The following is a 114,557-nucleotide window of genomic DNA, read 5'->3' on the forward strand; positions in this document are numbered from 1 at the left end:
TGGTCGACGCCCCAGGACAGTCCGGCCAGCGAGCCGGCCAGGCAGGCCGCGCCGACCAGGCAGGCGATGCGGTGGCCGAACCGTGCCGCGAGCCATTCGGAGAGCGGGGTCGCGGCGATCATGGTCACGATGAGCGGCAGGTTGGCCAGGCCGGCCCGTACGGGACTCCATCCGTAGGCGTACTGGAAGTGGAGGATCAGGCCGAACATCACGGCGGCCATCGCGATGGCCGTGCCGATCTGTGCGATGGCGGCGCCTCGGACGGTGCCGTTGGAGAAGAGGCGCAGGTCCAGCATGGGGGCCGCCGTGCGGCGCTCGTGCCGGACGAAGGCGATGCCGGCGGCGAGGGCGCCGAGGACCGATGCGAGGGTGGCCACGGAGAGCCAGCCGTGCTCGACGCCGCTGGTCAGGGCGTAGCAGGCGAGGCCGATGGTGGCGACGCTCAGGACGGCGCCCGGCAGGTCGAGCTTGTCGCGGGTCAGGTCCTGCGGCCGGTCGGCCGGGACGCCGAGCCGGACGCCGATGGCCGCGATCAGGGCGATCGGGGCGTTGACGAGCAGGAGCCACTGCCACCGCACGTGGGCCAGGGCGGTGCCGCCCAGCAGCGGGCCGAGGACGAAGCCGGACATGCCGACGATGATCATCAGGGTCATGGCGCGCATCCGCAGCGCCTTGTCGTCGAACAGCCGGAAGACCAGCGAGTTCGTGATGGGGGCCATGGCCGCGGCGGCGATGCCGAGGCCGGCCCGCAGGGTGATGAGCTCCCCGGCGGAGGAGACCGCGGCGACGCCCAGGCTCAGCAGGCCGAACACGGCCAGTCCGACCAGCAGCACGCGCCGGCGGCCGAGCCGGTCGGCCATCGAGCCCGCTGTCAGCAGCAGGCCTCCGAAGGTCAGTGAGTAGGCGCCGGTGACCCACTGGAGCGCGGTCGTGCCGCTGCCGAGGTCCCGGCCGATCGTGGGCAGCGCGATCGAGAGCAGGGTGTTGTCGACCATTTCGACGAAGAAGGCCAGACAGAGCGCGGCCAGGGGTATCCATGCGGCGCGCAGGGACGGATAGGTGCGTGGCGCGGTGGGCGCGGTTTCGGTGGTGGTGGTCATGGCGGGCCTCCTTCCGGAACGCCGCCGACTATCGAACGACGTTCTACAATGGAACGTGGTTCGACCATAGAACGTGGTTCGATAAATGCGCAAGCTGTGATTGGATGGGGACCATGACAGGCCCGCGACCCCGACCCGCCGATCGCCCCTCCCGGGGACGTCAGCGCGGGTCGCACTCCATCGAGGCCGTTCTCACCGCGGCCGTGGCCCTGCTCGACGAGGCGGGCGCACCGGCGCTGACCCTGCGCGCCCTCGCGGCCCGGCTCGGCACCGGCGTCGGCAGCATCTACTGGTACGTATCGGGCAAGGACGAACTGCTCGACCGCGCCATCGACCATGTGCTCGGCGGGGTGCTGACGGCCGTCGAGGGGCAGAAGGACAGCGGCGACCCGATCGACGACCTGCGCATGATGGCCGTCACCCTGTTCGACGCGGTCGTGGACCGACCGTGGCTGGGGGCGCAGTTCATGCGCAACATCGACGTCGAGGGCAACACGTTGCGGATCTACGAGGAGCTCGGGCAGAAGACGGCCGGGCTCGGGCTCACGCCGCGGCAGCGGTTCCACGCCGTGTCGGCGGTCGTGGGCGTCGTCGTCGCCAACGCGGGGGACATGGGCCAGGACCCGCCGCAGGAGGTGGTCGAGGGCCTCGTGGGCCGCGAGGAGTACCTCGGCCGCTACGCCGCGACCTGGCGCACGCTCGACCCCGGGAAGTACCCGTTCCTGCACGACATCGTCGACGAGTTCGACGGGCACGACGACAAGGAGCAGTTCCTCGCCGGTCTTGATCTGACTCTGGCAGGCCTGCGCCTCCAGGCCGAGGCCGGCCGCCGCCTGCGGGCCGGGAACTGACACCGGGACAGGCACTCCCGCCCGTCACCGGCCGTCCGCCACCGGCCCGCCGGGCACGGACCGGTGACGGACGGTTCCGCTCGGTCAGTCGTCCGCTCAGCTCCGCGGCACGCTGAGCATCCGCCCGGCCGGCGCCTCCGGGACCGGCGGGATCGCCTCCTGCAGGGTGCCGGGCACGACCGGGTCCATGTGGTTCATGTAGCGCGGGTTCAGGTCCTTGTGCACGGCACGGGCGACGGCCTGGATGGTGTCGACGCCGGTGTTCATCGTCGCGTTGTCCTGGGTGAGCACCGTGAGGACGTAGTCGTGGCCCTCTCCCGTGAACGCGCCGATGCTGTGCACCCGCCAGCCGTGGGTGGCACGCTGCAGCCAGCCGTTCTTGACCTGGACGGTGGCCGAGCCCGGGGCCCCGGCGGGGGTGCCCCAGCGCTGCGAGGAGACGACCTTGCGCATCAGCCCGAGCTCGTAGGCGCGGGCGCCGTCGCTGAGCACGGAGTTCTTCGCGGTGAGCAGGGTCAGCAGCCGCTGCTCGTCCTGCGCGGTGATCTGGGTGAGTCCCCAGTAGCCGCCGGACCCGGGCACGGTGTGCGTCATTCCGGCGGCCTTGAGGAACGCGCTGACCTTGGTGGCGCCGAGCTGCTTCCACAGGGCGGTGGTCGCGTCGTTGTCGGACTTGGTGATCATCGCGGTGCTGAGGTCGGTCTCGCGCTGGGTGAGGTAGCGGCCCGTCTTGGCGTTGTCCCAGAGCAGTGTGGCCAGCACGGTCGCCTTCACGACGCTGGCGGAGTCGTACTTCGACGTGGCGCGCAGGGTGCACGTCGTCTTCGTGGTCCGGTCGTACAGCGCCACCGCCGTGGTGGACTTGCGGCCCTTGAGCGCGGCGGTGATGTCCTTCGACAGTTTGGAGGCCAGCCCGGCCTTGCCCGAGGTGCAGCTCGTCGTCGGTGTGGCGGCCCCGGCGGGCGCCGCCCCGGCCGCCACGGGTGCGATCACGCCGACGGCGAGCGCGGCACAGAGCGCGGCCCGGGCGCGGCGGGATATGTGGGGTCTAGTCATGTGTGTGCGTTCCCGTCCCCTGAGTGTTTCCAGCGGGCGCGCCCCCGGCGCACCCCGAAGAGTTGACTCGTGGACGGCCGGAAAGTTGTACGCGGGAGTGCCCGGGACCTCGGGTCCCGGGCACTCCCGCGCGAGGCGTCTAGAGGTGCGTCGGCTCGAACATCCGGATCAGGGCCGGGAGTACGACGACCGAGGGGCCGGGGCGCCCGAAGGCCTCGGCCAGGTCGGCGGCGAGCGTCTCGGGGCTCGTACGGACGGCCGGGACGCCGAAGGACTCGGCGAGGGCGACGAAGTCCGGGCGGGACAGCTCGGTGCCGGTGGCCTCGCCGAAGGCGTCGGTCATGTACTCGCGCAGGATGCCGTAGCCGCCGTCGTCGACGATCAGCCAGGTGACCGGGAGGTCGTACTGGCGGGCCGTGGCGAGCTCCGCGATCGAGTACATCGCGCCGCCGTCGCCGGAGACCGCGAGGACGGGCCTCGTGCGGTCGGCGGCGGCCGCGCCGATCGCCGCCGGGAAGCCGTAGCCGAGACCGCCCGCGCCCTGGGCCGAGTGCATGGTGTTGGGGTGGCGGGCGTCGAAGGCGGACCAGGCCCAGTAGGCCAGGATCGTCATGTCCCAGAAGCTGGGGGACGTGTCGGGCAGGGCGGCCCGGATCTCGGCGACCAGGTGCTGTTCCAGGGTGAGTTCCTGGGCGGCGATCCGCTCCCGTACGAGACCGAGCACCTTCGCTACGCGGTCGGCGGCGGCCGGGTCCTCGCGCGGGGTGACGGCCTCCAGGAGGTCGGACAGCGCGTCGCGGGCGTCGGCGTGGATGCCGAGCGCCGGGTGGTTGGACTCCAGCTTCCCGGCGTCGGCCTCGATCTGCACGACCCGGCCGCGCGGCGCGAACGTGTAGTAGTTCGAGGAGAGTTCGCCGAGCCCGGAGCCGACGACCAGCAGGACGTCGGCGTCCTCCAGGAAGTCGGTGGTGTGCCGGTCCTCCAGCCAGGACTGGAGCGAGAGCGGGTGCTCCCACGGGAAGGCGCCCTTGCCGCCGAAGGTGGTGACGACCGGGGCGTCGATCTGCTCCGCGAGGGCGCGCAGCTTGCCGGACGCGTCGGAGCGTACGACTCCGCCGCCCGCGATGATCGCCGGGCGCTCCGCGTTCGACAGCAGGTGGGCGGCGACCGCGATGAGTTCGGGGCGGGCGTGCACCTCGCGCGGGGTCGCGTCCATCGCCGTGACGACGGGCAGCGTCGTCCCGGCGAGGAGCACGTCCTGCGGGATCTCGATCCAGACCGGGCCGTGCGGTGCCGTCAGCGCGGACTCCCAGGCGGCGGCGATCGCGGAAGGGATCTGCGAGGCCGTACGCACGGTGTGCACCGACTTCACGATGTCGCGGAACGAGGCCTTCTGGTCGCGCAGTTCGTGCAGATAGCCGTGGCGGCCGCCGCCCAGGCCGGCGACCGGGATCTGGCTGGAGATCGCGAGCACGGGGGCGGAGGCCGCGGCCGCCTCCTGGAGCGCGGCGAGCGAGGTGAGCGCGCCGGGTCCGGTGGACAGGAGCAGCGGGGCGACCTCGCCGGTGATGCGCCCGTAGGCGTCGGCGGCGAAGCCCGCGTTGTTCTCGACGCGCAGGCCGACGTAGGTGAGGGGCGAGCGGCGCAGGGCGTCGAACATGCCCAGCGCGTGCTGTCCGGGCAGACCGAAGACGGTGGTCGCGCCGAGGCCCTGGAGGGTCTCGACGACGAGGTCGCCGCCGTTGCGTCCGGCCGGGGGGTTCAGTGCGGCGGCGACCTGCTCGGGGGTGAGCTCGGGCCGCTCGTCGTGGTGGTCGTGGCTCACTTCTGCCGGGCCTCCGCGATCTGGCGGGTCATGATCGTCGTCAGTTCGTACGCGGTGTGCGAGGCGGCGACGGAGGTGATCTCGGCGTGGTCGTACGCGGGGGCGACCTCGACCAGGTCGGCGGAGACCAGGTTGCAGGACGACAGGCCGCGCACGATCTCCAGCAGCTCGCGGGAGGTGAGGCCGCCGGCCTCGGGGGTGCCGGTGCCGGGGGCGTGCGCCGGGTCCAGCACGTCGATGTCGATGGAGATGTAGAGCGGGCGGTCGCCGATGCGCTGCCGGAGCTGGTCGGCGATCTCGTCGACCCCGCGCCGCATGACGTCGGCCGAGGTCACGATGCCGAAGCCCATCTTGGCGTCGTCGGTGAGGTCCTGCTTGCCGTACAGCGGGCCGCGGGTGCCGACGTGGGAGAGCGCGGAGGTGTCGAGGATGCCCTCCTCGACGGCCCGGCGGAACGGGGTGCCGTGGGTGTACTCGGCGCCGAAGTAGGTGTCCCAGGTGTCGAGGTGCGCGTCGAAGTGGAGCAGGGCGACGGGGCCGTGCTTCTTGGCGACGGACCGCAGCAGCGGCAGCGCGATGGTGTGGTCGCCGCCGAGCGTCATCAGCCGGGCGCCGGTGGAGAGCAGGTCGTCGGCCGCGGCCTCGATCGTCTCGACGGCCTCGTTGATGTCGAACGGGTTGGCGGCGATGTCACCGGCGTCCGCGACCTGCGCGAGGGCGAACGGCGAGGCGTCCTGGGCCGGGTTGTACGGGCGGAGCAGCCGCGAGGCCTCCCGGATCGCGTTCCCGCCGAAGCGGGCGCCGGGCCGGTAGGAGACGCCCGTGTCGAAGGGCACACCGACGACGGCGACGTCCGTCGTCCCGACCTCGTCGAGGCGGGGCAGCCGGGCGAACGTCGCGGGGCCCGCGTACCGCGGGACGCGGGAGGAGTCGACGGGGCCGCGCGGCGTTTCGTTGCTGCTCATGGGGTGGGGCCTTTCTCTGTTCTGTGCGTGGTGCAAGTGTGCGGGATGCGGGGACGCGGCCGTCAGCCGGTGACCGGCTCGGCGGCCGGTTCCGCCTGTTCCGCCGGCGCCGCCGGCCCGTCACGGCCGGCCAGCCGTTCGCGCCAGGTGAGAAGGACCGCGGCGTCCGTGGGCCTCGTCGCCAGCGAGACGACGACGTACGCGACGAGGGAGGCGGGGAGTCCGTAGTAGACGGGTTCGTTGGCGAGGATCCCGTAGCCCGCCATCAGGCCGATGACCGCGACGCCGCCGACCGCCACCGCGGCCAGCGCCCCGGCCGCGGTGCCGCGGCGCCACAGCAGACCGCCGAGGATCGGCACCAGCAGTCCGCCGACGAGGAGGTTGTAGGCGACGGTCAGCGCCTCGACCACGTTGTTGAGGGCGATGGCGATGGCGATGACGACGATGCCCATGACCAGGATGAAGGCCCGGTTGCCCCGCACCTCGTCGCGTTCGGCGTCGCCGTCGCCGCGGGAGACGACGCCCCGCAGCCGGGACCAGATGTCGTTGTTGGCGACCGTGGCGCAGGCGATCAGCGCACCGGAGGACGTCGACATCACCGCGGCCAGCGCGGCGGCCAGCACGAGGCCGCGCACACCGACCGGGAGTTCGTCCTTGACGATCGTCGCGAACGCCGCGTCCGCGCTGGGCAGCTTCGGGTACATGACCTTCGCCGCCGTGCCGATGACCGCTCCGGCGACCGCGTACACCAGGCAGTAGGTGCCGGCGACGGTGCCGCCCAGGCGGGCCACGCGGTCGCTGCGGGCGGTGAACACCCGCTGCCAGATGTCCTGCCCGATCAGCATGCCGAAGGTGTAGATCAGCACGTACGTGAAGATCGTCTCGCCGCCGATGCCCAGCGGGTCGAAGTACTCGGTCGGCAGCTTGGCCCTCATCTCGCCGAAGCCGCCCGCCTTGACCACCGCGATGGGCAGCAGGAGCAGCAGCACCCCGATGGTCTTCACGACGAACTGCACCATGTCGGTGAGCGTGATCGACCACATGCCGCCGAGCGTCGAGTACGCGACGACGATGGCGCCGCCGAGGATGATCGCGACGGTCCGGTTCATGTCGAAGAGGACGTCGAAGATGGTGGCGTACGCGATGGTCGAGGTGACCGCGAGCATCAGCGTGTACGACCACATGACGACGCCCGAGATGATCCCGGCCCGGCCGCCGTAGCGCAGGTCGAGCATCTCGGAGACGGTGTAGACCTTCAGCCGGGCGATGCGCGCCGAGAAGAAGACCGACAGGGCGAGCAGGCCGAGGCCGATGGTGAAGACCATCCAGGCGCCGGAGAGCCCGTACTGGTAGCCGAGGCCGACGCCGCCGATGGTGGAGGCGCCGCCGAGGACGATGGCGGCCATGGTGCCGGAGTACATCCAGGGGCCCAGGCGGCGGCCCGCCACCAGGAACTCGCTCTTGGACTTGGCGCGGCGCATGCCCCACCAGCCCATGGCGAGCATGCCGGCCAGGTAGACGACGATCACGGCGTAGTCGACAGCCATGGGCTTCCCTCCGTCTCGGTTCACAGGTTCCGGTGCATTCCGGTGCGCGCCGGATGCGCGGTTCAGGTACGCGTTCGGATGCGCGTTCCGGTGCGCTTTCGGTCGTGCTGAAGAGACGGTAGGTGGCCGGGAAGCATCGCTGAAGTGTACGTTTCATCCATTCCAGCCCGACCGAACGGATGAACCATCCATGCCTGAGGCTCCCCCCGGACCGCCGACCCCGCCCGTCGCACTGGCCGCGCTGCTGGCCCTGGAGGAGCTGGGGCTCCGCAGCATCGCGGGGCCGGCCGACGCCGAGCTGCTGTGGGTGCACACCTCGGAGATGGCCGACCCGTATCCGTATCTGCTCGGTGGCGAGCTGCTGCTGAGCGCCGGGGTGCTGCTCACGGACCCGGACACCTATGTGGCGCGGCTCGTGGAGGCGGGGGCCGCGGCGCTCGGATTCGGCGTGCGGCCGGTGCACGACACGGTGCCGCCCGAGCTGGTCGCGGCCTGCGAGCGGTACGGGATGCCGCTGGTCGAGGTGCCGCCCGGGACCCCGTTCACGGCGATCGCCCGGGCGGTCTGGGGGCTGATGGCCGCGGCCCGCCACCGCGAGCTGCGCCGGGTGACCCGGGCCCAGCAGGCCCTGGCGACGGCGGCGGCCCGGCCGGACCCGGTGCCGGCGGTGCTGCACCAGCTGGCCGTGCAGCTCGGCGGCCGGGCGGTCCTGCTCACGGCCGGCGGCGAGGAACTGCACGCGGCGGGACGGCCGCAGGCGCCGGAGGTGACGGGGGCGCTCGGGCGGCTCGCCCGGGTGGTCGCGCGGGAGCGGCCGGGCTCGCCCGCATCGGCGACGGACACGCTCGGGGACACCTCCCTCCTCGCGTATCCGCTGGGCGGCGGCGAGGGCCTCGTCCTGGCGCTGGCGACCCCGCGGCGGGAGGCCGGCGACCACACGGTGGCGGGCATCGCCGTGGTCCTGCTCTCCCTCCTCGCCGCCCCCCATCAGGGCGCGGACGCGGCGGGCCGGTCGGCGGCGCTCGTCCGGATGCTGCTGGGCGCCGACCCCGGGAAGGTGGCGCCGCTGCTCGGCGAGGGCCCGTGGACCGTGGTGCACGCCCGCCGCGGCGACGGCGCGCACGCGGATCCGCTGACCGCCGGGGCGCTCGGGGCGACCCTGGGTTCGGCGCTGGTCGACACGGGACGCGGCACCGACGCCGTGCGGGTCCTGCTCCCCGGCGGCCTGGAGCCGACCCCGCAGCCGGGCTGGACGCTCGGCGCTTCGTCCCCCGGCCCCGTCACCGCACTGTCCGGCGCCGACTCCCGGGCGGCCAGGGCCCTGAGGCACGCGGAGGCGACCCGCGCCCCGCTGGCGGCGGACGCGCCGGTCACCGGCATCGCCGCCCTCATCCCGCCCGGCCCGGCGGCGGAGCACGCCCGCGCCCTCCTCGCCCCGCTCACCGCGCCCCTGGCCGAGACCCTGCGCTGCTGGCTCTCCCTGCACGGCAGCTGGGACCGCACGGCGGTGGCCCTGTCCGTCCACCGCAACACCGTCCGCCAGCGCATCGGGCGGTGCGGGGTGCTGCTCGGGGTGGACCTGGACGACATGGACGTACGTACGGAGCTGTGGCTCGCGCTGCGGCAGGAGTGACCCCCGTGCACCCCCGCCCCCTGCCGCGCCCCGGTCACTCCTCGCGCAGGGGCACCTCCCGCATCAGCCAGGCCACCATGAAGATCACCGCGCCCAGCAGCGCGGCGCCGATCAGCACCCCGTGCAGACCGTCGGTGACCGCGGTCCGGACCGCGTCACGGACCCCGTCCGGCATCCCGCGCACCGCCTCCGGCGTCCAGGACGTGCCGCCGTCGGGCATTCCGGCCGTGTGGAGGCGGCTCGTGTAGACGGCGCCGAGCACGGCGATGCCCAGGGAGCTCCCGATCGTGCGGACGAGGGTGGCGGTTCCGGTGGCGGCGCCCATGTCGCGGGGTGTCGCGCTGTTGATGGTGATGAGCAGGGTGCTCTGCATCAGCAGGCCCATGCCGATACCCAGCACCAGGGTCAGGGCGGAGGTCACCGCCGTGGGGGTGCCGGCGCCCGTCGCCAGCAGCAGGAGCGCACCCACGGCCGTCAGTGCGCCGCCGAGGACCGGATAGGGGCGGTAGCGGCCGCCCTTGGAGAGGATCCGGCCGAGCAGGAGCTGTGCGCCGAACATCCCCGCCATCAGCGGGAGCAGCAGCATGCCGCTGGCCGTCGAGGACGCGCCGCGCACGAACTGCATGTACTGCGGCAGGTAGGTGGACGCACCGAGCATCGCGGCGCCCGCCAGGAACGTGAGGATCTGGGCGAGCGTGAAGTTGCGGTCGGCGAACAGCCGGGGCGGGATGATCGGTTCGGCGACGCGGCGCTCGACCCGGACGAACCAGACCAGGGCGACGGCTCCGGTCACCCCGAGGCCGATGATCTGCGGCGACGACCACCCGTACCTCGTACCGCCCCAGCTGCCCAGCAGGGTGAGCGCCAGGATGGCGGTGGTGAGCAGTCCGGCCCCCGCGTAGTCGATCCGCGGCTTGACCCGCTCGGTGTGCAGGTGCAGACGGAGGCCGATGACGAGCAGGGCGAGCGCGCCCACGGGGACGTTGACGTAGAAGACCCAGCGCCAGTTCAGCTGGTCGGTGAGGAAGCCGCCGAGCAGCGGCCCGCCGACCAGGGCGACCGGCATCATGGCGCCGATCATCGCCTGGGAGCGGCCCGCCTGCGAGGGCGGCATCATGACGCCGATGATGGACAGGGCGCCGACCATGAGACCGCCCGCGCCGAGCCCCTGGACGGCGCGGAAGGCGATGAGCTGGCCCATGTCCTGGGCGAGTCCGGAGAGCACGGACCCCGCCAGGAACACCGTGACCGACCAGACGAAGGCGCCCTTGCGCCCGTACAGGTCGCCGAGCTTGCCCCAGATGGGGGTGGAGACGGAGGCGGTCAGCAGATAGACCGTCACCACCCAGGACAGATGGTCGAGTCCGCCGAGGTCCCCGACGATCGTGGGCAGTGCGGTGCCGACGACCGTCCCGTCGAGCAGGCCGAGCACCAGGCCGAGCAGGAGAGCGAACAGGACGAGCTTCGACGGTCCGCTCCCGCCCTCGTCGCCGGGCGGCGGCCCGGCCGCTTCCGGCCCCTGCCGGGCGTGCGTGCCGTCCGTGGACTGAGTCATGGGTGCCCCCGTATCCGTATCCGTGATCCGTGTCCGTGAGACGTTCTTCAGGCGGTGTACGGGGTGGCGGCGCGGGCGTCCCGCAGTGCGTGCGCCCACCAGGCGAGCTGGTCGAGGAGCGCCTTGGCGGCCGCGTCGACCTGGGCGTCGTCGACGGTGCCGTCCTCAGCGAACTGTCCGTAGGCGTTGTGGAAGCTGACGGTGTTGCGGATGGTCGTCGCGTTCAGCTCGGCCATCACGACGCGGAGCTGCTCCACGGCCCGCAGGCCGCCGGAGAGGCCGCCGTAGGAGACGAAGGCGACCGGCTTGGCGTGCCACTGCTGGTTGTGCCAGTCGATGGCGTTCTTCAGGGACGCCGGGAAGCTGTGGTTGTACTCCGGGGTGACGAAGACGAACGCGTCGGCCGCCGCGAGGCGCGGTGACACCAGGGCGAGGGCCTCCTCGGTACCCGGCGCCGGCGGCTCGCCGAACGCGGGCAGGACCGTGGGCAGCGGGGTCTCGGTGAGGTCGACGACATCGGTGGTCATGTCGCCGCGCTGGGCCAGGTGTCCCTTCAGCCACTGGGTGACGACGGGCGCGAAGCGGCCCTCGCGGGTGCTGCCGACGATGACGGCGACGCGGAGCTGCGGACGGGTGCTGCTGGACATGAGTCCCCCTGGTGAGCGGTGGACACGGAGGCCGTGGACACGGAGCCGTGGATGTGTACTGCGTATCTCGATGCGTACAACGTACACGTCCATGTGTACGTCGTCCACTGACGGATACGCTGTACGCTTCACGCCTATCGAGAGGAGCCCGCCCGTGACCGGCCGGAAGAAGGACAGCGGGAAGACGGCGCCGGACGAGTCGCTCTGGCAGCGCCTGGAACAGCCCGCGGCCGCACCCCGCACCTCGCTCACACTGGAGCGCATCGGCGCCGTCGCGGTGCGGATCGCCGACGCGGAGGGCTTCGCCGCCGTCACCATGCGCAGGCTCGCCACTGAGCTGGGCGTCGCCCCCATGGCGGCCTACCGCCACGTCTCCGGCAAGGACGACCTGTGGGCGCTGATGGCCGAACGGGTGGCGGCGGAGATGCGCATCCCCGACGAGGTGACCGAGTGGCGCGAGGTGCTGCGCGCCTTCGGCCTGCTGATCCGGGACATGATGCTGCGGCACCCCTGGGTCGGGCAGCTGCCCACCCACCTCTTCGTGCTCACACCCGGGCGGCTGGCCATCGCCGAACGGCAGCTGGCGGCGCTCGACGGACTCGGCCTCGACGAGGACGCGATGATGGTCGCGTTCCGCACCGTCAGCGCCTTCGCCCACGGCGCGGCGCAGTCGGAGGTGGCGGTGCGGGAGTGGACGGAGTCGGCCGGCTGGTCGTCCGGCGCCGAGACGAGGCTGGGCCTGGCGCCGCAGATGATGTACCTGATGGGGACCGGCCGCTATCCCACGTACCAGCGCTACGGACTGCGGGCGACCCGCAAGGACGACGCGACCTGGGCCTTCGAGACGGGCCTCGACTGCGTCCTGGACGGGATCGCCGCCCGGCTCGGCATCTGAGGCGGCCCCGGAGCCGGCGCCCGGCGCGCTCCCCGTCGGCGTGCTCAGCATCACCCTGGACAGCTCACGTGACCGCCGGGTAACTTTTAACCAAGGCTGAGCAAGCGCTTAGCCAAGCCGAGCGAAGCCGACCAGGGAGGCACCCCGTGCGCCGTACGGTATTCAACGAGGACCACGAGGCGTTCCGGGAGACCATCCGCGCCTTCATCGCGGCCGAGGTCGTGCCGGTCTACGACGAGTGGTTCGCCGCCGGCCAGGCGCCGCGCGACTTCTACCTCAAGCTCGGTGAGCTGGGCGTCTTCGGCATCAACGTGGACGAGGAGTACGACGGCGCGGGCATCGACTCGCACAAGTACGAAGCCGTCATCTACGAGGAGACCGCCCGCGCGGGCGTGTCCTTCGGCGGCTCCGGCGTGCACACGCTGCTCGGCCTGCCCTACGTCAAGATGCTCGCCACCGACGAGCAGAAGAAGCGCTGGCTGCCGAAGTTCACCACCGGCGAGGAGATGTGGGCCCTCGCGATGACCGAGCCGGGCACCGGTTCCGACGTCGCGGGCATGAAGACCTCCGCCAAGCTCTCCGACGACGGCACGCACTACGTCCTCAACGGCGCCAAGACCTTCATCACCGGCGGCGTGCACGCCGACCGGGTCATCGTCTGCGCCCGTACCTCCGCCCCGCGCGAGGACGACCGCCGCTTCGGCATCTCCCTGTTCGCCGTCGACACCAAGTCCGCGGGCTACTCGGTCGGCCGCAAGCTCGACAAGCTGGGCCTGAAGGTCTCCGACACCGCCGAGCTGGCGTTCGTCGACGTGAAGGTCCCGGTCGAGGACCTCCTCGGCGAGGAGAACAAGGGCTTCGGCTACCTCGGCACCAACCTGGCCTCCGAGCGCTGGGGCATCGCCTTCGGCGCCTACGCGCAGGCCGCGGCCGCCGTCCGGTTCGCCAAGGAGTACGTGCAGGACCGCACGGTCTTCGGCAAGACCGTCGCCTCGTTCCAGAACACCAAGTTCGAGCTGGCCGCCTGCCAGGCCGAGGTGGACGCGGCCCAGGCCGTCGCCGACCGCGCGCTGGAGGCGCTGGACGCCGGTGAGCTGACCGCCGCCGAGGCCGCCTCCGCGAAGCTGTTCTGCACCGAGGTCGCGCACCGCGTGATCGACCGCTGCCTCCAGCTGCACGGCGGCTACGGCTTCATGAACGAGTACCCGATCGCCCGCCTGTACGCGGACAACCGGGTCAACCGCATCTACGGCGGCACCAGCGAGGTCATGAAGTCGATCATCGCCAAGTCCATGGGCCTGTAGAGCGGCTACGTTCTCCCCATGAGCTCAGCACTTGATTCCCTGCTCGATCTGCTCGACCTGGAGCAGATCGAGCAGGACATCTTCCGGGGCACCAGCCGTTCGGCGATCGTGCCCCGCGTCTTCGGCGGACAGGTCGCGGCCCAGGCGCTCGTCGCCGCGGGCCGCACCGTCCCCGCGGACCGGACCGCCCACTCCCTGCACTCCTACTTCCTGCGGATGGGGGACCCGGGAGCGCCGATCGTCTACAGCGTCGACCGCATCCGGGACGGCCGTTCCTTCACCACCCGGCGGGTCGTCGCCGTCCAGCACGGGCAGCCGATCTTCCACCTCTCGGCGTCCTTCCAGACGTACGAGGAGGGGCTGGAGCACCAGGCGGACATGCCGGCCGCGCCCGATCCGGACACGCTGCCGACGGCGGCCGAGATGCTGCCGCGCTACGCGGACCGGTTCAGCGACCCCGGAGTCGTCGACCGGCTGGTCGAGGCGCGGGCCGCGGTCGACCTGCGGTACGTGGACGCCCCGCCGTTCGGCACCGTCGGCGAGCCGCGCGAGCCCCGCTCCCAGGTGTGGTTCCGCACCAACGGCAAGCTGGCCGACGACCCGCTGCTGCACGTCTGCATGGCGACGTACGTCTCCGACATGACGCTGCTCGACTCGGTGCTCCTGGCCCACGGGCGCGGCGGCTGGGCGGTCGGCGACGTGGTGGGGGCGAGCCTGGACCACGCGATGTGGTTCCACCGGCCGTTCCGCGCCGACGAATGGCTGCTGTACGACCAGGAGTCGCCGTCCGCGTCCGGCGGGCGCGGCCTGGGCCAGGCCCGTATCTACACGCAGGACGGCCGGCTGGCGATCACCGTCATCCAGGAGGGCGTGGTCCGGGTCCCCCGGGAGGGCTGAACGGGCCTGCGGCTCGCGGCCGCGCGTCGGACATACCCGGCCCGGCTGCGGACATACTCCCCACCATGAGTGACGCACGTGCTGATGGCGGGGAGTCCGGTGCCGGAACGGATACGGCGAGCGGTGGCGAGTCCACGTTCACCGTCATCGTCGCGGCGGTGGCCAACCTCGGCATCGCCGTGGCGAAGGCCGTCGCCGGGCTGATCAGCGGATCGAGCGCGATGCTCTCCGAGGCGGCCCACTCGGTCGCCGACACGGTCACCGAGGTGCTGCTGCTCACCGCGCTCAAGCGCAGCGAGAAGCCCGCCGACGACGAACACCCGCTGGGCTACGGCCCCGAGCGGTACATCTGGGCGATGCTCGCCTCCGTCGCCACGTTCGTCGGCGGCGCGGTCTTCTCGATCTACGACGGCATCCACACCCTGGTCGCGGGCGAGGAGCTCGGCGACCCGCTCATCTCGTACCTCGTGCTCGCCGTCGCCTTCCTGCTGGAGGGCTTCTCCCTGCGCACGGGGCTGCGGCAGGTGCGCGCCGAGGCCGGCCGTCTCGGCACCCCCGCGAAGCGCTACCTCCGGCTCACCCCCGACACCGCGGTCAAGGCCGTCGTGATGGAGGACTCGGCGGCGCTCGCCGGTCTGCTGCTGGCCGCGGGCGGTCTGCTCGGCGGCCAGCTGTCGGGCTCCGGCGTCTGGGACGGTGTCGCGTCGATCCTGATCGGGGCGCTGCTCGTGTACGTGGCCTGGGTGCTCGGCCGGTCCAACGCCCAGCTGCTGATCGGCCGGCCGGTGCCGGCGGCGATGCGTGCGGGGGTGCGCGAGGAACTGCTGACGGTGCCGCACATCATCGACGTACTGGAACTGACCACGCTCATCCAGGGGCCGTCCGAGATCCTGATCGCCGCGAAGGTCGACTTCCGGGACGTGGCCAGCGCCGAGCAGGTCGAGTGGGCCTGCGAGGAGGCGGAGCAGCAGCTGCGGGAGCGGTATCCGGCGATCCGGCGGGTGTATCTGGACCCGACGCCGGGCCTGGAACAGCGGCGCCGGGCCCGGGCCGCCGGAGGCGGCACGGTGGCCGGCGACGACGAGGACAGCGGGGGCGGCGGGCTGTTCACCGACCGGACGGAAGGGCCCCGGTAACCGGGGCCGGCCGGACCGTCCGGACCGCGGCTACGCCGGCTCCAGCAGCCCCCGGAGCCGGTCCAGGTCGCCGGCGACCGTGTCGGCGTCCCGCTCGAAGTCGGCGTCGCTCATCCCGGGCCGCCGGCGAAGGGTGAACACGACCTCGCTGCCGGTGCCGTCGCCGATCACCCGGACCGGGTTGTGGACGGTCTCACCGGACGGCAGCGTGACGTCGTGGTCGAGGACGCCCAGCTCGTTGTGCGGCACGAAGTCCACCACGACCCTTCCCATGGGCGAGGACTCGGCGACCCACCGGCCGTCGGTCTCCGTGATGGAGTCACCCAGGCCGTGGGCCCACGCGGGAAGGTTCCGCGGGTCCGACGCGAAGGCGTAGACCTCGTCGGCCGTGCGGGCGATGTGGACGCCGAGGTGGCGTGATTCCTTGGCTGCGCTGTTCATGGTCGTGACGTTAGTGCGCCACCGGTGCCGGTTTCTTGAACGAATCGGACACGCCCGGACGCCCGGTCCGGACGGTCAGAGCAGCCCGGCGGCGTCCAGGAGGTAGTCGGTCATCGGGTCGTAGAACCGCGGGTCCAGCACATGGTCGTCCAGGGGGACGGCCACCTGAAGGGTGCCCTCGGACTCCCCCAGGAACAGCGCCGGGTCGTTGCAGTCCGCGTAACCGATCGCGTCCAGACCGCGCTGCGCCGCGCATCCCGCCCAGCCGTGGTCGGCCACGACCAGGTCGGGCATCGGGCGGCCCTCGCGCTCCAGGGCGTCCAGGATGGCCGCCATCGGCGCCGGGGAATGGGTGTGCCAGAGGGTCGCGCCGCGCTCCTGCACGGCGACGTCCGCGAACTGGAAGACCATGCCCTCGTCCGCCATCAGCCCGGCCGGAATCCGCATGATCTCGCAGCCGGCCGTCCGCAGCGCCGCCGCCGTCAGCCGGTGGACGTCCAGGAGCCCGCCCGGGTGACCGGTGGCGAACAGCACCCGCTCGGAGCCGTCGGCCGCCTTCCGCAACCGGGCCGCGGCCCGCTCCAGGGCGTCGACCGTGAGCTCCGGGTCGATGGTGTCCTGCCCGAACCGGTGCTCCGGGTCGTCGCTGACCCCGCACCGCTCGGCCATCACCGCCAGGACGTCCTGCTCGTCGCGCCACCGGTCGCCGAGCTCGAGACCCAGCCAGTAGTGGCGGTCGCCGTTGGCGAGCTTGCGGTAGTGGGCGAGGTTGTTGTCGCGCGGGGTCGCGACGTCTCCCGCGATACGCGTGCGGACGAGATGGTCGACGAGGGCGGCGCGGCTGGGTATCGGCATGAACCCATTGTGCCGTGGGGTGTGCGCAGCGTGCCGGGTGAATCGAGGGGTGGGCGGCCGGTCGCCCGGCCGCTCAGCCGGCCTCGCGCTCCCCCGCGGCGGCGAAGGCGCCCCGCGCCAGCCGGTGCAGCAGCGCCGCGGTGTCCGTGCGGCCGGGAAGGGCGCCGGGGCGGCCCAGGTGCGGGGTCGAGTTCAGCAGGCCGAAGACGGCGTGGACGGTGGCGCGGGCCTCGTGCTCGGGGAGGTCCGGGTAGAGCTCGCGGACGACGGCGACCCACACCTCGACGTACTCGCGCTGGAGCCGGCGCACCCGCTTGCGGTCGGTGTCCCGCAGGCGGTCCAGCTCCCGGTCGTGCAGGGTGATCAGAGGGCGGTCGTCGAGGGCGAAGTCGATGTGGCCCTCGATGAGCGCGTCCAGGAGCGCCTCGGGGGACCTGTCACCGGAGGCGTCCTCGGAGACCCGCAGCTGCCCGCCGCTCAGCAGCCGCTCGCTGATGCCGACGAGCAGTTCGGCGAGCATCGCGTCCTTGCCGGGGAAGTGCCGGTAGAGGCCGGGGCCGCTGATGCCGACGGCGGCGCCTATCTCGTCGACGCCGACGCCGTGGAAGCCGCGCTCGGCGAAGAGGCGGGCGGCCTCCTTGAGGATCTGCTCGCGGCGGGTGGGGGCCGCGACGCGGGCGGCGGCATGGGTGCTCATGGGAAGTCATTCTAGACAGGCGCGTTAGCGGTCGTTAACCTGAAGGGGCGTTAACGCTCATTAACCACTGCGGTACGGGCAAGGGGGCTCGACAGGATGCAGCAGGCACCGGTGCTGGCGAGCGCGGCCGATCCCGCCTCGGAGGCCTGGCAGGCCAACGAGGCGGCGCATCACGCGCTCACCGACGAGCTGCGCAAGCGGCTCGCCACGGCCAGGCTCGGCGGGGGTGAGAAGGCCCGCGCCCGGCATGTGGCGCGCGGCAAGCTGTTGCCCCGGGAGCGGGTGGACACCCTTCTCGATCCGGGCTCGCCCTTCCTGGAGCTGGCCCCGCTGGCGGCCGAGGGGCTGTACGGGGGCGCGGCGCCGGCCGCCGGGGTGATCGCCGGGATCGGCCGGGTCAGCGGCCGCGAGTGCGTGATCGTCGCCAACGACGCGACCGTCAAGGGCGGCACGTACTACCCGATGACGGTGAAGAAGCACCTGCGCGCCCAGGAGGTGGCGCTGGAGAACCGGCTGCCGTGTCTCTACCTGGTGGACTCGGGCGGCGCCTTCCTGCCGATGCAGGACGAGGTGTTCCCGGACCGTGAGCACTTCGGGCGGATCTTCTACAACCAGGCCCGGATGTCCGGGGCCGGCATCCCGCAGATCGCGGCGGTGCTGGGCTCCTGCACGGCCGGCGGGGCGTACGTCCCGGCGATGAGCGACGAGGCCGTGATCGTCCGGAACCAGGGGACGATCTTCCTGGGCGGACCGCCGCTGGTGAAGGCCGCGACGGGTGAGGTCGTCACGGCCGAGGAGCTGGGCGGCGGCGAGGTCCACTCCCGTACGTCCGGGGTCACCGACCACCTCGCCGAGGACGACGCGCACGCGCTGCGGATCGTGCGGAACATCGTGGCCACCCTGCCGGACCGGGGCGCGCTGCCGTGGTCCGTGCAGCCGGCCGACGAGCCGAAGGTGGACCCCGCCGGTCTGTACGGGGCGGTCCCCGTCGACTCGCGCACGCCCTATGACGTGCGCGAGGTGATCGCCCGGGTCGTCGACGGTTCGCGGTTCGCCGAGTTCAAGGCGGAGTACGGCACGACGCTGATCACCGGCTTCGCGCACATCCACGGCCATCCGGTCGGGATCGTCGCCAACAACGGCATCCTGTTCTCCGAGTCCGCCCAGAAGGGCGCGCACTTCATCGAGCTGTGCGACCAGCGCGGCATCCCGCTGGTCTTCCTGCAGAACATCTCGGGCTTCATGGTCGGCCGCGACTACGAGGCCGGCGGCATCGCCAAGCACGGCGCGAAGATGGTCACCGCCGTCGCCTGCACCCGCGTCCCGAAGCTGACCGTGGTGGTCGGCGGTTCCTACGGCGCGGGCAACTACTCCATGTGCGGCCGGGCCTACAGCCCCCGCTTCCTGTGGATGTGGCCCAACGCGAAGATCTCCGTCATGGGCGGCGAGCAGGCCGCGTCCGTCCTCGCCACGGTCAAGCGCGACCAGCTGGGCGACGACTGGAGCGCCGAGGACGAGGAGTCCTTCAAGGCCCCGATCCGCGAGCAGTACGAGACCCAGGGCAACGCGTACTACGCCACCGCCCGGCTCTGGGACGACGGCGTGATCGATCCGCTGGAGACCCGGCAGGTGCTGGGGCTCGCCCTGACCGCGTGCGCCAACGCCCCGTTGGGCGACGCCGGCTTCGGCGTCTTCCGGATGTGAGGAACAGATGACGATGTTCGACACGGTTCTCGTCGCCAACCGCGGCGAGATCGCGGTCCGGGTCATCCGGACCCTGCGCGAGCTGGGGGTGCGCTCGGTCGCCGTCTTCAGCGACGCGGACGCGGACGCCCGGCACGTGCGGGAGGCCGACACGGCGGTACGGATCGGTCCCGCCCCGGCCGCCGAGAGCTACCTCTCGGCGGACCGGCTGCTGGAGGCGGCCCGCCGCAGCGGCGCACAGGCCGTCCACCCCGGCTACGGCTTCCTCGCGGAGAACGCGGGCTTCGCCCAGGCGTGCGCGGACGCGGGGCTGGTCTTCATCGGCCCGCCCGCCGCGGCCATCTCGCTGATGGGCGACAAGATCCGGGCCAAGGAGACGGTCTCCGCGGCCGGTGTCCCGGTGGTGCCCGGTTCCACGGGCAGCGAGCTGACCGACGGCCAGCTCGCGGACGCGGCCGACGAGATCGGCATGCCGGTGCTGCTGAAGCCCTCCGCGGGCGGCGGCGGCAAGGGCATGAGGCTGGTGCGGGACGCGGCGCTGCTCGCGGACGAGATCGCCGCCGCCCGGCGCGAGGCGCGCGCCTCCTTCGGCGACGACACGCTGCTCGTGGAGCGGTGGATCGACCGGCCGCGCCACATCGAGATCCAGGTGCTGGCCGACGGCCACGGCAACGTGGTGCACCTCGGCGAGCGCGAGTGCTCGCTGCAGCGCCGCCATCAGAAGATCATCGAGGAGGCGCCCTCGGTCCTGCTCGACGAGAAGATCCGTGCGGCGATGGGCGAGGCGGCCGTGCAGGCCGCCCGGTCCTGCGGCTATGTCGGCGCGGGCACGGTGGAGTTCATCGTCCCGGGCAACGACCCGGCCTCGTACTACTTCATGGAGATGAACACCCGTCTCCAGGTCGAGCACCCGGTGACGGAGCTGGTCACCGGCCTCGACCTGGTCGAGTGGCAGCTGCGGGTCGCATCGGGCGAACGACTCCCCTGCACCCAGGCCGGCATCACCCTCACCGGTCACGCGGTCGAGGCCCGGGTCTGCGCCGAGGACCCGGCGCGCGGCTTCCTGCCCTCGGGCGGCACCGTGCTGGCACTCCACGAGCCGCAGGGCGGCGGGGTGCGGACGGACTCGGGGCTCGCCGAGGGCGGCGAGGTCGGCAGCCTGTACGACCCGATGCTGTCCAAGGTGATCGCGTACGGCCCCGACCGGGCGACGGCGCTGCGCCGGCTGCGGGCGGCGCTGGCGGACACGGTGGTCCTCGGCGTCCCGACCAACGCGGGCTTCCTGCGCCGGCTGCTCGGCCACCCGGCCGTGGTGGCGGGCGACCTGGACACCGGCCTGGTGGAGCGCGAGGTGGACGGGCTGGTCCCGGACGGCGTGCCGGAGGAGGTGTACGCGGCCGCGGCGCTGCTGCGGCAGCACTCCCCCGCACCGGCCCGCGCGGACGTCTGGGCCGACCCGTTCTCGGCCGGCGACGGCTGGCGCCTCGGCGGCACCCCGGCCCGGACGGTGCGGCACTTCCGCATCCCCGGTCACGACCCGGTCCAGGTGGGCCTGCGGCCGTGCGGACCGGCCGTGGAGCTGACCTTCGGCCATGTCGGCGAGGGCGCCCGGCCGCCGGTCCCCGACTCGGGCGCGTGCGGCCCGCTGGGCCCGCTGCCCGGCAGCGCGGAGACGGCCAGGACCCTGTCCGTCGCCGGCGGCAGGATCACCCTCGAACTGGCCGGCGTCACCCACACCTTCGCGTACGCCGTCTCCCCCGAGGGCCACTGGCTCGGCCGGGACGGCGACACCTGGCACGTGCGGGACCACGACCCGGTGGAGGCTTCGCTGAGCGGCGCCGCCCACTCCGGGGCGGACGCGCTCGCCGCGCCCATGCCGGGCACGGTCACCGTGGTGAAGGTGGCCGTCGGGGACGAGGTGGCGGCGGGGCAGAGCCTCCTCGTCGTGGAGGCGATGAAGATGGAGCACGTCATCTCCGCCCCGCACGCCGGCACCGTCACCGAACTCGACGTCACCGCCGGGACCACGGTGGCCATGGACCAGGTACTGGCGGTCGTGGTCCCCGCGGCCACCGCCGGGGAGGACGCATGACGACCACCGACCGCACCCTGCCGATGACCGTGGCCGCACCGGACCTGCCCGTCCGGGTCCGTATCCACGAGGTCGGCGCCCGTGACGGGCTGCAGAACGAGAAGACGGTCGTGCCGACCGGGGTGAAGGCGGAGTTCATCCGCCGCCTCGCGGTCGCCGGCCTGAGCACGATCGAGGCGACGAGCTTCGTCCACCCCAAGTGGGTGCCCCAACTGGCCGACGCCGAAGAGCTGTTCCCGATGCTCGGCGACATAGGGGACGTGGGGGACGTGGCGCTCCCGGTCCTCGTGCCGAACGAGCGGGGCCTGGACCGGGCGCTGTCCCTGGGGGCCCGCCGGATCGCGGTCTTCGGCTCGGCGACGGAGACGTTCGCGGCCCGCAATCTCAACCGGACGGTCGACGAGTCGCTCGCCATGTTCGAGCCCGTGGTGGCCCGTGCCAAGGCCGACAAGGTGCATGTGCGCGGCTATCTGTCGATGTGCTTCGGCGACCCGTGGGAGGGGGCCGTCCCCGTCCACCAGGTCGTCCGGGTCGCGAAGGCGCTGATGGACCTCGGCTGCGACGAGCTCTCGCTCGGCGACACGATCGGCGTCGCGACCCCCGGCCACGTACAGACCCTGCTGTCCCGGCTGAACGAGGAGGGAGTGCGCACCGACACGATCGGGGTGCACTTCCACGACACCTACGGACAGGCGCTGTCCAACACCCTCGCCGCGCTCCAGCACGGCGTGTCCACCGTGGACGCCTCCGCGGGCGGCCTCGGCGGCTGCCCGTACGCGAAGAGCGCGACCGGAAACCTGGCCACCGAGGACCTGGTCTGGATGCTCGACGGCCTCGGCATCGAGACCGGCGTCGACCTCGACGAGCTCACCGCCACCAGCGTCTGGCTCGCCGAACAACTGGGCCGACCCAGCCCGTCCCGCACCGTCCGCGCCCTGTCCCACAAGGAGCAGTGATTTCCCGATGTCCCTGGACTACCGGCTGACCGCCGAGCACGAGGAACTCCGACGCACCGTCGAGGAGTTCGCCCACGACGTGGTCGCGCCGAAGATCGGCGACTTCTACGAGCGCCACGAGTTCCCGTACGAGATCGTGCGCGAGATGGGGCGGATGGGCCTGTTCGGGCTGCCGTTCCCGGAGGAGTACGGCGGGATGGGCGGCGACTACCTCGCCCTCGGCATCGCCCTGGAGGAGCTGGCCCGGGTCGACTCGTCGGTGGCGATCACCCTGGAGGCCGGGGTCTCGCTCGGCGCGATGCCGGTGTTCCGCTTCGGTACGGAGGAGCAGAAGCGGCAGTGGCTGCCGAGGCTCTGCTCGGGCGAGGCGCTCGGCGCGTTCGGCCTGACGGAGCCGGACGGCGGTTCGGACGCGGGCGGCACCCGGACGACGGCGGTGCGCGACGAGGCGACGGGCGAGTGGGTGATCAACGGCTCCAAGTGCTTCATCACCAACTCGGGTACGGACATCACCGAGCTGGTGACGGTCACGGCGGTGACCGGCCACAAGGAGAACGGCGCCCCGCGCATCTCCGCGATCATCGTGCCCTCCGGCACCCCCGGCTTCACGGTCGCCGCCCCCTACTCCAAGGTCGGCTGGAACGCCTCGGACACCCGCGAGCTCTCCTTCTCCGACGTCCGCGTCCCGCTGGAGAACCTGCTGGGCGAGGAGGGCCGCGGCTACGCGCAGTTCCTGCGGATCCTGGACGAGGGCCGGATCGCCATCTCGGCACTGTCGACGGGCCTCGCGCAGGGCTGTGTGGACGAGTCCGTGAAGTACGCCGCCGAGCGGCACGCCTTCGGCAGGCCGATCGGCGCCAACCAGGCGATCCAGTTCAAGATCGCGGACATGGAGATGCGGGCCCACATGGCCCGGATCGGCTGGCGGGACGCGGCGTCACGGCTGCTGGCGGGCGAGCCGTTCAAGAAGGAGGCGGCGATCGCCAAGCTGTACTCCTCGACGGTGGCGGTGGACAACGCCCGCGAGGCGACCCAGATCCACGGCGGCTACGGCTTCATGAACGAGTACCCGGTGGCCCGGATGTGGCGCGACTCGAAGATCCTGGAGATCGGCGAGGGCACGAGCGAGGTGCAGCGGATGCTGATCGCCCGGGAGCTGGGGCTGCCGGCCTGACCGGGAGGCGGTGCGGCGCGCGCGGACCTCAGTCCTGAGCCGCCGCGCCGCCCAGTACGGCACCGAGTGCGACGGTGGCGTCGAAGAGGGCCCGGGAGCGGAGAGCGATGTCCGCGTCCCGGGCCGCAAGTGCGGCCCGGACGTCTTCCCGGCGGTGCCCCTGGCGCAGCACCGGCATGAGGGTCCGGAGGGGGTCGACACGGTATCCGGCTCCGCGCAGCTGATGGACGATCCGGGCGTCCCTGACCTGGGCGGGTGAATAGCGCCGGGTGTCCCGCGGCGGGACCCGGTCGGGCACGACGAGCCCCTCGGCGTCCCAGTGCCGCAGCGTCGAGGGCCGCACGCCGAGCGCGGCGGCCAGTGCGGAGACGCTCATCGCGTCCGAGGGGCGTGCGTCCTCGACGGGCTCGGCGGAGATCGCCTCGGCCGCCTGCTGGGCGAGCGCGAGGTCCGTACGTTCCCGGTCGAGCCGGGCGTGCGCCGCGTCGAGACGGGCGAGCACCTCCGTGACCGGACCCCGGTGGGCGGCCCGCAGCATCCGCTTGGCCTCGACCGGTCCCACCCCGGCCGCGAGGGCCCGGTAGGCGAGCGCGGAGTGCAGGTGGACCTCCCGGTAGACCCGGTAGCCGGCGGCGGTACGCGTCGCGGCCGGCAGCACGCCGTCGCGTTCGAGGTCGCGCACCTGCTGGACCGAGCAGCCGGCACGCCTCGCGACATCGACCGTGCGCAAGACCGATGATTTGAGAGTTGGCACCCGCTCTCCCCTGCCGGTCGGCTTGAAGTCTCCACAAGCACCTTAATGAAACGCTTGAGGACATGACCATCGACCAGATCATCGCCTTCATGCAGGACCTCGACGGAGTCCGGGTCCTCAGGCCGCAACCCGGCGACGGCTCGCCCGGGATCAGCTGGGGGGACACCTTCTTCTCCTACTCCCCCGACGCTGCCGCGCCGGCCACGGCTCAGCCGTTCGCGACGATCGTGACGAAGAACTACCCGGGCGACGAGAGCTCCCGCCTGGACCGCCCGGACACCTTCCGCGTCAGCATCGCCGCCGGCCGGGAAGCCTTCACCGAACGGACCGGCCACGCGCCGGACGCACCGGCCCTCGACGACGCCCCCGACACCACCGATGCTGTGAGGGCGCACCCCGTCTACGGCTCCGCCGGCTGGCTCGCGGTGGTGAATCCGGGGCCGCGGACGGAAGAGGTCACCTACGAGCTGCTCCGCGGCGCGTACGACCTCGCGCGGGCGCGTCATGAGCGACGTACCGGGTGACGGCCGGGCGGCGCTCTCGTCCGAGCGACCACACGACGGCAGATGTCCGGGAGCCCCGATGACGGTAGAGATCATCTACGAGACCCACTCCACCAGCACGGACAACGAGGCCGGCATCGCCACCGGCCGGCTCCCGGGGGAACTCTCGGACCTGGGCCGCCGCCAGGCCCGTGAACTGGGCGAGCGCCGGCCGGGCGACGGCTTCGCGGCCGTGTTCACCTCCGACCTGCGCCGGGCCGTCCAGACGGCCCGCACCGCGTACCCCGGCGACCGGCCCCCGATCCACCAGGACGTCCGGCTGCGTGAGTGCGACTACGGCGACCTCAACGGGAGCCCTCGCCGCCACGTCGCCGCGCGCCGGCTCCAGCACATCGACGTCCCGTTTCCCGGCGGCCGGAGCTACCGCCAAGTCGTCGCGGCCACCGACGCCTTCCTCCACGACCTGGCCACCGGCTGGGACGGCAGCCGCATCCTGGTGATCGCCCACTCGGCCAACCACTGGGCACTTGAACACCTGCTCACGGGCACTCCGTTGGAGGAACTGCTCCAGGCACCGCCCGCCTGGCGTCCGGGTCGGCGGTACGAACTGCCCGGCGACTGGCCGGCTCCCGCCGCCGGGTGACCTCACCACCCGCCCACCCGCCCGCACCTGCGCAATTCGTTCGACAGCGGTCGGCCGTGCCCGGCAGAGTTCCTTCATGAAGCCGCAGCACTGGCCCCTGTACGGGCTCCGCATCCGCACCCCCCGCCTGGAACTTCGCCTTCCGGATCTGGAGTTGCTGGACGAGCTCGCTTCGGTCGCCGCCGACGGGGTGCACGCCCCGGACGTCATGCCGTTCACCGTCCCCTGGACCGACTGCCCGCCCGTCGAGCGGGGGCGGGCGGTGTTCCGGCACGTGCTGAGCACCATCGCCGACTGGTCCGTGCAGGACTGGTCGTTGAGCCTCGCGGTGCTGTGCGAGGGCCGGGTGGTCGGACGGCAGGACGTGGCGGCGAAGAGCTTCGCGGTGACCGGGGAGGTGAGTACCGGCTCCTGGCTGGGGCTCGCGCACCAGGGGCGCGGCATCGGCACCGAGATGCGGGCCGCCGCCCTCCATCTCGCCTTCGCGGGTCTCGGCGCCGGCGCGGCGGTCTCGGCCGCGATGACGGACAACCCGCGCTCGCTGGGCGTCTCGCGCAGGCTCGGCTACGTCCCGGACGGGCTGGAGGTCGCCGCCCTGGGGGACGCGCGCGTCACGCTGCAGCGGCTGCGGCTGGAGCGCGACCGGTGGGAGGACCGCCGGTCGGCCGACGTCACGGTGGAGGGCCTCGACGACTGCCGGGCGATGTTCGGCGCGTGACCCTCCTGGTGCACACCTTCATCCGGGGCAGGAGCGGCAAGCGGCACTTCCTGGACGATCCGGAGTACGGCCACACCCTCGCCGGTTTCGAGAAGAGCCGGACCAAGCTGTGGGGATCGCGGCCGGCCCGCGACCTCGGTGCCCGTTTCCTCCCCCAGCTCGCCACCAGCGACCTGTACGTGGAGCCGGAGGACGTCCTGGCGTTCCTCGCCGAGTGCGAGCTGCTGGGCGACCACATCGAGGCGCTGGCCGCGCACAGCGGCTATGCCGACGACTACGTGGCGGAGCGGCTGGCCAACATCACGGCGGCCGCCGAGCGTGCCCTGGACGTGGACGGCGGAGTCATCGTCTGGTGACCGGAACGGGGGCGTCCACCGGCGCGACAGCTCGTGAGGTTAGGCTAACCTTCGCTCGAACTTGTCACCGGCCGGCCTCCGGCTCGTACGAAAGCGGATTCCGTCATGCGCACTGCCCGAGTGTCCCGTCCCACCCGCCGCGGCCTGCTGGCCATGGGCGGCGCAGTCGGCCTGGGTGCCGTGCTGGCGGCCTGCGGTGACAGCGACAGCAAGGGCTCCGGGGCCGACGGTGCCAAGAGCGCCGACGCCGGGCCCTGGAGCTTCAAGGACGACCGCGGGCAGACAGTCAAGGCCGATTCCGTGCCGAAGAACATCGTCGCCTTCACCGGTGTCGCCGCGGCCCTCCACGACTACGGCGTCGAGGTCAAGGCCGTCTTCGGCCCGACGAAGACCAAGGGCGGCAAGGCCGATGTGCAGGCAGGCGACCTGGACATCAGCAAGGTGGAGATCCTCGGCAACGTCTGGGGCGAGTTCAACGTCGAGAAGTACGCGGCGCTCGGCCCGGACCTGCTGGTCACCGCCATGTGGGAGAAGGACGCCCTCTGGTACGTGCCGGACGCGTCCAAGGACAAGATCCTGAAGCTCGCCCCGAGCGTCGCCCTGTGGGCCGCCGAGACCACGATCCCCAAGGCGATCCAGCGCCACGAGGACCTCGCCGCCTCGCTCGGTGCCGATGTGACGGCCAAGACCGTCACGGACGCGAAGGCCCGCTTCGAGAAGGCCGCGGCCCGGCTGCGCGCCGCCGCGAAGTCCAAGCCGAACATCAGGGTCCTCGTCGGCTCGGCCAGCCAGGACCTGTTCTACGTCTCGCTCGCCAAGATGTCCGCCGACACCCTGTACTTCCAGGAGCTGGGCGTGAGGTTCGTCGAGCCGAAGGTCAACGCCGCGGGCTTCTTCGAGGAGCTGAGCTGGGAGAACGTCGACAAGTACGAGGCCGACATCATCATGATGGACAACCGCTCATCGGCCCTGCAGCCCGACGCCCTGACCTCCAAGCCGACCTGGACGCAGCTGCCCGCGGTCAAGGCCGGCCAGGTCATCCCGCGCACCACCGAGCCGATCTACAGCTACGACAAGTGCGCGCCGATCCTCGAGGACCTCGCGAAGGCCATCGAGGACGCCAAGAAGGCCGCCTGACCATGGCGGCCGCCGCGACGCCGGACGTCGACCCCTTCCGGCTCTTCCGGCTGACCGTCCTGCGCACCGGGCGGCTCGGCCCCTCGATGCTCCGGGTCACGTTCGGCGGACCGGGGCTCGACGGATTCGCCTCGGGGGGCCGCGATCAGAGCCTTTCGCTGTTCCTGCCGCACCCCGGACAGCCGGAACCAGTCCTTCCGGTCGATGACGAGGGCAACTGGTTCGCCCCCTGGCGGGCCCTTCCGCCGGACGAGCGGGCCGTGCTGCGCTCGTACACCGTGCGGGCGCAACGCCGCACCGACGACGCCGCGCACGACGGTCCGGCCACCGAGATCGACATCGATTTCGCGCTCCACGAGGACGGCGGTCCGGCCTGCCGCTGGGCCGCCGCGGCCTCGCCCGGCGACGTCGTCAAGGCGCTCGGACCGGCCGTCGAGGACAACACGGCCGTCCGGTTCCGTCCGCCCGAGGACACCGACTGGGTGCTGATCTGGGCCGACGAGACGGCGCTTCCCGCGGCGGCAGCCGCCCTGGAGTGGCTGCCGGCCCGTCTGCGGGCCCGGGTCTGGCTGGAGGTCCCGCACACGGAGGACCGCCTGGCGATCACCACCGCGGCCTCGTCCCGGATCAGCTGGCTGGTGCGGGACCGGGCGGACACCCCGGATGCCGTGGCGGCCGTGCGCGCGGCGGAGCTGCCGGAGGGAACCCCGTACGTCTGGATCGCCGGCGAGGCCGCCAAGGTGCGGGCGATGCGCCGGCACCTGGTGGGCGAACGCGGCATCGACCGCAGGCGGGTGACGTTCGTCGGCTACTGGCGCCGCGGCCTGAGCGAGGAACAACTCCGCGAGGAGGCGGAAACCACCTCGAACCCGCCCGACACCTCAAGCCCGTCCGGCGGTTGAGGACATCTTTCACAGCCCGCCCGGCGGTCGATGACACTCTCGACAGGCCCGCCCGGCGGCCGGAGGCGTCCGCATCACGCCCCCGGCCGCCGGACGGACCGCCGATCACCCCGCCGCGGCCGGCTCCGCCGGCCACGGCACCTGCGGTGAGCGGTAGTAGTCGATGCCCTGCGCGGTGAACCGCGGCCCGAGCGCCGCCAGCCGCAGCTTGTACGTGTCCCAGTCGTGCGTCTCGGCCGGGGACCAGCCCAGCTCCGCCGCACCGGGCAGCCGCGGGAACGCCATCGCGTCGATGTCGTCGCTGTCGGTCAGCGTCTCGGCCCAGATCGGCGCCTCGACCCCGAGCACCGCGTCCGCCGGGGTGTCGGCGAGGTAGGTCGCCGGGTCCCAGTCGTAACTGCGCTGCACCTCGACCAGGCCGGCCCACTTGAGCCCCAGCACGGTGTCCTCGTTGTACTTCATGTCGAGGTACACCCGGTCCGCCGGGGACAGGACGAGCTTGGTGCCGTTCTTCGCCGCGTCCGCCACCTGCTGCCGGTCCGCCGCGCTCGTCTTGTCGTAGCCCCAGTACTGGGCGACCGCGCCCTTGACCGGCGAGGCCCCGGTGAGCTGGTGCCAGCCCATCACGGTCTTGCCGTGCGCGCCGACGGCGGCCTGCGCCCGCTCCATGATCTTGGCGTAGTCCTCGTGGCTGGTGGAGTGCGCCTCGTCGCCGCCGATGTGGATGTACCGGCCGGGGGTCAGCTCGGCCAGTTCACCGATGACGTCGTCGATGAACCGGTACGTCACGTCCTTGGCCGCGCACAGCGAGCTGAAGCCGACCTTGATCCCGGTGTAGAGCGGCGGCGCGACGCCGTCGCAGTTCAGCTCGGCGTACGAGGCGAGGGCCGCGTTGGTGTGGCCGGGCATGTCGATCTCCGGCACCACCTCCAGGTAGCGGGAGGCCGCGTACCGCACGATCTCCTTGTACTCGCTCTTGGTGTAGTAGCCGCCGGGCCCGCCGTCGACCTCCGTCGAGCCGCCGTACGTGGCCAGCTTCGGCCAGGAGTCGACGGCGATCCGCCAGCCCTGGTCGTCGGAGAGGTGGATGTGGAAGGTGTTCATCTTGTACTGCGCGATCTGGTCGATGTAGCGCTTCACCTCGGTGACCGAGAAGAAGTGCCGCGAGACATCGAGCATCGCGCCCCGGTAGGCGTAGCGCGGCGCGTCGGTGACCCTGCCGCCCGCGACCTTCCACGGCCCCTTCTGGCGGCTGTCGCTCTCGATCCGGGCCGGCAGGAGCTGGCGCAGGGTCTGGACGCCGTGGAAGAGCCCTGCGGGCTTGCGGGCGGTGATGGTGACGGAGCCGCGCTCGGACGTCAGGGTGTAGCCCTCGGCGCCCAGCGCGCTGTCGTGGGAGCCGAGCCGGAGCCGGATGCCGTCGGAGCCGGCCTTTCCGGTGACCGGCAGGGCGTAACCGGTGGAGGGGCGCAGCACGCCCGCCAGGTACTCGCCGATCTTCCGGACCTCACCGGACGGGCTCTCGACCCGGATCCTGGTGGCGCCGGTGAGGGAGTACGGGGATCCGCCCGGTCTCACCGAGACGGGGGCGGGCACGATCTGACCGAGGGGCCGGGGCTCCGACGCGGCGGGGCCGCTGCCGGCCGCGGACGCCGTGGGGGCCGCGCACGCGGTGGAGATGCCGGCCGCCGTGACGAGAAGCAGCGAGCCGAGAAGACGGGGTAGAGCACTGCGCCGCGCCGTGTGCAGTCTCACAGGCCGGGTCCCTTTCTACTGGTTCACACCTGGATCTCCTGACCAATCGAACCGTCGCCATGCGTACCGCGTACCCCACGGATGGTCAAGGTGTAGACCACTTCCCCGCGTTGGCGGCCCCGGAACGTGGCCGACGTTCCGGGGCATCTGGCCGAATTCATCCCGTCGGACCCGGCCCCGGCCGGCGGTACGGGCGTCGCCCGGCACCTCCGGAACGCACACCGGAAGCACACCCCACAACGCACCCGGCAGCACATCGGGAAAGTGCACCCGAAAAGTGCACCCGAATCCCTCGAATCGACAAAAAGGGACCCACTCGACCCGATCCTTGCCCGATATCGGGCAGAATTGTTGCGTCGGAGCTCCCGTCGCCGCAATATCGACGAGTGCTCGAACGCCGCTCGTCGTACGACGACCTCATTGACCACCTGGTGCGCAGCACCGCGCTCCAGCGCGGTGAGGCCGCGCGGGTGATCCTCGACGTGCTCGCCTACTTCGACGAGACGACCGACGTCTTCGTCCGCCGCCGCCATCGCGAACTGCAGTCCGGCGGCCTGGTCAACACGGAGATCTTCGAACGGATCTCGGCCGAGCTGCCGCACCGGGCGGTCGCGCCGCCGGAGCTCTCGCTCCGCCAGCTGCGCCGCATCGTCTACGGCTGAGCCGGCCCGCGGCCGGGCACCCACTCGCTTGCTAGTACCTGTACGTCGATGGAGGGCTGAGACTCTATGTGCGGAATCGTCGGTTATATCGGAAAGCGTGACGTGGCCCCGCTGCTGCTGGAGGGCCTGCAGCGGCTGGAGTACCGGGGTTACGACTCCGCGGGCATCGTCATCACCGGCAAGCCGGCGGCCGGCAAGCCCGCCGCGCTGAAGATGGTCAAGGCCAAGGGCCGGGTCCGCGAGCTGGAGTCCCGGGTCCCCAAGCGGTTCGCCGGCACCACCGGCATCGCGCACACCCGCTGGGCCACCCACGGCGCCCCGAGCGACGAGAACGCCCACCCGCACCTGGACGCCGACAACAAGGTCGCCGTCGTCCACAACGGGATCATCGACAACGCCTCCGAGCTCCGCGCCCGGCTCGTCGCCGACGGCGTCGTCTTCCTCTCCGAGACCGACACCGAGGTGCTGGTCCACCTGATCGCCCGTTCCGGGGCGGACACCCTGGAGGAGAAGGTCCGCGAGGCGCTGAAGTCCGTCGAGGGCACGTACGGCATCGCCGTCATGCACGCCGACTTCAACGACCGCATCGTCGTCGCCCGCAACGGCTCCCCGGTCGTCCTCGGCATCGGCGAGAAGGAGATGTTCGTCGCCTCCGACGTCGCCGCCCTGGTCGCGCACACCCGCCAGATCGTCACCCTGGACGACGGCGAGATGGCCACCCTCAAGGCCGACGACTTCCGTACGTACACCACCGAGGGCTCGACCACGACGGCCACGCCCACCACGGTGGAGTGGGAGGCCGAGTCGTACGACATGGGCGGCCACGACACGTACATGCACAAGGAGATCTCCGAGCAGGCCGAAGCCGTGGACCGCGTGCTGCGCGGCCGCATCGACGACCGCTTCTCCACCGTGCACCTGGGCGGACTGAACCTGGACGCCCGCGAGGCCCGCGGGGTCCGCCGGATCAAGATCCTGGGCTGCGGCACCTCGTACCACGCGGGCATGATCGGCGCCGGTCTCATCGAGGAGCTGGCCCGGATCCCCGCGGACGCCGAGCCCGCGTCCGAGTTCCGCTACCGCAACCCGGTCGTGGACCCCGACACCCTGTACGTCGCCGTCTCCCAGTCCGGTGAGACGTACGACGTGCTGGCCGCCGTCCAGGAGCTCAAGCGCAAGGGCGCCCGGGTCCTCGGTGTCGTCAACGTCGTCGGCTCGGCGATCGCCCGCGAGGCCGACGGAGGCATGTACGTCCACGCGGGCCCCGAGGTCTGCGTCGTCTCCACCAAGTGCTTCACCAACACCGTGGTCGCTTTCGCGCTGCTCGCCCTGCACCTGGGCCGCATCCGCGACCTGTCGGTCTCCGACGGCAAGCGGATCATCGAGGGCCTGCGCAAGCTGCCCGAGCAGATCGGTCAGATCCTCGAGTCGGAGGACGAGATCAAGAAGCTGGCCGAGGAGTACGCGGGCGCTCAGTCGATGATGTTCATCGGCCGCGTCAGGGGCTACCCCGTCGCCCTCGAGGCCTCCCTGAAGCTCAAGGAGATCTCGTACATCCACGCCGAGGCCTACCCCGCCTCGGAGCTGAAGCACGGTCCGCTGGCGCTCATCGAGCCGGCGCTCCCCACGGTCGCGATCGTCCCGGACGACGACCTGCTGGAGAAGAACCGCGCCGCGCTGGAGGAGATCAAGGCCCGCAGCGGCCGCATCCTCGCCGTGGCGCACCGCGAGCAGGAGAAGGCCGACCACACGATCGTCGTCCCGAAGAACGAGAACGAGCTGGACCCGATCCTGATGGGCATCCCGCTCCAGCTCCTCGCCTACCACACGGCGCTGGCCATGGGCCGTGACATCGACAAGCCGCGCAACCTGGCGAAGTCCGTCACCGTCGAGTAGGCACTACCCCCGCGGAAGGCGAAGAGCGGCCCTGTACCCACTGGAGGTGGGTGCGGGGCCGCTCTCCCGTCACGGGCCGGTGCCGCCCGGAACCGGCCCGGGTCACTGCCTCAGCCGGTGGCCGTCACACCTCGGCCGGCAGTCCGCTTCGGTACCGCCGTCGGCCAGTGGGCCAGCGCCGCCGTCGCCCCGTACCAGGCGGCGAGGCCGGCCACCACGGCGAACCAGCCGCCCGCCTTCGCCAGGAAGCCGCTGTCCGCGAACTGCCCGATGCCCAGCAGCAGCAGCCCCACGAACAGCAGCCCGTACGTCCCCTGCCCGAGCAGACCGCGCCCGGCGGCCCCGAGCGTCAGCGTGAGCGCGAACAGGGCCCAGAGCAGCAGGAACAGCCCTGCCGCATGGTCGGAGACCCGGGCGTCGGCGCCGGTGCCCCAGGTGAACCAGAAGGCGCCGAGTCCGGCGAAGGCGGTACCGGCGAAGGCATCGCCCGCCCGGAACGCCAGGAGTCCGGCGACGAACAGGGCGATACCGCCGACGTACAGGGCGAGCGAGACGGCGTCCGCCGCCGTCACCCCGTCCACGGCTCCGGTGTGACCGATCCCGAATGCCAACAGCGTGACTCCCAGGGCGAGATGGCCGAGGGTGGAGGTGCTGGTGTTTCCCGCAGAGACGTCGTTGTCCACGGCGGGCTCCCTTCACATGCAATCGTGCTGTGTCCAGTGACGTTTACGTACCCTTCACAAGCGCACAATCCACCTCTACGGGTCGGTAGCTTCGCTCTTCTCCCTGTTTCCGTAGTCGAGTTGACGCCATGCCCGCCCACCTGGGCGTGAAGCAGCCGCCCCCGGCCGGAGCGGACCGGAAGAGGACCGGATGAGGACCGGAAGCGGACCGCGGACGGACCGGAAGGGCACCGAAAACAAACCGACCGCCCCCGGTTGGGGCCGGGAACGGACGGAAAAGGCGCCACGGAGCACAGCGGAAGGAAGCCGGAAGGGAGCGCGGAGGGAGCCGAAAGGGAGCCACGGGAAGGGCGGGAGGAAGCCACGACGGAACCGGGGGAACCGCGGGTACTACGGAACCCGCGGAGCCACGGAAGCCGTACGGACCGCCCCTACGGGATGACGACGACGGGGCGCTGGGCCCGCCGGGCCAGCCGGCCCGCCACCGAGCCGAAGATCCGGCCGACGATCCCGTGCGTGGAGCCCACGACGATGGCGTCGGCGGAGTACTCGCGGCCGACCTCCTCCAGCTCGTGGCAGATGTCGCCGCCGCGCTCGACGAGGACCCACGGCACCTCGGCGAGGTAGTCCGCGCAGGCGAGCTCCAGGCCGAGGACCTCGGTGCGGTGATCGGGCACGTCCACGAAGACGGGCGGCTCGCAGCCGGCCCAGACGGTGGTCGGCAGCCGGTTGGCGACATGCACGATGATCAGGCCGGAGCCCGTTCTCCGGGCCATGCCGATGGCGTACGCGAGGGCCCGCTCACTGGAGGTCGAGCCGTCGAAGCCGACGACGACTCCGTGCCGGAAGGCGGGATCGCAGGAATGACATGCGTCTTCGGCCGTCTGCGGGTCCGACAGAGGGTCGGCTACCTGCTTGCGGTCCGCGGGTTCGGGGATTTCGTGACCGGCCATCGGTGTCTCGGCGAAGAGAGTCCTCGTGAGGAGAGCGACGTGGGAAGTTACGTCAGCGGGCGGTGTTGCGGTGTCCGGGAATCATCTTCCCAACCCCTTACCCCCAAGGGTACGGCGCCACTCCTCCACTGCCCAGATCCGCGCAAAGCGCGTGCGACGTTTCAGGGAGCATGCCCGAGACCGCCCCGTATGGCAATGCCGGATGCGCGGTACACCGAGGCGGGGCGGCCCGCGCGGGACCCGTACGCGCGCATTCGGTGACCGGCCGGGGCCCGGTCCGTTAGCCACGTGCCCGCGTCACCGCGCACCCGCCGCGCGGTCCGCCGGCCGTTCCGTACCGACCAGAGCGTCATCGAGCCGCCCCAGGGAGCACCCCGTGCCCGCACCCGTCCCGCCCGCCCATCCGGAACCCGCCGCGCAGCCGGTGACCGATGTGGTCCGCTGGGCGGTATTCGGCTGCCTGCTGGTACCGCTCGTCCTGATCGCCCACGGCGACTCCCCGACCGGGGCCGTGCTCGTCGCGCTCGGCCTGGCCGCCGTCACCGTGGCCTGCCGGATGCTGCTCCGCCGGTCCGCCCGCGCGGCCGCCCGGACCGCCCAGGGGGCGCACAGGGGCGACCGCACCTCCCGGGTAGTGCGCCGGTAGAACGACTGATTTCCGTACACGCGACCGTACGTTTTCAGCCAACTTCAGGTCCCAGTCGATTCCTTGTCGAATTGGCCGATCAACCCCCTTGCCACCAGGCAGGAAGAGACCGCGCGGTACGCTTCCACCCCATGGGGACGGGCCATGAACGCCAGGCGCACTTCCCTGCGCGACTCACGAGTGAAACGCTTCGTGATCGAATGCTTCCCGCCAGGACGCCTTGTCGACATAAAACCGGCTGGTGAACTTGTCACGGCGGCACCACGGGAAGCAGTAGATTCGATCTTGGGTGTCGAAGAGCGGGGACTCGTGCACGACCGAGGGGACATGTGCAGGTGCGACAGGCCCGTAAGGACCAGGAAGACGCGAACACCGAGGGGGGCTTAGCGTCATGAGCCAGGACTCCGCCACCGCAACGGAGGCTGTACGGAAGCTGAGCGGACGCCGACGCCGAGAGGTCGTCGCCGTACTGCTGTTCAGCGGTGGCCCCATCTTCGAGAGCTCCATCCCGCTCTCCGTGTTCGGGATCGACCGGCAGGACGCGGGAGTTCCGCGCTACCGGTTGCTCGTGTGCAGCGGCGAAGAGGGACCACTGCGCACCACGGGGGGACTCGAACTGACCGCGCCCTACGGGCTGGAGGCGATCAGCAGGGCAGGCACCGTCGTGGTGCCCGCCTGGCGCTCGATCACGTCGCCGCCGCCCATGGAGGCGCTCGACGCGCTGCGCCGCGCCCACGAGGAGGGCGCCCGCATCGTGGGGCTGTGCACGGGGGCCTTCGTACTGGCCGCCGCCGGGCTGCTGGACGGCCGCCCGGCCACCACGCACTGGATGTACGCACCGACGCTGGCCAAGCGCTACCCGTCGGTCCACGTCGATCCGCGCGAGCTCTTCGTCGACGACGGCGATGTGCTCACCTCCGCCGGTACGGCGGCGGGCATCGACCTCTGTCTGCACATAGTCCGCTCGGACCACGGCACGGAGGCCGCGGGGGCACTGGCCCGCCGGCTCGTCGTGCCGCCGAGGCGCAGTGGCGGCCAGGAGCGCTACCTCGACAGATCTTTACCGGAGGAGATCGGCTCCGACCCGCTCGCCGAGGTCGTGGCCTGGGCGCTGGAGCATCTGCACGAGCAGTTCGACGTGGAGACGCTGGCCGCGCGCGCCTACATGAGCAGGCGGACCTTCGACCGGAGGTTCCGTTCGCTCACCGGCAGCGCACCGCTCCAGTGGCTGATCACCCAGCGGGTGCTGCAGGCGCAGCGGCTGCTGGAGACGTCCGACTACTCGGTCGACGAGGTCGCGGGCCGTTGCGGCTTCCGCTCGCCGGTCGCGCTGCGCGGACACTTCCGGCGTCAGCTGGGCTCCTCCCCCGCCGCGTACCGGGCCGCCTACCGGGCCCGCCGTCCGCAGTCGGGCGGTCCAGAGCAGGTCGTCACGGTGGCCGAGCCCGTGGTGCCCGCCCAGAGCACCTCGGCGAGCCGTCGGGCCGCCGCGGCGGCCGCCGGCGCGGGTCAGTCCGGGGCGGCGGTGGCGGCCCCGGAGCAGGGCCGCGCGGAGCACGGGAAACCGGGCCCCGACGCGTACGCCGCGGGCCGCCCGGCCCTGCCGGGACAGCGGAGCGCCCCGTAGGGTGGGGCGCATGAACGACCGCATGGTGTGGATCGACTGCGAGATGACCGGGCTCTCGTTGACGGAAGACGCACTCATCGAGGTGGCCGCACTGGTCACCGACTCGGAGTTGAACGTGCTCGGCGAAGGGGTGGACATCGTGATCCGCCCGCCGGACGCGGCGCTGGAGACCATGCCCGAGGTGGTGCGGCAGATGCACACCACCTCGGGCCTGCTCGACGAGCTGGCCGGGGGTACCACCCTGGCCGACGCCGAGGAGAAGGTGCTGGCCTACATCCGCGAGCACGTGAAGGAGCCCGGCAAGGCCCCGCTCTGCGGGAACACGGTCGGCACCGACCGCGGTTTCCTGGCGCGGGACATGCCGTCGCTGGAGGGCTACCTCCACTACCGGATCGTCGACGTCTCCTCGGTCAAGGAGCTGGCCCGCCGCTGGTACCCGCGGGCGTACTTCAACAGCCCGGAGAAGAACGGCAACCACCGGGCGCTCGCCGACATCCGCGACTCCATCACGGAGATGCGGTACTACCGGGAGGCGGTCTTCGTCCCGCAGCCGGGCCCGGACTCCGAGCGCGCCAAGTCGATCGCCGCGCGCCTGTCGCGGCCCTCGGCCTAGCTCCTCGCGAAAGCCGCTGGTCACGGCCCTTTCGGGGGCCGGGACCGGCGGCAGAACAATGAGGGCGCGAGCACCCTCCCGGACCCTGTACACTTTTTCTCGGCCGGTCGGAAACGCCCGGACATGGTGGGTATAGCTCAGACGGTAGAGCACCTGGTTGTGGTCCAGGATGTCGCGGGTTCGAGTCCCGTTACTCACCCTTGATGAAGAAGGGCCGATCCGCGAAAGCGGGTCGGCCCTTCTTCATGCCCCGAGCCCTCGCACGTTCCCCGCGGGGCGTCCGGCCCCGGCGGCCGGACGGGGCCGGCGCCGGGGTCCGCCCGGACTCAGGAGGAGTCCCGCACCACCAGTTCCGTCGGCAGCACGATCTGCGGGCGCTCCTTGTTCTCGCCGGCGATCTCCGCCAGGAGCACCCGGGTCATCGTGCGGCCCATCTCCTCGATCGGCTGGCGCACGCTCGTCAGTGCCGGGTCCATGTGCCGGGCCACGGCCGAGTCGTCGAAGCCGATCAGGGCCACGTCGTCCGGGATGCGGCGGCCGGCCTCGCGCAGTACCTGGCGGGCGCCGGCGGCCATGAGGTCGGAGGCGGCGAAGACCGCGTCCACGTCGGGGCGGCGGTCGAGCAGCTCGCGCATGGCACGGACGCCGCCGTCCTCGGAGAAGTCCGCGGGGGCGATCAGCCGCTCGTCCGGTTCGTGGCCTGCGTCGGCGAGGGCCTTGCGGTAGCCGTCCAGGCGCCGCTGGGCGGCGTAGACGTCCAGCCGGCCGGTGATGGTGGCGATGGAGCGGCGGCCCCGGGAGACGAGGTGCTCTACGGCTCCGCGGGCGCCCTCGAAGTTGTCCGAGTCGACCGAGGGCAGCGGCTCGGTGGCGGACCGGCGGCCGTTCATGACGGCGGGCATGCCGAGCTGTTCCAGCAGATCGGGCAGCGGGTCGTCGGCGTGCACGGAGACCAGCAGCACACCGTCCACGCGGTGCGCGGTCAGGTACTGCGCCAGCCTGCGCCGTTCACGGTCGCTGCCGACGAGGGTGAGCAGCAACTGCATCTCGGTGTCGGCCAGTGCGGCGCCCACCCCTCGGACGATGTCGGAGAAGTAGGGCTCCGTGAAGAAGCGGCTCTCCGACTCGGGTACGACGAGCGCGATGGCGTCCGTGCGGTTCCCCGCCAGCGCCCGGGCCGCGCGGTTGGGCACGTAGCCCAGTTCGGCGACGGCCGCCTCCACCGCCTCCCTGGTGTGTGCGCTGACCCGTGGTGAGCCGTTGATGACCCGCGAGGCCGTGCCGCGCCCCACCCCCGCCCGCGCCGCGACCTCTTCGAGCGTGGGCCGGCCCCCGCTCCGTACTCGCGCTGCCGTCATGGCTGCCTCCCGTTCGCGGTCAATTTCTCACAGTCGGATAACCAAACCAAGTCCTGGTGTGGGATCCCTTGACACTCGACGGGACCGGCCGACCGTCCCCGGCCGAAACCATGGGAGCGCTCCCACTCTACGCGCGTGGTGACGCGGGCCCCGCAGGCCGGGGGCCCGGGCGGCACATACCGCCGCGAACACGACTGAGACCCGGCACGGGGCCGGGTCTCAGGGGTGGTGCGCGGTCAGGCGGGAGCGTGGCGCGGGGTCAGGACAGGCCGGCCGACGGCAGGGCGTGGCGGCGGATCACGTCGGCGTACCAGTGGGCGCTCGCCTTGGGGATGCGGCGCTGCGAGGCGTAGTCGACGTACACCGTGCCGAAGCGCTTCGAATAGCCGTACGCCCACTCGAAGTTGTCCATCAGCGACCACAGGAAGTAGCCGCGGACGTCCGCGCCGTCGGCCACCGCGCGCTGCACGGCGTCGAGGTGGCCGTGCAGATAGGCGATCCGCTCGGGGTCCTCCACCCGCCCCTCGGGCGAGACGTAGTCGTCGAAGGCGGCGCCGTTCTCGGTGACCATCAGCGGAACGCCGGGGTGCTCGCGGGTGACGTCCAGCAGCAGGTTGTAGAGCCCGTCGGGGTCGATCGCCCAGTTCATCGCGGTGCGCTCCTTCCCCTCGGCGAGGTGGAAGGCGACGTGCTCGGAGCCGGGCCACGGGGAGTAGTCGCTGGCGCCGTGGCCGTCGTTGCGGGTGCTGCCCGCACCCTCCGCGGGGGTGGAGACGAGCGTCGGCGTGTAGTAGTTGACGCCCAGCACGTCGACGGGGCGCGAGATGGCGGCCAGGTCGCCGTCCTGGACCAGCGTCGGCCAGTCCACCAGGTGCGCGGTGTCGGCGAGCAGGTCCTCGGGGTAGGCGCCCTTGAGCATCGGACCGGTGAAGATCCGGTTGCCGACCGCGTCGATCCGGCGGGCGGCGTCCGCGTCGGCCGCGCTCGCGGTCAGCGGGCGGACCTGGTGGAGGTTGAGGGTGACCGAGGTCTGCGCGGCAGCGGGGAGTTGACCGCGCAGAACCTCGATCGCCCGGCCGTGGGCGAGGTTGAGGTGATGGGCCGCGCGCAGCGCGGATGCGGGCTCGGTGCGGCCGGGGGCGTGCACGCCGGAGCCGTAGCCGAGGAAGGCCGAGCACCACGGCTCGTTGAAGGTGGTCCAGGTCGCGACCCGGTCGCCCAGCGCGCCGGCCATGATCGCGGCGTAGTCGGCGAACCGCTCGGCGGTCACCCGCTGCGGCCAGCCGCCGGCGTCCTCCAGCTCCTGGGGCAGGTCCCAGTGGTAGAGGGTGGCGACGGGGGCGATGCCGGCTTCGAGCAGCTCGTCGACGAGCTTGCGGTAGAAGTCCAGGCCGCGTTCGACGGCGGGGCCGCGGCCGGTGGGCTGCACCCGGGACCAGGAGATGGAGAAGCGGTACGCCTTCAGCCCCAGCTGCTTCATCAGCGCCACGTCGTCGCGGAAGCGGTGGTAGTGGTCGGCGGCGATGTCTCCGGTGTCGCCGTTGTGGACCTTGCCGGGGGTGTGGCTGAAGGTGTCCCAGATGGAGGGGGTGCGGCCGTCCTCGGCAGCGGCGCCTTCGACCTGGTAGGCGGCGGTGGCCGCCCCCCAGACGAAGCCCGTCGGAAATCTCGTTGCCTCGGGCGCCTGCTTCGGGGCGATGTCAGGTCGTACAGCAGTCATGCGGGAGCGCTCCCAGGAGTGGACGGACAGGGGCGGGCGAAGAGGATGGGGCTCCGGAGCCCGTACGGCCCGCGGTCAGGTACGGGCCGTACGGGGCGTTCCGGGAAGCAATGACTGACGAGACGTCAGCCCTTGACGGCGCCGGACATGATCCCGCCGACGATCCTCTTGCCGAAGATCACGAACACCACGAGCAACGGCAGCGTGCTGATCAGCGCGCCTGCCATCACGATGCTCTGGTCGGGGGTGTAGGAGGCGCTCAGCTGGCCGAGGGCCACCTGGAGCGTGGGGTTCTGCTGATTCAGTGCGAGGTAGGGCCAGAAGAAGTCGTTCCACGCCTGCACGAAGGTGAGCATGCCGAGCACCATCATCGCGGGACGGGCCACCGGGAGCACGATGCTCAGCACGACGCGGAAGTTGTTCGCGCCGTCGATCTTGGCGGCCTCGATGAGCTCGTACGGAAGCGCCTCGCTGAGGTACTGCCGCATGAAGAACACACCGAACGCGCTCACCAGGGTCGGGAAGATCACCGACTCCAGGTTCCCGCCCCAGCCGAGGTCGGCCATCATCATGAACAGCGGGACGACGCTGAGCTGCGGCGGGATGGTCAGGGTCGCGATGACCCCGGTCATCAGCGCACCGCGGCCGCGGAACCGCATCTTGGCGAAGGCGTAGCCGGCCAGGGTGCAGAAGAAGAGCGTGGCCGCCGTGATGCAGGAGGAGACGATGACGCTGTTGACGATCGCCTTGCCCAGATGGGCCTGGTTCCAGGCGGCGTCGAGGTTGTGCATCAGGTGCCCGCCCGGCAGGAACGGCGGGGTGGAGGCCAGGACCTCGTCCTGGGTGTGGGACGCGGCCACCAGGGTCCAGTACAGCGGCAGCAGCGAGCCGATGCCGACGACGGCCAGCGCGATGTAGGCGAACGGTCCGCCCTGCAGCTGCTTGCCCGCGCCGGGCTTGAAGCGGCTCGCGCGCCTGGGCGCGCGGTGTGCGGAGGAGCGTGCGGGCAGGCCGAGCTCCGGAGCTTTGGTGGGGCTGGTGATGGTCATGGATATCGCTCCTGGTCAGACCGCGGATTTGCGTACGAAGCGGCCGATGAGCCAGTTGGCCGCGGCGATGATCAGCAGGAGGGCGAGCATCGCCCAGGCCACTGCGGCGGCCGGACCGAGGTGCCCCAGGTTCCAGCCGTAGTTGTAGAGGTAGACGCTGAGCGTCTCGTACTGATTCTCGTTTCCGCCGGTCGCGCCGAGCGTGCCGCCCTCCAGCAGGAGCGGTTCACCGAACAGCTGCATGGAGCCGATGGTCGAGATGACGATCGTGAACAGGATCGTGGGGCGCAGCGAGGGGATGGTCACCTTGCGGAACTGCTGCCAGCGCGAGGCGCCGTCGAGCGAGGCGGCCTCGTACAGATCGGTCGGCACGGCCTGCATCGCGGCCAGGTAGATCAGGGTGTTGTAGCCGGTCCAGCGCCAGATCACGATGACGGAGATGGCTATCTTGGACGTCCAGTGCCCGTTGACCCAGTTGGTGTCGCCGAGGCCGACGAACTGCAGGGCCCAGTTCAGCAGACCGCCGTCGGCCCGGAAGACCAGGGCGAAGACGAGCGCGGCGGAGGCCACCGAGGTGGCGTACGGGGTGAGGATGACCGTCCGCCAGAAGGTGCTGGCGCGGAGCTTGTAGTTCAGCAGATGGGCCAGGCCCAGGGCGACGAGCAGCTGCGGGACCGTCGACATGACACCGATCAGGAAGGTGTTGCTGACGGCCGTCCAGAACTCCGAGTCGTGCAGGATCCGGTCGAAGTTGCCCCAGCCGACCCACTCCATCTGGTCCAGGCCGGTCATCTCCACCCGGTGCAGGGCGATCCAGCCGGTGTAGATCAGCGGATAGAGCCCGAAGGCGCCGAAGACGAGGAAGAACGGGGCGATGTAGGCGTACGGCGACGCCTTGTCGTCGAAGCGCCAGAGCCGGCTCCGCCAGGTCTGCCGACGGGCGTTCACCGGTTTCTTCTGCTGGGAGCCGCGGGGCGGCGGGGCGTATGCATCCCGGGTGGGAGTCGAGGTGGCCACGGGCGGGAGTCCTTCCCTGGATTGCTGGTTACCCGGGTACGGGGCTGGGCTGGTGGGGCCGGGGCGTCGGCCGGAACCGCTTGCGGCGGACTTCCGCGGGGCGGCCGGGGAAGTCCGCCGCATGCGGTTCCGGCCGACGCCCCGTGGAGGTCCGGCACGGGAACGGGCCGTGCGGCCGGCGCCCCGTGCCCCGACGGGGCGGGGAAACGCAGGTGCGGGCGGCCCGGGGGCCGCCCGCTGCTGCAACCGTCAGCCGATCGCCTTGTCGATCGCGTTGGTCGCTGCCTTCCACGCGTCGTCGGGGCTGGTGCCGCGCTGCTCCATGTTGTTGATCTGGGTGGAGATGGTGTCCTTGATGATGCCGTCCTTCGGGCCGAGCACCGTCTCGGGGATGGACTTGGCCTCGTCGGCGTAGATCTGGCCGATCGGGGCGTCGTTGAAGTACGGGAGCTTGGCGTTCTTCACGTCGGGCAGCTCGTAGGCGCCCTTGTTGGACGGGAAGCTGCCGATCGCCTTGAAGACGGCGGCCTGCTGCTCGGGGGCGGTCAGCCACTTGACGAGCTTGGAGGCCTCGTCGACGTTCTTGCCGGACTTGGGAACACCGAGGAAGGAGCCACCCCAGTTGGCGGCGGTCGCGCCGGGAGCGGTGGTGATGTCCCACTTGCCCTTGTTGCCGTCACCGGCGTTGACCGAGATCTGGCCGGCCATCCAGGCGGGGCAGGCCACGGTGGCGACGGTGCCCTTGCGCAGGGCCGCCTTCCACGGGTCGTTGAACTGGGCGAGGCCCTGGGTCAGCTTCTTGTCGGCGGCCTCGGCCGCCAGGTCCCAGCCCTGCTTGACGCTGGGGCTGTCCTTGTAGATCGCCTTGCCGCTCTCGTCGTAGTACTGCTTCGCGTTCGAGCTGACGACGGCGTTGTACATGGCGCTGGCGGAGTCCATGAAGAACGTGCCCGCGGGGGCCTTCTTCTTGTACTCCTCACCGAGCTTGAGGTAGTCCTCCCAGCCGCCGGAGATCTTGGCCGCGACCTCCTTGCGGTCGGTCGGCAGGCCGGCCTTCTTGAAGAGCTCGGTGTTGTAGCAGAGGGACATCGGACCGATGTCGGTACCCGCGCCGATCACCTTGCCGTCGGACGTGGTGGCCTGCTTCTCCTTCCAGGACACCCACTCGTTGACGTCGATGACCTTGCCCAGGTCGGCGAACTGGTCCGCCTTCGTGTCGACGAGCTCCTTGATGCGCCCGACCTCGAGGCCCTGGACGTCCGCCAGGCCGCTGCCCGAGTTCAGCTGCTGGAGCAGCTTCGGGTAGTAGACCTTCTCGTCGGCGGTGGTGTCCTCCTTGACCGTGATGTTCGGGTGCAGCTCGTGGTACTTCGCGAAGAGGCCGGCCTCCTTGTAGCCGAACTGCCCGAAGTCGGCGACGGTGAGCGTGATCTTCCCGTTCGCATCGGCACCCGTGCTGTCCGATTCGTCCGAGTCGCTGCTGCAGCCGGTCAGCAACAGGGCCGTGGCTGTCAGGCCCGTGGTGGCCAGAACCGCGACTCTGCGGCTCCGACCGGCGACGGTGCGGGTGATACGCATTCCACTACTCCTTGTTCCAGGGTGGGACTGGCTCACTGCGTGGCATACGCGCTGGTGAGTGCGGGTGCCGGTTGGTTAAGGGGGGAGGACACGGGCAGTGCCGTTCGCACGAGAAATCCTCACGCGATGTGGGAGCGCTCCCATGCGTCGATGTCGGAAGGTTGCTGCCTGGGAGGGGTGGGTGTCAAGAGTTGAAGACGCTTCCGTTGCGCGAGCGTGTCCTGCAAGTCACGAGACCGTGTCCGGCCGAAGGCTTGCCAAAGCACCCGACCCAGGGAATCGGAACGGTCCATTCCTGAATTCCCGCAGGTGAGAGCCCTGTTGGGAGTGGATCTTGCGGCCGGTGTCCGGAACCGGCCCCGATCGCGCCGGATTTCCGGAAGCCCCGGGAAACCGCCCCCGTTACGCATGATCCCCCCGGCGGGCCCCGCCGGAAGGTGAACGGGGTGTCGCACCCAGGGGGCACCCGGGGGCGCTTCCGCGTTCTTTCCCCGAAGCCGAGGGCCGGGCGGTGGCCGGAACGGCAGGGCGACCGCTGACCGGATCGCCACCCCGCCGGCACGCCGACACCCCGGACGGCGTACGGCGGAGCGGGCATGCCGCACGCCCCACCCACTGTTAATTTCTCCCTTATGTACCTATTGATCGTTTCTGATGCCCGGAGTCGGTGAGGCCGGATGGGAGTAGTCCGCGACCATCCCGAACTCGCACTCTTCCTCTGCCTGTCCCTCGGGTACCTCGTGGGAAAGATCCGCGTCGGCCCCATCACCCTCGGCGGCATCTGCGGCACGCTGATCGTCTCGCTGCTGATCGGCACCCGGCACGTCAGCGTCGACGAGGACGTCAAGACGGTCTTCTTCGCGCTGTTCATCTTCTCTCTCGGCTATCTGGCCGGGCCGCAGTTCTTCGCCAACCTCAACCGCAAGAGCCTGCGCTTCTTCGCCCTCTGCCTGATCGAACTGGTCTGCGTGCTCGGCATCGCCTTCGGCCTGGCCAAGGCGTTCGACCTCGACGTCGGCACCGCTTCGGGCATCCTGGCGGGCGCCGCGACCGAGTCCGCCGTCGTCGGTACGGCGACCGAGGCCATCGGCAAGCTCGACGATCTGACCGCCGCCCAGATCACCGAGTACCAGGGGCACGTCGCCACCGCGTACACCGTCTGCTACCTCTTCGGCCTGGTCACGATCGTGCTGTACACCAGCCAGATCATGCCGATGCTGCTGCGCATCAATCTGGCGGACGCCTCGCGCGAGCTCTGGGAGAAGATGCGCGGCGGCGTCCGCGGCCTGGACTCCGACGAACGCGAGGCGCTGCCGGGGACGGTGGGCCGGACCTTCCTGGTGACCCTGGCGGACGGCCGCCGGATCGGTGAGCTGGAGGCCGCGCTGGGCGGCTCCGTCACCGTGGAGGGCGTCAAGCGCGGCAGTGTGCTGCTGGATCCCTCCCCCGACCTGGAGCTGACGCTGAGCGACCTGGTCCAGCTGGTCGGGCGGCGGGCCGGGATCATCGAGGCCGGCCGGGAGATCGGCCCGGAGACCCCCGCGGTGCCCGGCCTCGACGCCCCGCTGGCCACCCGTCAGGTCGCGGTGACCGAGAAGGCCACGGCCGGCTCCACCATCGCGCAGCTGGAGCAGGACCATCCCGAGTTCCGCCGGGACGGCGTGTTCATCACCGATGTGCTGCGCAACGACCAGCATCTGCCCGCATCGGCCGAGACCACGGTGCAGCGCGGTGACGTGCTCACCCTGGTCGGTGCCAGGTCGGGGCTGAACAGACTCGTGGCGAAGATCGGCGCGGTCGTGAAGAACGACGCGACGGACTTCATCTACCTGGGCCTCGGCATCGTGGCGGGCTCGCTGATCGGCCAGATCGTCGTCCGGTTCGGCGACATCCCGCTGTCGCTCGGCACCGGCGGCGGCTGTCTGGTCTCGGGGCTGCTCTTCGGCTGGTTCCGCTCCCGCAGGCAGACCTTCGGGGCGTTCCCCCCGCAGGCCGCGAACACGCTGAAGGACCTGGGACTGGCGATCTTCATCGCCTGCACCGGACTGACCGCCGGACCGCAGGCCTGGCCGCTGCTGAAGGAGTACGGCGCGCTGTTGCCGTTCGCCGGGATCGCCATGGTGCTGATCCCCGCGACCATCTCCCTGTTCGTCGGCGTCAAGCTCCTGCACATCGAGAAGCCGCTGCTCATCGGTGCCATCGCGGGCCAGCAGTGCTCGACCCCGGCGATCACCTCCATCACCCAGGTGGCCCAGAGCTCCGTGCCGTTGCTCGGCTACACGATCACGTACGCCCTGTCGAACTTCCTGCTGCCCCTGACCGGTCCCATCCTCGTCGGCGTCCTGGGAGCCTGAATGATCGATTTCCTGAACCGCAACATCTTCACGCCCCACCCCGAACTGCTGGTCTTCCTGGTCGTCGCGCTGGGCTTCCTGCTCGGGAAGGTCCGCTACAAGGCCATCGCGCTGGGGGCGGTGACCGGCTGTCTGGTCGCCGGGCTGGTGCTGGGCGCCCAGTTCAAGGTCCAGATCGACGGCACGGTGAAGAACCTGTTCTTCATCATGTTCCTGTTCGCGCTCGGCTACCGCGTCGGTCCGCAGTTCTTCCGCGGGCTGAAGAAGGACGGGCTGCCCCAGGTCGTCAACGCGGTCGTCGTCTGTGTGACCGGGCTGCTGGTCTCCTGGCTCTTCGCCGTGCTGCTCGGGTACGGGCCCGGGCTCGGGGCCGGTCTGATGAGCGGGGCGCTCACCCAGTCCGCGGCCATCGGTGTCGCCCAGGACGCCATCGGCACCCTGCCCGGTCTCTCCGCCGCCCAGGTGAAGTCCGAACAGAACCTGGTCGCGGTCGGCTACGCCGTCACCTATCCGCTCGGCACCATCCTGTGCGCGATGCTCCTGGCCAACGTGCTGCCCCGGCTCTACCGCAGGGACCTGGCGAAGGAGAGCGCGGAGCTGGCCGCCGAACTGGACGCCCCCGACGAGAACCCGGACGAGGGCGAGGGCTACTACGAGACCGTGCTGCGCGCCTACACCGTCCGGCGCCACGACCTCGTCGGCCGCAGCATCGACGACTTCGAGAGCCAGCAACAGGCACTCGGCCGCCGCGTCTACATCACCCAGGTCCGGCGCGAGGGAACGGTCCTTCCGCAGGCGCAGTCCCTGGTGCTGCGGGAGGGCGACACCATCGCGGTGAGCGCGCTGCGGCACGACCTGGTGGACTTCGACGCCCGTACGCATGTGGGCCCGGAGGCCGACGACGTGGCGCTGCTCGGCTACCGGACCGAGACGCTGCACGTGGTGGCGTCCGAGAAGGCCCAGCTGGGACGGACGGTCGAGGAGCTGCGCCGGGAGCCGTTCATGGCCGGTGTCTACGTCGAGAAGATCTACCGGGCCGGCGCCGAGTTCCCCTTCCGTCTCTCCACCCCCGTGGAGCGCGGCGACACCCTGGTGCTGAGCGGGCCCGAGCGGCTCGTCGGCCCGGCGGGCAAGGAGCTCGGCAAGCCGGTGCCGACGAGCTTCGCGACCGACATGGTCTGGGTGGGCCTCGGCATCTTCCTCGGCGGCTGCATCGGCATTCCGGCGCTGACCGCGGGCGGGGTGCCGATCTCGCTGTCCACCTCGGGCGGCGGGCTCATCATGGGTCTGGTCTTCGGCTGGATCCGCGGCAAGTACCCCACGTACGGGAACGTGCCGCCGGGCGCCCAGTGGTTCATGGACACCCTGGGCCTGTGCATGTTCGTCGCGGTGGTCGGCATCAACGCCGGTCCCAGCTTCACCAGCGGGCTGTCGTCGGCGGGCTGGGGGCTGCTGCTCCTGGGGGCGGTCGCCACCGTCGTCCCGCTGCTCGTCGGGTTCCTGGTGGGGCACTACATCCAGAAGATCAGGTTCCCGATCCTGATGGGGGTGCTGGCCGGCGGCCAGACCACCACGGCGGCGATCGGCGCCGTCAACGAAACGTCCAAGTCCCAGATCCCCACGCTCGGTTACACGATCCCGTACGCCGTCGGCAATGTGCTGCTGACCGTGTGGGGCGCCGTCATCGTCATCCTCAACCACTGAACCGCGGGAGCGCAGACATGCCCAAGGCCACTCTCAGCCGTGCCGAGATCCGCTCGTTCGCCCAGCTCAGTCCGTTCGAGCTGAAGGACAAGTTCATCAGCATCGCCCAGTCGGCGCAGAGCGACAAGCCCGGCCAGAAGGGGAAGACGACCCGGATCATGCTGAACGCGGGCCGCGGCAACCCGAACTGGGTCGCCACCGGTCCCCGCGAGGCGTACCACGCGCTCGGCTACTTCGCGATCGAGGAGTCCCGGCGCGTCTGGACGGCGGACAACCTGGGCGGGATGCCGGAGGAGGCCGGCTGCGCGGAGCGCTTCGCCCGCTTCGTGCGGACGCATCCGGAGCTGCCCGGGATCGAGCTGCTGCAGGCGAGCGTCGATCTGGCGGTCAAGCGGTTCGGCTTCGTGCCCGACGCGTTCGTGCACGAGCTGGCAGACTCCTCGATCGGGGACAACTACCCGGTGCCGGGGCGGATCCTGCCGCACGTCGAGCAGATCGTGCGCGGCTACGTGGCCGACGAGATGTTCGACCACCGGCCGCCGCAGGGGCAGAACCTCAGCCTGTTCGCGACCGAGGGCGGCACCGCCGCGATGTGCTACATCTTCGACTCGCTGCTGAAGAACGGGATCCTGAGGAAGGGCGACCGGATCGCCCTGTTGGTGCCGGTGTTCACCCCGTACCTGGAGATCCCCGAGCTCGACACGTACGGCTTCGACGTGGTGCACGTGGAGGCGAACCTGTTCACCGAGACCGGGGTGCGGCAGTGGCGCTACCCGCCGGAGGAGATCGCCAAGCTGGCCGACCCCTCCGTCCGGATGGTCTGCTGCGTCAACCCGAGCAATCCGCCGTCCCTGGCGCTCGCCCCGAAGGTCGCCGAGCAGATCGTGGACATCGTCGCGGAGCAGAACCCGAACCTGATCGTGGTGACGGACGACGTGTACGGGACGTTCGTCGAGGGTTTCCGCTCGCTGGCCGCCGATCTGCCGCGCAACGCGCTGCTCGTGTACTCCTACTCCAAGCACTACGGCGCCACGGGCTGGCGGCTCGGGGTGATCGGGCTGCACGACGACAACGTCATCGACGACATGCTGGCCGCGCAGAGCGCCGAGGAGAAGGCACGGCTCAGCACGCGCTACGGGACGCTCTCCCTGGAACCGGAGCGGATGCGGTTCATCGACCGGCTGGTCGCGGACTCCCGGCAGGTGGCGCTCAACCACACGGCGGGCCTGTCCCTGCCGCAGCAGATGATGATGACGCTCTTCTCCCTCTTCGACATGCTGGACGAGGGCCAGACGTACAAGGCCCGGATCCGTGCCATCGTGCAGCAGCGCCTCGAACTGCTGCTGGAGGGCGCGCACATGAAGATCTCCGAGGACCCGAAGCGGGCCGCGTACTACATCGAGCTCGATCTGCTGGCGGAGGCGGAACGCACCCTGGGCAAGGAGTTCGCCGACTATCTGGAGCAGAACTACGAGCCCGTCGACCCGCTGTTCCGGCTGGCCGAGCAGACCTCCGTGGTGCTGCTGAACGGCGGCGGTTTCGACGGTCCGCAGTGGTCGGTCCGGGTCTCGCTCGCCAACCTCGACGATCTGGACTACCTGAAGATCGGCCACCAGCTGCGGGCCATCTTCGACGAGTACGCGCAGGAGTGGCGGGCCGCGGGCGCGGGCGGCGCCTGAGGTCCGGGTCAGGCGGCGCGCAGGCGGGACAGGGTGTTCTCCAGTTCCGCCTGCGCGGCCCGGCCCGCCGACTCCGCGTCCCCCGCGACGACCGCCCTGACCAGAGCGTGGTGCTCCGCATCGCCGTGGTCCGGGTCGTCGCGGCGCAGCCCGAGCAGCTCCACCAGGTCGATCAGCCCCTGCCGCAGCACGGGGGCGAACTCGCCGAAGAGATCGGTGAGTACGGGGTTGTGGGCGGCCGCCACCACGGTCCGGTGCAGGGCGATGTCGGCGTCCACGAAGGCGTCGTCGGGTCCGGTGCCGGCGGCCCGGCGGGCCGTGAGCGCCGCGTCCAGGGCGATCAGGTCCTCGTCGGTGCGGCGCCGGGCGGCCAGCCGGGCGGCCTGGACCTCGATCAGCATGCGCACCTCGTAGACGTCGGTGACCGCGGCCCGTCGCAGCCGGACCGGCCAGTCCTCCGTCGCGTGGTCGGCGATGACGAAGACGCCGGAGCCCTGGCGGGACTGGAGCAGGCCGAGGGTGGCGAGCGTCCGCACGGCCTCGCGCACGGTGGAGCGGCCGACGCCCAGGGTCTTGGCGAGCGTGGTCTCCCCCGGGATCTTCGTGCCGACCGGCCAGTGCCCCTCGGTGATCTGCTCGCGCAGGTGGCGCGTGGCCTGTTCGACCAGGGGGCTGGGGCTGAGCGGGCCGAGCGAGGACACGGAATTCACCTGTCAGGTTGTCTGAGGACTTGGTTTCTGGCTAGTGTACCGATCATGACGTACCGCGGTCTCCTTCTTCTCGGCTGCCGCGGCGGGGCCTGAAGCGATCGGCACCCCGCCGCGGGGTGCCGTGCTGTGCCGGTCGCATCCGGCGATGCGAGAAGAGACCCCCGCCATGCCCCACCGTCCGTCACCGATGCACAGCTTCCCCACGATCTGCACGCCCCGCGGGCCCGTTCCCGAGGCCGCGCCCCGCTGGAATCCGCAGCGCTCCAGCTCCATGCCGTCGCACCGCTACCGGTCGGCGTTCGACCGCGTCGACATCCCGCTGACCGGCCGCGGCTGGCCGCAGGCCCGGATCGGCCACGCCCCGCTCTGGGTCCCCGTCGACCTGCGGGACGGCAACCAGGCCCTCGCCGAGCCGATGGACACCCCGCGCAAGCGCCGGATGTTCGATCTGCTGGTCGCGATGGGGTTCAAGGAGATCGAGATCGGCTACCCGTCCGCGAGCCGTACCGACTTCGGCTTCGTACGGCATCTGGCGGAGAGCGGGGCGGTACCCGACGACGTGACCGTGGTCGTGTTCACCCCCGCCAGACCGGAGCTGATCGAGCGGACCTTCGAGTCCGTCGCCGGGATGGACCGGGTGGTCGTCCACCTCTACATCCCGACCGCCCCCGTCTGGCGGGACGTCGTCCTGGGACGCGGCCGGGCCGAGGTGCACGGCGTGGTGCTGGACGCCGCACGGCAGATGGACCGGCTGGCACGGAAGCGGCCCGGGGCTGACATCCGGTTCGAGTTCTCGCCCGAGGTCTTCGTCCTCACCGAGCCCGACTACGTACTGGAGATCTGCAACAGCCTGACCGAACTGTGGGACGCCTCGCCGGACCGCCCGGTGATCCACAACCTGCCGGCCACGGTGGAGATCGCGACACCGAACGTCTACGCGGACCAGATCGAGTACATGCACCGCCATCTGGACCGCCGCGACTCCGTGATCCTCTCCGTCCACCCGCACAACGACCGCGGTACGGGTGTGGCCTGCGCGGAGCTGGCCGTGCTGGCGGGGGCGCAGCGGGTGGAGGGCTGCCTGTTCGGCAACGGGGAGCGCACCGGCAACGTCGACCTGGTCAACCTGGCCCTCAATCTGCACGCCCAGGGCGTCGACCCGATGGTCGACTTCTCGGACATCGACGAGATCCGCCGCACGGTCGAGCACTGCAACCGGCTGCCGGTGCCGCCGCGCCATCCGTACGGCGGCGACCTGGTGTACACGGCGTTCTCCGGCACCCACCAGGACGCGATCAGCAAGGGCTTCGCGCACCACGCGCAGAGCGGGTCCGACCTGTGGTCGGTGCCGTACCTGCCGATCGACCCGGCGGACGTGGGCCGCAGTTACGAGGCCGTCATCCGGGTCAACAGCCAGTCCGGCAAGGGCGGCATCGCCCATCTGCTGCGGAGCAGCCACGGGGTGGATCTGCCGGCGCGGATGCGGGCGGACTTCTCCGGCGCGGTGCAGGACGCGACGGACGACAGCGGTCTGGAGGCGACGCCGAAGGATCTCTGGAATCTGTTCGATGCGACGTATCTGGTGCCCGGACGGGAGGGCCGGGTCGCCCTGACCTCCTGGTCGGCGGACCGCGATCCGGCCGGTGACCACCGCTTCGTCTGCACGCTGCGGGTGGACGGGCGCACGGGCGACTACGAGGGCACGGGCAGCGGTGCGGTGTCGGCATTCGCCTGTGCGCTGGAGGCCGCCGGGGTGGAAGCCGTCGTCCTCGACCTCTCCGAGCACGGGTGCCCCGGGGGGACGGCGACCGCGTACGCGGAGTGCCGGGTCGGCGAGCGGGTGTGCTGGGGCGCGGGCCAGGACGCGTCGGGTGTGGCCGCCTCGGTGGCGGCGGTGCTGTCGGCGGTGAACCGGGCCCGGACGTGACGCGCCACGGGTGACGCATGGGGCGCGCATCCCGGCCGGGTGGGGGGAGTGTGGGGGCCGGCCGGGATGCACGGGCGGGGGAAGGTGGCTACTTGTAGGCGCCGAACGCCTTGGTGAAGGCGAGCGGCTCCTGGGCGATCGAACTGCAGGAGGCGTCCGCGGACGGCTTGGCCCCGCCCGCGCACTCCTTGTCCCGGGTGCCCGACCACATCGCGAGCCAGCCGAGGCCCTTCTCCTTGGCGAAGGCCACCAGCTGCGTGGCGTCCTCGACCTTGAAGATCTCGGTGCTGACGTCGTTGACCCCGATCATCGGGGTGACGGCGACGGCCTGCCACGCGTCCGCGTCGGAGAGCCCCAGCACACCCTTGATCTGGGCCTGGGTGGCGGTCGCCGCCTGGATCGCGTACGTGCCCATGTCGCCGCTGTACGAGGCGCCGTAGTCCATCGCCATGACGTTGACCGCCCCGACGTCCACGCCGTTCTTCTTCGCGTCGGCGATCAGGTCCACGCCGGGCTGGGTCAGGCCCTCGGGCATCACCGGCAGGGTGAACGACACGTCGAGGCCGGGGTGGGACTTCTGCAGCTTGGCGATGGCCTGGGAGCGACGGGAGTTGGCCGCCGTGTCGGGCAGTGCGCCGCCCTCGATGTCGAAGTCGACCTTGGTCAGCTTGTACGTGTCGACGACCTTGCCGTAGGCCGCGGCCAGCTCGTCGGCCGAGGCGCAGTTCAGGGCGAGTTCGGACCCGGAGGCGCCGCCGAAGGAGACCCGGACGTCGCCGCCCGCCGCGCGCAGGGCGCCGATCTGGGAGGCGACGTGGTCGTCACCGAGGCCGGTGACGCCGCCCCAGAGCGGGGCGCAGCTGCCGCCGGAGGTGATGAAGGCGAGGTTGAACTGCTTCACGCCGGTCTTGGTGGCGGTGTCGACCAGGTCGAAGGCCGGGTAGAGCGAGGTGTCGACGTACGGGGCGAAGCCGGCCCCGCTCGCGGTGCCGCCGCCGCTGTCGGTCTCGGTGGGCTTCGGCGTGGGGGTCGGCGTCGCGGTCTCGCCGGGCTGCTGGGTGGGGGTGGCCGTGGCGGTCGGGGTGGGGGTCGCCGTCTCGGTGGGGCGGCCGCTCGGCTCCGGTGTCGCGCCGGTGTCGACGGAGCAGGTGGCGTCGTCGATGAGGCAGCCGGTGGGGTCGGCGGCCGAGCCGTCGGAGCTGGTGACGAAGCCGATGGTGACGGACTTGCCGGGAGCGAGTTCCTTGTCCCAGCTCGCGGGCGTGACCGTGACGTGGCTGCCGCTGACGGTGTGCTCGCCGTTCCAGAGGGAGCTGAGCTTCGTGCCTGCGGGCAGGTCGAATTCGAGCGTCCAGCCGGACTTGGCGGTGCCGGTGTCGTTGGTGACGACGTACTGCCCGGTGTATCCGCCGGTCCAGCCGCTGGTCCTGGTGTAGGCGGCTGCGACGGCGGCCGCCTGGGCCGTGCCGGTGAGGGCGAAGACCGTTCCGCCGATCACTGCCGCGGCGACGACCGCGCCGATCGCCTTGGTCCTGGTGCTCGCCGTGCGCCGGTGCGTGCTGGTGCCCATCGCGTTCCTGCCTCGTCATACGGAAGTGGGGGATGCGGGAGCACGCTAGCGGCACCGAATCCGGCAAAGGGTGCCAATCGGACCGGAGTTGATGTTCTTAGGGTTGTCTTAAGGAGGGCATCGGCGCTGTTTAAAGGTGCGGGCCGGAACGGAACCGGATCGAGGTGTTCCGGCGGGTGGCTCCGTGCCGCTGCCGCCCCACCCGGTGACCGCGCCCGCCCCGCCGCGGCTGCCGGTCCCCGTCCAGGCCGATCCAGATCCGCACCTCCGTACCGCCGAGCACCGAGCGCCCGATCCGCACGTCGCCGCCGGTGGACTCGGCCACCCGGCGGACGATGTCGAGGCCGAGGCCCGTCGAGCCCACCGCGCCCTTCGCGCCGCCGCGTCCGCTGCCGCCGCGGGCCAGCGCGGCCTTGGGGTCCGCGATGCCGCCGCCCGCGTCCGAGACGAGCACGATCACCGCGTCGCCGCTGTGGTGCACGTCGACGGCGAAGGCGGTGCCCTCGGCGGTGTGCCGGAACACGTTGCCGAGCAACGCGTCCAGGGCGGCCGCCATTTCGGGGCGGGCGACCGGAATGCGTACCGTACGGTCGACTCCCGCCAGGCGCACCTCGCGGCCCTCGTCCTCGGCCAGCGCCGACCAGAAGTCCATCCGTTCGCGGATCACCTCGGAGACGTCGCAGCCGGCCCCCGGCCCGCCGCCCTGCCCCTGGGTCTGCGGGCGCTGTTCCCGGGCGGTCCTGATGATCGTGTCGACCTCCCGCTCCAGCTGCTGGACGGCCGCCCGGGTCTGTTCGGCCGCGGGGCCCTCCCCGAGCGAGGCGGCGTTGAGCCGGAGCACGGTGAGCGGGGTGCGCAGCCGGTGCGAGAGGTCGGCGGCCAGTTCGCGCTCGTTGGCGAGGAGTTGGACGACCTGGTCGGCCATCGAGTTGAACGCGGTCGCGGCGGAACGGAGTTCGGTCGGGCCCTCCTCCGGGACGCGGGTCCCGAGCCGCCCCTCCCCCAGGTCGTGCGCGGCGCCTGCGAGGCGCCGGGCGGGCTCGACCATGCGGACGCCGAGCCGGTCGGCCACCGCGACCGAACCGACGATCAGCGCGATGCCGACGCCCGCGAGCATCAGCCAGGCCGTGGCGACGCCGTTGGAGACCTCCTCCTCCGGCACGAACACCTCGACGACGGCGGTGCCTCCGCCGCCCAGCGCGGTCGGCTGGAGCAGCGCGGAGCCGCCCCTCACCTCGGTGATGGAGGCGCGCCCCGACTCCTGCACGGTCTCCAGGTCCTTGCGGGTGGCGCGGCGGGTGCCGATCTCCACCGCGACGCTGTCGGCCTCGTCGGACGCGGGGACATGGACGGCCATCCGGTCGTCGGCCCCCGGTTCGGTGGTCAGGACGGCCTTCTGGAGTTCGGCCCGGTCGGCGGTGATGGAGAGGGTGGGGCCGATCATCGCGGCCTGCCGTTCGGCGTCGGAGAAGGCGCGGTCGCGGGCCATCTCCTTGATGACGAGGCCGAGGGGGACGGCGAAGGCGATGACGACCATCGCGGTGACGGCCAGGCAGACCTTGACCAGGGCCCATCTCATGCGGGCTGCTCCGGGGGCGCGGCGGGCGGCTGGAGTTTCACGCCGACGCCGCGCAGCGTGTGCAGATAGCGCGGCCGGGCGGCCGTCTCGCCCAGCTTCCGGCGCAGCCAGGAGAGATGGACGTCGATGGTCTGGTCGTCCCCGTAGGACTGCTGCCAGACCTCGGCGAGGAGTTCCTTGCGCGGGACGACGACGCCCGGCCGGCCGGCCAGGAAGGTCAGCAGGTCGAACTCGCGCCGGGTGAGGTCGAGTGCGGTGCCGTCGAGTTCGGCCCGGCGGCGCAGCGGATCGATGGAGAGTCCGCCGACCTGGATGACGCGCGGCGGCGGTGCCTCGCCGCCGGCGGCCCGCGAGCGGCGCAGCACGGCGGCCATCCGCGCCGAGAGGTGTTCCACGGAGAACGGCTTGGTGAGGTAGTCGTCGGCGCCGTCGTTGAGCAGCCGGACGATCTCGCTCTCGTCGTCGCGCGCGGTCGCGATGATGACGGGCACGTCGGTGATGCCGCGCAGCATCTTCAGCGCCTCGGCCCCGTCGAGATCGGGCAGCCCGAGGTCGAGGATGACCACGTCGAACCGGAAGTGGGCGACCTCGCGCAGCGCTTCGAGCGCGGTGCCGACACTCCGTACCGTGTGGGAGGCCTCGGTCAGGTGCCGGATGAGGGCGGAACGTACGAACTGGTCGTCCTCGACCACGAGCACACTTGGCATGGGCGGCACCGTACGCCATCGGGCCGCTCGCGGTCCGCCCGGTGGCGGCAAGGGGGCATCACCGGGACACCGCCGGGACCCGTGGTGCAGTATGTGCCCCGATGCAACGAGGACTCGTACACGCGCTGGCGTGGTCGCTCGCCACCGGCGCAGCGGTCACGCTGTCGTGGTGGGGTGTGCACACCGTGATGGCGGGCACGGCGTACGATCCGCCGCGCGCGGTGCCGCTCGCGGCGGGCACCCGGGCGGGCCGGGACTCCTCCGAGAACCTGTCGTCCTCCACGCACCGCCCGGAACCGTCCCCGTCGGCGACGCCCCGCGCCACGCCCCGTTCCACCCCGAAACCGTCCGCGAGCAGGTCCCCCGCCCCGTCGCACACCCCGGCGGGCACCCCGCGGCCGACGGCCACGCACACCGCGTCGGGCACCGCGAAGGGGTACGGCACGGACGGCGGCCGGGTCGTCTTCGAGATGGGCCCCGCCTCGGCGAAGCTGGTGTCGGCGACACCGGACCAGGGCTGGTCGGTGCAGGTGTGGACGAACACGACCTGGATCCGGGTGGATTTCGCCAAGGTCGACGGCACGACGGTGTCGGTCTTCTGCACCTGGAACGACCATCCGCCCATGGTCGACATCGTGAAGTCGTAAGGGGACGAGGGGCGTCAGTCGAACGCGGTGGCGGGCGGCGGGGGCGAGGGGCGGGCGTCCGCGTCGTGCACCGGGGCCGCGCCGCCGGTGAAGTCGGTGAGCGCACGGCCGTGTTCGACGCGTCCGGGGTGCGGATCGGTCGCCACCTTGCGGGTCAGCTCCGCGGTCCTCGGGGCGGTGTCCGAGGCGAGCAGTACGGCGTTGCCGAAGCGGCGGCCGCGGAAGACGACCGGGTCGGCGGCGAGGGCCAGCTCGGGGAAGACGGTGGCGGCGGTGGCGATCTGGCCGCGCAGATGGGCCAGCGGCGGTCCGTCGGCGAGGTTGGCCACGTAACTCCCGCCGGGCTTCAGGACCCGGCGCACCTCGGCGAGGAACTCGGTGCTGGTGAGGTGGGCGGGGGTGCGGGCCCCGCTGAAGACGTCGGCGACGACGAGGTCCGCCCAGCCGTCCTGGATCTTCCCGAGCCCGGCGCGGGCATCGGTGGCGCGGACCCTGATCCTGGCCTGCGGGTCCAGCGGCAGTTCCCGGCGCACCAGTTGGACGAGCGCGGCGTCGACCTCGACGATCTGCTGGGTGGAGCGGGGGCGGGTGGCGGCGGTGTAGCGGGCGAGGGTGAAGGCCCCGCCGCCGAGATGCACGACGTGCAGGGGCTGTCCGGGCGGTGCGGCCAGGTCGATGATGTGGCCGATCCGGCGCTGGTACGAGAAGGAGAGGTACGTCGGGTCGTCCAGGTCCACGTGGGACTGGGGCGCGCCGTCGATCGTCAGGGTCCAGGCGCGCCGGCGCTCCCGGTCGGGGACGAGCTCGGCGATGCCGCCGTCCACCGGCTCGGTGACGTTGCCCCCGGGCCGCTCGGAACCGCGCGCCGCCTTCCGGTCGGTCCTGCGCTCGGCGCGCTGCTTGCGCTCGCCCGCGCCGCCGGCCGCTCCTCGACGTGCCACTGCCCCTCGCCCCTGCTCACCGCTCGCCGTGTCCGGGACCGGTCGGAGCCGGCCGTGACGGGCCGATCAAGACACCCGCCGTCCGGCCATTATGGGCTCAGCGGCAGTTGTCGGCCGCTTCGATCAGCCGGGCGGCCTGGTCGAGGGCGGCCCGGAGCACGGCCGGGTCGGTGACCGGGGTGTCGTCGGCGGGCGGCAGCAGCCAGCCGCTGCCGGAGACCGGCGGCTCGGCGGGGATGCGCAGCCCGCGGCCGTCGGTCTGCGTACAGGCGCTGCCCGGTACGTCCCAGGCCTGTGCGGTGCCGGGCGGCACCAGGAAGCCGAGGGTGGCGCAGGCCCCGTCGTGGATGACCGGGCCGACGGCCTCCTGGTCGGCACCGCGGCGCAGGATGTCGACGGCCTCCAGGCCCTGACGGGCGGGGACGGTCACCAGGTCGCAGGGTTCGGGGGCGGCGGGCGCACCGGCCCGCGGCTCATCGGCGGATGCCGTGGTGCCGCTCGTGGCCGTCGTGGCCGCCGTCGTCGCGGTCGTCCGCGCGCCGGTCGCCGTGCCGAGGTGCAACAAGGGACCTCTCCTCTCATCGCCGGGACGGAGCCGGACTCCGTCTCCACATGGACCAACGCGCCGACCGCGTCAAGGGCTACGGTGCAGCACCGCCGCAAAGGGTGGCAGTTCATGGCGGATCGTGGGCGAGATATCCGATTTGTTGGCAAACGCAGCGTGTGCGACTTGTCACAGCAGGTACGTTCTTGCTCCGCCGGGACACCGGAAACAGGCGCCCGGCTCGCACCAGAGAGGGCTCCGCCATGGTGTCGACACGGGCAGTTCCCAACCTCGCCTTCCGGCGGCTGCGCGGACAGCGCTCCGCCGGGGAGTTCGCTGCCGCGGTACGCAGGTCCGCTCGTGAGATCGGCGAGCAGGTCGCGTGCGACGCCCGGTACATCGGACGCGTGGAGTCCGGCGAGATCCGCTGTCCCAACTACGCGTACGAGCGGGTCTTCCTGCACATGTTCCCCGGGGCGACCCTGGCGGACCTGGGCTTCTCACCGCGCGAATCGGTACGCGGCCGGGCGGCCCGGTCCACGGCGGCCGCCTCGCGCCCCCCGGCTTCCCCTTCCCCACTGCTCGTATGCGGCAGCGACATCGACGAGGAGAGCGACGTGCTGCGTCGCGCATTCATGACGAGCGGCACCACCGCGGTGGCGGCCGCCACCCTGGGCCTGGGCCTCCACGGCCCGGCCACCGTCTCCCTGCCCGTGCAGCGCCGGGTCGGTGACGCGGAGGTGAGCGCCGTCGAGAAGGCAGTGCGGCAGATCCGGCTGCTCGACGACCGGCACGGCGGCGACGGTCTCTACCGGCGGGCCTCGCAGCCCCTGCGGGCGGCGTACGCGCTGCTCGACTCCGGCACCGCGGCCCGCCGCTCCACCGCGGACCGGCTGCACGCCGGCGCCGGTGAGCTGGCCATCTCGGTGGGCTGGCTGGCCCATGACTCGGGCCGCTTCGACGACGCCCGCTCGCACTACGCGGAGGCGCTGGCCACCGCGCGGGTGGCGGGGGATCCGGCGCTGGAGGCGCACGCGTTCTGCAACGCGTCGTTCCTGGCCCGCGACACGGGACGGCCTCGCGAGTCCGTACGGGCCGCGGAGGCCGGGCAGCGGGCGGCCCGGCCGCTGGGCTCACCGCGGCTGCTGGCGCTGCTGGCCCTGCGGGAGGCGGGCGGGCGGGCCGGGCTCGGGGACCGCACCGGCTGCGAACGGGCGCTGGGGCGGGCGCACACCGCGTTCGGGAAGGGGCCGTCGGCGGCGGACCCGGAGTGGATGACGTTCTTCCGCGAGGCGGAGCTGGAGATGCTGGAGGCGCAGTGCTGGTCGGCGCTGGGCGACTGGTCGCGGGCCGCGCGGCATGCCCGGCGGGCCACCCGGCTCCAGGACCCGCACTTCACCCGGAACCTGGCGCTGTACCGGGCGGAACTGACCACGGACCTGGCCCGCGCGGGCCTCGCGGAGGAGGCGGCGGCCACGGGTCACCGGGTGATGGACCTGCTCGACCAGGTCCAGTCCTCCCGGATCCGCGCGATGCTGGCGAGCGCGGTGGCGGTCCTGCGGCCGCGGGGGCGGGGGTCGGTGGACGTACGGGACTTCCTGGACCGCCATGCGATGCCGGGCGCACACCCGAGCCCGTCCGGCACCTCCAGCCCGTCCGGCGTCTGAGGCCTGAAGCCCCGCTTCGGAGGCCGGTACGCACCACTCAGCCCGGCCGGCGCTTGAGGGCAAGGGCCCGGACCCGGGACCGGAGCAACGGTTCCGTCCTCAAACGCCGGACAGGCTGAAAGTCGACGCCCCCCGCGTCACCGCTCCAGGTGCCCCGTGTCGTTCCAGCGTTCCACCGCCGGCGCCCCGTACGCCCAGCCCAGTACCGACAGGGACGTCGGGTCCAGCCGGATGCGCGCCGCGAACGACGCGTCCTCGCCCAGCCACCGCGCCCCCAGCACCCGCAGAATGTGGCCGTGGCCGAAGACCAGCACGTCGCGGTCGGCCGAGCGTGCCCACGCGACGACCTCGTCGGCCCGGGCCGACACCTCCGCCAGGGTCTCGCCCTCCGGCACCCCGTCACGCCAGATGAACCAGTCCGGGCGGACCGCCTTGATCTCGGCGGGTGTCATGCCCTCGTACGCCCCGTAGTCCCACTCCATCAGCGCGTCCCACCGCTCGGCCCGGCCGCCGAAGCCCGCGATCTCGCAGGTCTCGGACGCCCGCACCAGCGGACTGGTGCGGACCTCGAGGCCCGGCAGGTCCGCCCACGGCCCGCGGTGCAGCCGCTCGCCGAGGAGTTTGGCCCCCTCGCGCCCGGAGTCGAGCAGCGGAATGTCCGTCCTGCCGGTGTGATTCCCCTTGACGGACCATTCCGTCCGACCGTGCCGGGCCAGCAGGATGCGCGGTGCCATGTGACGGCTCTCCCTGAAAAACTGAGACCTCGGATGCGGGATCTGAGATCTTGGACATCGACGGGGACGATTCCGTCCGGGATGGAACGGGCGGAGCGACAGAAACGGATCGTCCGGATTTCCATCATCGCGCACCGATGCGCGAGGCAACCTGCGGGGCCGCGGCAGCGTCCCTCTGACCACAGACACATCCGAGCAGCTGAGGGGTGCCCAGGGCACCCCCGGGGGAATCGCGGCCGACGCGCACCGTACGGTTGAACGCCCGCAGTCGGCCGCATGAACACATGATGGAGAACTTCCGGATGCCGCATGCCACCACCGCGCCCGTGCCGCGCACCCGGCCCCGCTGGTGGACCGAGCTCCCGCTCCTGGCCCTGGTCTACGGGGCGTACTCGGGCGGCAGGCTCCTGGTCCGCGGTGACGTGTCCACCGCCGTCGACCACGGGCTGCGCATCCTGGATCTGGAGAAGGCCCTCTTCCTCAACGCCGAGCACCCGCTCAACCGGCTGTTCACCGCGCACCCCTCCATAGGCATACCCGCCGACTTCGCGTACGCCTCCCTGCACTACCTGGTCACCCCGGCCGTCCTGATCTGGATGTTCCGGCGCCACTCGGCCGCCTACCGCCGGGCCCGGACCTGGCTGATGACGTCCACCATGCTCGGTCTCATCGGCTTCACGCTGATGCCGACCTGCCCGCCGCGGCTGCTGGCCGCGGGGCACGGTTTCGTCGACACGATGGCCCAGTACAGCTCGTACGGCTGGTGGGGCGCCGAGGCGAGCGCCCCGCGCGGCATGGGCGGCATGACCAATCAGTACGCGGCGATGCCGAGCCTGCACGTGGGCTGGGCCCTGTGGTGCGGCATCCTCCTGTGGCGCCACGGCAGGCACCCGCTGCTGCGGGTCGCCGGCGTCGCCTATCCGCTGATCACGGTCTTCGTGGTGATGGGCACCGCCAACCACTACTTCCTCGACGCCGTCGCCGGCGCCGCCGTCATGGGCGTCGGGGCGCTGGTGGCCAGGCCTGTCTCGCGGTTCGCCGAGCGGGGCAAGAACGCGCTCCTGGCCCGTTTCGCACCGGTGTCCCCGGTCACGCAGTCCCCGGATGTCAGTGCCGGATGCAAGACTTCCGCGGGTGAGCGAATCCCCGGCCAGCGGACCACCTCCGCAGATCCCACCGATGCCGCAGGACCGGCCGGTCCACCTGCCCCGGCCGACGTCCCCGCCTCCGCGGGAAGAGCGGCGGGCGGTGACACTGCGGCAGCGGCTCGCTGAGCTGAGGGGCCCGGCCGTCCCACCGCGTCCGCTGGACGCCCGTGCGCTGGCCGCCCTGGCCGCGAACCCCGGCTGCAAGCGGCGCGCCCTGCTCGACGGGGCCGGGGTCGACAAGGCCGCGCTCGCCACCGCGCTCGGCGCACCGGCCCCCTTCGGCCAGTCCCAGTTCGCCTTCATGCGGGGCAACGCCTTCGAGGCCAAGGTCAAGGCCGACGGCGGTACGGAGCTGATGCGCCTGCTGCACGAGCGGTTCGGCGAGCCCGGCGAACCGCCTGCGGACGTCGCCGTGCCGGATCTCACCGCGGCCGGTCCCGAGGGCCGCGCCGCCCGCACCGCGCTCGCCCTGCGCGAGGCCACCGGGTCGGGCGGCTGGGCACTGCTCGACCACCCGATGCTGGCCCTGGAGGTGGCGGGCTCCCCCGCCTATCTGGAGCCGGACGCGGTGGTGGTCCATCCCGACGGGACCTGGACCGTCGTCGAGATCAAGTCCTTCCCCATGATCGACGGCTCGGCCGACGCGGCGAAGGTGGGTGCGGCCGCCCGTCAGTCCGCCGTGTACGTCCTGGCGCTGGAGCGGGTCGCCGCGGCGACCGAGGGCGCGTCGGTCGGCCACCGGGTGCTGCTGGTCTGCCCCAAGGACTTCTCCAACCTGCCGACGGCGTCCGCCGTGGACGTGCGCAAGCAGCGGGCGGTCACCCGCCGGCAGCTGACCCGCCTCACCCGGATCGAGGACCTCGCGGCCGCGCTGCCCGAGGGCACCACGTTCGACCCGGACAGCTCCCCCGAGACGCTGGACACGGCCGTGGAGTCCGTCGCGGCGGCGTACGCGCCGGAGTGCCTGGCCGCCTGCGAGCTCGCCTTTCACTGCCGGTCCAGGGCCCGGGCCGCCGGTGCGGTCGAGGCGCTCGGGCGCAGCGTGCGGGGAGAGCTCGGCGGACTGACCACGGTCGCCGACGTGCTGGCCGCGGCCGCGGGCAAGGAGGGCGATCCGGCGGATCCGACGGTCGCCGCCCTGCTCCGGGCGGCCGCGCTGCGCGCCGAGGCGCTGGGTCCGGTACGGAGTTCCAGCGCGGACGCCGTGACGTCGCGGGGGAACCCCGTACCGGACCTGGGGGGCACCGCATGTCGCTGATCGGCACCCTGGCCCGGCTGGAGGCCGTGGAGAGCGGCCGCGCCCGTCCGATGGCCACCGTCCGCCACCGCCACCTCACCGACCGGCCCCTCGTGCTCGTACCGCTGACCACCGCGGGTGAGGCCGGTGCCCCGCTCGGCGCGCTCGTGGGCACCGACCGGGACGCGCCCCGGCTGCTGGTCGTGGCCCAGCCGCGCGACCGGGATCTGCGGTTCGCGTTCCTGGCGGAGCTGGCCGAGTCGGTCCTGCCGTACATCGAGTCGTTCACCGAGGTGATCGAGCCGGCCGAACGGAACGAGACCGACCCGTCGACCGGCAAGAAGGTCAAGGTCGAGACGGAGCTGTGCACGGACGCGGCGCAGCTGATCGTGCCGAGCCGGGCGGGCATCGAGTTCATCCGGCTGCTCGGCCGCTCCATGCGCTTCCGGCGCACCGCGGAGGACGACCCGGACACCCCGTATCCGGCGCCCGCCCGGGTCCCGCTGCTGGGCCGCTGGCTGACGCACTACGGCGAGCGGGCCCGGGTGCCGGGCTCCTCGCTGCTGCTGGCCGGCACCGATCTCCTCAACCGGCACTGGGCGAGCGGCCAGTCCTCCCTGGAGGACCAGCACCTGGGTGCCCTGCTGGCCTGGATCGACCCGCCGGCCGGTGAGTCCGGGGCCGAGGCCGCGCTCCGCGCCGAGCTGGCCAGGGACCGGGAGGGGCAGTTGCTGTGCCCGCCCGCCGGACCGGCCACCGACCCCGACTTCGACAACCGGCTGCTGGCCCCCGCGATCGAGAAGTACGACCGGGCGCGCACCTCGCTGGCCGCCGCAGAGGACGGCATGGCGGCCGATGCCCGGCTCGCCGAGCTGACCGCGGCCGAGCGGGACATCAGACGCCTGCTGGCCGGTGTGCTGCGGCCGACCTGGGACGCGGTGTGGCACGGCCTCGACCTGATGCGGGAGCTGCCGGAGGGGTCCAGGGCCGAGGACCGCTGGACCCGCGACCGCTGGTCGTTCACCGGCCACCGCGACCGGGTGGCGGCGGGTGAACCGCCGCAGCCGCGCCGGGACGACGCGGTGACGGCGGCCCGCAAGCTGGCCGCGCGGGAGACGGCGCAGGCCCAGCTGGAGGCCCAGGAGGCGCTGGACGACCCGCTGGTGCTGGCCGGGCGCCGGCTGGCGGGCGAGGCGTTCCTCGCGGAGGTGACCGCGGTGGAGATGGCGTACAGCGAGTCCAAGCGGCCCTCGCCGCGCCCGCTGGTCACGGTCCGCACGGCGGAGCAGCCGCACCTGGGTGAGCGGGTGAAGGTCTACCGCTCACTGGACGGCAAGCCGCAGACCGCCGAGTTCGCGGGGTACGGGCCGCCGGAGGACGGTCCGGCGCCCGCGCTGGTGCTGCGGATCACCGACCGGATGGGCCGCGGCAAGGAGCCCGCGCCGGGCTCGGTGCCGGAGCCCGGTGACGTCATCGCCTGGACGCTCTTCGAGCACGACCAGCGCGGTGGCCCGCAGCTGCCGGACGCGGAGGAGACCCCGTGGACCCACGGCGGCCCGCCGGGCGGCGCGGCGGCTGCCGAGCGCCCCGACCCCGTGACCACGGAGGACCTGCTGTGACGGCCGTATTCGACCCGGGCGCGGCGGCGGGCCTGGCCACCGCCCGGATCCTGGACGACACGCTGAACGGCTCGGCGCGCGGCATCGTGGTGGACTCGCCGCCCGGCGCGGGCAAGTCGACGCTGGTGGTGCGCGCCGCGCTCGAACTCGCCGCGGCCGGACGCCCGCTGATGGTGGTCGCGCAGACGAACGCCCAGGTCGACGACCTGGTGGTCCGCCTCGCCGAGAAGGACCCGGGACTGCCGGTCGGCCGGCTGCACAGCAACGACTCCGACCCGTACGACAAGGTGCTGGACGGCCTGGCCAACGTACGGAAGTCGGCGAAGGCGGCGGATCTGGCCGGGCTCGACGTCGTCATCTCGACGGCGGCGAAGTGGGCCCATGTGAAGAACGTCGAGCCGTGGGGCCACGCGATCGTCGACGAGGCGTACCAGATGCGTTCGGACGCGCTGCTGGCCGTGGCGGGGCTCTTCGAGCGGGCGCTGTTCGTCGGCGATCCGGGCCAGCTGGACCCGTTCTCGATCGTCGGCGCGGACCAGTGGGCGGGGCTGAGCTACGACCCGTCGGCCAGTGCGGTCTCCACGCTGCTCGCGCACAATCCGGAGCTGCCGCAGCACCGGCTGCCGGTCTCCTGGCGGCTGCCGGCCTCGGCCGCGCCGCTGGTGTCGGACGCGTTCTACCCGTACACCCCGTTCCGCAGCGGTACGGACCACGGCGACCGGCTGCTGTCCTTCGGGGTGGCGTCCGACGGCTCGGCGGCGGACCGGGTGCTGGACGAGGCCGCGGAGTCCGGCTGGGGCCTCCTGGAGCTTCCGGCCCGGCACACCCCGCGCACCGACCCCGAGGCGGTCCGGGCCGTGGCCCTGGTGGTGCGCCGGCTGCTCGACCGGGGCGGCGCGGCGACCAGCGAGCGCTCCCCCGACCCGGCGCCGGTGACGGCGGAGCGGGTCGCGGTCGGCACCGCCCACCGCGACCAGGCGGCCGCGGTGCGGGCGGCACTCGCCGAGCTGGGGGTGACGGGGGTCGCCGTCGACACCGCGAACCGGCTCCAGGGCCGCGAGTTCGACGTGACGGTGGTCCTGCACCCGCTGTCCGGCCGTCCGGACGCCACCGCGTTCCACCTGGAGACGGGCCGGCTGTGCGTGCTGGCATCCCGCCACCGGCACGCCTGCATCGTGGTGTGCCGCGAGGGGGTCGCCGACCTGCTGGACGAACACCCCTCGACGGAGCCGGTCCAGCTGGGCGTGACGGTGAAGTTCCCGGACGGCTGGGAGGCGAACCACGCGGTGCTGGCGCATCTGGCGGAACACCGGGTGCGCTGGGGGCGTTGAGGTCGGGGGCGCACGGGGGCACGGCGGATGGCCGAAGGCCCGGTGCACGCTCCCGGAAGCGCCCTTGCGGAGGGCTGGACAATGGAGGGTGGCCGTCGGGCCCACCGGAGGAGGAAGAACCACATGGCACAACCCGAGCGGAACGAGCAGCAGCGGCTGCGCCCCGCACCCCTGCTCTTCGAGCCGTCGGCGGCGGTCGCCGATCCTGAGCACTTCTTCGACCTGGAGTCGATGGACGATCCGAAGGAGCTGCTGAGCCGGGCCACCGAGCTGACGCTGGCCTTCCGCGCCGCGACGGACCGGGCGGTCGAGTTCCAGGCGATCGCGGCGGCACAGCTGGCGGATCCGCGCCGGTTCGACCGGCTGACGACCGCGGACATCGCGCGGCGGGCGGAGTGGACCGAGGACTACGCGGTGAAGATGGTCGAGTTCGGCCGCAGCCTGCTGGACGAGCCCAGGCCCTGACACCGGGGCGGCGGCCTGGGCGCCCTCCGGTACGAGCTGCCCGGCCGCCGGCCGTCCGGCGCCCGCTGCCCGCCGTACGGACGGGCTCCGGCGATGACTCCGGGTACAACCGTTGGCATATGCCAGGCGCGCAAGATACTCCCCTGCACCCCACCCTGTCCCGATTTCCGGCAACTCTCGGAATCCGGGTGATCACTCCGGGTAGACCTGTGCGTATGACCGCATGGCTGCCAGACGAAACGACCCTGCACCACGGCGACGGGCCCCGCCACCACGCCGGCGACGGCGGCGGCGACGTCTTCGCCCTCCTGCGTGAGCAGGCCGGGAACCAGACGGCTCAGGTGACGGCGTCCGGCGCCGCCTGGCTGGCCGGGGCCGCGGCGTATCCGCGCAGCACCCTGGCCCAGTGGGAGTCGCGCCCCTCCGCGCCCGGGGTGCTGCCGTGCGGTTCCGCCTTCGACGTGGTGAACGTGCCGACGCTGTTCGGGCGCCGGATGCTGGAGCACCTGTGGTCCGACGGTCCGGGCTCCGGCCCGGTCGCCGCGCACCGCGGCCGGATGCTGCTGTTCGCCTCCCCCGGCACCGCCCAGCGGCTGCCCTCGCTGCTCGACTGGGAGGAGTGGGGCGGCAGCCCGCGGGACGGGTCCGGGCGGGCCCCGCTGGGGGCGGAGGGCGGCGGCCCGAAGGTGCCTCCGCTGCTCTGTCACGGCGCCGGGGACGCGGTGACGGTCCCGCCGCTGACCTGCGATCCCTCGTCCTCCGGGCCGCGCTGGCTGGTCGCGCCCGACACCCGCAACCCCTGGCTGCCGGGGCCCGACGTCCTGCTCTGGGCCTGTGTCCGGGTGGCCCGCTCGGTGCCCGCTTCGGCGCCCCGGATTTCGATTTTTCCTCCCGCCGATCAGGGTGCTAAGGTCTACGACGTCAGCAGGCGCCGCTAGCTCAGTTGGTTAGAGCAGCTGACTCTTAATCAGCGGGTCCGGGGTTCGAGTCCCTGGCGGCGCACAGACGGAAGAAGCCCCTCGCGAGAGCGAGGGGCTTCTTCGTTGTCGGCGGCCGGTTCCGGTGCTACGTCCCCGTGGTGATGCGGACCGTCCAGGCACCCGAGGGCGTCCGGTCGGCGACCTCGATCGTGGTGTGTCCGCCCGGTACGGAGTACGTCTCGCCGACCCGCAGCGGCGCGTCCGCGAGCGGCGGGTAGACCGACCGGTCCCAGCAGGCGTCGGTGCCGGGGTGGGTGTCGAGGACGTCGACCGGTCCGCCGCCCGACGGTGTCTCGTTGCGGATCCGGTAGAGCAGCACGCCTTCGGTGCAGGTCCCGTCGTCGTTGCCGGTGGCGCTGCGGGCCTCGATGGCCACGGCGCTGCCCTCGCCGGTCCTGATCACGGCGAGCCGGGTCCCGAGGGACTCACCGGGCACGGGTACGGCCGCCATCGGCTCCAGGGTGACGACCCGGCTGCTCTGGATACAGGTGACCTGCCGGTCGTCCAGCCAGCCCAGCTTCCACTTGTGCCAGCCGAAGAGGTCGGGGGCGAGGCCGAACTGGCTGCCCATGACGTCCCAGTCGCCGACGTAGGTGTCCCAGTCCCCCTTGCCGTCCGACGGCCGGTGGTAGAGGTCGGGCAGGTCGAAGACGTGTCCGGTCTCGTGGGCCAGGACGTTGTGGTCCGGGGGGTGCTGTTCGAAGACGGTGACCACGCGCCTGATGTCCGTGCCGTCGGCGTGCAGGGGCCGGTCGAAGTTGACGACCTTGGTGGCGTCGGAGTCGACGCCGGGCGCGTCCGGGTCGGCGACGAGGTAGACGATGTCGTACTTCGAGAAGTCGACCTCGGGGTCGGCCGCGTCGATCGCGTCGCGCAGGTAGGCGCTGCGCCGGTCGTCGTCCCAGTCGCGCTGTATGCCGTACCAGACCGACGGCTTGGGCATCCGGATCCACTGCCGCTGAGGGTGCGGGCGCAGGGTGAACTTTCCGTAGGAGGCGCGCTGGAAGAACTGCGTGGTGGCGGGAAAGTAGTCGGCGGTGAGGTCGGCGGGGGTGGTGACGGGGCGGGCGTCGGGGAACGAGAGGAAGACCATGACCGCGTCGAGGGCGTGGTCGGGGCGCGGATAGGCGCCGTTCCACTGGTCCAGGCCCAGCGAGTGATGGGCCTCGGTGCGGGGCAGCGCGCAGGGGGCCGCCTCGCCGGTGGCGGCCACGGCGGGGCCCGCGACCAGGGAGGTGGCGGCGAGGGCGAGAAGGGAGATCAGCCCGGCGGTCACCGCGCGCGGACTCGGTCTCTCCACCCCTCCGGGCCCGTGCTGACGCGGCACTTCTACCTCCGGTGCGGGGTGCGGACTCCAGGAGGGTGTCGAAGATCCCGGCCGGCCCCGGATCCTCAGCACCTCCTGACCACCTTGTGACGCTTCAGGAGGTACGTCCTGTTGAGCTGCCCCACTCGGGTCAGCCGCCGCACCCCACTCCGCTCTCACGGACAGTCACAATCGATCACCAATACAACGGGACGGAACAGAGCCGCGCAGAAACGATCAGTCGTGGGCAAACCGGATCGCCGCGCGAATGGCCCATGGGCGGCGGACGCGGGACCCGTAACGGTCGGGGCGCTGGAACGGCCGAGGTGCCAGCCTCTATGCTTCACCTCGCTTTCCTGCGCGGTTTCCGTCCCTGACAACGGGCGCTCCACGCGGCGGGCCAGTCCGACCAGAGGTGTCCGGGACAGAACTGCACGGCGGGAGCGAACGGTGAGCGGAACCTCCGAAGGGCCCAGGCCCGCGGCAGGCACAGCGCCCTCTTCCCCACCCCCGGCGATCACGGAACGTGACGGTTCGTGGCCGTCCGCCGGTCCCGGCGCCTCCGACCTGTACGACTACCGGGCCGCCTTCCGCGCCGCCACGCTTCCGATGGCCGTCGTCGACCACGAGGGCCTGATCGTCACCGCCAACGACGCGCTTGCCGCCCTGGCCGGGGTCGGCGCGGCGACGCTGACCGCGCAGTCCGCGTCCGATCTGGTCGACCTCGCGGCGGACGGCCGCACCTGGCACGCGTACCGCGAGGTGCTGCACGGCCGGCGCTCCCGCTTCCGCTGCACCCGCCGGCTCAAGCACCCCGACGGCCGCTCGCTGTGGGCGGAGATCACCGTCGTGCCGATGTCGTCGGCCCAGGAGCAGACCGCCGGGGCGGCGCCCGGTCAGGTGCTGCTATCCGTCGCGGACGTCAGTGACCGGCGCGAGCTCCAGAAGCGGCTGCGCCATCTCCAGATGCACGACCCGGTGACCCGGCTGCCCAACCGGACGCTGTTCTTCGAGCGGCTCTCGGCGGTCCTGGAGACCTCGCCGTACCAGGACGACAGCATCCCCGGGCGGGGCCGGATCGGGCTCGTCTACCTCGACCTCGACGGTTTCAAGGCGGTCAACGACACCCTGGGCCACCGGATCGGCGACCGGCTGCTGGCCGCCGTCGCCGCGCGGCTGACCGACTGCGCCGAGCAGGACGGCGAGCCCCGGCCCACCGGCGCGCATCTGGTGGCGCGCCTGGGCGGCGACGAGTTCGCGATCCTGGTCGAGGAGTCCACCGGTACGCAGCAGCTGACCGATCTCGCCCGCACCGTGCTCACCGCGCTCCAGCAGCCCTTCGACCTGGCCGGTCAGCGGCTCTCGGTCTCGGCGTCGATCGGGGTGGTGGAGCGGCCCGTCGCGGGTACCTCGGCCACCGGTCTCATGCAGGCCGCCGATACGACGCTGTACTGGGCGAAGGCCGACGGCAAGGCCCGCTGGACCCTCTTCGACCCCGAGCGCAACGCCCACCGGATGACCCGCCAGGCGCTCTCGTCCAATCTCCGCCCCGCGGTCGAGCGCGGCGAGTTCACCATCGAGTACCAGCCGCTGGTCGGCATGGCCGACGGTGTCGTGCGGGGTGTCGAGGCGCTGGTGCGCTGGAACCACCCGCAGTTCGGCATGCTCTCGCCGAATCGGTTCGTCGCGATCGCCGAGGAGGACGGCTCGATCGTGCAGCTCGGCCGGTGGGTGCTGCGGGCGGCCTGCCGGCAGGCCCGGCGCTGGCAGCTCGACCACCCGGCCGAGCCGCCGCTGTTCATCAGCGTCAACGTCGCGGTCCGCCAGGTCTGGGACTCCGATCTGGTCACCGATGTCGCGGAGATCCTCGCGGAGACCGGCCTGGACCCGGCCCTGCTGCAACTGGAACTGACCGAGTCCGCGGTGATGGGGTCGGCGGGCCGGCCGCTGCAGGCCCTGCAGTCCCTCAGCGACATGGGCGTCCGGATCGCCATCGACGACTTCGGCACCGGCTACTCCAACCTCGCCTATCTGAGCCGGCTGCCGGTCTCCGTGCTGAAGCTGGACGGCGCCTTCGTGCGGGGTTTCCGCTACGAGGACGGCACGCATCCCAGCCCCGCCGACGAGACGATCGTCGAGGCGATGGTCCAGCTGGCCCACCGCCTGGGCCTGACCGTCACCGCGGAGTGCGTGGAGACGGCGGGCCAGGCGGAACGGCTGCGCCGGATCGGCTGCGACACCGGACAGGGCTGGCTCTACTCCCGCGCCGTAGCCCCGGAACGCATCGGCGAACTGCTGGGCGCCCGGGCCCTGAAGGCCTGAACGCCCGCGGCGGCTCAGGCCCCCGGCAGGCCGTACGCGTCCGCGATGAGGCCGTAGCTGCGCAGCCGGGCCTCGCCGCCGTGCGCGTTGGCGGTGATCATCAGCTCGTCGGCGCCGGTGCGCTTGGCCAGGTCGTCCAGGCCGGTGCGGACCTCGTCCGCGGTGCCGTGGACGATGTTGACGAGCCAGCTGTCGACGAACTCCCGCTCCATGGGGCTGAAGGCGTACGCCTCCGCCTCCTCGGGCGTCGGGACCAGGCCGGGGCGGCCCGAGCGCAGGCGGAGCATCGACAGGGCGCCGGTCAGCACCTGGCGGCGGGCCTCGCGCTCGTCGTCGGCGGCCAGGGCGGCGACGCCGATCAGGGCGTACGGCGCGTCCAGCACCGCGGACGGCTTGAAGGACTCCCGGTACAGCTCCAGGGCCGGGATGGTGTTCTGGGCCGAGAAGTGGTGGGCGAAGGCGAAGGGCAGGCCGAGCATGCCGGCCAGCCGGGCGCTGAAGCCCGAGGAGCCGAGCAGCCACAGGGGCGGCCGGGCCGGGGACTGGACACCGCCCTCGGAGGTGGCCTGGACGGGTCCGGGGACCGCGTGGATGCGGGCGTAGGGGTGGCCGTCGGGGAAGTCGTCGTCCAGGAAGCGCGTCAGCTCCATGAGCTGCTGCGGGAAGTCGTCCGCGCCCTCGTTCAGCCGCTCGGTGCGGCGCAGGGCGGCGGCGGTGGCACCGTCAGTGCCGGGCGCGCGGCCGAGGCCGAGGTCGATGCGGCCGGGGGCCATGGCCTCCAGGGTGCCGAACTGTTCGGCGATGACGAGCGGGGCGTGGTTGGGCAGCATGACGCCGCCGGAACCGAGCCGGATGCGCTCGGTGCTGGCGGCGGTGTGGGCCAGGATCACGGCCGGCGAGGAGGAGGCGACGCCGGGCATGGAGTGGTGCTCGGCGACCCAGTAGCGGTGGAAGCCGCGGCGTTCGGCGAGCTGGGCGATCTCGACGCCCGTACGCAGGGCCTGGGTCGCGGTGCGGCCCTGGCCCACGGTCACGAGATCAAGGACCGAGAGGGGCACGGGTGCCGTTCCCTCCGCCTTGCCACGGATCTCGTCGCCTCGAATCTCGTCCACGTCCTGGCCTCTCCGGTGATGCTCGTCTGGTCGGAGCAGCACAACAGGAGGTCGACTCCGTTTATTCCTGGCGGAACTCCGCGGGCCTGGCCCCGCTCAGGGCCGCTGCCCGTGCGCGTACGACCGTCCGCTCCCCCACTCCACCGGGGCCGGGGGCTGTTCGCGGGCCGCGAAGAGCGCACCGAGCCGGGGCGCCCAGGCGGGGCGGTCGGCCAGCCGCAGGGCCTCCCGGACGGCCACCTGGTTCGCGGTGAGGACGGGTTTGCCGAGGAACTCCTCCAGTTCGGCGATATGGCCGACCGTGTGCAGGGCCGTGTCCGGCAGCAGGACGGCCTCCGCCTCGGGGCGGTCCGCGGCGACGGCCAGCTCCTTCACCCGGTCCGGCCCCCATTCCGCGACCTCGGCGGCCCCTGCCGCGCCCGCCGCGTGGGTGGCGACCACCTCCATGCCCGTGGCCCGCAGGAACGCGGTGAAGTGCGCGGCGACGTCCTCGGGGTAGGTCGCGGCGACCGCGACCCGGTTGGCACCCAGTTTCCGTACGGCGTGGACGAAGCCGACGGAGGTGCTGGAGGCGGGCACGCCCGTCTCCCGGGCCAGCGCCATCGCCTGGTCGTGGGCGCCCTGCGGCCCGTAGAGGAAGCTGCCGGCGTCGCAGGCCCAGACGACGCACTGGGCGCCGGAGCGCTGGAGCTCCTCGACACCGGCGGCGAGCCGGTCCGGGGCGCCCAGCTCGCGCAGGGCGTCCTCCCGGTAGGCGTCGTCGGGGCTCTCGGTGTGGTGGACGACGAGTCTGATGGTGCTGTCGAGCAGGATCTCCATCCGCGGGAAGTCGTCCTCCGCGAAGTGGCCCGGGTAGAGGAATCCGACGGTCGTCATGTCCACCCTTCCTGTGCTGCGTGCGGTAACGCCTGTCGTGTGTGCGGTGCACCGGCCGCGGCGGGGCGGACGGCACTGACCGGCTTCCCCGCTCACTGTCCAGTATTCCCCCATCCGCCCCGGTCACCGCTTCGGCCTGTTGACGGGGTGGGGTGCGGCTGCGAGCGTGGGGCCCCCGCCCACCTCGGCCGACGCGGAGGAACCGCCCCCATGCCGGAGCCCGTCCTGCTCGTCCTGGACGCCGATCCGCCACCCCGCCTCGGCGCGCTGACCGGGCGGGTGCGCCTGCGGCACACGGACGGCCCGGGTCTGGCCCGGGCGCTGCCCGAGGCGGACGCGCTGCTCGTCTGGGACTTCGCATCGGACGCGGTACGGGCCGCCTGGCCGGGTGACGGGCCGCGGCCGGCCTGGGTGCACACGGCGAGCGCGGGCGTGGACCGGCTGCTCTGCCCGGAGCTGGTGGCCGGCGACACCGTGGTGACCAATGCGCGGGGCATCTTCGAGCAGCCGATCGCCGAGTACGTGGCGGGGCTGGTGCTGGCCTTCGCCAAGGACCTCCCCGGCACCCTGGAGCTCCAGCGGCGCCGGCGGTGGAACCACCGCGAGACCGCCCGGGTCGCGGGCTCCCGCGCGGTGGTCCTCGGCGCCGGTCCGGTCGGGCGCGAGATCACCCGACTGCTGATGGCGCTCGGGGTCGAGGTGGCGCTGGTGGGCCGCACGGCCCGGCGCACGATCCACGGCGCCGGGGATCTGGACCGGCTGGCCGCCCGCGCCGACTGGGTGATCTGCGCGGCGCCGCTGACCCCGCAGACGCACGGGATGTTCGACAGCCGGTTCTTCGGGCTGATGCAGCCGTCGGCCCGGTTCATCAACGTGGGACGCGGCCCCATGGTGGTCGAGGACGACCTCCTGGACGCGCTGCGCAAGCGGTGGATCGCGGGTGCGGCGCTCGACGTCTTCGAGCGGGAGCCGCTCGGCGAGGACAGTCCCCTGTGGGACGCGCCCGGTCTCATCGTGTCGCCGCACATGAGCGGGGACGCGGCGGGCTGGCGGGACCGGCTGGGCGAGCAGTTCGTCGCGATGTACGAACGGTGGGCGTCCGGCGAGCCGTTGCCCAACGTCGTGGACAAGCGGCTCGGTTACATCCCCGGCACCGACCACGAGGCCTGACCCCAACCCGGGCCGCCCACGCCCCACTTCGCCCCCGCATGACGGACATCTGGGCATAACGCCCCGTCATTCACCGCACCCGCCAACGAAATACGCGCTGCGCACGAGCCGTCGCACTCTGCCCGCAATCGGACACGGGAAGGTCACCCTCCGGCCACCGTTCGGTTACATGCGAACTCTTCCTGCATAGACGTACGGGATCGGGCAGGCGCTAACCCTGTCCGGACTGTTCGACCCCTTCAGGAGATTGCGAACCATGGCTGACTTCCCGAACCTGTCCCGCCGGGGCTTTCTCAACCGATCGGCAGCCGTGGGCGGTCTGCTCGTCGTCCCCGGCCTGCTCACCGCGTGCAGCAAGACCGGCGCCGACTCCGCGGACGGTGAGGGGGCCCTCGACAAGCTCCGCAAGCAGGGGTTCGTCCGGGTCGCGTACGCGGACGAGGCCCCGTACGGCTACATGGAGGGCAAGGAGCTGAAGGGCGAGGCGCCCGCCCTGCACCGGGAGATCTTCAAGGCGCTGGGCGTGGACGAACTGCGCCCGACCCTCTCCGAGTGGGACGGGCTGATCCCCGGTCTGCAGGCCAGCAAGTACGACGTGGTGAGCGCCGGTATGGCCATCACTCCGGAGCGCTGCTCCAACGCCCTCTTCTCGGAGCCGGAGTTCATCTCGCCGACCGCGCTGATGGTGAAGAAGGGCAACCCGAAGAAGGTCACCGACCTGGCCTCCGCGAAGGCCGCCGGGATCACCGTCGGCGTGATGGCGGGCGCGGTCGAGGGCTCGTACGCCGAGGGCGCGGGGATAGCCAAGGACAAGATCAAGTCGCTGCAGAAGCCGCAGGACGGCGCGGACGCGGTCAAGGGCGGCCGGGTCGACGCGTTCCTGCTCACCGGCATCTCGCTGCGCTGGCTGGCGAAGACCAACCCGGAGACCGAGGTCACCGAGGCCTTCCTGCCGGAGCTCGACGGCGTGAAGCAGTACAGCCCCGGCGGCGCCGTCTTCCGCAAGGGCAACGAGGAGCTGCGGGACGCCTTCAACCGCGAGCTGAAGAAGATCGTCTCCGACAAGTCCCGCTATGTCGAGCTGCTCCGGGACTACGGCTTCGGTGCCACCGAGCTCCCGCCGGCCACCCTGAAGACGGCCGATCTGTGCAAGGGCTGACAGGGACGGACCCCACCGCATGAATGACTTCTTCTCCGCCTTCGCCGACGATCTGCCCCAGCTGCGCTCGGGCCTGTGGGTGACGCTGCAGGCCACCGTCCTGGGCGCGCTGCTGGCCCTGCTCCTGTCGTTCGTGCTCGGTCTGATGTCGATCAGCCGGCTGCTGCTGTCGCGCGGTGTCTCGCGCGTGGTCGTGGAGTTCTTCCGCGGCACCTCGCTGTACGTCCAGCTGTTCTGGCTCTACTACGCGATGCCGCCGCTGACGGGCTACGAACTGACGCCGCTGCTCTGCGGGGTCATCGCCTTCGGTCTCAACTACGGCGCGTACGGCGCCGAGGTGGTGCGCGGGGCGATCAACTCCGTGCCGCGGGCCCAGTACGAGGCGGCGGTCGCGCTGAACATGACGCCCCTGCACCGGATGCGGAAGGTGATCCTTCCGCAGGCCTGGGTGCAGATGATCCCGTCCCTCACCAACCTCCTGATCCAGCTGCTGAAGTGCACACCGCTGCTGTGGCTGATCTCGGCGGCCGACCTGATGACCGCGATCGAGAAGCTGCGCACCCGTACGGGTGAGACCCTCACCGCGTATGTGACCCTGCTGGCCTGCTACTTCGTACTGGCCTACGCGCTGACCCTGCTGATGAACCTGCTGGAGCGGTCCGCCAAGCGGCGGCTCGGCCTGGCGAGCGGCGGGGGCAGTCTGCTGAAGTCCCGCAGCGCCGTGACCGCCCCGGCTGCCGGAGGTGCCCGGTGAACGAAGGATTCGACTGGAACGCCGCGGGGGACGCGCTCCCCCTGCTCCTCCAGGGTTTCAAGGTCACCCTGCTGGCCACGGTGCTCGGGACGCTCGTCGCCGCGGTGCTCGGGCTGGCCATCGCGGTCGCCGGCCGGGCGCCCACCCGGTTCGTGACCGTGCCGGTGAAGGTGGTGATGGAGTTCATCCGCTCCACACCGCTGCTGGTCCAGCTGGTGGGCGCGGCCGCGCTGTTCACCTCGGTGGAGCCGCTGACCGTCGGCATCGTGGTGCTGGGCATCCACTACGCCACGTACACCTCCGAGGTGTACCGCGCCGGGATCGACGGGGTGCCGAAGGGCCAGTGGGAGGCCTGCCGGGCGCTGTCCATGTCGTCCCGGCGGACCTGGCAGGCCGTGATCCTGCCGCAGGCGGTGCGCAACGTGCTGCCCGCGCTCGGGAACTACGCGATCTCGATGTTCAAGGAGACCCCGTTCCTCGCCGTGATCACGGTGCAGGAGATGGTCTTCGAAGCCCGTAAGTACGGGGGTGACCACTTCGCGTACACCGAGGTGTTCACACTCGCCGGACTGATCTTCCTGGTCGCGAGCTACCCCACGTCACTCCTGATGCGAAAGCTGGAGAAGCGCCTTGGCCACTGAACCCTCCCCCCTGCAGAAGACCGCGGCCACGGCCCCCGAGGACGTCGTCACGGTTCCCGCGCCCCGGGACTCCGGACAGCCGCTCGTCCGCTTCGACAAGGTCGTCAAGCGGTACGGCGACCATGTGGTCCTCGACCAGCTGGATTTCACGGTCGACCGCGGCGAGCACGTCACCCTGATCGGGCCCAGCGGCTCGGGCAAGACCACGATCCTGCGGCTGCTGATGACGCTGGAGAAGGTCAGCGACGGCGTGATCCGGATCAACGGCGACCCGCTGACGCACATGCAGGCGCCGGACGGCTCGCTGAAGCCGGCCTCCGAGAAGCATCTGCGCGAGGCGCGGAAGAAGATCGGGATGGTCTTCCAGCAGTTCAACCTGTTCCCGAACATGAAGGTGCTCCAGAACATCATCGAGGCCCCCGTCAACGTCCTGGGCATGGACCGCGACAAGGCGGAGACCCGGGCCCGGGAGCTGCTCGACCTGGTCGGGCTCTCCGCGAAGGTCGACGCCCACCCCTCCCAGCTCTCCGGCGGCCAGCAGCAGCGGGTCGCGATCGCACGGGCGCTGGCGATGGAGCCGGAGATCCTGCTCCTGGACGAGGTGACGTCGGCGCTCGACCCCGAGCTGGTGGCGGGTGTTCTGGAGCTGCTGAGCGATATCGCCCGCAACACCGACATCACCATGCTCTGCGTGACCCACGAGATGAACTTCGCCCGGGACGTGTCGGAGAAGGTACTGATGTTCGACGCCGGGCGGGTCGTGGAGTCGGGTTCGCCGGAAAAAATCTTCTCCGATCCCGCGCACGAACGTACTCGCGAATTCCTCAACGCGGTGCTGTGACCTCGGCATCCGTCGCTCGCCATTGACTCCGGCATATGCCGGACGGGTGCGCCCCAGCTGACGGGGCCGGGGCGCCCCGAAGAGTCACCAACACCCGCCCCTCAACCGGCTCTTGGCGGCTATCGTGGTGGCAGAGCTTGCGGTCACAACCTGGTAGGGGGAAACCGTGGCGTTGAAGCCCGAACCGACCGCACCGTTCCATTCGGTGCAGTACGCCCTTCGCGTTCTCGAAACGGTCTCCAAGCACGGCAACGGTGTGACGGACACCCAGATCGCCCGGGAGACGGGCCTGCCCGTCGGGCATCTGACCTCTCTGCTGCTGACACTGCGCCGCGAGGGGTACGTCGAGCAGATCGCCGACGGCGCCTATGTCATCGGCGCCTCGCTGCTGCTCCTGGGCTCCGGTGCGGCCCGCAGACAGGCTCTGGAGGCCAAGCTCCAGGAGACGCTGGTGCAGCTGCGGGACTCGGTGGGCGCCGCGGTCTACATCAGCCGGTACGTGGACGGCGAGATCCGGGTCACCCAGTACGCCGACGGCCCGCTGACGCCCGCGGTCAACGAGTGGGTGGACTTCCGCTCGACGGCGCACGCCTCGGCGATCGGCAAGTGCCTGCTGACCCAGCTCGACCAGAACGGGCGGCGCGACCATCTCTCGCGGCACAAGATCGCCCGGCTGACGTCGCGGACCATCACCAGCGAGAAGGTCCTCTTCTCCAAGCTGGACAGCCAGCCGGCGACCGTGCCGGTGCTCGACCTCCAGGAGTACGCCGTCGGCACGGTGTGCGCGGCGGTGCCGCTGACGGCGGGTTCGTCGGCGGGCTGCCTGGCGCTGTCCCTCCCGGTCGAGGACGCCCACCGCCTGCGCGCGGCAGCAGACGCGCTGAACCGCCGTGCGGCGCCGGTACTCCTGTCACTGGCCCTGTAACCGGACGGGCCCGTCCCGCGTCGTCCTCAATCGCCGAAAATCAAGCCCGTCCGGCGATTGAGGACATCTTTCCGCGTCCTACAGCGACAGCCACACCGCCGTGTCGCGCGGCAGGATCCCCGCCTCGTCCAGCTCCGCACTGGCCAGCAGCACCCTCGCGTCCGGCGGCAGCGTCACCGGATCGCCCAGGTTCACCAGGCAGCGGAACGAACCGGCCCGGTCGAAGCACACCGTGTCCGGGCCCGCGTCCACCCACGTCACCTCCTCCGGGAGCGCGGTCAGCCGCTCGCGCCGCAGGGCCAGGGCGGCCCGGTAGAGAGCGAGGAAGGAGTCCGGGTCGGCATCCTGCGCCGACACGCTCAGCGCCGCCCAGTCCGCGGGCTGCGGCAGCCACGGCGCGGCCGCGCCCGCCGGGGAGAAGCCGAGCGAGGTCCCGTCGGCCGACCAGGGCAGCGGGATGCGGCAGCCGTCACGGCCCCGGTCCCTGCCGCCGGACCGGACGAACGTCGGGTCCTGGATCAGCGCGTCGGGGAGGTCCTGGACCTCGGGCAGGCCCAGCTCGTCGCCCTGGTACACGTACACCCCGCCCGGCAGGGACAGCGTGAGCAGCGCCGCGGCCCGGGCCCGGCGACGGCCGAGAGCCGGGTCGCTCGGGTCGCGCAGCCGCTTGTCGCCCATGTCGAACGAGGTGTCCTCGCGTCCGTAGCGCGTGACATGGCGGATGGTGTCGTGGTTGGACAGCACCCAGGTCGGCGGCGCCCCCACCGGTGCGTGCCCGGCGAACGTGGCGTCGACGACTCCGCGCAGGGCGGCCGCGTCCCACGGGCAGCACAGGAGGTCGAAGTTGAACGCCGAGTGCAGCTCGTCCGGGCGCAGGTAGCGGGCCGTCTGCTCGGCGGCCGGCAGCCAGACCTCGCCGACGAACGTCCGGTCGCCGTCGTAGGAGTCGAGGATCTTGCGCCAGGCACGGTAGATGTCGTGGACGGCGTCGCAGTCCTGGTAGGGCAGGTCGGTGATGTCGGGGTCGGGGCCGACGTCCGGGAGTCCGGGCTTCTTGGCCAGCCCGTGCGCGACGTCGATGCGGAAGCCGTCGACGCCCCGGTCGAGCCAGAACCGCAGGATGTCCTCGAACTCGGCCCGCACCTCGGGGTGCTCCCAGTTCAGATCGGGCTGCTCGGGGGCGAACATGTGCAGGTACCAGGGGCCCGCGGTGCCGTCCGCCTCGGTGACCCGCGTCCAGGCGCTGCCGCCGAAGTAGGAGATCCAGTCGTTGGGGGGCAGTTCGCCGTCCTCGCCCCGGCCGGGGACGAACCAGAAGCGCTCGCGCTCCGGCGAGCCGGGGCCCGCGGCGAGCGCGGCACGGAACCACACGTGCTGGTCGGAGCAGTGGTTGGGGACCAGGTCGACGAGCACCCGCAGGCCGTGGCCGTGGGCCTCGGTGATCAGCTGCTCGGCCTCGGCGAGGGTGCCGAAGAGCGGGTCGATGTCGCGGTAGTCGGCCACGTCGTAGCCGCCGTCGGCCATCGGTGAGGTGTACCAGGGGTTGAACCACAGGGCGTCCACGCCGAGTTCCCGCAGGTACGGAAGCCGGTCGCGGACCCCGGCGAGGTCGCCGGTGCCGTCCCCGTCGCCGTCCGCGAAGCTGCGTACGTAGATCTGGTAGATCGCGGCGTGCCGCCACCAGTGGGTCACTGAGACTCCTTGCTCGGTCAAAGGGGTGGTGCGGGCGGCCGCCGTCAGGGGCGGGCCGCCCGCACCGGACGGGGCTACCAGCCGGTGTTGCCGGTGCCTCGGGTGATCGCGAAGCCGCCCGAGGCGGAGAGCCCGCCGTCGGTGGCGCCGCTGACGGTGACGCCGGTGAAGGTGCCGGCCCCCGCGGAGTTGATCTCGATGCCGTACGAGCCGGCCCGGTCGATCTCCAGGCCGTCGACGGTGAGGGCGCTGATGTTCTTCTGCCAGCTGATGAGCAGGCCGCTGTAGGTGCTGTCGAGGATGTCGTTGTCCTTCAGCAGGACGGGTGCGGTGATGTCGGAGGAGTCGGCGTAGATCCAGAGGGCGCCGAGCTTGCTCTGCCAGTTGGGTTCGTAACCGCCGGTCCGGGTCAGGGTGTTGCGCTGGACCGACGTGGTGCCGCTGAACGGCACGGGGGCGAACCGGCTGCTGATCGCGATGCCCGCGGAGCCGGTGACCGTGTCGGCGAGGAGGTTGTCCTCGACCCGGTTGGCGTGGCCGCCGTAGATGCCGACCGTGTTGGCAAGCAGCGGGACCTGCACGGTGTTGAAGCGGAAGACGCAGTCGGTGACCGCCTGGGACTCGGAGAACATCGCGAGCCCGTCGTCGCCGGTGTTGCGGACGCTGGACTGGGAGACCTCGCTGCCGGTGGTGCCCTTGTGGAGGTTGACGCCGTCGGCGAAGGTGTCGCGGATGCGCAGCCCGGTGGCGAGGAGGCCGGTGGTGGGGGCGTCGATCCAGAGGCCGACCTTGGTGTGCTCGATCCAGAGGTTCTGCAGGGTCGAGCCGTTGCCGAAGTCGCCCTCGACGGCCGCGTCGAAGTTGGCGTCGTCGCGGTAGGAGACGTCTCCGGCGATCATCAGGTCCTGGACGTTGCTGGTGCCGCCGCGGCCGAAGAGCCCGCCCTTGCCGTCCTTGCCGCGCAGCACGCTGTACCACTGCCCGGCGCCGCGCAGATCGGCCCCGGTGAGGTCGATGTGGCCGGAGATGTCGTACGTCCCCGAGGGCAGCCAGAGCCCCTTGCCCTGCGAGGTGGCGGTGGCGAGCGCGGAGTTGAGGGCGGAGGTGTCGTCCGAGGAGTCGTCCGGGGTGACGCCGAGGGTGGTGGCGGAGACGAAGCCGGTGGCGGGCATGGTGAGCGCGGCCGGTGCGGTCTCGGTCTCGACGAGGTCCAGGGTGTAGGAGGCGGCGGTGTCGCCGGAGTCCTTCTGGAACTTCAGCACGGTGCCGGCCGGCAGCTCCCGGCCGAGCAGGGTGCGGGTCTCGTCGAAGAAGTGGTGGCCGGAGCCCTGGGAGGGGTCGTTGTTGTAGGGGTAGCCGCCGTACACCCAGCTGTACTTCGAGGTGAGCGGCAGGTCCTCGATCTCGGTGCCGTCGGCGTAGACGCTGAGCGTGGCGTCCGTGCCGGTGCCGGCCGCGTTGTCCGGCAGGGAGTAGCGCAGGGTCAGCGCGTTGGCGGGCTTCGTCAGGGTGAACTGCACGTAGTCGCCGCTGCTGTCGAGGACGACGGCCTTGCGGCCGGATGCCTCGGACGGCACGGAGAGGTAGGTGCGGTCGGGGCCGATGGTGGTGGCGTTGGTGCTGCCGCTCTCGGCCTCGTAGCCGGTGTACGGGAGGGTGGCGCCGCGGGTCGCGGAGGGGGTGGAGCCGGTGACCGTGATGCCGTCGAGCTGGTAGCCGCCGTTGTCGCCGGTTGCGGTGCGCAGGGCGACGGTGTTGAGGTCGGTGCGCAGCGGGACGTCGGTGTCGGCGGTCGCCCAGGCGCCGCCGGTGCCGGGCAGGGTGAGGCGGCGGACGGTCGTGCCGTTGGCCTGGAGGGTGGTGGTGGCCGCGGCGCTGTCCGTGGTGCGGTAGCGGACGGTCAGCGGGTAGGTGGCGGCCGCGGGGGCGTCGACGGAGAAGACGGCACGGGCCCCGGCGGTGGTGAGGCCGGCCAGGTAGGCGCTGCCCTCGTAGCCGGTGGCGGTGGTGGCCTTCGACGCGCCGCCGGAGACGAAGGCGTCCTCGGCCTGGTGGGTCAGGGTGGTGGGCCCCGGGTCGGTGGGGGTGGTGGGGGTGACCGGGGTGGCGTTGTCCAGGTTGACGTTGCCGCTGTCGGACGCGGTGAACGTCCAGGCGACGGTGTTGTCGCCCGCCTTGTAGGTGACCGCTTCCTCGTGGGTGGCCCAGGTGTCCCAGTTCGCGGTGGCGGGGAGCCCGGCCTGGCGGACCCGTTCGCCGTTGACGTACAGGCTGAGCGTCATCGTGGCGGTGGTGCCGTTGGCGTACCGGACGGCTATGGACCCGGCGCCGGCCGCCTCGGACCGCACGGTGAACGAGACCGAAGCGGAGCCCTTGTTGGCGTCGGTGAAGCCGCCGACGAAGCCGCCGCCCGTGTAGCCGGAGTGTTCGGTGGAGACGGCGGCGCCACCGGACAGCTGGGCGGACTCCGCTTCGAGCGTGGCGCCGGCGGCCTGCGCCGTCGCCGCCCCGTACAGCAGTACTCCGATCATCGACAGCAGGAGCGGAAGTACCGTCCGCAGGGCGTGGGAGCGCTTTCTTGGTGCAGGAGACACGGCTGTGTGTCCTTCCTGTGTGGGGGAATCCCGGGGTGGTGCCGAGGCGGCACGCGGCGGGGCCCGGCGGGTCAGCCCTTGAGGCTGCCGGCGGTGAGGCCCGCGATGATGTGGCGCTGGAAGATCAGGAAGAGGACGAGCAGGGGGACGGCCGCCATCGCCATGCCGGCCAGCAGCTGGTTGGCGGGCATGAACTCCGACAGCCGGTTCAGGGCCACGGTGATCGGCTGTCCGGCCTCGTCGGGGAGGACGAGCATCGGCCAGAGGAAGTCCTTCCAGACGCCGACGATCGCGAAGATCGAGACGACGGCGAGCACCGGCCGCGAGAGCGGCAGGACGACCGAGACCAGGACCCTGAGCGTGCCGGCGCCGTCGATCCGTGCGGAGTCGAGGAGTTCGGCGGGAATCTGGTCGAAGAACCGCTTCAGGATGAAGATGTTGAAGGCGTTGGCGGCGGCGGGCAGCCAGATCGCGAACGGGGTGTTGATCAGGTTCACGTGGAACAGCGGTACGTCGACGACGGTCAGGTACGTCGGCACGAGCAGCGCGGAGACCGGCAGCATCAGGGTCGCCAGCATCATGCCGAGGACCACGTTGCCCAGCAGCGGCCGGAGCTTGGAGAGCGCGTAGGCGGCTGAGACGTCGACGAGCAGCTGGGTGAGCCAGGCGCCCAGCGCGAGGATCAGGGTGTTGAGGAAGTAGTGCCCGAGTCCGACGTTGGTCCAGGCGTCGGCGTAGCTCTCGGGGTGCCAGCTCTGCGGGAGGAACGTGGGGTCGGGGTCGGCGAGTTCGGCCGACGACTTCATCGCGCCGGTCGTCATCCAGTAGAGCGGGAAGACGAAGGTGAGGGTGAAGCCGATCAGGGTGAGGACCAGCACGAAGCGGTAGAGGAACCGGCCGGTGCGGCGGTTCATCTCGGCGGGTGCGATCAGGGTGCGTACGGGGGTTTCGGCGGCCATGGTTCCTCTCAGCCCTTGGTCCGGGTCAGGCGCAGGTAGACGCCCGCGAAGAGGCCGAGCACCACGAAGAGCAGCGTGCTCATGGCGCTGGCCAGGCCGAAGTCGTTGTAGACGAAGGCGTAGCGGTAGAGCAGCAGGAGCACGGTGACGGTGGCGTCGTCGGGTCCGCCGCCGGTGAGGACGAAGGGTTCGACGAAGACCTGCATGGTGCCGATGACCTGGAGCAGCAGCGTGATCATCAGGATGAAGCGCATCTGCGGGATCGTGACGTGCCACAGCCGCTGCCGGATCGACGCCCCGTCGATCTCCGCCGCCTCGTAGAGCTCGCCGGGGATGCCGCCGAGGGCGGCGAGGTAGATCAGGGTGGTGGTGCCCATGTTGGCCCAGGTGGAGACGAGGACCAGGGAGACCATGGCGAGGTTCTCCGACTCCAGCCACTGCTGGGCGGGGAGGTGGAAGACCTCCAGGACGTTGTTGAACAGGCCGGGGCCCGGATCGTAGAACCAGCGCCAGAGCAGCATGGTGACGATCGGCGGCAGCATGACCGGCAGATAGACGGTCATCCGCAGGTAGGAGCGGCCGTGCCGCAGTTCGTTCAGGACGACGGCGGTGACGAAGGGGGCCGCGAAGCCGAAGACCAGGGCGAGCAGGGTGAAGTAGCCGGTGTTCTTCCAGGCGGTGAGGAAGAGCGGGTCGTCGATCAGCCGCTGGAAGTTGTCCAGGCCGACCCACTGGGCGGGCTGGGCGAAGGTGACCTGCTGGAAGCCGAGGAGCGCGCCGCGCACGATCGGGTACCAGGAGAACAGGGCGAAGCAGAGCACACCGGCGGCGAGGAAGAGGTAGGCGACCAGGTTCTCGCGGACCGTCCGGCGCAGCCGGGAGCCGGCGGGCCGGGGGGCCGCGGTGGTACGGGCCGGGGCGGGGGGCCCGGCACCGGCCGGGTCCCCCTGCTCCTGGCCTGTGCTCTTCGCCACGGCGGAGGAGAGCGGCTGCACGGTCATCGTCACTTCACCGTGGCGAGGACGGCGTCGGCCTTCTTCGCCGCGTCCTTGAGGAGCTGGTCGATGTCCGCGTCCTTCTTGGTCAGCACGGACTGCATGACACCGTCGAGGATCGTGTAGAGCTGCTGGGCGTTGGGCGGTTCGACCTTGGTCTCGACCTGGGCGTTGCGGTCGACGAAGGGCTGGTAGTTCTTGACCGGGGTGTTGGCGTACTGCGCGCGGATCCGGTCGGTCTCCGCCTGGGCCGCGCCGGTGAACAGCCGGGGCTGCGGGAGGCCGATCGGCACCCCGTCCTTCTTGGCGCGCTTGCTGTCGACGGCCTCGCGCTCGGGGCCGCGCAGGTACTTCCACTGCACCCAGGTGAGGCCGGCCTTGATCTTCTCCGGGGAGGCCTTCGGGTTGAACATGAATCCGTCGCCGCCGCCGAGCGTCGCCGTGCCGGGCAGCGCGGCGAGTCCGTAGTCGTCGTAGCTGCGCTCGAACTGCTTGACGATGGTGGGGATGTTGTCGGGTCCCGCCATGTACATCCCGAGCTTGCCGGCGCCCATCATCTTCTGGACGTCGGCTATCTCCAGCAGCTGGCGGGTGCCCATGCTGTTGTCGGTCCAGCGCATGTCGTGCAGCGCCTGGAGGGCCTTGTGTCCGGCGTCGCTGTCGAACGCCGCCTTCCACGTGCCGTTCTGCTGCGTGGCGACGTCGCCGCCCATGGAGTAGATCCACGAGGTGAGGTGCCAGCCGCCCTGGTTGTTCTTGCTGTAGTCGGCGTATCCGACCGTGCCGTCGCCCAGCGCGCTGATCTTCTTGGCGGCGGTGCGGACCTCTTCCCAGCTGGTGGGCGGCTTGTCGGGGTCGAGGCCGGCCTTCTTGAACAGGGCGCGGTTGTAGAGGAGGCCGAGCGAGTAGTTGCCGGTGGGCAGGCCGTACGTCTTGCCGTCGGCGTCCTTGAAGACCTTGAGCAGCGCCGGGTCGATGTCCTTGGAGAACGGCACGTCGGCGACGTACTTGCTGATGTCGGCGGCCTGGCGGCGCTGGATCAGTCCCGCGGGGTCGGTGAAGTAGACGTAGTAGACGTCCTCCAGCTGGCCGCCGGCGAGCTTCGCGGCGAAGGTCTTCGGGTCCATCTGGCCCTCGCGGGCGTCGATCCTGATCTTCGGGTGGCTCTTCTCGAAGGCTTTGACGTCCTCCATGAAGTTCTTCCGGTCGACCGGCTGGGTCTTGGCCGGCATGCCGTTGACGCTGATCGTCACGACGCCGTTCTTGTCCACGCCGGAGGACGAGGAGGGGGAACCACCGCAGGCGGTGAGAGCGAGGGACAGGGCGACGGCTGTCGCCGAACCGAGAACCTGACGCCTGCTGATGCCGGGCAAGCCATTCATGCGAATCGTGCCTTCCTGGGTGCGGGGCTGTCGGACCCCGAGCGCTTCGAGCTGCGCTGAAGGTAGAAGCCGGTTACGCAAGAAGTCAATGCATCTACGCAAGAAAGTAATGTTGTTGACCTTGGGCGGTAACGCCGCCGTGCTCAGCGGGGGCGTGCGGCGGTCGAGCCGCGGACGATCAGTTCGGTGTCGAACATCATCAGGTCGTTTGCAGTGGCGTGGCCGTCGATCTGCGCCACGAGCGCGGCGACCGCGGCCGTCGCCATGGCCTGGATGGGCTGTCTGGCCGTAGTCAGCGGGGGCTCGGTGGCCACCATGAACGGGGAATCGTCGAAGCCGACGACCGAGAGGTCGTGCGGCACCGAGAGCCCTTGCCGGCGGGCGCCCCGGACCGCGCCGAGCGCGAGCGCGTCGCTTGCGCAAACGACCGCGGTGACCCCTTCGGCAAGCAGCCGGGGCAGCGCGGTGGCCCCGCCCTCCATGGTGAACAGCGCGTGCACCACCCGCCTGCGCCAGTCGTCCGCGGCGATCCCGCGCCGGCTGCAGAAACCCGCGAACCCGGCGAGCTTGCGCGCCGACGGGACGTGCCCGAGCGGCCCGAGGATCATCCCGATCCGCTCGTGCCCCAGCGCGGTCAGGTGGTTCAGCGCCTGCTCGGCGGCGAGCGCGTCGTCCACCCTGACCTGGGCCACTCCGAGGTTCTCGTCCGCGGCGTTGAGCAGCACCATAGGCACCTTGCGCTCCCGCAGCGCCCGGCCGTGCGCGGGGCCCGCGTCGGCGTAGCTGGCGCCGATGAAGACGATGCCGCCGATGTTCTGGTCGAGCAGCATCTCGATGTAGTGCGCCTCGGAGACGCCGTCGGCGGTGCGGGTGCACAGCACGGGTATCAGTCCGCGCTTGTTGAGCAGCCCGCACAGCGCCTCGGCGAACGCGGAGAAGATCGGGTTCTGCAGGTCGGGCACGACCAGGCCGATCAGTGCGGCGCGCGGGGCCCGGTAGCGCAGCGGCCGTTCGATGCCGCACACGTCCAGCGCGCTCAGCACCGCGTCACGGGTCGTGCTCGCCACATCGGGGCTGCCGTTGAGGACGCGGCTGACCGTCGCCTCGCTGACACCCGCGAACTCGGCCACTTGGGAGAGTCGTCGTTTCGTCACGCGCTCACCCTACAAAGGTCTACGCAAAAATAAAGATCACTTACGAAAGAAACTGACTTTCTTTGACGGTCAGGGATGACCGGCTCCCGGATCAGGCGGCGTGACAGAGCGCCGCAGGGTCGGCGGGGAGCCCGTCGGGGGCGGCGATCGCGTGGACGGAGCGGGTGTCGGCCGCCGCCGCCGTGCGGGTCCGCGCGAAGACGACCAGCCGCAGCACCGCGAACCGTGCCACCCCGGCGAGCGCCGACGCGGACAGGTAGACGGCCTGTTCGAGCGCCGCGCCGGGCGCCTCCACGCAGCCCTGGAGGGCGAACATCGCCAGGCAGGTCACCACGTACGCGGCTGCCGCCGATCCGGCCGACTGCCCGTGCTGGCGCCAGGTGGCGCGTCCGCCGGCACCGAAGGTGAAGCGGGCGTGCAGTTCGGTGGCGAGCAGCGTGGAGGCCGCGGTGACCAGCGCGTTGGCCAGGGCCCAGGGGATCCAGGAGGCGAGGGCCGCAACGGCGAGGCTGGACGCGATACCCACTCCGCCCCCGCAGAGCACGAAGCGCGCGAAGGAGGCGAGGGCGCCGGGTGCTGCCGGCTGTCGCTCCTGCAGTGCTCCTGCTGTCTCCATGACCCATCCCCCTCGATTTCCGTGACGCCATAGTGGCACATCATTGGCGCCATAGCGAGCCAATAGTGGCGTCGCGTGCGCCATCACTGGCGTCACTGCGCGACACCATTCATGAAGTCGCAGGTCAGGAAGGGTTTGGGTGCGTGTCATCAGCACCCCGGAGGACCAGGTATTATTTTCGAGTCAGCAAGCGCCGCTAGCTCAGTTGGTTAGAGCAGCTGACTCTTAATCAGCGGGTCCGGGGTTCGAGTCCCTGGCGGCGCACAGACAACGCACGAGGCGGTCACCGTTCCACGGTGACCGCCTCGTGCGTTTTGCGTTGCCCTCGAAGATGTACAACTGTTTTAAACGAACGTACTAGACAAGCGTTTTACACGTTCGTATAGTCCTCGGCATGACGAACTCAGCGAGCACCACCGCCTCGGCCCCCGGCGATCTCGCCGGCCGTCGGGAGTGGACCGCATTCGTGGTCCTGCTCCTGCCGCTCCTCCTGGTCTCCATGGACGTGTCCGTCCTCTTCTTCGCGATCCCGTCCATCGACCGGGACCTCGCACCCAGCGCCACCCAGCAGCTCTGGATCTTCGATGTGTACGCCTTCGCGCTGGCCGGCCTCCTCATCACGATGGGCTCGCTCGGCGACCGCATCGGGCGCCGCAAGCTGCTGCTGTTCGGGGCGGTCGCCTTCAGCGCCGCATCGGTCGGCGCCGCCTACGCCACCAGCCCCGAGATGCTCATCGCGGCCCGCGCCCTGCTCGGCATCGGCGGAGCGACACTGATGCCCTCGACCATGGGCCTGGTGCGGAACATGTTCCGCGACGAGCGGCAGCGCGGCCGGGCCATCGGGATCTGGTCCGGCGCCATGGCGGGCGGCATCGCGCTCGGCTCGGTGCTCAGCGGCATCATGCTGGAGCACTTCTGGTGGGGCTCCGTCTTCCTGATCAACGTGCCCGCGATGGTGCTGCTGCTGGTCCTGGTGCCGGTCCTGGTACCGGAGTTCAAGGACCCGGACCCGGGCCGCTTCGACTTCCTGAGCGTGCCGCTGTCGATGGGGTCCGTGCTCCCGGTCGTCTACGGGATCAAGGAGACCGCCGCCGAGGGGATGGATCTGCGCAACGCACTGGTCATCGCCGCCGGGCTGGCCGTCGGCTGGGTCTTCGTCCGGCGGCAGCGCACCCGGACCGACGCGATGGTCAGCCGGGAGCTGTTCCGCGACCGGAACTTCGCCGCCGGGATCGGGCTGAACGCGCTGGCCGCGTTCGCCATGATGGGCTCGTCCTTCTTCACCACCCAGTACCTGCAGTCGGTCCTCGGCATGAGCACGATGGAGGCCTCGCTGTGGAGCCTGGCCCCGTCACTGGCGGTGGGCGCGGCCGCTCCGGCGGCCACGGCGATCGCCCAGCGCACCGACCGTGCCCGGGTGATCTGCGCGGGCTTCGTCATCGCAGCGGCCGGCTTCGGTGTCCTGGCCCTGTCGGGTACGGACTCGCTGGCGATCCTGCTCATCGGCGCGGCCGTGATGAGCAGCGGGATCGTCACCGTGATGGCGCTCGTCTCGGACCTGGCCCTGTCCACCAGCCCGCCGGAGAAGGCGGGTTCGGCGGCCTCGCTGCTGGAGACGGGGCAGGAGTTCGGCGGGGCGCTGGGGATGGCGCTGCTGGGTGCGGTGGCGACCGCGGTCTACACGGCGGACATGCCGGCCGCGGCCCCGGAGGCGGCGCGCAAGACGCTGCCGGGGGCGCTGTCCACCGGCGACGGCTCGCTCATCGCGATCGGCCGGGACGCCTTCGTGCACAGCATGCAGTACGCCTCGGTGGCCGGCGGGCTGCTGCTCCTGCTGGGAGCGGTGCTGGCGGTGACCCAGCTGCGGCGGGCGGCCCTGTCACACTCCCCCACCGTGTGAGGACAGCAGCTCATGACGTCCGTGCTCCTCGTACTCCCCCACCAGAGCGGCGAGTCGTTCTTCGCCGAACGGTACGTACGGACCGCCCTCCCCGTTCCACCACAACGGCCCCCCGGACCAGAATCCCTCGCGTCGCAGCCCGACCCGGTGGACCTTGTTCGTCGCCGTCACGGGCATCGATCCGACGACGCGCACGAACCGGGGGGCCATCTTCGTCCCCAGGTCGGGCTGGTCGCGGAGGAACGCGGCGAACGCCTCCGGATCGAAGCGGGCCCCCTCGCGCAGCGCGAGGGCCGCCATCACCTGGTCGCCCGCGACCGGGTCGGGCACCGCGTAGACGGCCACGGCGGCCGCGTCCGTCCAGCGGGCCAGGATGTTCTCGATCATCGCTGCGGCCAGGTTCTCGCTGTCGACCCGCAGCCGGTCCTCGGTGCGGCCCGCGAAGTACAGGAAGCCGTCGGCGTCGCGGAAGAACAGGTCCCCGGTCCAGTACCAGCCGTCGCGCACCCGGGCCGCGTCCGCCGCCTCGTTGCGCCAGTACCCCTCGAAGGGGGTACGGCCCCGGTTGACCAACTCGCCTATCGCGCGGTCCCCGTTGAGCAGCTTCCCGCCGCTGCCGAAGACCGCGGCGACCCGCTCCCGGCCCGTCTCCGGGTCGACGACCGCGAGGTCGTCGCGGTCCGCCGCCTGGCCGATCGCGCCGGGCGGGGTGTCCGGGGTCCGCTGGATCGCCGCGCCGCCCTCCGAGGATCCGTACCCCTCGACCAGCCGCACCCCGAAGCGCTCCCGGAAGCGGGCCGCGTCCACGGCACCGGCCTCCGTGCCGAAGCCGAGCCGCAGCGGGTGCTCGCGGTCGTCCGGGCGCTCGGGCGTGGCCAGCAGGTACTGCACGGCACGGCCGACATAGGTGAAGTACGTGGCGCCGTGCGCGCGTACGTCGGCCAGGAAGCCGGAGGCGGAGAAGCGCCGGCGCAGGGCGACGGCGGCGCCCGCGGACAGGGCGGGGGCCCAGTCGGCGATCACCGCGTTGCCGTGGAACATCGGCATGCAGATGTAGTGGACGTCCTCGCGGCCAGTCCCGAAGTGGTCGACGAGCGACTTCCCGGCAGCGGCGAGCCGCCCCTGGGTGCAGATCGCGGCCTTGGGCGCGCCGGTGGAACCCGAGGTGAAGTAGAGGAGCATCCGGGTCGCGGGCGCGGGCGTGTTCAGGACCGCGTCGCCCGGCCGGGCACCGGCGTAGGGGGCGAGGAGCGCGGCGTACGCGTCGGTGTCGGCGACCAGCACCCGTACGCCCGGCAGCGCCAGTCCGTCGAGCAGCTTCAGATGGGCGCGCTCGGTGACCAGCACCCGGCATTCCGTGTGCAGGATGTCGCGGGCCAGTTCGGGCCCGCGGCGGGTCGGGTTGATGCCGGCGACGGCGGCCCCGGCCAGGGCCGCCGCGCTCAACCACAGTGGGAATTCCGGGGTGTTGTCCAGCAGCACCCCGAGGTGCGGTTCACTGCCCGCGGGCAGCAGATCCGCCAGGAGCGCGGCCCGTGCGGCAGCGCCCGAGGCGACCTGGTGATGACTGAGGACGGTGCCCTCGTGTCTCAATCCGGGCCGGTGGTCGCCCCATTGGCGCTGTACGAGCTCCGCGACGGTGCCTGCGCTCCCCATGGCGCCGCACGGTAACTGACTACACGTCAGAACTGAACATCCGAGCACGAGTAGAAGGCGTTGGCCGTGTCGGCGATGTTCCAGACGCTCAGGATGATGTGCTTCCCGGTCTTCTGGGTGGGGATGGTGCCCTGCTGGGTCAGGGTGGCCGGGGGCTGCTGGTTGTTGTACGGCACCGTCATGAACGGCTGCGACTCCAGGTCGGAGCGCTTGAGCGGCTTGGTGGGGTCCCAGCCGTTCTTGGTGATGTAGTAGCGGAAGTCCGTCGTGGCGTGCCGGGCGGTGAACTGCCAGCGGAAGCTGAAGCCCTGGCCCGCGGTGACCTTGGTGGCGGGCCAGTTCCCGCCGCGCGGGTCGTCGAGCTGGGCGAACTCGCCGTGACCGCCGGAGCAGATCGCGCCGTCGGCGGGACCGGCCGCCGGGAAGCCCTTGGGGCCCTCGACGCTCTGCGGCTCCCACTGGATGTTGCCGCAGTTGGTGACCGTGCCGTTGGCACAGAGCTTCTGACGGCTGATGGGATTGTCCGTGTAGCCGTGGCTGCTGGCGCTGCTGGTAGCGAACATCGAGACGCCCGCTACCGCGAGACCGACCAGGGCCACACCTGTCTTCTTACGCATTGCTGCCGCTCCTCGGAGACGTGGGGGAGGTTCCATGAGCACTGCTGCGCGCGGTGGTGCGGTCTAGACCAAGGCCTAGATTATTGACGCGGCATGAACATGTCCAGACCAATGAGAGCGGGATTCCGTTTGCCTCCGAGGTGCGGGCCTTACGGGCTCAGGCGCCCTCCCCACCGCTGCGGCCGGTGTAGAAGGCCACCGTCAAGTCCTTGACCAGGGACTTGCGTTCGTAGTCGTCGAGCTCCACGAGGCCACGGGCGGTCAGCCGGTTGACGGTGTCGTCCACGGCGTCCACCACCGAAGTCAGCACGCTGTCGCGGTGCTTGGCGTCGATGGCCGCGATCCGGCGCCGCTGCATGGCCGCCGCCACCTCCGGCGCGTACTCGATCCCGGTCGGCTGGGCCGAGTACACCTCGATGCCGACGGGCTCGCAGTCCGCCTTCAGCATCCGGGTCAGCGCGTCACCGACCGCCTCCGCGTTGCGCAGGGTGTGCGCGTCCTCGTGGAAGGCGTCGGCGGGCAGCTGGGACAGGACCCGTGCCATGGCCGCCTCGACCTGCTCCCGCAGGTACTCCTCGTGGTCCTCGATGCCCAGCGTCGCCCGCACGGTGTCCTTGACCCGCCACACGACGAGGACGACGACCCGCAGCGCGGTGCCGTTGGCGTCCATCGCGGGCAGCGGCTCGCTGCGCCAGTGCCGCAGGCGTACGTCGATCCGGCGGCGCAGCAGCAGCGGGCTGACCCACATCAGCCCGGTCCGCCGCACGCTGCCGCGGTACTGCCCGAAGAGCGTCAGCACCCATGCGTACCCGACCCGGCCCCGGCTCAGACCGCCGAGCGCGAAGAGCACCACGGTCGCCAGCAGCGCGAGCGCCGCCCAGGCGCCCATGCCGAGCCCGTCGTACGGGCGCGGCCCGAGACCGGCCCGGGCCAGCAGCCGGGCGGGCACCGCCCCGGTCCACCACAGGACCCCGCCGGCGGCGGCGATCCCGCCGAGCCCGGTGAGGAGCGCGACCCACCCGGGCAGTGCGGGGCCTGGACGCTCGTGGAGCTTCGGGTCGGCGACCGGGGCCGGCCTGGTCGAGGGCCGCACCTGCGGTGTCCGCGGCACCGGCGGCCTCCGGACCCCGGCCTGCTCTCCCCCGACGGCCCTGCGCACGACGGTGGCGGGCAGCGCGGTGACGTCCGCGCCGGCCTCGGGCTCGTCGCGGAAGAGCAGGTGCACGGGGATGGAGGCGGTGCGTTCGTTGGCGATGACGGCCTGGTGCCGGCCGGTGTCGGTGCGGGGGTCGGTACGGATGTCGGCACGGATCTCGGCGGTGTCCTCGCCGGTGAACACCGACAGGGACGGGGCGGACACGACGGAGGCGGACACGGGGACGGACTCGGACGCGGATGCGGGGGTCTCGGGGGCGGCCGCTCCGGCCATCACCAGCATCCCCGTCTCGGCGACGGTCGCCCGCGCCGCAGCCTCCGGGTCCAAGCCGGATTCGCCTCCGGAACCGCCGCTGGGATCAGCGCCTGCCGAGGGACCGGACTCCGGTGCGGGGGCGGGCAGCAGGCCCGAGGCGCTCGGACTGTCCTCGACGAGTGGCCCCTCGGTGCCGGATGCGTCGGCCGGGTCGTCCTCCCCGTCGGCCCGGGCAGCCGGGCCCGGGACCGACACCGAGGCCGAGGTCGCGCCGAAGCCGGAGCCCCCGCGCTCGCGTTCGCCCTCGCCCGGCACCAGGTCGAGCACGAGGTCGACGACGGAGTCCGGCCCGGCGGCCGGAGGTGCGTCGGGCTCACCCGACACGCCCGGCTCGTCCCCCACCGCCCAGCCGCCGGCCGCACCGGCCCGCTCGTCCGCCGCGGCCCAGGCGTCCGTCACCCGGCCCGCCCCGTCCGGCCCCACCCACTCCCGTACCGGGACCGCCCCGTACCTCTCCTCCCCGTCCTTCTCCTCCCGGTACTCCGGGTGGCTGTCCGGGTTCTCCGGGTTCCCGGAGCTGTCCGACACCGTGGATCGCATTCCCGCCTCCGTCATGTGCGTCGTGTCACGCGAAGAGTCGCCGCCAGGTCTCCGGGCCCGGATAGCCGTCGGCCTCCGTGCCCCGCCAGCCCTGTGCCTTCTGGAAGGCCTCGACATTGCGCCGGTCCGCCTCGGTCCACCGGGGTCCGGGGCCCGACAGGTAGTACTTGCCGTATCCCTTCTTCACCAACTGTTTGCCGAGCTTGTCGACATGGCTGTTGGACTGACCCGGCCGGAAATAGCTCCGCCCGGGAAAGGCCGGGACAGCCGTGGAGCCGCCCGAACCGCCGGCCGCCGGGATGTCGTGGCCGGTTCCGTTCACCAGCAGGCGCCAGGTGTCGGGGCCGGGGATGCCGTCGGCCTCCTTGCCCTTCCAGCCCTGGGCCTTCTGGAACGCCTGGGTCGCCTGCCGGTCGGCGCTGCTCCAGGCGGGGCCGGGCCCGACCTTGTAGAAGCGCTTGCCGCCCCGGCCGACGAGCATCTTGCCGAGCTGGGTGACGTAGGCGTTGTCCGCGCCGCCGCCGAACTTCCCGGCGCCCGGGAACGGCGTCGTCGTCGAGCCGCTGCCACCGGTCCCGGTCGTCAGCCCCTTGTAGCGGTAGGCGACATAGCTGCCCGAGTTGGACCAGTACGCCATGGGCGTCGTCTGCTTGCGGGTGTGCGGCTTCGTCTGCTCGTACGCCGTGTAGTGGGTGTGCGTGTAGTCGGTCCAGCCGCCGAAGATCGTGACGTGCGAGCCCTTCGCGGGGTCGGCCGGGTTGTGGAAGAGCAGGATGTCGCCGGGCTGGAGGTCCTCCCGGGCGATGCGCGTCCCGTACGTGGCGAGGCTGCCGGTCCACTCGTTGCCGGCCAGGTTCCAGGCCATCGAGACATAGCCGGAGCAGTCCTGGCGGTACCCGTCCGACCAGTACTTCTCCATGCTGTACGGGACCTGGGCCGCGACCCACTTCTTCGCGCGGTTGATGATGTCGGCGCGGGTGGTCTTGCGCAGGGCGGGCGCGGCCGTCTGGGAGGCCGGCGGGCCGGAGGCCCCGGCGCCCTGCAACGGACCCGGGCCGCCCTGCGGACTGTCCGGTCCGGTCCCCGGATCGGCCGTGTCCGTCGCGGGTCCGGTGTCCGCCGCGGCTCCCGGGTCGGCCACCGGGGCCGGGTCGACCGCCGCGCTCGCGCTCTCCGCGAGACCGGCGCTGAGCACCACCCCCGCTGCGGTGACCAGCACCATCGCGCGGCGGGCTCCGTGCGCGGCCGGATGTCCTCCGTGGCGCGTCGGCAGACCGGCGGCGGCGGTCCGCCGTTGGACGGCGCACCCCGCACAGGTGCAGTCAATGGCAGGTACGTACTCCTCGAAGGCCGGCACAGTCATGCGATTCCCTCCCGCACTCGTCAAGATCTTTGGGCGCATCTGCACGGGCGTCAGTGTCTCAACTCTCCTGACATATCGCATTTTGACGGACAGAAGTGAAAAAACGACCATCCGACAGGCCGTGAAGGGAGGTAATTGGTCAGGAGCACGGCCGGGAATCGGGTAGAGTTCTCCAGGTCAGCAGGCGCCGCTAGCTCAGTTGGTTAGAGCAGCTGACTCTTAATCAGCGGGTCCGGGGTTCGAGTCCCTGGCGGCGCACGCAGAGTCAAGGCCCCCTCACCACGCGTGAGGGGGCCTTGTTCGTTCCCGCACACCGGACGCATCACGAGGTGCATCATGAGACGCGGCTCACACACAGCCGCCTCACAGGAAACGTCTCGCCCACGCACAGCTCGCCGATTCCTGGCGGACAGTCACCCGACGGTCACCGGGCGGCGCGAGAGACTCTCCATACGCCCCCGCACCACCTCTCCGCAAGAGCCTCCCACTTCGCACATATGAGTGGTTAACAGTCTGTTTCACCCTTGCGGTCGTGGCCGGGGTCGGCCAACCTGTCTGGGGGCCGTCAGTGCCAACCGGACTGGAGACCCGCAGAGTTGGGGGCATTTGAGGGGGAAGTTCCGGTTGTGTGCAAGGCGGGGTGGGGGCCTCGTGCACGAACAAATGCCGAACAGGCATCATGCAACCGGAAGGGCACCGTTCCATGTCTCAGGAAGGGTGACCCGCCACTGAGCCGTCGGCCGCGTTCCAGGGGGACACGCGGTGGACGAAACGACCGAGCGACCGCGCAGCCCCGCCTGCGTGCAGGGGGATGACCCATGACGTCGACGCCGCCAGGCGCCCGGCAGGACCACGACCCGTCCCGGACCACACAGCTTCGGATACCCCCGCAGCTGCGCACCGGGGGCCACCGGCGGCGGCAGAAGAAAGCGCTGCCACGGTACGACTACGAGCACTACAGCCGGCTCGCCGGGCCTCTGACCCAGCCCGATCCGGCCAGGCCGTACACCGTGAAGTACCGCTCGCTCCTCTCCCAGGAGCCGCACCGCATCCGCGCCGCACTCCTGCTGGGGGCGGCGCCGCTCGTCTCGCTCGGTCTCTTCGCCTGGCTGATGCAGCCCGAGCACTGGACCCAGCGCGACCCGAACCTCAAGAACGACACGCTGCTGATCCTCGACATCGTGATGCTGGTGTCGATCGGTCTCATCGAGCTCTTCCGCACCCTGAACGTCCTGTCCAACGCGCACGCCACGCTGGTGGCGCGCGATCCGGTCCCGGTCGTGCCGGAGACCGGCACCCGGGTCGCCTTCCTCACCTCCTTCGTCCCGGGCAAGGAGCCCCTGGAGATGGTGACGAAGACCCTGGAGGCCGCCGTCCGCATCCGCCACCGCGGGCTGATGCACGTCTGGCTGCTCGACGAGGGCGACGACCCGGCGGTGAAGGAGGTCTGCCGGCGCCTGGGCGTGCACCACTTCTCCCGCAAGGGCGTGGCGCACTGGAACCAGGCCAAGGGCCCGCACCGGGCGAAGACCAAGCACGGCAACTACAACGCCTGGCTCGAAGCCCACGGCGACGCGTACGACTTCTTCGCATCGGTCGACACCGACCATGTCCCGATGCCCAACTACCTGGAGCGGATGCTCGGCTACTTCCGCGACCCGGACGTCGGCTTCGTCATCGGCCCGCAGGTCTACGGCAACTACGACACCTTCGTCACCAAGGCCGCCGAGTCGCAGCAGTTCCTCTTCCACGCGCTGATCCAGCGCGCGGGCAACCGCTACGGCGCCCCGATGTTCGTCGGCACCAGCAACGCGGTGCGGATCTCGGCCCTCAAGCAGATCGGCGGTCTGTACGACTCGATCACCGAGGACATGGCGACCGGCTTCGAGATGCACCGCGCCCGCAATCCGCACACCGGCCGCAAGTGGCGCTCGGTGTACACCCCGGACGTGCTGGCCGTCGGCGAGGGCCCGACCGCGTGGACGGACTTCTTCACCCAGCAGCTGCGCTGGTCGCGCGGAACGTACGAGACGATCCTCAAGCAGTACTGGAAGGGCTTCTTCTCGCTGCCCGCGGGCAAGCTCTTCAACTACACGATGATGATCATCTTCTATCCGATGTCCGCCATGAACTGGATCCTGGCGGCCCTCAGTTGCGCACTGTTCCTCGGGATGGGCGCCTCGGGTGTGCAGATCGACCCGACCGTCTGGATGATGCTGTACGGCAACGCCTCGGCGCTCCAGATCGGCCTGTACATCTGGAACCGCCGGCACAACGTCTCGCCGCACGAGCCCGAGGGCTCCGGCGGTCTCGCCGGCATGATGATGTCCGCGCTCTCCGCGCCGATCTACGCACGCTCCCTGATGGACGCCGTGCTGCGCCGCAAGAGCTCGTTCGTCGTGACGCCCAAGGGCGACTCCTCCAGCCCCGACACCCTCTTCGGGACCTTCCGCATCCACCTCTTCTTCATCCTGGTCTTCGCCGGCTCCATCGCGGCGTCCTTCGTCCTCGGCCACAGCCACCCGGCGATGCTCACCTGGGCCGCGCTGGCACTGCTGATCACCGCGGCGCCGATCTTCGGCTGGCGGTACACGATGCGGGCCGAGAAGAAGAAGCGCCGTGCGGGCCCGCCACCGCCGAGCGGGCCACCGGCCCACGCCCAGCAGGACAAGCCGCACTGGGCCGGCAACGAACAGACCATGCAGATCGCCCTTGGGGGACGTAAACCATGAAGTACCGTCCGAGCCGCCGTACCCGCCGCATGGCGATCAGTACGGCGGTGGTTCTCGCGCTCGCGGGAGCGAACGGGCCGTGGCTGTACCGCTTCAGCACCGAGCGCTACCACGATTACAAGATCAACCAGCCGGAGTACAAGGCGGCCAACGGCCACTGGGACTTCCTGGACATCCCCTCCGAGTTCCGGATCAACACGATCCACGCGGCGCTGCTGCACACCGGCAAGGTGCTGCTCGTCGCGGGCTCGGGCAACAACCAGAAGAACTTCGACGCGAAGAGCTTCCGGTCGGTGCTGTGGGACCCGAAGACCAACACCTTCAAGAACATCCCCACGCCCAAGGACATGTTCTGCGCCGGCCACACCCAACTGCCCGACGGCAAGCTCCTCATAGCCGGCGGCACCAAGCAGTACGAGAAGCTCAAGGGTGACGTCACCAAGGCCGGCGGCCTGATGATCGTGCACAACGAGGACCCGGACAAGCCGGTCACGCTGCCGGCGGGCACCCGGTTCACCGGCAAGGCCAACGGCAAGACCTTCGTCACCAAGGACCCGGTGCTGGTGGAGAAGGCCAAGAAGGTCTTCGACAAGAACACCGGCGCCTTCCTGCGCAACGACCCCGGGCTCGGCCGGATCTACGTCGAGGCGCAGAAGTCCGGCACGAAGTACGAGACGGGCGCCGAGGACAACTACCGGATAGCGGGCCTGTCCGGCTCGGACACCCGCAACGTCTACGGCATCGCGCAGAAGCTGGCCCTCGACAAGAAGGACTTCCAGGGCATCCGGGAGGCCTTCGAGTTCGACCCGGTCGCGGAGAAGTACATCACCGTCGACCCGATGAACGAGGCCCGCTGGTACCCGACGCTCACCACGCTGAAGGACGGCAAGGTCCTCGCCCTCTCCGGCCTGGACGAGATCGGGCAGATCGTCCCCGGCAAGGACGAGATCTACGACCCGGAGACCAAGAAGTGGGAGTACACCGGCATCGTCCGGAAGTTCCCCACCTATCCGGCGGTCTTCCTGCTCGACGACGGGAAGCTCTTCTACTCCGGTTCGAACGCGGGCTACGGACCCGCCACGGTGGGCCGCGCCCCCGGCGTCTGGGACCTGGCGACGAACAAGTTCACCAAGATCCCCGGCCTGAGCGACCCGGACAAGATGGAGACCTCGGCGACCGTACGGCTGCCTCCGGCGCAGGACGAGAAGTTCATGGTGATCGGCGGCGGCGGGGTCGGCGAGTCCGACAAGTCGAGCGAGAAGTCCCGGCTGGTCGATCTCAAGGACGCCGACCCGGAGTTCAAGGACGGCGCCTCCCTGGAGGAGGGCACCCGCTACCCGAGCGCCTCCCTGCTGCCCGACGACTCCCTGCTGGTCACCGGCGGCTCCAACGACTACCGCGGCCGCGGCGGTTCCGACGTGCTGCAGGCGCGGCTGTACGACGCGAAGTCCGACACCTACCAGCGGGTCGCCGACCCGGCAGTGGGGCGCAACTACCACTCGGGGTCCGTGCTGCTGCCCGACGGCCGGGTCATGATCTTCGGATCCGACTCGCTCTACTCGGACAAGGCCGACACCCGGCCCGGCGTCTTCGAGCAGCGCATCGAGATCTACACCCCGCCGTACCTCTACCGGGACTCGAAGCCCGAGCTGACCGCCGGGCCGAAGAGGATCGAGCGCGGTCGGACGGCGGTGTTCACCACCAACCAGGCAGCTTCGATCAAGTCCGCCAAGCTGATGCGGCCGAGCGCGGTCACCCATGTCACCGACACCGACCAGCGCTCGGTGGCCCTCGGCCTGAAGCAGACCGACGGCGGGATCTCGGTGACCGTGCCGGCGAACCGGGCGCTGGTGCCGTCGGGCTGGTACATGCTGTTCGTCACCGACGACAAGGGCACACCGTCCGAGGGGACATGGGTGGAGGTGCCGTAGGCGCGCCGCCCGCGGCACCGGCCCTAGCCGGTGCTGCGGGCCAGCCCCAGCGCGTACTCCGGCCACCAGTCGCCCGCCTTCGGGCCGCCCCGGCAGTCCCCGTCGGACTCGCCCGGGCGCTTGATCCAGAGGTAGGCGTCGACCAGTTCGTCGCCGGTGGACGTCGTCGGCGTCTCGCCGAGGGCCCGTCCCGGCGGGTTGCACCAGGTCTGGGCGGGGTCGCCGCCGGTGTACGGGCCGTTGCCGTTGCGGCTGGTGTCGATCACGAACGGCTTGTTGCCGACCTTCGCCGACAGCTGCTTGCCGAAGTCCTTGCTGACCGCGGTGGTCTGGAAGTTGGAGACGTTGACCGCGAACCCGTCGGCCGCGTCGAGACCGGCCTGCCGCAGCGGCTGGAAGAGGGCGTCCGGGGTGTGCCAGCCCGCGTTGCCCGCGTCCAGGTAGACCTTGGTGCCCGGCAGCTGCTTGAGCCGCTCCACCGCACCCTTGAGCAGGTCGTAGCGCTCCTCGTGGAACTCCTGCGGGGTGCACCCGTCGACCAGGTGCAGCACCGCGTCCGGCTCCAGGATCACCGTCGCGCCGCGGTCGCCGATGCCCTTGGCGACGCTCTCCAGCCAGCTGCGGTACGCGTCGCCGTCGGCGGCGCCGCCCTTGGAGAACTGCCCGCAGTCGCGGTGCGGGATGTTGTAGAGGACCAGCAGGGCCTCCCGGCCGGCCTTGTCGGCGGCCTCGGTGAAGCCCTTCGCCTCGGCCTCGGGATTGTCCGTGCCGATCCACTCGCCGACCGGCTGCCCGGCTATCCGGCGGATCAGGGCGGCGTCCTTCCTGTTGCCGTCCTCGGTGTAGTCGGCGACCTGCCGGGCGGCGTTCCCGTCGGGATTGACCCAGTACGGATCGGTGCCCTTGGGCTGCTGGCCGATCGCCGCCGGGTTCTTCCCGGCACCGGAACCGCCGTCGCCGTCGCCCGACGAGGTGCATCCCGCGAGCAGCAGTGCGGCGCCTGCCGCGACCACGCCCACCCCTCGCATACCGAACCGGCCGTTGTGGCTGCCGTACATCCACTCCCCCTCGGGCGACAGCGGCGCTGTGTCGCATCGCCGCCCATCCTGGCACAGCGGCCGGGACCGGCCCCGCCGCTCACGACATCGTCGACGAGCCGTTACGGCGGGTTCACCACACTCTGTCCGACCTGTCCGCACGCGGAGGGTGACCAGTTATCGACGTTCCGTCAGATACGGGTTGGGTGAGTGGAGTTGGCACCCCCTACAGTGGGGCGTGCGGCGGACCCGGACGCCACCGACCTCCCGTGTCCGCGCCGGGCCACTCCCGCGGCCCGCGCCCCGCGGTCGAGGACCGGCCCGGCCGGCGCCCGGCGTACCGGGCGGCCGGCCGGGCCGGGTACCGCAGGGGTCAGGAGCCGCTCGGCGCGCCGGCGGCCTCCCCGCCCACCTCCTCCTGGTCCTTCTTCCGTGCCTCCTCCCGCACCTTCTCCGCGGACTTCTCGCCGGTGAGATAGGCGGAGACGACCACGTTCGCGGTGTACGAGCGGGACGCACGGTCGTAGGTGCCGCCGCAGGTGATCAGCCGCAGCTCCGCCCGGCCGTCCTTGCGGGGGCCGTACGCCTTCTGGGCGTTGAAGCGTGCACGGGTGAAGACCTGGACGTCGTCGACGGTGAACTCGGCGACGGTGCCGTCGGTCCGGGTCACTTCGACCCGGGCGCCGGGGCGGGCCGCGCTGAGCCCGTAGAAGACGGCCGGTTTCGTCTCGGTGTCGACGTGGCCGACGAAGAGGGCGGGGCCCTCGGCGCCGGGCCGGGTGCCGCTGCCGTACCAGCCGACCGTCTGGGGCGTGTCGAAGGACGGCGGGGTGATCGCCCCGTCCTCGTCCAGGCCCCGGGAGACGACGGGGGCCCGGATCCCTATCGACGGGATCGCGACGCTCCGCGGCGCGACGCCCTCGATCGGGTCGTGGGGCGGGGGCAGGGGTACGCTCAGCGGCCGCCCGACCGCGGCGACGTCGCCGGTGGTCGGGGCGGAGCCGGCGCCGGAGCCGTCGGTGATGCCGCGGCCCCAGAGCCACAGACCCAGCAGGAGTACGGCCCAGGCCACTCCGGTGAGCAGCCTGCCGTGCCCCGCCGAGTGGTCCGAGGCGGACATGTCAGTCGGTGGCCGGGCGGCGGCGTCGCACGCTGCGGAAGGCGACGGCGACGGCCGCGACGGCGGCCAGGGCGAGACCGATCACCGCGTGGACGGTGCCGGGGCCGTCCTGCTGGGCGGCCTGGTCCGCGAGGACGGCGGTGCCTCCGCCGCCGGCCCGGACCGGGGCGACGGGCATGGGCCGGCTGCGGTGGGTGACGGTGAGGACGGCGGAGACCTTGGTCCGCTTGTCGTCCTTGCAGACCACCTGGACGTCGTAGTCGCCGGGCTCGGCATCCGAGCGGACCCGGGCCTCGGCGAAGAGCGTGCGGTCGCCGCCGGGCGAGAAGCGCGCCTCGGAGACGAACGCATCGGAGTTCCCCTTGGCCTCCTTGCCCTTGCAGCCGTCGACCTCCAGGTCGACCTCACCGCCCGGGGCGATGGAGGACGGGGAGACCGAGAGGGTGGCCCGGGACCGTGAGTCCTCGTGGTCCGAGTCGGAATTGGCCAGTGCGACGGAAGCGGGCATCAGGGTCGCCGCGGCCACCGCGGCGGCACAGAACGTGAGGGGTATTGAACGCATCGTGAACCTCCTTATGGCAGGTTCACGCGCACCGGGCCGATCCGCATCCGCAGGGCCCGGGCACTGGGCCGGTGGAGTGGGAGCGGCCGCCGCGCCCGGCCGCTCCCCCACCGGGTCCGGGCTCAGCCCACGTCGATGAGTTCGACCAGGTCAGCGATGGATTCGACGACCGTGGACGGCCGGAACGGGTACTTGTCGATGTCCGCCACGGTGGTGAGTCCGGTGAGCACCAGGAAGGTCTGCATGCCCGCCTCCAGACCGGCCAGCACGTCGGTGTCCATCCGGTCGCCGATCATGGCGCTGGACTCGGAGTGGGCGCCGATCGCGTTGAGCCCGGTGCGCATCATGAGCGGGTTGGGCTTGCCCGCGAAGTACGGCGCCTTGCCGGTGGCCTTGGTGATCAGGGCCGCGACGGACCCGGTGGCGGGCAGCGGGCCCTCGGCGGACGGTCCGGTCTCGTCGGGGTTGGTGCAGATGAAGCGGGCACCGCCGTTGATCAGCCGGATCGCCTTGGTGAGCGCCTCGAACGAGTACGTACGCGTCTCGCCGAGCACCACGTAGTCGGGCTCGTGGTCGGTGAGGACGTAGCCGATGTCGTGCAGCGCGGTGGTGAGCCCGGCCTCGCCGATGACGTACGCCGTGCCGCCGGGGCGCTGGTCGTCCAGGAACTGGGCGGTGGCGAGCGCGGACGTCCAGATGTTCTCGACGGGCACGTCGAGGCCCATCCGGTTCAGCCGGGCGTGCAGGTCGCGCGCGGTGTAGATCGAGTTGTTGGTGAGGACCAGGAAGGGCAGCCCGGATTCGCGCAGCCGCTTGATGAAGGCATCGGCGCCGGGGATCGGGGTCCCCTCGTGGATGAGGACTCCGTCCATGTCGGTGAGCCAGGACGAGATCGGCTTGCGCTCTGCCATGTGGGACTCCAGTTGCCGTACGCCAGGTGCGGGGACGCCGGCGGCACCGCGTTGTGCAGCGCCGACGCCCCCGATTTTAGAGGGTCCGCCCCGGCTCCTGATCAGCCGGACGTGATCCGCACACCGTCGACCGCCCAGAACCAGTTGTTGCCCCCGGTGTACCGGAACCGGACCTGGGCGGTGGTGGCGCCGGCGGGCACCTGGAGGCCGATCGATTCGGCCTTGGAGACGGTGTCGGCGGTGTACGTCCTCACCGTGACGGGCGTCCCTCCGTCGTAGGAGACGAGGACCTCGCCCTTCTGCGGGGCCTCCTGCCGGTAGTGGCTGGTGTAGGAGAGCGTGGCGGTGCGGCCGCCCGTGACCGGCCAGGCGGGGCTGACCAGAGTGGAGTCGAAGGTGCCCGTGTAACTCTTGTCGACCCATTCGTCGCCGTCGGCGACCGCGAAGACGTTCCGGGCCCGGACGTTGGTCTCGCGCCACTGGCCGCGCTCGGCGGCGGTCCAGAACTCGTCGGTGGTGAAGGCCCAGCCGCGCCATTCGGTGACGCCGCCGGTGCCCATCGCGCTGTTGTCGACGGTCCATCCGGCGGGCGGGGTGTGGGTGAAGCCGAGGACCGCGGCCCCGGTGCCCGTCTCGTCCACGCGGGTCGCCAACTGCGGGCGCAGGGCGTCGAAGGCGTCGGGCGTGGGCTGCTGGAGCGGCCGCCCGTCGAGGCCCCAGGCCGGGTCGATGGCTATGCCCAGGTGGGCGAGGGCGGAGGCGGCGACGTCCGGCATCTTGATGTCGTACCGGGTGGAGCCCGCGGTGACGGAGCCGCCGCTCGCGATCAGGAAGGTCTGCCGCTCGGCCGCGCTGGAGCCGCCGTGGCCGCCGGCGTCGGTGTGCCCGTGGTCGGCGGTGATCATGATGAGCCAGTCCTCGGAGCCGTACGTGGACCTGCCCCGCACCGCCGCGACCAACTGGCCCACCTGGGTGTCGACGCCATGGATCGCGTCCAGGTACTGGGAGCTCGCGGCGCCGTAACTGTGCCCCGCGTGGTCGACGTTGTCGAGGTGGACGAAGACCGCGTCACGGTTGCCGCCGGCCAGTTCGGCGGCGGCCCTGCTCGTGGTGCCGGTGTCGTACTCGGCGTCCGGGGTGGAGACCCGGGTGTCGACCTTCGCGGAGAAGACCGTGTCGGTGACCGGGTTCCAGGAGGCCACCGCGTACGTGGAGAGGGAGGGCTTCGCCGTCTCGATCCGGGTGAGGAAGTCGGGGTACTGGGCGAAGGCGTTGCCGGTGAACGCGTTGTCCTTGACGTGGTGCTTGTCGGGCCAGACGCCGGTGATGATCGTGGCCCAGCCGGGGCCGGACAGCGTGGGTGCCATCGGGTCGGCGTAGAGCGGGCTGACGGAGGTGAGTCCGGCCGCCATCAGCGCGTCGAGGTGGGGTGCGTCCGCATCCTTGATTCTGTTCATCAGGGCGCCGTCCAGGCCGATGACGAGGACCTTGGGGACACGGGCGGAAGCCGCACCGGCGACGCCCGCGGCGGCGAGCGGCGCTGCGGCGGCGAGGGCGGCCGCGCTCATGAGGAGTGTGCGGCGGGACATGCCTGAGGTCACGAGATTCTCCGTCGGAGTGGTGGGGGCACTCGGAAGACCCGTTCAACTCCCCACCTTTCGGTGCGGAGTTGAACTTGGGCCTAGACCCGTTATCTTTTCGCGATGATCCGCCGGAGGTCCAGACCCCTGCGGTGAATGGTCCGGCAACGGTCAGCTGCCGGTGGCCGACTTCCACGCGTCCACGTACGTGTCGAGGTTGGTCCCGATGTCCGACCAGTCCGGCTCGAAGACCTCGACCCCGGTCATCAGCTTCGTCAGCGCGGCGGCGTTCGCGTCGGTCGCCTCGATGTCCTTGCGGGCGGCGAATCCGCCGCCGACCTCGCTGACGTCCTTCTGGGCCTGCTCGGCGAGCATGAAGTCGAGCAGCTTCTTGCCGTTGGCGCTGTGCGGGGCCTTGGTCACCAGCCCGGCGGCGTACGGCAGGGCGAAGGTGGTGGGCTTGCCGCCGGACCTGGCGGGGAACCAGATGCCGAGGTTCGGCATGTCCTTGGACTGGGCGTAGTTCATCTGGACGTCGCCGTTGGCGGCGAGGAGTTCGCCCTTGTCGACCTTGGGGGCGAGCTTGCCGGTGGAGGCGGACGGGCCGACGTTGTTGGTCTGGAGCTTCTTCAGGTACGCCATCGCCGGCTCCTTGCCGCCGAAGTCGTGCATGGCCTTGATGAGCACGGCCGTGCCGTCGCCCGCGACGCCCGGGGTGGAGTACTGGACCTTCTCCTTGTACGTCCCGTCGAGCAGCTGCTCCCAGGTGGCGGGCGGGGTGGTCAGCTCCTTCTTGTTGTAGACGAAGCCGAAGTAGTTGTTGACGACCGAGGTCCACTTCCCGTCGGGCGCCTTGTCGGCGCTCTCCACCTGGTCGGAGCCGGCGGGCTCGTACGCCTGGAGGAGTCCCTTGGAGTCGGCCTGCTGGATGAAGGGCGGGAGGGTGACCAGCACGTCGGCCTGGGTGTTGGTCTTCTCGCGGACGGCGCGCTGCACCATCTCGCCGGAGCCGCCCTCCACGTACTCGACCTTGATGCCGGTCTTCTTCTCGAAGTCCTTGAAGACCTTGTCGTACCAGCCGTCGCCGTTCTCGCCCTTGAGGCCGTCGGCGCTGTAGACGGTGACGACCTTCGCGTCGGACGCGGCCGACGAGCCGCCGCAGGCGGAGAGCGTGGTGGCGAGGGCGAGCGCGCCGGTGACGGCGGCTACGGTCTTGAGGTGGTTCTTGCGCATGGCAGTCGTATCTCCTGGGGAACGGGTCGGTGCGGGGGAAGTCAGCGGTAGGAGGCCCTGGTGCGGATGCGGGAGACCGCGAACAGCACGAGGAGCGTCGCCGCCATCAGGACCACCGCGACGGCCGCTCCGGTGAAGAGCGAGCCACGGTCGGTGGCCGCGAAGATCTGCACCGGAAGGGGCGTCCAGTCCGGCGGGTAGAGCATCATCGTGGCGCTCAACTCACCCATGGACAGGGCGAAGCAGAGCCCCGCCGCGGCGGTGAGCGACGGCAGCAGGAGCGGCAGTCTGATGCGCCACAGTACGTACGAGGGCCGGGCGCCGAGGCTGGCGGCGGCCTGTTCGTACATCGGGTCGAGACGTACTGTCGCGGCCGAAACCGACGAATAGGCGAACGCCGTGACAAGAACGGCGTGCGCGAGGATCACGATCCAGCGCGTCCCGTTGAGCAGCACCGGCGGCCGGCTGAACGCGACGAGCACGGCGAGGCCGACGACGACGGACGGCACCGCGACCGGCAGCATGAACAGCGCGTCCAGGAACCGCTTCCCGCGCCGGCCGAGCGAGGCGGCCGCGAGCGCGGCCCAGGAGCCGGCGACCAGCGCGAGGAGGCTGGCGGTGACGGCGGTGACGAGGCTCGTGGTGAGCGCCTGGAGGGAGTCCCCCGCGGCCGCCGCGTCGTAGTGGGCGAGGGTCGGTCCGGAGGGTAGGGCGCCGGACCAGTTCGTGGCGAACGAGGCCGCGAGGACGACCAGCAGCGGCACCGCGAACAGCGGGACGAAGAGCAGGAGGAAGACGGCCCAGGCGGCCCACTTCCCGGTACGGCTATGCACCAGCACGGCGGCTCACCGCCCGGTACAGGCTGTAGAGGCCGACGGAGATCGCGATGTTGACGACGGCGACGACGCAGGCGGCCGGGTAGTCGGACTCCAGGATCGCCTTGCTGTAGACGAGCATCGGCAGGGTGGTGACCCCTTTCGCGCCGGTGAAGAGCACGATGCCGAACTCGTTGAGGCACATCACGAGGACGAGGCTGCCGCCCGCGAGGAGCGCCGGGAGGGCCTCGGGCAGGATCACCTGCCGCACGATCCGGGCGGGCCCGGCGCCGAGCGAGGAGGCCACCTCCAGCTGTGCGGTGTCGAGCTGCGAGAACGCGGCGAGCAGCGGGCGCATCACGAACGGTGTGAAGTAGGTGGTCTCGGCGAGGAGCACGCCCCACGGGGTGGTGAGGAAGTGGAAGGGCCCGTCGGCCGCCCCGGTGACGCCGGTCCACGCCCCGTTGGCCATGCCCGCGTTGCCGTAGATGAACAGCAGCGCGAGCGTGATCAGGAAGGACGGGAAGGACAGGAACACGTCGACGAACCGGGCGACGGCCTTGGCGCCGGGGAACGGCACGAAGGCGATGACCAGCGCGAGGACGAACCCGAGGACGAGACATCCCGCGGTCGAACCGGCGGCGAGCCACACGGTGGTGGTGAGCGCGGACCGGAAGGACGCGGAGGCGAAGACGTCGGTGTACGGCGAGAGCGAGGTTCCGCCCTCGTCGGGGCTGAACGACTGCTGGAGGACGAGGAGGAGGGGGTAGAGGAACACGACGGCGAGGACGGCGACGGGGGGCAGGGCCCAGGCCGGACCCTTCCAGCCCGTCCGGCCCTTGCGGGCGGCCCTGCTGCCGGATGCGGCCGGGCGCACGTCCCCGGTCACCACGCTAGCCACGGGCCACTCCGCTCAGGGTCTCCTGAGTGCCCGCCCCCGCGGGCAGCAGCACCGCGTCGTCCGGCGCGAAGTGCAGCGTCACCTTGTCCCCCAGCACCGGCGTCTCCCGCAGCTCCCGGACGTCGGCCTTGATCCGGTGCCCGTCGACGTCGACGTACAGCCGGTGCGTGGAGCCGCGCCACTGGACCTCCGAGATCGTCCCGGTCAGCGCGTTGGGCCCGTCCCCGAGCCCGACCAGGTGCGGCCGGACGCAGAGCGTCGCGGTGACACCGCCGGCCACCGGCCCCGTCGGCACGGCGAGCGCGTGCCCGGCGAAGTCCACCGTGCCGGCGGGCTCCGCGACGGTGACCGGCAGCAGGTTCGCGTTGCCGACGAACGAGGCGGTGAACTCCGTACGGGGACGGCGGTACAGCTCCTGCGGGGTGCCGCAGTCCTGGAGCCGGGCCTTGTCCATGACGGCGATCCGGTCGGCGAGGGTCAGCGCCTCGACCTGGTCGTGGGTGACGTACAGGATGGAGACGTCCGGCAGTTCGCGGTGCAGCCTGGCCAGTTCGGTGAGCATGCCGGAGCGCAGCTGGGCGTCGAGCGCGGAGAGCGGTTCGTCGAGCAGCAGGACGCCGGGGCGGATGGCGAGCGCGCGGGCGATGGCGACGCGCTGCTGCTGGCCGCCGGAGAGCTCGCGCGGGTAGCGCCGGGCGAAGGCGCCCATGCCGACGAGTTCGAGCGCCTCGGCGACCCGCCCCGGGATCGCTGCCTTGTCGGCCTTCTGCGCCTTCAGGCCGAAGGCGACGTTGTCCTGGACCCGCAGGTGCGGGAAGAGCGCGTACTGCTGGACGACCATGCCGATGCCGCGCTTGTGCGGCGGCAGGGCGGTGACGTCGCGGTCGCCGATGAACACCCGCCCGGCCGCGGGCCGGACGAAACCGGCGACGGCGCGCAGGGCGGTCGTCTTGCCGGAACCGGAGGGGCCGAGGAGGGCCATGACCTCACCGGGTTCGACGGTGAGGTCGAGCCGGTCGAGGACGACGTTGCCGCCGTAGGCGACGCTGACCCCGTCGAACCTGATGCCGCTGCGGACGCTTTCGGCCCCGCCCGTCATGCCTCGGCCCGCGCGACGAGTCCGGGGAGTTCGGCGACGGAGCCGAGGACGTGGGTGGCGCCGCTGCGGGTCAGCTGGTCCTTGTCGTGGGCGCCGGTGAGGACCCCGGCGACGATGCCGGCCCCGGCGCGTACCCCGCTGAGCATGTCGTACGAGGTGTCCCCGGCGACGACGGTCCGGCGGACGTCGTCCACCGCGCCGGTGCGCAGCAGCGCGGCCAGGACCATGTCCGGGTAGGGGCGGCCGCGGCCGCCGGCGTCGGCGGGGCAGAGGGTCAGGGCGACGAGGTCCTGCCAGCCGAGTGCGGCGAGGATCGCGTCCTGGGTGGTGCGGGCGAAGCCGGTGGACAGGACCACGGTCCGGCCCTCGGAGGTGAGCTGTTCGACGGCCTCGCGGGCGCCGGGGACGGGGGCGATGCGGCCGCCGTCGACGAGTTCGCCGTACGCCGCCTCGAAGGCGGTGTTGGCCCGCTGGGCCAGGGTCTCCTCGCCGAACAGGTGGCGGAAGACGGTGATCTTGGACTCGCCCATGGTGGCGCGTACGTAGTCGAGCTTCCGGGCGTGGTCGGCGGAGCCGGGCTCCACGCCGAGGCGTGCGGCCGCGGCGGAGAAGGCCTGCTCGACGAGGCCCCCGTCGGCGACGGTGGTGCCCGCCATGTCGAGGACGATCAGATTCAGCGCGGTGTCGTTGGTCAACGTCTTCACCATCCCAGTTCGTTGGCGGTCGTTTCGGCGATGGCGGGCGAGCAGGTCATGCCGCGTCCGCCGGGCCCGGTGACGAGCCAGACGCCGTCCCGCACCTGCTGGCGGTGGACGACGCGGCCGGTGTCGGTGCACTGGGCGTAGACCCCGGCCCAGCGGCGGCGGATGCGCGGCAGCGGGCGGCCGAGGAAGGACTCGACGACCGCGGTGAGGTGCTCGTAGGGCTCCTCGACGGTGTCGAAGGAGAAGGGGTGCTCGTACTCGTGGGTGTCGCCGATGGTCAGTCCGCCGTCGCGGCGCTGCACCATCAGGAGCTGCATGCGGTGTTCGGCGGCGGTGGGGGCCTGGGCCTGTCCGGCGTTGAGCGCGTCGAGCGCCTCGCCGCGGTAGGCCGGGTAGTAGCGGAAGCTGTCGGCGTCGGCGACGGACGTGGTGAGCGGTTCGCCGAGCGGGTCGGTCTGCATCATCTGGAGGCGGACCCGCCGTACGGGCAGATCCGGTCCGGCCAGTTCGCGGACGAGGCCGCCGAGCCAGGCGCCGGTGGCGAGGACGACGGCGTCGCCGGTGTGCACGTCCCCGTGGTCGTCGCGGACGGAGGCCGTGCCGACGACCTCGCGCACCTCGCGGCCGCCGAGGTAGGTGTAGCGGCCGGAGGCGAGCAGTTCCCGCTTCAGGGCGAGCTGGGCGGTGCGCGGCTCGACTGCCGCGTCCCGCTCGCACCACAGGGCGGCGGTGAAGTCGCCGCGCAGGGCCGGGTTGAGGGCGCGGGCCTCGCCCGCGGTGAGCAGCTTGTAGCCGCGGGCCGCTGCGTCGGGACGGGCCACGGCCGCCTCGGCGACGGCGGTCTCCCGTGCGGTGCGCACCGGGGTGAGCGAGCCGCAGGCCCGGAAGCCGAGATCCGGCACCCGCGCGCCGATGGACTCCCAGAGCTCACGGGCGCGGAGTGCGGTCTCCAGCTCCTCGCCGCCGGCCCGGCCGCTGACCCATATCTGTCCGAAATTGCGGAGCGATGCTCCGCGTGCCTCGCTCTCGCGCTCGATCTGTACGACCTCGTGGCCGCGGTTCACTGCGTGCCAGGCGTGCATGGTTCCCACCACGCCGGCTCCTACGACGATGACTCTCACGACGGCAACGCTCCTCGGCGCGGATGGCCTGAATGGATCGGTACGGCAACGGGAGGGTGAACTGGGTCCCAAGCTTGGACTAGACCCGTTACGTTCTCGTTATCCTTGTGAGTCGATCCGTGCAGTTGATCCGTGCCCCCGGCGCGTGGGGCCGGTCCGTGCCCGCGCGGGTTCAGCCGCGTCCGCTGAGGTGTGCGGTGAAGGAGAACCGGTCGCCGCGGAACAGTGTGCGCACCCGCTCCAGCGGCCGGCCGCCGGTGTCCCGGGAGATCCGGTGGATCAGCAGCATGGGCAGGGCGGGCGGGGTCCCGATGAGCAGCGCCTCGCGCGGGGTGGCGAGCACGGTCTCGATCCGCTCGTCCGCGTCACCGAAGGAGATGCCGAGCCGGTCGTGCAGATAGGCGTAGAAGGAGGAGTCGGGGTCGAACCTCTCCCTGAGGTCCGGCACCCGCTCGACGCTGACGTACGTGCTCTCCAGACCCACCCGGTCGTCATCGGCCAGCAGCACCCGCTCCAGGTGCCAGACCGGCTCCCCGCGCTCCACCCCGACCTCGGCGGCGAGCGCCTCGGGGCAGGGGAACTGCTCCAGGCCGATGAGATGGCGCCCCGGCGTACGGCCCTGGCGGCGTACGCCCTCCGTGTAGCTCGCGAGCGAGAGCGGCTGTTCGAGCTTGGGCCCGGCGACCACGGTGCCGCGGCCCTGCCGGGCCAGCCGCCCCTCCAGGAGCAGTTCGCGCAGCGCCTGGCGCACGGTCTCGCGCGACACCTCGTAGCGCAGGGCGAGATCGCGTTCCGGCGGCAGCATGCCGCCCTCGCCCAGCTCGTCGACGAGGACGGAGACTTGGGCCTTGACCGCGTAGTACTTGGGAATGCGGCCGTGCTCCGGGATGCCGGAGCGGATCGGTGCGCCAGGTGCCTGGCCGTGCGGATAGTCCACGGCCCGATGGTGGCAGACGCACATGAACACCGGTGGTCGAGCCGGTGCGCGCCGGCCGGAGGGGCTGCGGGGGGGGACGGCCCGGGTGCCGCCGCCCGGGTCCGGGGGCTACTGGCCCCGGCGCGTCCGGCGGGTCGCCAGCACGACGGCCCCGCCGCCGATCAGGAAGCCCGCGACGGTGAGGGCGGACAGGGGGACCGGAACGGAGGCCCCGGTGGCGGCGAGCTCCGGAACGCCCGCGGGGTCCCGGCCGGGCGCGACCGGGCGCGGGGTGCCGGTCCCGTTCCCGGTCCCGGTGGTGGCGCGGGGGTCGGGCCGCCCGGGTTCGCGCCCGGTGGTGCCGTCGCCCTGCTTCTCCTTGCCGGTTCCGCCGCTCTTCTCGGGCTCGGCGGTCATCCCGCTGTCCGTGTCGTCCCCGCCGGTGTCCCCGCTGCTGTCACCGCTGCCGTCGTCCTCGACGACCGTGAACGGGTAGTCCTCGGACTCGCCGACCCACTCCCCGTCGGAGCCCTTCGGCGCGGCTCCCCCGTCGCCCTTGCCGCTCTCGGTGCGCTGCCGCTGGACGATCGCGGCGTTCGCGGTGATCCGGCCGGGGCTGGTGTCGGAGGTGAACGCCAGCCTGACCTGGACGGTGACGGTCCGCCCGGCCGGCACGGTGAAGCCGGCGAAGGAGCCGTCGCCCTCACCGCCGAAGACGCCGATGTGCTCGTCCCGGTCGGTGGTCTCCCAGCTGACGCGGTGCTCGACGCCGGGGTGGGCGCGCTCGGAGAACTCCAGCTGGATCTGGTCCGAGGTCAGCGCACGGTCCTCGTCGGTGAGGACCAGGACGGGGTGGATGGCGCGGCAGGACTCCGCGGTGGTGTTGGTCAGGTCGAGGAACCAGGTGCCGTATCCGCCGCCGGAGGCGTAGGTGTCCGGGCCTCCGTGGATACGCGTGTCGATCGGGAAGCCGGCGGCCTCCGGGTCGCCACAGGCGGGCTGCTGGCCGGCACCGACGGAGCCCGCCATGGACGCCGGGGTCAGGCTGGCGGCCGGATTGCGCTGCGGGGCGGCGGTCGCCGCCGCCGCCCCGCCGAGCACGACGGCGGGCATGACACTGGCCGCGGCCAGCCCGAGCGCGAGACCGTGCCGGGGCCGCCCGCCCGCAGGGGGCGGCGGCGACGGCGGACGCGCCTGGGCAGGGGGTTCGGGGGGCTCGGCGGAGGGATTCGGCGGGGGCGGGGTGGGGGGCATGGGGGACAGCCTTCATTTCTCGCGGAAACGGTCGGCTCGCCCCGGGCCCGGAGTTCACCGGCAGGAACCGCGACGCTGTCACGCGCGTACGGACCGTCCGCCACCGACATGCCGCAGGGCCGCCCGCCCGGCTGCCGGAAACCGCTCGATCAGCCCAGTTCCGCGGGGTCGGGGGCGCGGTCGGCCGGGTCCGTCCGGGAGTCCCGTCCCGGCTCCGTACGGACAGGATCCCGATGCGCTTCCGTACCGCCGACGCGGCCGAACAGCGGGGCCAGCACCAGCTGAGCCGCCCCTTCGGCGACCGGGCGGTCCCCTCCCCCGGCGGCGACGACGGGCACCGGCACCCCGTCGGCCCCGTCGCGCCGGGCCCGTTCGTCCAGGACCGCGCGCACGCCCCGGACGTACGCGTCGGGATCGGCCGCGACGGTACGCCCCCCGAGCACGACCCGTTCGATGTCGAGCAGCCCGATCAGATTGGCGGCGCCGGTGCCGAGCACCCGCGCGGCCTCGGCGACATCGCCCCGGCGGACGGCGGCGAGACAGAGCGCCTCGATGCAGCCGCGTCCGCCGCAGCTGCACAGGACCCCGTCGAGCTGGAGGGTCTGGTGGCCGAACTCCCCCGCACCGGTGCGGGCCCCTCGGTGCAGCGCCCCGCCGAGCACCAGTCCTGAGCCGAGGCCGGTGCCCAGGTGGAGGTAGGCGAAGTCGGCGGAGTCCGGTGCCTGGAGGGCGAGCCCGAGGGCGGCGGCGTTGGTGTCCTTGTCGATGACGACGGGCAGCCCGGTCCGCTCCGCGAGGGCGTCACGGAGCGGGTAGCCGTCCCACTGCGGGAATCCGGTGACGCGGTGCAGGACCCCGCCCCGGTGGTCGAGCGGCCCCGGTACGGCGGCGCCCACCCCGAGCACCGGCCGGCCGCCCTCGCCCCGGACCGCGGCGACCGCGTCGGCCGCCGCCGCGACCACCTCGGCCGCCGGGGCTCCGAAGTCCAGCGGAGCCGTACGGCTCTCGGCCACCGCGCCCGCGAGGTCGACGAGCACCACGGTCAGCTCGTCGCGGTCCAGGTGCAGCCCCACCGCGTGCCCGGCGTCCGGCACCAGCCGCAGCACGGTCCGCGGCTTGCCGCCCGTCGAGGCGCGGTGGCCGGCCTCGGCGG

Annotated in this window: 97 protein-coding genes and 4 tRNA genes (2 of these 101 cut by a window edge); 47 read left to right on the top strand and 54 right to left on the bottom strand. The window is 71.6% G+C overall.

All coding sequences use genetic code 11. The features are described from left to right. A protein-coding gene (locus OG408_RS13985) for an MFS transporter (RefSeq protein WP_326670122.1) crosses the window boundary here: on the bottom strand, positions 1-1,100 show its 5' portion. The gene continues 361 nt to the left of window position 1, outside the view; the window shows 1,100 of its 1,461 coding nt (coding positions 1-1,100); its start codon is at positions 1,098-1,100; the stop codon falls past the left edge of the window. A gap of 179 nt (positions 1,101-1,279) precedes the next feature. Here OG408_RS13985 and OG408_RS13990 point away from each other — a divergent pair, with 179 nt between their 5' ends. Then, on the top strand, positions 1,280-1,951 hold the full coding sequence (locus OG408_RS13990; protein WP_285563794.1) for a TetR/AcrR family transcriptional regulator: 672 nt from the start codon (positions 1,280-1,282) through the stop codon (positions 1,949-1,951). A 96-nt stretch (positions 1,952-2,047) separates the two neighbouring features. Here OG408_RS13990 and OG408_RS13995 read toward each other — a convergent pair whose 3' ends face one another. From OG408_RS13995 to OG408_RS14010, 4 genes are all read right to left on the bottom strand, one after another. Beyond that, complete coding sequence (locus tag OG408_RS13995; protein WP_266778978.1) at positions 2,048-3,007, bottom strand: serine hydrolase; 960 nt, start codon at positions 3,005-3,007, stop codon at positions 2,048-2,050. A gap of 139 nt (positions 3,008-3,146) precedes the next feature. Further along, positions 3,147-4,832: a thiamine pyrophosphate-binding protein gene (locus OG408_RS14000; protein WP_326670124.1), complete on the bottom strand. Its 1,686-nt coding sequence runs from the start codon at positions 4,830-4,832 to the stop codon at positions 3,147-3,149. Next, positions 4,829-5,797 carry an agmatinase gene (speB, locus tag OG408_RS14005; RefSeq protein ID WP_266778982.1) on the bottom strand — a complete coding sequence of 323 codons (969 nt, stop codon included), beginning with the start codon at positions 5,795-5,797 and terminating at the stop codon, positions 4,829-4,831. The genes OG408_RS14000 and speB overlap by 4 nt, the downstream gene beginning before the upstream one ends. 62 nt (positions 5,798-5,859) lie before the next feature. After that, positions 5,860-7,344, bottom strand: coding sequence for a sodium:solute symporter (locus OG408_RS14010; protein ID WP_266778984.1), 1,485 nt, complete (start codon positions 7,342-7,344; stop codon positions 5,860-5,862). A 190-nt stretch (positions 7,345-7,534) separates the two neighbouring features. Here OG408_RS14010 and OG408_RS14015 point away from each other — a divergent pair, with 190 nt between their 5' ends. Next, positions 7,535-8,977 (top strand): PucR family transcriptional regulator, encoded by a 1,443-nt coding sequence (locus OG408_RS14015; protein WP_326670127.1) that lies wholly within the window; start codon positions 7,535-7,537, stop codon positions 8,975-8,977. A gap of 34 nt (positions 8,978-9,011) precedes the next feature. Here the strand turns inward: OG408_RS14015 and OG408_RS14020 are convergent, their stop codons facing one another. Both OG408_RS14020 and OG408_RS14025 read right to left on the bottom strand, forming a co-directional pair. After that, entirely contained in the window at positions 9,012-10,532 is a 1,521-nt protein-coding gene (locus OG408_RS14020; RefSeq protein WP_266778988.1) for an MDR family MFS transporter, read from the bottom strand. A gap of 47 nt (positions 10,533-10,579) precedes the next feature. Beyond that, on the bottom strand, positions 10,580-11,179 hold the full coding sequence (locus OG408_RS14025; protein WP_285563661.1) for an NADPH-dependent FMN reductase: 600 nt from the start codon (positions 11,177-11,179) through the stop codon (positions 10,580-10,582). A gap of 154 nt (positions 11,180-11,333) precedes the next feature. On the opposite strand from OG408_RS14025, the gene OG408_RS14030 reads away from it, so the two are divergent. The 4 genes from OG408_RS14030 (at position 11,334) to OG408_RS14045 (ending at position 15,411) form a co-directional block, all read left to right on the top strand. Further along, a complete protein-coding gene (locus OG408_RS14030; RefSeq protein WP_326670130.1) occupies positions 11,334-12,074 on the top strand; it encodes a TetR/AcrR family transcriptional regulator in 741 nt (246 codons plus the stop codon). A gap of 146 nt (positions 12,075-12,220) precedes the next feature. Continuing rightward, positions 12,221-13,378 (top strand): acyl-CoA dehydrogenase family protein, encoded by a 1,158-nt coding sequence (locus OG408_RS14035; protein ID WP_266778994.1) that lies wholly within the window; start codon positions 12,221-12,223, stop codon positions 13,376-13,378. Between the two features lie 18 nt (positions 13,379-13,396). Further along, entirely contained in the window at positions 13,397-14,275 is an 879-nt protein-coding gene (tesB, locus tag OG408_RS14040; protein ID WP_326670133.1) for an acyl-CoA thioesterase II, read from the top strand. A 65-nt stretch (positions 14,276-14,340) separates the two neighbouring features. Continuing rightward, positions 14,341-15,411 (top strand): cation diffusion facilitator family transporter, encoded by a 1,071-nt coding sequence (locus tag OG408_RS14045; protein ID WP_326670134.1) that lies wholly within the window; start codon positions 14,341-14,343, stop codon positions 15,409-15,411. A 30-nt stretch (positions 15,412-15,441) separates the two neighbouring features. On the opposite strand, the gene OG408_RS14050 is transcribed toward OG408_RS14045, so the two are convergent. From OG408_RS14050 to OG408_RS14060, 3 genes are all read right to left on the bottom strand, one after another. Further along, positions 15,442-15,852, bottom strand: coding sequence for an SRPBCC family protein (locus OG408_RS14050; protein WP_326670136.1), 411 nt, complete (start codon positions 15,850-15,852; stop codon positions 15,442-15,444). 75 nt (positions 15,853-15,927) lie between these two features. Next, on the bottom strand, positions 15,928-16,707 hold the full coding sequence (locus tag OG408_RS14055; RefSeq protein ID WP_266779002.1) for a phosphatase: 780 nt from the start codon (positions 16,705-16,707) through the stop codon (positions 15,928-15,930). Positions 16,708-16,780: 73 nt separating this feature from the next. Beyond that, the gene (locus OG408_RS14060) at positions 16,781-17,404 is read right to left on the bottom strand and encodes an SACE_7040 family transcriptional regulator (RefSeq protein ID WP_266779005.1); all 624 of its coding nucleotides are present in this window, start codon (positions 17,402-17,404) and stop codon (positions 16,781-16,783) included. 96 nt (positions 17,405-17,500) lie between these two features. On the opposite strand from OG408_RS14060, the gene OG408_RS14065 reads away from it, so the two are divergent. Genes OG408_RS14065 through OG408_RS14080 form a run of 4 tightly spaced genes read left to right on the top strand, consistent with a single transcriptional unit; the run spans position 17,501 to position 23,330 of the window. Then, complete coding sequence (locus OG408_RS14065; RefSeq protein ID WP_266779007.1) at positions 17,501-19,108, top strand: carboxyl transferase domain-containing protein; 1,608 nt, start codon at positions 17,501-17,503, stop codon at positions 19,106-19,108. Positions 19,109-19,121: 13 nt separating this feature from the next. Then, complete coding sequence (locus tag OG408_RS14070; protein ID WP_326674536.1) at positions 19,122-21,200, top strand: ATP-binding protein; 2,079 nt, start codon at positions 19,122-19,124, stop codon at positions 21,198-21,200. Beyond that, positions 21,197-22,156 (top strand): hydroxymethylglutaryl-CoA lyase, encoded by a 960-nt coding sequence (locus OG408_RS14075; protein WP_326670137.1) that lies wholly within the window; start codon positions 21,197-21,199, stop codon positions 22,154-22,156. Before OG408_RS14070 ends, OG408_RS14075 begins: the two co-directional genes overlap by 4 nt. 7 nt (positions 22,157-22,163) lie before the next feature. Then, positions 22,164-23,330, top strand: a complete 1,167-nt coding sequence (locus OG408_RS14080; protein WP_326670138.1) for an acyl-CoA dehydrogenase family protein — start codon at positions 22,164-22,166, stop codon at positions 23,328-23,330. Positions 23,331-23,358: 28 nt separating this feature from the next. Here OG408_RS14080 and OG408_RS14085 read toward each other — a convergent pair whose 3' ends face one another. Continuing rightward, positions 23,359-24,060, bottom strand: a complete 702-nt coding sequence (locus tag OG408_RS14085; RefSeq protein WP_326670140.1) for a MerR family transcriptional regulator — start codon at positions 24,058-24,060, stop codon at positions 23,359-23,361. Positions 24,061-24,146: 86 nt separating this feature from the next. Here OG408_RS14085 and OG408_RS14090 point away from each other — a divergent pair, with 86 nt between their 5' ends. The 6 genes from OG408_RS14090 to OG408_RS14115 all read left to right on the top strand — a co-directional run bounded on the left by OG408_RS14090 (position 24,147) and on the right by OG408_RS14115 (position 28,343). Continuing rightward, positions 24,147-24,608, top strand: coding sequence for a DUF6194 family protein (locus OG408_RS14090; protein WP_266779015.1), 462 nt, complete (start codon positions 24,147-24,149; stop codon positions 24,606-24,608). 58 nt (positions 24,609-24,666) lie between these two features. Next, positions 24,667-25,230, top strand: coding sequence for a histidine phosphatase family protein (locus OG408_RS14095; protein ID WP_326670143.1), 564 nt, complete (start codon positions 24,667-24,669; stop codon positions 25,228-25,230). A 76-nt stretch (positions 25,231-25,306) separates the two neighbouring features. After that, positions 25,307-25,948 (top strand): GNAT family N-acetyltransferase, encoded by a 642-nt coding sequence (locus OG408_RS14100; protein ID WP_285563667.1) that lies wholly within the window; start codon positions 25,307-25,309, stop codon positions 25,946-25,948. After that, the gene (locus OG408_RS14105) at positions 25,945-26,304 is read left to right on the top strand and encodes a hypothetical protein (protein WP_266779021.1); all 360 of its coding nucleotides are present in this window, start codon (positions 25,945-25,947) and stop codon (positions 26,302-26,304) included. Before OG408_RS14100 ends, OG408_RS14105 begins: the two co-directional genes overlap by 4 nt. 153 nt (positions 26,305-26,457) lie before the next feature. Continuing rightward, on the top strand, positions 26,458-27,441 hold the full coding sequence (locus OG408_RS14110; RefSeq protein WP_285563796.1) for an ABC transporter substrate-binding protein: 984 nt from the start codon (positions 26,458-26,460) through the stop codon (positions 27,439-27,441). Between the two features lie 2 nt (positions 27,442-27,443). Continuing rightward, on the top strand, positions 27,444-28,343 hold the full coding sequence (locus OG408_RS14115; RefSeq protein WP_266779025.1) for a siderophore-interacting protein: 900 nt from the start codon (positions 27,444-27,446) through the stop codon (positions 28,341-28,343). Between the two features lie 105 nt (positions 28,344-28,448). On the opposite strand, the gene OG408_RS14120 is transcribed toward OG408_RS14115, so the two are convergent. After that, on the bottom strand, positions 28,449-30,098 hold the full coding sequence (locus OG408_RS14120; RefSeq protein ID WP_285563669.1) for a beta-N-acetylhexosaminidase: 1,650 nt from the start codon (positions 30,096-30,098) through the stop codon (positions 28,449-28,451). A 386-nt stretch (positions 30,099-30,484) separates the two neighbouring features. On the opposite strand from OG408_RS14120, the gene OG408_RS14125 reads away from it, so the two are divergent. Beyond that, positions 30,485-30,760 (top strand): hypothetical protein, encoded by a 276-nt coding sequence (locus OG408_RS14125; RefSeq protein WP_266779029.1) that lies wholly within the window; start codon positions 30,485-30,487, stop codon positions 30,758-30,760. 66 nt (positions 30,761-30,826) lie between these two features. Beyond that, on the top strand, positions 30,827-32,656 hold the full coding sequence (glmS, locus tag OG408_RS14130) for a glutamine--fructose-6-phosphate transaminase (isomerizing) (protein WP_326670148.1): 1,830 nt from the start codon (positions 30,827-30,829) through the stop codon (positions 32,654-32,656). Between the two features lie 110 nt (positions 32,657-32,766). On the opposite strand, the gene OG408_RS14135 is transcribed toward glmS, so the two are convergent. Both OG408_RS14135 and OG408_RS14140 read right to left on the bottom strand, forming a co-directional pair. Then, on the bottom strand, positions 32,767-33,339 hold the full coding sequence (locus tag OG408_RS14135) for an acetate uptake transporter (protein WP_266779033.1): 573 nt from the start codon (positions 33,337-33,339) through the stop codon (positions 32,767-32,769). Positions 33,340-33,770: 431 nt separating this feature from the next. After that, positions 33,771-34,292, bottom strand: coding sequence for a universal stress protein (locus OG408_RS14140; protein ID WP_266779035.1), 522 nt, complete (start codon positions 34,290-34,292; stop codon positions 33,771-33,773). A 376-nt stretch (positions 34,293-34,668) separates the two neighbouring features. Here OG408_RS14140 and OG408_RS14145 point away from each other — a divergent pair, with 376 nt between their 5' ends. The 4 genes from OG408_RS14145 to OG408_RS14160 all read left to right on the top strand — a co-directional run bounded on the left by OG408_RS14145 (position 34,669) and on the right by OG408_RS14160 (position 37,377). Further along, positions 34,669-34,938, top strand: a complete 270-nt coding sequence (locus OG408_RS14145) for a hypothetical protein (protein ID WP_323177993.1) — start codon at positions 34,669-34,671, stop codon at positions 34,936-34,938. A 391-nt stretch (positions 34,939-35,329) separates the two neighbouring features. Further along, complete coding sequence (locus OG408_RS14150) at positions 35,330-36,565, top strand: helix-turn-helix domain-containing protein (RefSeq protein WP_266779037.1); 1,236 nt, start codon at positions 35,330-35,332, stop codon at positions 36,563-36,565. A gap of 10 nt (positions 36,566-36,575) precedes the next feature. Then, positions 36,576-37,178, top strand: a complete 603-nt coding sequence (gene orn / locus OG408_RS14155) for an oligoribonuclease (RefSeq protein WP_266779039.1) — start codon at positions 36,576-36,578, stop codon at positions 37,176-37,178. Positions 37,179-37,304: 126 nt separating this feature from the next. Continuing rightward, a tRNA-His gene (locus OG408_RS14160) sits at positions 37,305-37,377 on the top strand. Between the two features lie 127 nt (positions 37,378-37,504). Here the strand turns inward: OG408_RS14160 and OG408_RS14165 are convergent. The 5 genes from OG408_RS14165 to OG408_RS14185 form a co-directional block, all read right to left on the bottom strand. After that, on the bottom strand, positions 37,505-38,536 hold the full coding sequence (locus OG408_RS14165) for a LacI family DNA-binding transcriptional regulator (protein WP_266779041.1): 1,032 nt from the start codon (positions 38,534-38,536) through the stop codon (positions 37,505-37,507). A gap of 259 nt (positions 38,537-38,795) precedes the next feature. Further along, positions 38,796-40,256: a GH1 family beta-glucosidase gene (locus OG408_RS14170; protein ID WP_326670150.1), complete on the bottom strand. Its 1,461-nt coding sequence runs from the start codon at positions 40,254-40,256 to the stop codon at positions 38,796-38,798. 125 nt (positions 40,257-40,381) lie between these two features. Next, complete coding sequence (locus tag OG408_RS14175) at positions 40,382-41,305, bottom strand: carbohydrate ABC transporter permease (protein WP_266779046.1); 924 nt, start codon at positions 41,303-41,305, stop codon at positions 40,382-40,384. A 15-nt stretch (positions 41,306-41,320) separates the two neighbouring features. Further along, complete coding sequence (locus tag OG408_RS14180; protein ID WP_266779048.1) at positions 41,321-42,322, bottom strand: carbohydrate ABC transporter permease; 1,002 nt, start codon at positions 42,320-42,322, stop codon at positions 41,321-41,323. Positions 42,323-42,571: 249 nt separating this feature from the next. Further along, the gene (locus OG408_RS14185) at positions 42,572-43,900 is read right to left on the bottom strand and encodes an ABC transporter substrate-binding protein (protein ID WP_266779050.1); all 1,329 of its coding nucleotides are present in this window, start codon (positions 43,898-43,900) and stop codon (positions 42,572-42,574) included. Between the two features lie 677 nt (positions 43,901-44,577). On the opposite strand from OG408_RS14185, the gene aspT (OG408_RS14190) reads away from it, so the two are divergent. Genes aspT (OG408_RS14190) through OG408_RS14200 form a run of 3 tightly spaced genes read left to right on the top strand, consistent with a single transcriptional unit; the run spans position 44,578 to position 49,637 of the window. Next, entirely contained in the window at positions 44,578-46,254 is a 1,677-nt protein-coding gene (gene aspT, locus OG408_RS14190) for an aspartate-alanine antiporter (RefSeq protein ID WP_266779052.1), read from the top strand. Further along, on the top strand, positions 46,255-47,958 hold the full coding sequence (gene aspT / locus OG408_RS14195; protein ID WP_266779054.1) for an aspartate-alanine antiporter: 1,704 nt from the start codon (positions 46,255-46,257) through the stop codon (positions 47,956-47,958). 17 nt (positions 47,959-47,975) lie between these two features. After that, on the top strand, positions 47,976-49,637 hold the full coding sequence (locus OG408_RS14200) for a bifunctional aspartate transaminase/aspartate 4-decarboxylase (protein ID WP_266779056.1): 1,662 nt from the start codon (positions 47,976-47,978) through the stop codon (positions 49,635-49,637). 8 nt (positions 49,638-49,645) lie between these two features. Here the strand turns inward: OG408_RS14200 and OG408_RS14205 are convergent, their stop codons facing one another. Continuing rightward, positions 49,646-50,347: a FadR/GntR family transcriptional regulator gene (locus OG408_RS14205; protein WP_442806028.1), complete on the bottom strand. Its 702-nt coding sequence runs from the start codon at positions 50,345-50,347 to the stop codon at positions 49,646-49,648. Between the two features lie 145 nt (positions 50,348-50,492). Between OG408_RS14205 and OG408_RS14210 the strand changes: the two genes are divergently transcribed. After that, the gene (locus tag OG408_RS14210) at positions 50,493-52,274 is read left to right on the top strand and encodes a 2-isopropylmalate synthase (protein ID WP_442806029.1); all 1,782 of its coding nucleotides are present in this window, start codon (positions 50,493-50,495) and stop codon (positions 52,272-52,274) included. Between the two features lie 88 nt (positions 52,275-52,362). Here OG408_RS14210 and OG408_RS14215 read toward each other — a convergent pair whose 3' ends face one another. The 3 genes from OG408_RS14215 to OG408_RS14225 all read right to left on the bottom strand — a co-directional run bounded on the left by OG408_RS14215 (position 52,363) and on the right by OG408_RS14225 (position 56,130). Continuing rightward, complete coding sequence (locus OG408_RS14215) at positions 52,363-53,844, bottom strand: glycoside hydrolase family 18 protein (protein ID WP_266779062.1); 1,482 nt, start codon at positions 53,842-53,844, stop codon at positions 52,363-52,365. A gap of 130 nt (positions 53,845-53,974) precedes the next feature. Next, positions 53,975-55,423, bottom strand: a complete 1,449-nt coding sequence (locus tag OG408_RS14220; RefSeq protein WP_266779064.1) for a sensor histidine kinase — start codon at positions 55,421-55,423, stop codon at positions 53,975-53,977. Then, entirely contained in the window at positions 55,420-56,130 is a 711-nt protein-coding gene (locus OG408_RS14225; protein ID WP_266779066.1) for a response regulator transcription factor, read from the bottom strand. Before OG408_RS14225 ends, OG408_RS14220 begins: the two co-directional genes overlap by 4 nt. Before the next feature lie 101 nt (positions 56,131-56,231). Between OG408_RS14225 and OG408_RS14230 the strand changes: the two genes are divergently transcribed. After that, positions 56,232-56,777 carry a hypothetical protein gene (locus OG408_RS14230; protein ID WP_266779068.1) on the top strand — a complete coding sequence of 182 codons (546 nt, stop codon included), beginning with the start codon at positions 56,232-56,234 and terminating at the stop codon, positions 56,775-56,777. A 14-nt stretch (positions 56,778-56,791) separates the two neighbouring features. On the opposite strand, the gene OG408_RS14235 is transcribed toward OG408_RS14230, so the two are convergent. After that, a complete protein-coding gene (locus OG408_RS14235; protein ID WP_266779070.1) occupies positions 56,792-57,718 on the bottom strand; it encodes a spermidine synthase in 927 nt (308 codons plus the stop codon). Between the two features lie 97 nt (positions 57,719-57,815). After that, positions 57,816-58,283 (bottom strand): hypothetical protein, encoded by a 468-nt coding sequence (locus OG408_RS14240; RefSeq protein WP_266779072.1) that lies wholly within the window; start codon positions 58,281-58,283, stop codon positions 57,816-57,818. 242 nt (positions 58,284-58,525) lie between these two features. On the opposite strand from OG408_RS14240, the gene OG408_RS14245 reads away from it, so the two are divergent. Further along, on the top strand, positions 58,526-59,929 hold the full coding sequence (locus OG408_RS14245) for a tetratricopeptide repeat protein (protein WP_326670159.1): 1,404 nt from the start codon (positions 58,526-58,528) through the stop codon (positions 59,927-59,929). 137 nt (positions 59,930-60,066) lie between these two features. On the opposite strand, the gene OG408_RS14250 is transcribed toward OG408_RS14245, so the two are convergent. Further along, positions 60,067-60,663, bottom strand: a complete 597-nt coding sequence (locus tag OG408_RS14250; protein ID WP_266779076.1) for a histidine phosphatase family protein — start codon at positions 60,661-60,663, stop codon at positions 60,067-60,069. Between the two features lie 302 nt (positions 60,664-60,965). Here OG408_RS14250 and OG408_RS14255 point away from each other — a divergent pair, with 302 nt between their 5' ends. From OG408_RS14255 to OG408_RS14285, 7 genes are all read left to right on the top strand, one after another. After that, positions 60,966-61,937 (top strand): phosphatase PAP2 family protein, encoded by a 972-nt coding sequence (locus OG408_RS14255; protein WP_326670160.1) that lies wholly within the window; start codon positions 60,966-60,968, stop codon positions 61,935-61,937. Beyond that, positions 61,843-63,069 (top strand): hypothetical protein, encoded by a 1,227-nt coding sequence (locus tag OG408_RS14260; RefSeq protein WP_266779078.1) that lies wholly within the window; start codon positions 61,843-61,845, stop codon positions 63,067-63,069. Before OG408_RS14255 ends, OG408_RS14260 begins: the two co-directional genes overlap by 95 nt. Then, positions 63,060-64,667: a hypothetical protein gene (locus OG408_RS14265; RefSeq protein ID WP_285563676.1), complete on the top strand. Its 1,608-nt coding sequence runs from the start codon at positions 63,060-63,062 to the stop codon at positions 64,665-64,667. The genes OG408_RS14260 and OG408_RS14265 overlap by 10 nt, the downstream gene beginning before the upstream one ends. Beyond that, positions 64,664-65,998: an AAA domain-containing protein gene (locus OG408_RS14270; protein ID WP_266779082.1), complete on the top strand. Its 1,335-nt coding sequence runs from the start codon at positions 64,664-64,666 to the stop codon at positions 65,996-65,998. Before OG408_RS14265 ends, OG408_RS14270 begins: the two co-directional genes overlap by 4 nt. A gap of 123 nt (positions 65,999-66,121) precedes the next feature. Further along, positions 66,122-66,463 carry a hypothetical protein gene (locus OG408_RS14275; protein WP_266779084.1) on the top strand — a complete coding sequence of 114 codons (342 nt, stop codon included), beginning with the start codon at positions 66,122-66,124 and terminating at the stop codon, positions 66,461-66,463. A gap of 215 nt (positions 66,464-66,678) precedes the next feature. Further along, entirely contained in the window at positions 66,679-67,401 is a 723-nt protein-coding gene (locus OG408_RS14280; RefSeq protein WP_266779086.1) for a hypothetical protein, read from the top strand. Further along, positions 67,392-67,465 (top strand) — tRNA-Lys (locus OG408_RS14285). Before OG408_RS14280 ends, OG408_RS14285 begins: the two co-directional genes overlap by 10 nt. Before the next feature lie 63 nt (positions 67,466-67,528). On the opposite strand, the gene OG408_RS14290 is transcribed toward OG408_RS14285, so the two are convergent. Further along, entirely contained in the window at positions 67,529-68,743 is a 1,215-nt protein-coding gene (locus OG408_RS14290) for a M6 family metalloprotease domain-containing protein (RefSeq protein ID WP_266779088.1), read from the bottom strand. A 456-nt stretch (positions 68,744-69,199) separates the two neighbouring features. On the opposite strand from OG408_RS14290, the gene OG408_RS14295 reads away from it, so the two are divergent. After that, positions 69,200-71,071: a putative bifunctional diguanylate cyclase/phosphodiesterase gene (locus tag OG408_RS14295; protein WP_266779090.1), complete on the top strand. Its 1,872-nt coding sequence runs from the start codon at positions 69,200-69,202 to the stop codon at positions 71,069-71,071. A 14-nt stretch (positions 71,072-71,085) separates the two neighbouring features. Here OG408_RS14295 and OG408_RS14300 read toward each other — a convergent pair whose 3' ends face one another. After that, positions 71,086-72,183, bottom strand: a complete 1,098-nt coding sequence (locus OG408_RS14300) for an LLM class flavin-dependent oxidoreductase (RefSeq protein WP_266779092.1) — start codon at positions 72,181-72,183, stop codon at positions 71,086-71,088. Between the two features lie 96 nt (positions 72,184-72,279). Beyond that, on the bottom strand, positions 72,280-73,059 hold the full coding sequence (locus tag OG408_RS14305) for a maleate cis-trans isomerase family protein (protein WP_285563678.1): 780 nt from the start codon (positions 73,057-73,059) through the stop codon (positions 72,280-72,282). A gap of 210 nt (positions 73,060-73,269) precedes the next feature. On the opposite strand from OG408_RS14305, the gene OG408_RS14310 reads away from it, so the two are divergent. The 6 genes from OG408_RS14310 (at position 73,270) to OG408_RS14335 (ending at position 78,549) form a co-directional block, all read left to right on the top strand. Next, on the top strand, positions 73,270-74,229 hold the full coding sequence (locus tag OG408_RS14310; protein ID WP_326670166.1) for a D-2-hydroxyacid dehydrogenase: 960 nt from the start codon (positions 73,270-73,272) through the stop codon (positions 74,227-74,229). Between the two features lie 256 nt (positions 74,230-74,485). Continuing rightward, entirely contained in the window at positions 74,486-75,388 is a 903-nt protein-coding gene (gene ehuB, locus OG408_RS14315) for an ectoine/hydroxyectoine ABC transporter substrate-binding protein EhuB (protein WP_266779098.1), read from the top strand. Positions 75,389-75,407: 19 nt separating this feature from the next. Beyond that, positions 75,408-76,142: an ectoine/hydroxyectoine ABC transporter permease subunit EhuC gene (ehuC, locus tag OG408_RS14320; protein WP_285563680.1), complete on the top strand. Its 735-nt coding sequence runs from the start codon at positions 75,408-75,410 to the stop codon at positions 76,140-76,142. Next, positions 76,139-76,783, top strand: coding sequence for an ectoine/hydroxyectoine ABC transporter permease subunit EhuD (gene ehuD / locus OG408_RS14325; protein WP_266779102.1), 645 nt, complete (start codon positions 76,139-76,141; stop codon positions 76,781-76,783). Before ehuC ends, ehuD begins: the two co-directional genes overlap by 4 nt. Further along, entirely contained in the window at positions 76,773-77,624 is an 852-nt protein-coding gene (gene ehuA, locus OG408_RS14330; protein ID WP_266779104.1) for an ectoine/hydroxyectoine ABC transporter ATP-binding protein EhuA, read from the top strand. Before ehuD ends, ehuA begins: the two co-directional genes overlap by 11 nt. A 166-nt stretch (positions 77,625-77,790) precedes the next feature. After that, positions 77,791-78,549, top strand: a complete 759-nt coding sequence (locus OG408_RS14335) for an IclR family transcriptional regulator (RefSeq protein WP_266779106.1) — start codon at positions 77,791-77,793, stop codon at positions 78,547-78,549. A 78-nt stretch (positions 78,550-78,627) separates the two neighbouring features. Here the strand turns inward: OG408_RS14335 and OG408_RS14340 are convergent, their stop codons facing one another. The 7 genes from OG408_RS14340 to OG408_RS14370 all read right to left on the bottom strand — a co-directional run bounded on the left by OG408_RS14340 (position 78,628) and on the right by OG408_RS14370 (position 87,941). Next, positions 78,628-80,241, bottom strand: a complete 1,614-nt coding sequence (locus tag OG408_RS14340; RefSeq protein ID WP_285563681.1) for a glycoside hydrolase family 13 protein — start codon at positions 80,239-80,241, stop codon at positions 78,628-78,630. Between the two features lie 74 nt (positions 80,242-80,315). Next, positions 80,316-82,835 carry a glycosyl hydrolase family 28-related protein gene (locus OG408_RS14345; RefSeq protein ID WP_326670170.1) on the bottom strand — a complete coding sequence of 840 codons (2,520 nt, stop codon included), beginning with the start codon at positions 82,833-82,835 and terminating at the stop codon, positions 80,316-80,318. 71 nt (positions 82,836-82,906) lie between these two features. After that, a complete protein-coding gene (locus tag OG408_RS14350; protein ID WP_266779126.1) occupies positions 82,907-83,794 on the bottom strand; it encodes a carbohydrate ABC transporter permease in 888 nt (295 codons plus the stop codon). A gap of 8 nt (positions 83,795-83,802) precedes the next feature. Continuing rightward, a complete protein-coding gene (locus tag OG408_RS14355; RefSeq protein ID WP_326670172.1) occupies positions 83,803-84,795 on the bottom strand; it encodes a carbohydrate ABC transporter permease in 993 nt (330 codons plus the stop codon). A gap of 2 nt (positions 84,796-84,797) precedes the next feature. Then, positions 84,798-86,171: an extracellular solute-binding protein gene (locus OG408_RS14360; RefSeq protein WP_285563684.1), complete on the bottom strand. Its 1,374-nt coding sequence runs from the start codon at positions 86,169-86,171 to the stop codon at positions 84,798-84,800. A gap of 143 nt (positions 86,172-86,314) precedes the next feature. Then, positions 86,315-87,325 carry a LacI family DNA-binding transcriptional regulator gene (locus OG408_RS14365; RefSeq protein ID WP_266779132.1) on the bottom strand — a complete coding sequence of 337 codons (1,011 nt, stop codon included), beginning with the start codon at positions 87,323-87,325 and terminating at the stop codon, positions 86,315-86,317. A gap of 91 nt (positions 87,326-87,416) precedes the next feature. Further along, on the bottom strand, positions 87,417-87,941 hold the full coding sequence (locus OG408_RS14370; protein ID WP_285563685.1) for a hypothetical protein: 525 nt from the start codon (positions 87,939-87,941) through the stop codon (positions 87,417-87,419). A gap of 190 nt (positions 87,942-88,131) precedes the next feature. Here OG408_RS14370 and OG408_RS14375 point away from each other — a divergent pair. Together OG408_RS14375 and OG408_RS14380 are read left to right on the top strand one after the other, a co-directional pair. Next, positions 88,132-88,205: transfer RNA gene (locus OG408_RS14375), tRNA-Lys, on the top strand. Positions 88,206-88,335: 130 nt separating this feature from the next. Then, positions 88,336-89,841, top strand: a complete 1,506-nt coding sequence (locus OG408_RS14380) for an MFS transporter (protein ID WP_266779136.1) — start codon at positions 88,336-88,338, stop codon at positions 89,839-89,841. On the opposite strand, the gene OG408_RS14385 is transcribed toward OG408_RS14380, so the two are convergent. The 4 genes from OG408_RS14385 to OG408_RS14400 form a co-directional block, all read right to left on the bottom strand. Further along, positions 89,821-91,497, bottom strand: a complete 1,677-nt coding sequence (locus OG408_RS14385) for an AMP-binding protein (RefSeq protein WP_326670176.1) — start codon at positions 91,495-91,497, stop codon at positions 89,821-89,823. The two genes, OG408_RS14380 and OG408_RS14385, sit on opposite strands and share 21 nt — an antisense overlap. Before the next feature lie 26 nt (positions 91,498-91,523). Continuing rightward, complete coding sequence (locus OG408_RS14390; protein WP_266779140.1) at positions 91,524-92,114, bottom strand: lytic polysaccharide monooxygenase auxiliary activity family 9 protein; 591 nt, start codon at positions 92,112-92,114, stop codon at positions 91,524-91,526. Between the two features lie 157 nt (positions 92,115-92,271). Beyond that, positions 92,272-94,125, bottom strand: coding sequence for an SPFH domain-containing protein (locus tag OG408_RS14395; protein ID WP_326670179.1), 1,854 nt, complete (start codon positions 94,123-94,125; stop codon positions 92,272-92,274). A gap of 25 nt (positions 94,126-94,150) precedes the next feature. After that, the gene (locus OG408_RS14400; protein WP_266779144.1) at positions 94,151-95,488 is read right to left on the bottom strand and encodes a peptidoglycan-binding protein; all 1,338 of its coding nucleotides are present in this window, start codon (positions 95,486-95,488) and stop codon (positions 94,151-94,153) included. 184 nt (positions 95,489-95,672) lie between these two features. Between OG408_RS14400 and OG408_RS14405 the strand changes: the two genes are divergently transcribed. The 3 genes from OG408_RS14405 (at position 95,673) to OG408_RS14415 (ending at position 100,151) form a co-directional block, all read left to right on the top strand. After that, positions 95,673-95,746 (top strand) — tRNA-Lys (locus OG408_RS14405). A gap of 560 nt (positions 95,747-96,306) precedes the next feature. Further along, on the top strand, positions 96,307-98,220 hold the full coding sequence (locus OG408_RS14410) for a glycosyltransferase family 2 protein (protein WP_266779146.1): 1,914 nt from the start codon (positions 96,307-96,309) through the stop codon (positions 98,218-98,220). After that, entirely contained in the window at positions 98,217-100,151 is a 1,935-nt protein-coding gene (locus OG408_RS14415; RefSeq protein WP_266779148.1) for a galactose oxidase-like domain-containing protein, read from the top strand. Before OG408_RS14410 ends, OG408_RS14415 begins: the two co-directional genes overlap by 4 nt. Positions 100,152-100,174: 23 nt before the next feature. Here the strand turns inward: OG408_RS14415 and OG408_RS14420 are convergent, their stop codons facing one another. The 14 genes from OG408_RS14420 to OG408_RS14485 form a co-directional block, all read right to left on the bottom strand. Next, positions 100,175-101,209, bottom strand: a complete 1,035-nt coding sequence (locus OG408_RS14420) for a glycoside hydrolase family 6 protein (RefSeq protein WP_326670181.1) — start codon at positions 101,207-101,209, stop codon at positions 100,175-100,177. 352 nt (positions 101,210-101,561) lie between these two features. Beyond that, positions 101,562-102,308: a class F sortase gene (locus OG408_RS14425; protein WP_326670183.1), complete on the bottom strand. Its 747-nt coding sequence runs from the start codon at positions 102,306-102,308 to the stop codon at positions 101,562-101,564. 1 nt (position 102,309) lies between these two features. Continuing rightward, positions 102,310-102,870, bottom strand: coding sequence for a hypothetical protein (locus OG408_RS14430; protein ID WP_266779153.1), 561 nt, complete (start codon positions 102,868-102,870; stop codon positions 102,310-102,312). Positions 102,871-102,992: 122 nt separating this feature from the next. Then, positions 102,993-103,781, bottom strand: a complete 789-nt coding sequence (locus OG408_RS14435; protein WP_266779155.1) for an HAD-IIA family hydrolase — start codon at positions 103,779-103,781, stop codon at positions 102,993-102,995. A 101-nt stretch (positions 103,782-103,882) separates the two neighbouring features. Beyond that, positions 103,883-105,370, bottom strand: coding sequence for an alkaline phosphatase family protein (locus OG408_RS14440; protein WP_442806130.1), 1,488 nt, complete (start codon positions 105,368-105,370; stop codon positions 103,883-103,885). Positions 105,371-105,532: 162 nt separating this feature from the next. Continuing rightward, a complete protein-coding gene (locus OG408_RS14445) occupies positions 105,533-106,594 on the bottom strand; it encodes a 2-aminoethylphosphonate ABC transporter substrate-binding protein (RefSeq protein WP_326670187.1) in 1,062 nt (353 codons plus the stop codon). 41 nt (positions 106,595-106,635) lie between these two features. Further along, positions 106,636-107,433, bottom strand: a complete 798-nt coding sequence (locus OG408_RS14450; RefSeq protein ID WP_326670189.1) for an ABC transporter permease — start codon at positions 107,431-107,433, stop codon at positions 106,636-106,638. After that, positions 107,420-108,310: a 2-aminoethylphosphonate ABC transporter permease subunit gene (locus tag OG408_RS14455; protein ID WP_326670191.1), complete on the bottom strand. Its 891-nt coding sequence runs from the start codon at positions 108,308-108,310 to the stop codon at positions 107,420-107,422. The genes OG408_RS14450 and OG408_RS14455 overlap by 14 nt, the downstream gene beginning before the upstream one ends. Then, a complete protein-coding gene (locus OG408_RS14460; RefSeq protein ID WP_266779163.1) occupies positions 108,303-109,409 on the bottom strand; it encodes an ABC transporter ATP-binding protein in 1,107 nt (368 codons plus the stop codon). Before OG408_RS14460 ends, OG408_RS14455 begins: the two co-directional genes overlap by 8 nt. Further along, positions 109,406-110,116 carry a phosphonatase-like hydrolase gene (locus OG408_RS14465; RefSeq protein WP_266779165.1) on the bottom strand — a complete coding sequence of 237 codons (711 nt, stop codon included), beginning with the start codon at positions 110,114-110,116 and terminating at the stop codon, positions 109,406-109,408. Before OG408_RS14465 ends, OG408_RS14460 begins: the two co-directional genes overlap by 4 nt. After that, positions 110,110-111,234, bottom strand: a complete 1,125-nt coding sequence (locus OG408_RS14470; protein ID WP_285563692.1) for a TIGR03364 family FAD-dependent oxidoreductase — start codon at positions 111,232-111,234, stop codon at positions 110,110-110,112. The genes OG408_RS14465 and OG408_RS14470 overlap by 7 nt, the downstream gene beginning before the upstream one ends. 172 nt (positions 111,235-111,406) lie before the next feature. Then, entirely contained in the window at positions 111,407-112,171 is a 765-nt protein-coding gene (locus OG408_RS14475) for a GntR family transcriptional regulator (RefSeq protein WP_266779169.1), read from the bottom strand. 108 nt (positions 112,172-112,279) lie between these two features. After that, positions 112,280-113,404: a hypothetical protein gene (locus OG408_RS14480; RefSeq protein WP_326670196.1), complete on the bottom strand. Its 1,125-nt coding sequence runs from the start codon at positions 113,402-113,404 to the stop codon at positions 112,280-112,282. 149 nt (positions 113,405-113,553) lie between these two features. Beyond that, positions 113,554-114,557: the 3' portion of an ROK family transcriptional regulator gene (locus OG408_RS14485; protein ID WP_326670197.1), read on the bottom strand. The gene runs 184 nt beyond the window's last position; only the last 1,004 of its 1,188 coding nucleotides appear in the window; its start codon lies beyond the right edge, outside the window — the gene reads right to left on this strand; the stop codon is at positions 113,554-113,556.

The sequence above is a fragment of the Streptomyces sp. NBC_01257 genome (assembly GCF_035917255.1).
GTDB lineage: Bacteria > Actinomycetota > Actinomycetes > Streptomycetales > Streptomycetaceae > Streptomyces.

What these genes read in the sequence shown, in the direction of transcription:
- OG408_RS14150 (WP_266779037.1), top strand. Translation starts at nt 35,330, where the DNA reads ATGAGCCAGGACTCCGCCACCGCAACGGAGGCTGTACGGAAGCTGAGC.
- OG408_RS14250 (WP_266779076.1), bottom strand. Translation starts at nt 60,663, where the DNA reads ATGGCACCGCGCATCCTGCTGGCCCGGCACGGTCGGACGGAATGGTCC.
- OG408_RS14065 (WP_266779007.1), top strand. Translation starts at nt 17,501, where the DNA reads ATGCAGCAGGCACCGGTGCTGGCGAGCGCGGCCGATCCCGCCTCGGAG.
- OG408_RS14265 (WP_285563676.1), top strand. Translation starts at nt 63,060, where the DNA reads ATGTCGCTGATCGGCACCCTGGCCCGGCTGGAGGCCGTGGAGAGCGGC.
- OG408_RS14465 (WP_266779165.1), bottom strand. Translation starts at nt 110,116, where the DNA reads ATGGTGAAGACGTTGACCAACGACACCGCGCTGAATCTGATCGTCCTC.
- OG408_RS14370 (WP_285563685.1), bottom strand. Translation starts at nt 87,941, where the DNA reads ATGGAGACAGCAGGAGCACTGCAGGAGCGACAGCCGGCAGCACCCGGC.
- OG408_RS14360 (WP_285563684.1), bottom strand. Translation starts at nt 86,171, where the DNA reads ATGAATGGCTTGCCCGGCATCAGCAGGCGTCAGGTTCTCGGTTCGGCG.
- OG408_RS14425 (WP_326670183.1), bottom strand. Translation starts at nt 102,308, where the DNA reads ATGTCCGCCTCGGACCACTCGGCGGGGCACGGCAGGCTGCTCACCGGA.
- aspT (WP_266779052.1), top strand. Translation starts at nt 44,578, where the DNA reads ATGGGAGTAGTCCGCGACCATCCCGAACTCGCACTCTTCCTCTGCCTG.
- OG408_RS14215 (WP_266779062.1), bottom strand. Translation starts at nt 53,844, where the DNA reads ATGGGCACCAGCACGCACCGGCGCACGGCGAGCACCAGGACCAAGGCG.
- OG408_RS14245 (WP_326670159.1), top strand. Translation starts at nt 58,526, where the DNA reads ATGGTGTCGACACGGGCAGTTCCCAACCTCGCCTTCCGGCGGCTGCGC.
- OG408_RS14090 (WP_266779015.1), top strand. Translation starts at nt 24,147, where the DNA reads ATGACCATCGACCAGATCATCGCCTTCATGCAGGACCTCGACGGAGTC.
- glmS (WP_326670148.1), top strand. Translation starts at nt 30,827, where the DNA reads ATGTGCGGAATCGTCGGTTATATCGGAAAGCGTGACGTGGCCCCGCTG.
- OG408_RS14140 (WP_266779035.1), bottom strand. Translation starts at nt 34,292, where the DNA reads ATGGCCGGTCACGAAATCCCCGAACCCGCGGACCGCAAGCAGGTAGCC.
- OG408_RS14015 (WP_326670127.1), top strand. Translation starts at nt 7,535, where the DNA reads ATGCCTGAGGCTCCCCCCGGACCGCCGACCCCGCCCGTCGCACTGGCC.
- OG408_RS14420 (WP_326670181.1), bottom strand. Translation starts at nt 101,209, where the DNA reads ATGTACGGCAGCCACAACGGCCGGTTCGGTATGCGAGGGGTGGGCGTG.
- OG408_RS14045 (WP_326670134.1), top strand. Translation starts at nt 14,341, where the DNA reads ATGAGTGACGCACGTGCTGATGGCGGGGAGTCCGGTGCCGGAACGGAT.
- OG408_RS14305 (WP_285563678.1), bottom strand. Translation starts at nt 73,059, where the DNA reads ATGACGACCGTCGGATTCCTCTACCCGGGCCACTTCGCGGAGGACGAC.
- OG408_RS14080 (WP_326670138.1), top strand. Translation starts at nt 22,164, where the DNA reads ATGTCCCTGGACTACCGGCTGACCGCCGAGCACGAGGAACTCCGACGC.
- orn (WP_266779039.1), top strand. Translation starts at nt 36,576, where the DNA reads ATGAACGACCGCATGGTGTGGATCGACTGCGAGATGACCGGGCTCTCG.
- OG408_RS14225 (WP_266779066.1), bottom strand. Translation starts at nt 56,130, where the DNA reads ATGCCAAGTGTGCTCGTGGTCGAGGACGACCAGTTCGTACGTTCCGCC.
- OG408_RS14050 (WP_326670136.1), bottom strand. Translation starts at nt 15,852, where the DNA reads ATGAACAGCGCAGCCAAGGAATCACGCCACCTCGGCGTCCACATCGCC.
- OG408_RS14440 (WP_442806130.1), bottom strand. Translation starts at nt 105,370, where the DNA reads ATGTCCCGCCGCACACTCCTCATGAGCGCGGCCGCCCTCGCCGCCGCA.
- OG408_RS14255 (WP_326670160.1), top strand. Translation starts at nt 60,966, where the DNA reads ATGCCGCATGCCACCACCGCGCCCGTGCCGCGCACCCGGCCCCGCTGG.
- OG408_RS14060 (WP_266779005.1), bottom strand. Translation starts at nt 17,404, where the DNA reads ATGAGCACCCATGCCGCCGCCCGCGTCGCGGCCCCCACCCGCCGCGAG.
- OG408_RS14480 (WP_326670196.1), bottom strand. Translation starts at nt 113,404, where the DNA reads ATGCCCCCCACCCCGCCCCCGCCGAATCCCTCCGCCGAGCCCCCCGAA.
- OG408_RS14400 (WP_266779144.1), bottom strand. Translation starts at nt 95,488, where the DNA reads ATGACTGTGCCGGCCTTCGAGGAGTACGTACCTGCCATTGACTGCACC.
- OG408_RS14410 (WP_266779146.1), top strand. Translation starts at nt 96,307, where the DNA reads ATGACGTCGACGCCGCCAGGCGCCCGGCAGGACCACGACCCGTCCCGG.
- speB (WP_266778982.1), bottom strand. Translation starts at nt 5,797, where the DNA reads ATGAGCAGCAACGAAACGCCGCGCGGCCCCGTCGACTCCTCCCGCGTC.
- OG408_RS14175 (WP_266779046.1), bottom strand. Translation starts at nt 41,305, where the DNA reads ATGACCATCACCAGCCCCACCAAAGCTCCGGAGCTCGGCCTGCCCGCA.
- OG408_RS14435 (WP_266779155.1), bottom strand. Translation starts at nt 103,781, where the DNA reads ATGGCAGAGCGCAAGCCGATCTCGTCCTGGCTCACCGACATGGACGGA.
- OG408_RS14460 (WP_266779163.1), bottom strand. Translation starts at nt 109,409, where the DNA reads ATGACGGGCGGGGCCGAAAGCGTCCGCAGCGGCATCAGGTTCGACGGG.
- OG408_RS14350 (WP_266779126.1), bottom strand. Translation starts at nt 83,794, where the DNA reads ATGGCCGCCGAAACCCCCGTACGCACCCTGATCGCACCCGCCGAGATG.
- OG408_RS14055 (WP_266779002.1), bottom strand. Translation starts at nt 16,707, where the DNA reads ATGCCGATACCCAGCCGCGCCGCCCTCGTCGACCATCTCGTCCGCACG.
- OG408_RS14395 (WP_326670179.1), bottom strand. Translation starts at nt 94,125, where the DNA reads ATGCGATCCACGGTGTCGGACAGCTCCGGGAACCCGGAGAACCCGGAC.
- OG408_RS14380 (WP_266779136.1), top strand. Translation starts at nt 88,336, where the DNA reads ATGACGAACTCAGCGAGCACCACCGCCTCGGCCCCCGGCGATCTCGCC.
- OG408_RS14200 (WP_266779056.1), top strand. Translation starts at nt 47,976, where the DNA reads ATGCCCAAGGCCACTCTCAGCCGTGCCGAGATCCGCTCGTTCGCCCAG.
- aspT (WP_266779054.1), top strand. Translation starts at nt 46,255, where the DNA reads ATGATCGATTTCCTGAACCGCAACATCTTCACGCCCCACCCCGAACTG.
- OG408_RS14260 (WP_266779078.1), top strand. Translation starts at nt 61,843, where the DNA reads ATGCCGCAGGACCGGCCGGTCCACCTGCCCCGGCCGACGTCCCCGCCT.
- OG408_RS14070 (WP_326674536.1), top strand. Translation starts at nt 19,122, where the DNA reads ATGTTCGACACGGTTCTCGTCGCCAACCGCGGCGAGATCGCGGTCCGG.
- OG408_RS14355 (WP_326670172.1), bottom strand. Translation starts at nt 84,795, where the DNA reads ATGACCGTGCAGCCGCTCTCCTCCGCCGTGGCGAAGAGCACAGGCCAG.
- OG408_RS14115 (WP_266779025.1), top strand. Translation starts at nt 27,444, where the DNA reads ATGGCGGCCGCCGCGACGCCGGACGTCGACCCCTTCCGGCTCTTCCGG.
- OG408_RS14210 (WP_442806029.1), top strand. Translation starts at nt 50,493, where the DNA reads ATGCGAGAAGAGACCCCCGCCATGCCCCACCGTCCGTCACCGATGCAC.
- OG408_RS14415 (WP_266779148.1), top strand. Translation starts at nt 98,217, where the DNA reads ATGAAGTACCGTCCGAGCCGCCGTACCCGCCGCATGGCGATCAGTACG.
- OG408_RS14430 (WP_266779153.1), bottom strand. Translation starts at nt 102,870, where the DNA reads ATGCGTTCAATACCCCTCACGTTCTGTGCCGCCGCGGTGGCCGCGGCG.
- OG408_RS14445 (WP_326670187.1), bottom strand. Translation starts at nt 106,594, where the DNA reads ATGCGCAAGAACCACCTCAAGACCGTAGCCGCCGTCACCGGCGCGCTC.
- OG408_RS14020 (WP_266778988.1), bottom strand. Translation starts at nt 10,532, where the DNA reads ATGACTCAGTCCACGGACGGCACGCACGCCCGGCAGGGGCCGGAAGCG.
- OG408_RS14220 (WP_266779064.1), bottom strand. Translation starts at nt 55,423, where the DNA reads ATGAGATGGGCCCTGGTCAAGGTCTGCCTGGCCGTCACCGCGATGGTC.
- OG408_RS14100 (WP_285563667.1), top strand. Translation starts at nt 25,307, where the DNA reads ATGAAGCCGCAGCACTGGCCCCTGTACGGGCTCCGCATCCGCACCCCC.
- OG408_RS14010 (WP_266778984.1), bottom strand. Translation starts at nt 7,344, where the DNA reads ATGGCTGTCGACTACGCCGTGATCGTCGTCTACCTGGCCGGCATGCTC.
- OG408_RS14095 (WP_326670143.1), top strand. Translation starts at nt 24,667, where the DNA reads ATGACGGTAGAGATCATCTACGAGACCCACTCCACCAGCACGGACAAC.
- OG408_RS14185 (WP_266779050.1), bottom strand. Translation starts at nt 43,900, where the DNA reads ATGCGTATCACCCGCACCGTCGCCGGTCGGAGCCGCAGAGTCGCGGTT.
- OG408_RS14110 (WP_285563796.1), top strand. Translation starts at nt 26,458, where the DNA reads ATGGGCGGCGCAGTCGGCCTGGGTGCCGTGCTGGCGGCCTGCGGTGAC.
- ehuC (WP_285563680.1), top strand. Translation starts at nt 75,408, where the DNA reads ATGAATGACTTCTTCTCCGCCTTCGCCGACGATCTGCCCCAGCTGCGC.
- tesB (WP_326670133.1), top strand. Translation starts at nt 13,397, where the DNA reads ATGAGCTCAGCACTTGATTCCCTGCTCGATCTGCTCGACCTGGAGCAG.
- OG408_RS14275 (WP_266779084.1), top strand. Translation starts at nt 66,122, where the DNA reads ATGGCACAACCCGAGCGGAACGAGCAGCAGCGGCTGCGCCCCGCACCC.
- OG408_RS14075 (WP_326670137.1), top strand. Translation starts at nt 21,197, where the DNA reads ATGACGACCACCGACCGCACCCTGCCGATGACCGTGGCCGCACCGGAC.
- OG408_RS14230 (WP_266779068.1), top strand. Translation starts at nt 56,232, where the DNA reads ATGCAACGAGGACTCGTACACGCGCTGGCGTGGTCGCTCGCCACCGGC.
- OG408_RS14385 (WP_326670176.1), bottom strand. Translation starts at nt 91,497, where the DNA reads ATGGGGAGCGCAGGCACCGTCGCGGAGCTCGTACAGCGCCAATGGGGC.
- OG408_RS14170 (WP_326670150.1), bottom strand. Translation starts at nt 40,256, where the DNA reads ATGACTGCTGTACGACCTGACATCGCCCCGAAGCAGGCGCCCGAGGCA.
- ehuB (WP_266779098.1), top strand. Translation starts at nt 74,486, where the DNA reads ATGGCTGACTTCCCGAACCTGTCCCGCCGGGGCTTTCTCAACCGATCG.
- OG408_RS14310 (WP_326670166.1), top strand. Translation starts at nt 73,270, where the DNA reads ATGCCGGAGCCCGTCCTGCTCGTCCTGGACGCCGATCCGCCACCCCGC.
- OG408_RS14280 (WP_266779086.1), top strand. Translation starts at nt 66,679, where the DNA reads ATGACCGCATGGCTGCCAGACGAAACGACCCTGCACCACGGCGACGGG.
- OG408_RS13995 (WP_266778978.1), bottom strand. Translation starts at nt 3,007, where the DNA reads ATGACTAGACCCCACATATCCCGCCGCGCCCGGGCCGCGCTCTGTGCC.
- OG408_RS14025 (WP_285563661.1), bottom strand. Translation starts at nt 11,179, where the DNA reads ATGTCCAGCAGCACCCGTCCGCAGCTCCGCGTCGCCGTCATCGTCGGC.
- OG408_RS14165 (WP_266779041.1), bottom strand. Translation starts at nt 38,536, where the DNA reads ATGACGGCAGCGCGAGTACGGAGCGGGGGCCGGCCCACGCTCGAAGAG.
- OG408_RS14390 (WP_266779140.1), bottom strand. Translation starts at nt 92,114, where the DNA reads ATGCGTAAGAAGACAGGTGTGGCCCTGGTCGGTCTCGCGGTAGCGGGC.